Here is a 115,343-nt window from a genome sequence, read left to right as displayed (position 1 = left end):
GCGAGTTGCAAGTTGCGAGTCAATTTTAAAACCTTGTGGTGCTGCCACAAGGTTTTTTTATGCTTAAAGCTGGCACAAACCTTGTAGCTGTTAATTAAGTAACCAGTTATAGCAAGAATTTGCCCTTATTTACTGTGTAATTAAGCAACTTTTACGCAGTACTCAAGGCATTTTTACAAGGAGGCACTGTGTCTAAGTCTGCAATTTTATATCGCATGGTGACCGATGAGCATATTTGCCCATTCGGTTTAAAATCAAAAGATTTATTAGAGCGTCATGGTTACGATGTTGATGACCGTCACTTAACCAGCCGTGAGCAAACTGACGAATTCAAACAGCAGCATGATGTAAAAACCACACCACAAACCTTTATCAATGATAAACGCATTGGCGGTTACGATGATTTGCGCGACTTTTTTAATCTGCCCGAGGCAGGTCAGCAAGGTACTAGTTACACCCCTGTATTAGCGATTTTTGCAGTGACCATGTTACTAAGCTGCGGTTTTACTTATGCCAGCGGTGAAGCTTTATTTTCTATGCAAAATCTGATGCTGTTCGTGGCATTATCAATGGCCGTATTAGCGATACAAAAGCTGCAAGATTTATTCAGCTTTTCTAACTCATTTATTACCTATGACTTACTAGCCATGCGTGTCGTGCCCTACGCCTATGTTTATCCATTTATCGAGGCGTATGTAGCGATAGGTATGGTGGCTAAATTACCCGCCTTAGCTGTTGCACCATTTTCATTATTTATTGGTGGTATAGGTGCGATATCGGTTATTAAGGCTGTGTATATCGATAAACGAGAACTGAAATGTGCCTGTGTTGGTGGCGACAGTAATGTGCCGCTCGGCTTTATCTCTCTGAGTGAAAACTTATTTATGATTGCCGCAGGTATATGGATGCTATTTAGCTAATACAAAAACGCGAGGGATTACCCTCGCGTTCATTTTAACTATTAGTGAGGATTATTAAGCCGTACCACCCACAGTTAAGTTATCAATTTTAAGGCTAGGTTGGCCCACTCCTACAGGAACGCTTTGGCCATCTTTACCACACACGCCAACGCCTTTATCAAGCGCTAAGTCGTTACCTACCATCGAAATTTGCTGCATCACTTCTGGGCCATTACCAATCAGTGTTGCGCCTTTGATAGGTTGTGTGATTTTACCGTTTTCAATTAAGTAGGCTTCAGAAGCACTAAATACAAACTTACCCGACGTAATATCCACTTGGCCACCACCGAAGTTAGGAGCAAAGATACCTTTTTTCACCGAGCTGATGATATCGGCTTGGCTGTGCTCGCCACCTAGCATATAGGTGTTGGTCATACGTGGCATAGGTAAATGAGCGTACGATTCACGGCGCGCATTACCAGTAGGGTTTACACCCATCAAACGGGCATTTAGCTTATCTTGCATGTAGCCTTTTAGAATACCGTTTTCAATAAGCACGTTATACGCAGCTGGTGTCCCTTCATCATCCACGTTCAATGAACCACGACGATCAGCAATAGTGCCATCATCCACGACTGTACACAGCTCAGATGCCACCTTTTGACCTACTTTACCGCTAAACGCTGATGCGCCTTTACGGTTAAAGTCACCTTCTAGACCATGGCCTACCGCTTCGTGTAGTAACACACCCGGCCAACCTGCGCCTAGTACGACTTCCATACTACCCGCAGGTGCATCGATTGCTTCTAGGTTTACTTTTGCTTGGCGAACAGCTTCTTCAGCGTATTCCATCCAACGCGGTTTGCCATCGACTAATTCTTTAAAATAGCCATAATCTAAACGCGCACCGCCCCCTGCACCACCGCGCTCACGACGGCCGTTCTTCTCAAGTAACACTGAGCAATTTAAGCGAATAAGCGGGCGAATATCGGTGGCAAAGGTGCCATCACTTGCAGCAATTAACACTTCTTCATAAACCGCCGACATTGAGCTGATCACTTGCTCAGCATCCGGCGCTAATTGACGAATATAGTTTTCAAGTTCACGTAGCAGGCTTACTTTGTCATCGTTGCTCATGCTTTGAATTGGTTGATGCGGTGCATACTGCTCTTTAGCAGCAACATCACTGAATACTTGAATCGTTTTGTTTTCGCCAGCATTGGCAATGCTGCGCGCTGCCGTTGCGGCTTTGTTTAACGCTTCAAGGTTAATCGCATCTGAGTATGAAAAACCGGTTTTTTCACCGCTAACAGCACGCACACCCACACCACGCTCAACGTTGTATGAGCCTTCTTTTACTAAACCGTCTTCAAGCACCCAAGATTCGTGGTGACTCGATTGAAAATACAGATCGGCATAGTCCACTTGGTGCTGATGAATAAAAGCGAGCGTTTTTTCTAATTCTTCTCTCGTAAGTTGGCTGTCATGTAATAAATGCTGTTCAACCGTGTTCATAATAAATGCTCTCTAAATCGTTGCTGAGACTGCACAGGCATGTCTTGGCGAATTGTATTCAAGCGGTTTAAATCAAGCTCATGGCTGATAAACCCGGTACCAGAGGCAAGCTCACTGAGCGTTTCTCCCCATGGTGAAATAATAATGCTGTGACCATAAGTGTGGCGGCCATTCTCGTGCTCGCCCCACTGTGCTGCGGCAACCACATAGCATTGTGTTTCGATTGCCCGCGCAGCTAATAAAATATGCCAATGAGCAGCGCCGGTGACTGTGGTAAAGGCACTGGGCACTAAAATAAGCTCAGCCCCTTGGCGCTGCATGGCGGTGAATAAGCCACTAAAACGTAGATCATAACATACTGCTAAGCCAATTTTACCAAATGGCGAGTCGACCACCACAATATCGTTGCCTGCTTGCGTCGCATCAGACTCTCGGTAACTGCGCGTAGTGTCGGCAACATCCACATCAAATAAGTGAATTTTATTGTACTGCGCAACCACATCGCCTTGGTTGTTAAATAAAAACGAGGCAGCTAAATACTTACCATTTTGCTGTGAAACAGGCAGGGTGCCAGCGGCTAACCAAATATCATGTTGCTTACATAAATCAGCAAGCTTCGCTTTATATGCCTCACTTTGCAGACCTAGTTCATAACTTGCTTGGCTTTGCTTACTAAAGATCAAAAAGCTTTCGGGTAAACACACTAGCAATGGCCGAGTTGCAGGAAGGGTTGATAATGTCTGTGCTAAAAAAGCGAGGTTTTGCTCAGCATTCATGCTTGAGCACATTTGCACTGCAACAACCTGTGGGTGAGGGTTAGCCTTCATTGTTATCTAAACTCGCTGAAGATGCGGCATCTTTTAATTTTAGTTGCGTCGACGACTGCGGCTGGCTTTGCGCGGCTTGCGGTAACGTCACTTCACGGCTCTTACGATCCACTTCTTTCACAACAGGATCGTTCATACTACCTGTTACTTTAAAGTTGATCTCTGAAATCACCCGCGCCGAGTGAATCACCTTATCGATTGCCAGCGCTGCCAGACCACTTACAGGGTTAACCATCCATGCCACAATCACTGGAATACTCGACGTCACCTGTGGTGCAACCGCTAGGTCGTAATCAATTTCAAAGGTGTTTAAATTAGTATGGCCTTTAATCGTTAGATCGGCAGGCACACCATCAAGCTTGGTATCTTGGGTGTAAGCTATGCCCTTTTCTAGCTGCATGGTGCCTTGCATGCTGTTATAGAAAAAGCCTTTCGAGAATACATCTCTAAAATCCAGTTTCAGCTTACGCACTAACGAATCTAAACTCAGTAAAGAGAATACTCGCGCACCACCATCACTTATTTCTGCAAGGTGCCCTTCACCTAAACGCCAATCTAATTCACCAGCTAAACTTGGTACATCAAAGCTATAAGGTGCGCCTTGCCAAGCAAGATCAAACTTAATATTGGCATCTGAATCTTTTACTGTGGTGGTGATATCAAACTCATCAAATAACTCGCCAATGTCGTCACTTTGTAAGTTACCGCTAAAGCGTGTTTGCCCATCAGCAAATTGCCCTTTACCACGTAATACGTGATCGCCTTTGTCGATGACCAGCTCAGTGAACAAGAGTTTATCGTTCTCCCCAACTAAGCTGCTTTTAATTTTATCGAGCTGATACTCAGCCACTTTACAATCTTCACAGTTAAACTCGATGGCTGGGACTCGGGTTAACCAGCTTAAATCTTCTGGTTCTGAGTCTTGCTCTGTTTGCTCTGTGGCTTCGTTAAAATTAATACGCAGGTAGTCAGTAAAAATTTGAATTGGTCTGCGTGTCTCACCTGTTGGAATAAGCGCATCGGCACGTAATTCTTTAGCATTTAGCTTTAACTCTAAATCTGATTGCTTTGGTGCTAAGCGAAATTCAAAATCATTAAAGTCGATATTGTGTAGTGCCAGTTTATTAAATTTACCCGTTACGTTGTTGAATGCAGGCATCACACTTGGCGCATCAGACTTAACTTTGGTAAGCGCAATAATTTGATCAATTAAGCCAAACCAAGGCACTATTTCGGTTTCTGGTAAATCGATTGATACCGCAAAACCTTCACGATTAAGCCCTAAATCTTGTGCACCTAAAATTAAATGGGCATTACTAAATTTCTTTTCGCCGTTATCTAAAATCGCATTAAAGAATAACTGCTCATCGATATTCGCGGTGATCAAGTTAGAAATACGGTCGCCCTGTACCACTGCGGTTAATGGCCATTTCTGCTCTGCGCTTTTGTTATAAGGTGCAGGCAGCTGGCTAGTCACACCGATTAAATTACCACTGACATCGGCGCGGTAATTAAAGTCATTCGGTAAAAAGTTAAGCGACACATTAATATCTACATCACTTTGGCCGCTTAAGTAACCGGCCAATAAACCATGAGCTTGTTCAATTAAAGGCTCAGCTTCAAGGCCCAGCTTTACCGCAATTTCGGCGCGATAGGTATCAGCCACATTTTCACTGTTGTAGTTGGCTGTAAGTGCCATGCCCATCCAATCTGCTTTGGCATTTTTTAAGTCGATTTTATCGTTATTAAACTTAACAATACCGGTCATGTGGTTAAGGGTGATACCTGGCTGTGCAAGATAAACTGGAATATTGGCCAATTCAACTTCACCAATCGCATCAACATGACCCGAACGTAAATTTACTAACAGCTCAATATCGGCAGTCGCTTCGCCTTGCGGTTGCACAACTTCAAAAACACTCGCCAAAGGCTTGGCAAGCGGAGTGGCCGTAAAAAATGGATTAAGCTTATCGCCATGAGCACGTTTATTAATGGCAACTTTTAGGATATCTGCATTCATTAAATCAGCAATACTGACATGAACACTCTCCCCCAAAGCGAGGTTAACCAGCTTGCCCGACTTGCTATAGATATCCATGCGCTCATTTTCGAAATGTAAAATGACGTTGGCATCTTCAACTTCTGGCCAGCTTGGTGAAAACTTATATTTAGCGTTTTCAACATTCGCTAACACTTCAAATTGACCTTGCTGCTCTTTAAACGGGAACCCTTTAAATGGCCCCGAGAACAGCACTTGAGCTTTATTAACTTCACCGCCCTTAATTGCACCATTTAGGTAATTAACTAGCTTTTCGCTCATTACAGGTAACGGGAAATAATGCCCAGCGACTTTGGCATCAGGGGCATAGGCTTCGGCATATAAATCTAACCGCGGTTCATCGGTCAGGCTTAGCATCATCTCTGCAGCCACAGTAACTTCGTCGTTATCAAGCCAGATATTATTGCTACTAATGCGCCAGCCATCATCGTAATGGTGAAGGTCAAGTTCTACATTTAATTGATTGTAGGCAATATCTTGGCTAAAGCTGCCGTTCGTTAGCAGTTGATTGTTCTCGCCATATAACTGAATTCGCCCAGCTGATTGATTAATTAAGCCATCAACACGAATCGCCTGACCGCCAGGAATGCCCTGCAGTGACAGCCAATTAATTTGTTCGCCCTGAAACCAAAGTTGCCAGTTATCTTGCTGACCCAACTCAAGATAGGCATCACTTAACTGACCATTGGGTTGACGGGCTAAAAACGGGGCAAGTACTTCAAAGTTACTTAACTGCGATAACTTTGCCAGCAATGCAAAATCAAATTGCTTTAACCAAATTTGGCTTTTATCGCCAAGTTGAGCTTCAAACTGTAAGGTTGGCCATTGTTTTAAGTCACTTTCAAAGGTGAGCCCGGTGCTTTTTAAGCGCCAGCCATTTTGCTTTGGAAATAAATGAAAACCACCTTCACTTAAACTAATTTGGTGCGCTTCTTGGTTTTGTTGCCAGTTAATGAAACTCGGTAGCCACTGCACTTTTACATCGCTGATCAGGCCTTTTTCAAGACTAAACCAGGTTTGTAAATTGATGTCTGAAGTAAGTTGCTGCTTGTCGGTATTAATATATTGCGCCAGCCACTTAGATACATCAACGTTAGCTGCTTGCACATAGATATCGCCAGCCATGGTCTCAAGAGTCGAACCATTCAGCGCCATGCGAGCGTCAAAACTACCAACCGAAATTCCTGGTAACGCTAATGTGCCCGAGCCTTGATGTTGCTCTGGGGTATTTTGCCAGACAATGTTTTCGAGGATCAGCTTGCGCTCTTTACCATCATTAAGGGTAAAATTAAGGCTGCTATCTTGCACCGCAAAGTGACCCGTTTCACCAAGGAATAAGCCTTCAATTAGTTCTTTTTGCTCAAAGTTGCTGGTTTGCTGGTTATTCCCCAAATCAAGCATAGTGGGTAAATCAACATCAGCATGAAAACCATTGATCACAAAATAGTTCGATTTAAGCTGACGGGTTTTTACTGATTCCCATAAGTTAACTTCAAGGCTAGCCTTATCAATGGTGAGTGCTATTGGTGAGGTTTGGTTATCTTCAAAGGAAATATCTTCGATGACTAAGGCAGGGCCTTGCCCATGCCAACTGGCAGAAATTGAGCCAATTGCTAAATTTACATCAAAGCGTTCATACAAAAACGCTTCTATATCGTCTTTATAATCATTTGCGTATGGCAGTGAATACTTAACCACAGAGACAATAACGGCCAGCAGTACGAGAGTAATAGCAAATACTTGCCATAACTTACGTAAACAATAAAAGCAGACCGTTTTTGCCTTCATTACATCATTACCACATCAAACTGTTCTTGGTTATATAAACTCTCTGTTTGAATACTGACTTGCTTACCGATAAATAGTTCCAGCTCAGCAAGGTTGTGATACTCATCGTTGATCAATGCTTCGCTTACCGAAGGAGCTGCGTAAACCATAAACTTATCAGCTGCATAAGCACGGTTTACCCTAACGATTTCACGCAAGATTTCGTAGCAAACCGTTTCTACTGTTTTTTGTGAGCCGCGCCCTGAACACGCAGGACACACATCACAAAGAATGTGCTCTAAGCTTTCGCGGGTCCGTTTGCGGGTCATTTCTACTAAGCCTAGTGCAGATAAGCCGTTTATGTTGGCTTTTGCACGATCTTTTGCAAGTGCAGACTCAAGTGAATGCAAGACTCGACGTTTATGCTCATCGCTAACCATATCAATAAAGTCGATGATAATGATGCCGCCTAAATTACGTAAACGTAGCTGACGAGCAATCGCTGAGGTCGCTTCGATATTAGTATTAAAAATGGTCTCTTCGAGGTTACGATGGCCAACAAACGCACCGGTATTTACATCAACGGTTGTCATCGCTTCGGTTTGGTCGATAATTAAATAACCACCCGATTTAAGCTCAACTTTACGATGTAGCGCTTTTTGGATCTCGGTTTCAACATCGAATAAATCGAAAATAGGTCGCTCACCCGGGTAGTACTCTAGTGCTCCAGATAACAGCGGTACAAATTCTTCAGTAAACTCTTTAAGCTCTTGATAGGTTAGTTTTGAGTCAACACGAATACGCTCCATATCTTCACCTACGTAGTCACGTAGAGTACGAAACGCCAGTGTTAAGTCTTCATGCAAGATGCTTTCTTTACTGGTTTTTTTGCGCTTGGTGACGATTTTTTGCCACAGTTTTTTCAAGAACTCAGCATCGTGACGTAGTTCAGCTTCCGACGCCCCTTCTGCTGCAGTACGAACAATAAAGCTGCCGTCATCATCACCATATTCGGCAACAATTTTCTTTAAACGCGAACGCTCTTCTTCCGTTTCAATGCGCTGGCTTACCCCTACGTGTGTTGCATCTGGCATAAACACTAAATAACGAGAAGGAATAGTGATATCAGTTGTTAAGCGCGCGCCCTTGGTTCCTAGCGGGTCTTTAACCACTTGCACCATGATATGTTGGCCTTGGCGCACAAGCTCACGAATATCTTGTACTTTTTTGATTGGCTGCTCATCAACGCCTTCTACAATTGAGGCACTGTTTACAATGTCTGATGCATGTAAAAAGGCGGCTTTCTCTAAGCCAATATCGACAAACGCAGCCTGCATACCCGGTAGTACGCGACTGATTTTACCTAGGTAAATATTGCCCACGATCCCAAGGTTGCCAATTCGCTCTAGTTGGATTTCTTGCAGTACGCCATTTTCGATAAGCGCAACGCGACTTTCGCTCGGTGTAACGTTGATCAGTAATTCGGTGCTCATGTTACCCTCTTAAAAATTCGTTTAATAACTGCTCTGTCTCATATAAAGGTAAGCCGACAACCGCAAAATAGCTACCCGAAAGGTGACTAACAAAGCGACCACCTAAGCCTTGAATGCCATAACCACCGGCTTTATCTTGCGGCTCTCCACTATGCCAGTAAGCATCAATTTCAGCATCGCTGAGCGGTTTAAATGTAACATCGGTGACAACAAGGCAGCTTTTTACTTGCTCACTATCAGCAATTGCCACAGCCGTCATCACTTGATGAGTACGGCCAGATAAGCGCTTCATGGTGGCGGTAAAATCAGCTTGGTCTAGCGGCTTACCAAGTGCGGTATCATCAATGACAACCACGGTATCGCTGCCAAGTACTGGGCGGTCAGTGTAACCCATAGCAACGCCCGATTGCGCCTTGAGTCTAGCAAGACGCTCTACATAGTCGCGCGGGGCTTCGTTTGGGAATTGGCTTTCATCAGCATCAACGCTAAATTGAGAAAACTCAACGCCAAGTTGGCTGAGCAACTCTTTTCGGCGCGGTGATGCAGACGCCAAATAAATTGCGGTTTGCATTATCTAATCCTGAAATGACGGCGATATTTACGCAAAATTAAGAATATCCACCACCAACAAAGCATGCCGGTTAGTACTGGCCACATATAATGCGGGCTAAAGTAAACGCCCATTAAAAAGTGGTTAAGCCAAAACTGCATGAGGTGGTAAAGCGTTAAAAACAAAGCAATTAAAATGCTTTGCTGCCATAAAGAAAAGTTTCTAATTTTTTGGAAGTTACTCGCAGTGATAAATATACACACAGAGTAAGTCAGTGAGTTCACACCGAGTGGCGAGCCTGATGCAAGGTCCATTAATAAACCAACCACCCAAGCTGTGCCAATATTTAAACGGTGTGGCACCGCTAACGACCAATACATTAATACCATTAACACCCAGTCTGGGCGGTATGGTTCAAACGAAATCGGTAACGGCATTAATGCCATTACCAATGCAAAGAAGATACTGATAGCAATCAGCAAAAAGTGACGACTATTCATTGCTGATGCTCTCCTGCTGATTACGCCACAGCACAACCAATAAGCGAATACGGTCAAGTTGCGCAATTGGCTCAGCATAAACCTGCGCAAAAGGACGCCCTTCATCACGGTTAATTTCGGTCACTACTGCAACCGGATATCCCTCTGGGAAGGTGCCACCAAGGCCTGACGTAACCAAGATATCGCCAATGCGAACATCAAGGCTATGTGGTACATGCGAAAGCTTTACCACGTTAATTTTACCAATGCCCTCAACCACGGTACGTACATCGTTACGTAAAATACGTACAGGTGTGGCATGGGTTGTATCGGTCATCAGTAGCACCCGCGAGGTAGTTGAACCCACTTGAGTGATTTGCCCCACTACACCCATTTCGTCAATCACAGCTTGGCCTTCGCTTAGGCCATCCGTTGTACCACGGTTAATAACCACTTGGTGGCTATACGGGTTTGAATGAACAGAGAGGACTTGTGCAATAATTTTACGATTTGATTGCTTAGCCGATGAACCGAGTAAAGCGCGTAACTTATCGTTTTCACGAGATAAAAATTGCAGTTGTTGTAGTTGTTCGCTTTGTAGTAACTGCTTCTTTTTTAACGCTTCGTTTTCGGTTAATAGCTGTTCGCGGGTATGCAGGTTTTTCGCGCCAATACTAAATAACTCATAGGGCAAGTTGGCAAGATAAATAAGTGGGCTAACTAAAGTGTTTAGGCTGGTGCGGATTGTTGTACCACCTTGAGTGTAGCGATCGCCCACGATCAGCACGACACTCAAAAGCACTGCGACAAAAAGTCGCAGTTGCAAAGAGATGGTACGACCAAAAAGTAACTTCATTAGTCGTAGCTAAATACGTCACCACCGTGCATATCAATCATTTCTAGTGCCTTACCGCCGCCACGCGCAACACAGGTTAAAGGATCATCAGCAACCACAACTGGAATACCAGTTTCTTCCATTAATAGACGGTCTAAGTCTTTTAGTAATGCACCACCACCGGTTAATACCATACCGTGTGCAGAGATATCAGACGCAAGCTCTGGTGGAGATTGCTCTAATGCAACCATTACCGCGCTCACAATACCCATTAATGGCTCTTGCAGTGCTTCTAAGATTTCGTGTGAGTTAAGCGTGAATGAACGCGGTACACCTTCAGCAAGGTTACGACCACGTACTTCAATTTCAATAGGCTCGTCTGTTTTGAAAGCAGAACCGATTTGGTGCTTGATGTTTTCAGCTGTCGCTTCACCAATTAAGCTACCGAAGTTACGACGTACATAGTTGATGATAGCTTCATCAAATTTGTCACCACCAATGCGTACAGATGAAGAGTAAACCACACCATTTAAAGAAATAATGGCAACTTCAGTTGTACCACCACCGATATCAACAACCATTGAACCGGTTGCTTCAGACACAGGTAAGCCAGCACCGATAGCCGCAGCCATTGGCTCTTCGATTAGGTACACTTCACGAGCACCGGCACCCATAGCAGACTCACGAATAGCACGTTTTTCTACTTGCGTTGCACCACAAGGCACACAAATAAGTACACGCGGGCTTGGGCGCATGAAATTGTTGTTATGCACTTGCTTGATGAAGTGTTGCAGCATTTTTTCAGTGACGTAGAAATCAGCAATAACGCCGTCTTTCATTGGACGAATTGCTTTAATGTTACCCGGAGTACGACCTAACATTTGCTTAGCTTCGGTACCTACAGATGCTACGCTCTTAGGGCCACCAGCACGCTCTTGACGAATAGCAACAACTGAAGGCTCGTTTAATACGATACCTTCTTCTTTTACATAAATTAGGGTATTGGCTGTACCCAAGTCGATCGATAGATCGTTTGAAAAAATACCACGGAGTTTTTTAAACATGAGGCTGGATGACCTTTGAAAATTCGTTCTTATACTAGCTGCTCTCACTCTATCATGCTAATCATGAGAAAGCGCAACTGCTTTAATTAAAATGCTAAAAAAGGAAGCATCCATTGCTTCCTTTTTAAATTCTTATCGTTCGCGTACTAAACGGAAACCGATATAGTTTGCACGAAAATCTGGCGCTAAGATTAAGCGCGTTGATACGCGTGCTAGGCTAGGAGCAAAATTCCATGCACCGCCTCGAACAGCCACATCAGACTGCCCTGACTTTTTGTTTGTCCATTCCCACACATTACCTACTGTATCGTATAGGCCAAATGCGTTAGGAGAAAACGACCCTGTTGGTGCAGCGCTCTTGTTTGACCATTCGCTACCACACCAGCCACAGTTCGCTAAATTTTTACCAATTTCGTTACCCCAAGGGTATTCAGTTTCTTTACCTGCACGTGCAGCGTATTCCCACTCAACCTCATTTGGTAAACGAAACAGCTGGCCTGTTTGACCCGATAACCAATCAGCATACGCTTTGGCATCGTTGTAAGTTAAACAAACCGCCGGAAAATCACTTTCTTGATCAAAGCCTGGGTTGCGCCAGTTTAAGGTTGCTTCCCACACTGGTTCGCCATTTAAGTAATACGCACAGCCGCGATCTTTTTCTGCTTCTGTTTTATAGCCGGTATTCGCAACGAATTGCTCATACTCACCAACGCTTACTTCTTTGCTTTGCATTGCAAATGAGTTAGCAATGGTTTTTTCTACCACTGGGCGCTCATTCGCTAACCCATTGCCGTTAATGTCACCCATCTTAAATTTACCAGCGGGAATAACTACAATGCTGGCAGAACTGGTTTTATTAACAATACTTGCAACAGGTGCTGTTACAGGTTGCTCTGGTGCCGCAGTCACTTCAGCAACAACAGGCTCTGGCACTTTAACTAGGTTTGCATTAATGGTTTGTGCTTTACGCAGATCAATTCGCGCTTTATAGCTTTTGTAGCCACGTTTGCGAATTTCAATATCATGAAAACCTTTTGGTAATGATGTCGTTAACCTAGTTGCACCATAGCTAACACCATCAATAAACACTTCGTCGTCATAAACATTTGAACGCAGTGTTAATTCAACCATTTTAGATTTTTTTAGATCAGGTAATGGTTCAACCTTTATTGGCTTTTTTACAGAATAATCGCTTACTGGTTGCTCACTCATACGCGAAACCGATACCACCTGCCCATTATCCTGAGAGTCACTGAATGTTAACTGACTATCTGAGTACGTAGTGCCGTAGCTTGGCTGAAAGTTACCGGCCAAAGGCGTGCCATAGTCAGCACAAAAACGATTATCTAAATTAAGTAGGCTACATAAACGGCTGCTGTTTACATCACCGCGCATCGTCACACTTAAGTTAACGTTGTAGTTACCTTGGCCACTGAACGCGCTGTTCACGACATGGCTACTTAAAATCTTAACTTGTGCACCAGCAAGGTTACGTTTTGGCTCAACCAAACGCTCTTCAGTTAAGTTAGCAAAAATCTGGTCTACAAAACGTTTAGTGGCTTTTTGTAAGCCCATTTGTTGACCACGCTGTTCACAGGCAGCAAGTGTTTCGGTGCGCTTACAGTTAATCGTATGATTAACCTCTAATGTGCCTTCACGAGTGAATTCGTTACGTAAACGCTCAACACGTGCCGTTGCTAACTGCTCTTTTAAGCTTTCTAAGGTGTTTAACTGGGTGTGCTTTGATACACGAATTTGCTCAATGTCTTTTCTATGTGAAGCAATTGCCGCCAATTGCATCGAAATATCATCTTTGTTTTGTTTGTGATCAACCACAGCTTTTTGATAGCGCGACTGCGCATTGCTGATATCAAGAGTTGGGTCATCAATAAGTCGGCGGTACATCTCGTTCATTGCATCTAGCGCTTGGTTTTTTTCTTTATCTAGCTCAGTTGAGCGGGCGCGCAATAATTCGAGTTGTTTTTGTAACTGACTTTCTTCTTTTAGGTGTTTTTCGAGGATTAAGGTCGAGTTATCGTATTCGGCTTGTTTTTTACTGATCTCTGATTCAATGCCAGTTACCGTAGCAGTATCTTGTGCAAATGCACTAGTTGCTAGCAAACTAACTGAAATTAACAGAGATAAAGGAGCAATTCGCATATATTCCATTCCCAAAAAGCGGCAATTATTTGGTCATTATTATTTTTTTATAATTAAACTCTTATGCTATGTACTTGCAAGGCAAAACACAAGCTTTGTTCAATTATTATCTGAGTTTACATCTATTACCTTAGTTGATGCCAGTAAATAACAAAATCATTTGAGTTTAATTGACTAATTTCTATCTGTAAGACGACTTTGCTACAATAAGACGTGTTTTTTTATGAAAATTAATGCCGTGAATAGCTCTTTTGAATCACCAGTACAAACAATCCATCACCCCTTATTAGCTGCACGTAAAATTCAGCTGAGCATCAAGCGAGATGATCTTATTCATCCGCAAATTAGTGGCAACAAATGGCGTAAGCTAAAGTTTAACCTTGATGTTATGCAACAACAGGGCAAGTCTGAACTACTCACTTTTGGTGGTGCGTTTTCAAATCATATTCATGCCACGGCAACTGCGGGTAAGTTATTTGGCTTTAAAACCCACGGTATTATTCGCGGCCCTGAGCTAGACGAAGCAAATCCAACACTCAACTACGCAAAGCAATGTGGTATGAGCTTACACCCAGTAAATCGAATTACTTACCGGTTAAGGCACGACCAAACGTATTTAGCACAGTTACAAGAGCAGTTTCCGAATGCCTATATATTGCCAGAAGGTGGTACCAACTCAGCAGCTCTTTTAGGTTGTAAAGAATTAGCGCAAAGCCTACCAAGCTCTGATGTAATAGTTTGCCCAACCGGTAGTGGCGGTACACTAGCAGGTTTAATAGAGGGTGCACCACAACACACCAAGCTGTTAGGTGTCGCAGTACTGAAGCAAGCGCACTACTTAATTGATGAGATAAAGCAGCTAAGTAATAAAGCAAATCAGCAACAAAACTGGCAGCTGCTTTGCGACTTTCATGATGGTGGTTACGGAAAGTTTAGCGATGACTTGTGGCAATTTTGCCAAACCTTTACTGAGCAGCACGTAATCCCGCTTGAGCCAATCTACAGCGGCAAAATGCTCTATGCCGTTTGGCAATTAATAGAGCAAGGTTACTTTAGTGAAGGAACACATATCATTGCAGTGCACACTGGTGGGCTACAAGGTTTAGACGGCCTTAAGTACCGAGGGCTAATTGACTAGCTGTAAGGTGTAATATCCGCCAGTTTTTGCAATGGCTCAGCAAAGTAAAAGCCTTGAGCCGCAATGATCCCTAGGTTTTTTAAGGTCGCAAGTTCGTTCTGTGTTTCTACTCCAACCGCATAAACAGGAAAGTTTAGCTCAGTACCCTTAGAAATTATTTGCTTTACAATTTTTTGCTGTTGGGTGTTGGTATCTATATTGTGTATCAGTTCAAATGCTAACTTAATACTGCATACATTTTTGATATTTCTATAAGTTGCTATATGTTCTGCGCTACGCACGTTATCAATAACAATACCAGCAGACAGTTTCTCTAAACATTCAAACTGTTCACTGAGCTTTTTATGCTGTTTTAGATAATCGTCTTCGCTTAGTTCAAATTGCAATTTGTCTGCGCTATTAAACCCTTCCATTTGCTGTTTAAACCACAGCCAAAACTCGTCATTAAACCAGTTCATTGCGTGTAAGTTTATACTCACCGTTAATGAGCCCGTTTCGTTCAGCAGCATTTTCTTCACTTGAGAAATCACAGTTTGGTCCAATAACAAGACATCTTTTTTACTACTCATATGAGGAATAAAATGCCGAGCCGCAAGCAAGCCTAAACTCTTGTGGCGAATACGGATCAACGCCTCATGCTGTAAAATGTCGCCGGTTTGTAAGTCGAATAAAGGCTGAAAAAACAACATAAAATGTTTTTTCTTTATGTACTCAAAAAGGTGCTCTTTACTATCTGCGAGCATACTTGACTGCGTATGCCCAAAAGGCAAACGATGAATATGCTGCCAAGCACTTTGTTTCGCCAGCGCTAATGCTGATTTAGTAAGCTGATAAACCACAGCCTGATCAGCCCCTGTGCGGTAATTACACACACCAATTTTTATATCTGCACGAGACAAGTCACTACGATAATTTAAACAAGCTTGATATATAACCTGATGTAATCGCTTAGTGTATTTATCAACCTCGGTGGCAGGCACACTGTTTAAGGTCACGGCAATACCACCCGATGGCAATAATTTCACAGAGCGATTTACAAGTTCACCAAATCCTTTTGCTATGACTAACTTAAAGTAATTATCAACGTCGAGGTTAGCAGGGAAAGGGTTCTTCCAAAAGAATAGCGCAAACAAATGGTTATAGTTTGTTGGTACACCATACAAAATATTTAAATCCTGATGACCTAATGGTTTAGGTGATGCAACTTTCTTGGCTGTAACCTGAGTGCTTAATTGTTCAAATGGTTTGCTCAGCGGTTTTTCTGTTATTGCTAATTGCTTGAACATTTTTTTCCACCAGCGGAAGCCCCAATACCCAGTGCCAAGCAATATTAAATTTAGGAAAATAAATAAGTGACTTTCGACCAACCAAGAAGGCCAATGAAATAAACGCAAATTAACCGTTTTATAGCTAAATACCTCTTGCTCTAAGTCGATAAAGTTTGCAAAGTTATGTGGTACATCACTAGCGCTCATTGCAAAGCCTTGGCTTTTAACTAAGGTAGCAATAATATCTTGCGAGGCAATCGGGTCGAGGTTTAATTCATACACTTGTTTGGCAAGCTCTGTACCGGTGCGATGAACTTTGTCGTGCAACACATCACTTAAGAAAATATTAAAAACAACTAATAGCAAAAAAGCGGCCGCCACATAGATGGCCACCGGTTGCTTTATTTGTGAAGCTAAGTCTCGTTTCATTTCACAGGTTAGTTGCTTAAACATATACAAAGTGTTGTTCAAGAACCCTATAAATACAAGGCTACAGGGCGATTTAAAGCAATATCAGAAATATCCTAGAACCAGCGCTGTCAAAAGTTTTGTAATTTTAAACACCTAGCAAAAACAGTTAATGAGAATTATTTTGTAACCGACAAACTGCTACTTAAAGAGTAGTAAGAAAGTTTGCAGTGCTAAAGCTTCTCCAAAATCAACGCAGTTGCTAATCAACTTTAAACACATTTAGGGCATCGGATGTTCTTTGCTGTGCATTTTCTAAATCTGTAATTAACTTCTCAAGTAACGCTAATTCTTTTTGAACATCATGCATGTTTGAAGTGATATTTTGACTTGCTTTGCTCGCTTCTTCAGCAAGCTGACTTTGCGATTCAATCGCATCGGATACCGTATTTGTTTGACTGCTCACATCAGCAATATTCGCTGTTAACGTATCTATATTCGTTAACGCTTGTTCACTGTTATCACTAACCATTTGCGTTGAGTCAGAGGTATTTTCCATATACACCTGCAACTGCTGAACCTGCTGTTTTATATCATCTAGTACTGAAGATATTTCAGATGTAGAGTCTTGGCTACGTGTAGCTAAACCACGAACCTCATCGGCTACAACAGCAAAGCCACGGCCTTGCTCCCCTGCCCGAGCAGCTTCTATTGCCGCATTCAATGCAAGTAAATTAGTTTGCTCTGCAATGCTCGAAATCGTATCGAGTACAGATTGAATACTGTTTGTTTTAGCACTTAGGGCATCTGATTGTTCATGGGCTTGCTGTATTAACTCTGACAACGAGCTAATACTTGCTTTATTCCTACCAATAATTTGTTTAGTACTTGCAGATAGATCATTCGCCTTTATCGTATTTTTAGAGCTCTCTTCTGCAGATACTGCTATTTGCTCTATCTGGCTATATAGCCTAGTGAAGTTGTCATGCAATGTTGCGGTCGTTGAATTAATATTTTCAACACGCTCAGATAGCTCTTTTGCAAATGTGATCAATGATTGAACACTGGATTCGCTGGTGTTATTTGCTTGCTGAACTTGCCTAATTAAATCGGTAAGCGCATCGACGAGCTCATCAACGCTTCTGGAGATTGCACCAATTTCATCACTCGAATTATCGTTAATTCTCACCGCTAAATCATGGCTGGTAGCAATAGTGCTAATCACATCTCTAACCCTAGTTACTTTTCTCGCCAGCGACTTAATAACGAATAACCCAAAAGCAAAGAACAAACCTATAAGAATAATGGCAAAGCCACTAGTGGCATAAACCTTAGTATTTGCACTACTACGACTTTGCTCAATCAGCGACTCTAAAGCTTGCTGCTTATTTAGAATATGCTTACGGACCTTACCTATTAACTCAGTGGAGTGAGCAAACCAATCTGATGGTGTTGGGTAACTTAAAGATAACTCACCATTTTCTTGATTAAGCTTTTCAACAATGTTTTTTACATCTTGATAAGTTTGCGAGTTGGTCAATTCTGCTAACCACTTTTTATCAGCATCACCTGTGAGTGTTAAAGAAAGCAAAAACAAGGTTTCTTCAATATTGTGAAAATAGCTACTGACTAAGACTTGATTACTCTCAGAAATAGACTTGGAAGATAAGACACCATTCACTTTACCTCTTACTTGCCCAAGCCTCTCCTTCAATAAAGACATTTCGACTATTGCAAGACCAGAGGCGATTGCCTCACTTTGTTTGACCTGTGAGACTCGCCTGTTGGCAACATCGAGCATAAACTTGTTTGAATCAGAATAAACCACAAACGCTTGTTTGCCTTGCTTCTTGTCGACACTTTCTCTGAGCTCAGTGATTTTCTTATGTTTTGCTAATACCGCATTGAATAGTGTTGATGAAACCTTATGTTGCTGAGTGTAATGGGCAAATTTATCAAATGCTTTATCGACCACTACACGCTGCTGTGCAACACGCTCTTTATTTTGACTATAGCCAGAGCCAATTAGACCTGCCGTTAATCCTCTTTCAACAGCCGTTTCGTGAGCTATCTCATCAATCATTAAAGCTTCACGTATATATACAGCATCTTTCTCAACTGTGCTTTTTCTAATAAGCGACTCATTGATAACAGTATAAGACGCTGCAAACATCACAACCAAAGCAAAAGCGATAACCGCTGCAAGCGCCTGTTGAAAACTAATCTTCCTTAAAAGCTGCATAGTTAATAATAAAGTTGTGGAATTAAGGTTCTATAAACTTAGACCAGGTTTTGAATATAGCCAATTCGGCCTATCAAATTGCTTTTATACCAATCCGCTTAATTAAGTAGTCTATTTTGAGGCAATAAAACCTCGTTGATAACAAGGCAAAAACTTCGTTATTTAGTTGTTCTAAATGAGAAGTTTTTAACGCAGTTAGCGACAGGTTTAATCCCTCAAAATGATTAAGTATTATTGCGGGTTGGTATTAGGTTAAGCATTAACTCTCGCACATAAAAAAGCCCCGCTTATGCGGGGCTTCTTAAAAACTAATTACATAGTTTTGCTATATCAGCAATTAGAACGGAATATCGTCATCAAAGTCGATTGGTGGTTCCATTGGGTTTGATGCGCCGCCTTGTGGTGCATTTTGTGGTTTAGGAGCAAAACCGCCTTGTTGAGGTGCGCTGCTTTGCTGCTGACCATAACCGCCACCATATTGGTTATTACTTTGTTGTTGTGGTGCAGATTGCTGTTGTGGACGCTGTTGCTGCTGTGCTGGCGCAGACTGTTGCTGTGGAGCATAGCTATTATTACTTTGTGATTGCTGTGCACCACCGCCGTAACCGCCACCTTGTTGTTGACCACCTTGGTAACCGCCTTGTGATTGACCACCTTGATAGCCACCACCTTGCTGCTCACCACGACCGCCTAACATTTGCATTTGACCGCCCATGTCTACCACGATTTCTGTGGTGTATTTTTCTTGGCCTGATTGATCAGTCCATTTACGCGTTTGTAAACGACCTTCAATGTACACTTGTGAACCTTTACGAAGATACTCACCAGCAACTTCTGCTAGTTTGCCAAATAACACAACACGGTGCCATTCAGTACGCTCTTGCATTTGCCCTGTGTTTTTATCTTTCCAGCTATCTGTCGTAGCAATGCTGATATTCGCTACGCCATTGCCATTAGGCATATAACGTACTTCTGGATCTTGGCCTAAATTACCAACCAAGATAACTTTGTTCACACCGCGTGCCATGGAACTTCTCCTATAAAACGTTAGATTAAACCAGCCACTTTGCGTGCTTGGTCTAGGTCAAATTCTTTATCATTAATCTTTAAATAGCTGCGATTTTCATCACAGACAACCGTTGCTTCAATTACGCCCGGTAAAGCAACAAGACGAGAAGCAAGCGCTTGTGCCTGCTGCTCTGAACTTAATTCAGTCATTAAGCTAATTATTTTACTTCTTGGTGGGACTTGCATATTCCAAGCAAGGATAAGCCATATTACCCCAACAAGTGCCGCCGCCGCAAACACTGCTTGCGCACTTAATGCTTGAGCAACGTAACCCCCTAATAAACCACCTAAAAAGGCACCAAAAAACTGCGTAGATGAAAATACTCCCATCGCAGAACCTTTCTGGTTTGCAGGGGCAATACGCGAAACAAGTGCAGGCATGGTTGCTTCTAAAAAGTTAAAAGCAATAAAGTAAACCAACATACAAATACCGATGCCAATCACCGAATCAACCCATAACGACATCGCGAGCATACTTAAAACAAGCAGCGCGATTGAGCCAATAAAGGCTTGTTTTTCTTTTTCTTTACGAATAGCCACAATCATCATTGGTGCCATCAAGAAAAACGCTAAAAACAGTACAGGGATATATAAATACCAATGGTGGTCTGCGACTAAGCCATCTTTTATCAGCTGGCCCGGTAAGGCTACAAATACGGTAGTTAATGTAAGATGAAGCAGCATCACACCAAAATCAAGGCGTGCTAATTGTGGATGTTTAATTAGTTGCTTAATATCATCAAGGGTAGCAAGTGTGTCACCTTTTGGCGCCTTATTGACAGCATTTGGCACTAAAAACAACACAATTAAAATACCTAAAATGGCCAGTCCTGCAGTAAGCCAAAATACTCCAGCAACTCCCCACGATGCAGCAACAATTGGCCCTAGTAGCATAGCAATGGCAAAGCTCATACCAATACACATACCAATAACGGCCATAACTTTCGGACGCTGTTCATCACGGCTTAAATCAGAAGCAAGCGCCAATAAGGCACTGGCAATTGCCCCCATGCCTTGTAGTGCACGCCCTAGCGTAACCATTTGCACAGACTCAGCGGTTGCCGCAATAACAGAGCCAAGTGCAAACACACAAAGGCCACCAATAATCACTTTTTTACGACCAATTTTATCAGACAACCAACCCATAGGGATTTGCAGCACGGCTTGCGTTAAACCATAAGCACCAATAGCAAAGCCAATCCAAAGCGGCGAAAACCCTTCTAATTGCTGACCATAAATCGCCAATACTGGCATCAGCATAAATAGGCCAAGCATACGGAATGCAAAGACGCTCGCCAACGAAACGGCAGCGCGTTTTTCTCGAGAGTTGAGTGAAGATGCTGTCATGAATTACTGATCTTGCTGTCTATTAAAATTTGAGCGTGGATTCTACCACAAGCGAAAACTAAATAATCACCTGTAAGTGATGATTTTTTCTTTGATCAAGGATTAATCTTATCGCGTATTATGAGATACTGAAAAAATAATTAGGTAATAAAACGAGATAGCATGGAAAACATTGAAGTCCGAGGCGCCCGTACGCACAATTTAAAAGACATCAGCCTAACCATTCCCCGTGATAAGCTGATAGTTATCACTGGCCTATCTGGTTCAGGGAAATCGTCTTTAGCGTTTGATACTTTGTATGCAGAAGGGCAACGTCGTTATGTTGAATCACTGTCAGCGTATGCAAGACAGTTCTTATCGCTAATGGAAAAACCCGATGTTGATCACATCGAAGGTTTATCGCCAGCTATCTCTATCGAACAGAAATCAACGTCACATAACCCGCGTTCAACGGTCGGTACTATTACCGAGATTTACGATTACCTTCGTTTATTATTTGCCCGTGTAGGTGAGCCACGCTGCCCTACTCACGACTTGCCACTTGCCGCACAAACTATCAGCCAAATGGTCGATACGGTTTTAGCTCTGCCAGAAGGTAGTAAGCTAATGCTATTAGCACCAGTGGTAAAAGATCGTAAAGGTGAGCACGTTAAGCTGCTTGAGCAACTCGCAAGCCAAGGTTTTATTCGCGCCCGTATCGATGGCGAAGTCTGTGACTTATCAGATCCACCGACCCTTGAGCTTCATAAAAAGCATACTATCGAGGTTGTGGTTGACCGCTTTAAAGTAAAAGATGGTCAGCAACAGCGTTTAGCTGAATCATTCGAAACGGCACTTGAGCTATCAAGTGGTATTGCCCATGTAGCGGCAATGGACGATTCACTCAGCGAAGACATGCTGTTTTCTGCTAATTTTGCCTGCCCAACGTGTGGCTATGCCATGAGTGAACTTGAGCCGCGTTTATTCTCGTTTAACAACCCTGCGGGTGCGTGTCAAAGCTGTGATGGTTTAGGTGTGCGTCAGTATTTTGATCCAAACCGTGTTGTGCAAAACCCAGAACTAAGCTTATCGGGTGGTGCTATTAAAGGCTGGGACAAACGTAGCTTTTATTACTTCCAAATGCTGCAAGCAGTCGCAGAGCATTATAAATTTGACCTAGAAGTGCCTTTCCAAGAACTTAGTAAAGAAGCGCAAAAGGTGATTCTTGAAGGTTCAGGTAAAACTAAAGTTGCCTTTAACTATCGTAACGACCGTGGTGATTTAATTACGCGTAACCATGAGTTTGAAGGCGTTTTAAATAATATGAATCGCCGCTACCGTGAAACCGAGTCAAACTCAGTGCGCGAAGAGCTTGCTAAATACCAAACAAGCCAAGCGTGTCCGAGCTGTCATGGCTCTCGATTACGCGAAGAAGCTCGCCACGTATTTATTGGCCAAACAAACCTGCCAGCCATCACCACGATGAGTATTGGTGAAAGCATGGCATTTTTTGATGGCTTGAACCTAACTGGTCAGCGCGCCCAAATTGCCGAAAAAATTCTCAAAGAAATTCGCGACCGTTTATCTTTCTTAATTAATGTAGGCCTTAATTATTTATCACTTGAGCGAAGTGCCGATACCCTGTCTGGTGGTGAAGCGCAGCGTATTCGTTTAGCGAGTCAAATCGGTGCAGGTCTTGTTGGTGTTATGTACGTATTGGATGAACCATCAATTGGTTTGCACCAACGCGATAACGACCGCCTACTAAAAACCCTTATTCACTTACGCGATTTAGGCAACACCGTCATTGTGGTTGAGCATGACGAAGATGCTATTCGCGCTGCCGATCATATTATCGATATCGGCCCGGGTGCCGGTGTTCATGGCGGCCATGTTATTGCACAAGGTACCCATGACGATATTCTAGCCAGTAAAGATTCAATCACGGGTCAGTACCTCTCTGGTGAGAAGAAAATTGAAGTACCGGAGGCTCGCCATCAAACCAACGACAAATGGCTTGAGTTATTTGGTGCCACAGGTAACAACTTAAAGAACGTTGATTTACGTATTCCATTTGGCTTAATGACCTGTATCACAGGTGTATCAGGCTCAGGTAAATCGACGCTTATCAACGACACTTTATTTAAGCTGGCTCATACCGAGTTAAATGGCGCAACGACCGCAGAAGCGGCACCGTATAAGTCAATCAAGGGTCTAGATCATTTTGATAAAGTGATTGATATTGACCAAAGCCCGATTGGCCGTACTCCGCGTTCAAATCCTGCAACTTACACCGGTATTTTTACCGGTATTCGTGAGCTATTTGCGGGTACTCAAGAAGCCCGTTCACGTGGCTATAAGGTCGGTCGCTTTAGCTTTAACGTTAAAGGTGGTCGTTGTGAGGCTTGCCAAGGTGATGGCGTGATCAAGGTAGAAATGCACTTTTTACCTGATGTATATGTACCTTGTGATGTATGTAAAGGTCAGCGCTACAACCGTGAAACCCTTGAAGTACAGTACAAAGGTAAAAACATTCACCAAGTACTCGAAATGACCGTAGAAGATGCCCGTGACTATTTTGATAAAATTCCAGCTATTGCACGTAAACTGCAAACCTTAATGGATGTAGGCTTGTCGTATATTCGCTTGGGTCAAGCTGCTACTACCCTCTCCGGTGGTGAAGCGCAGCGTGTGAAACTGGCTCGTGAACTTTCAAAACGCGATACCGGTAAAACCTTATATATCCTTGATGAACCAACTACGGGTTTACACTTTGCTGATATTCAGCAATTATTAGTAGTACTTCACCGCTTACGCGATCACGGTAATACCATTGTTGTTATTGAGCATAACCTTGATGTGATCAAAACCGCAGACTGGATTGTCGACTTAGGCCCAGAAGGTGGCTCTGGCGGTGGTGAAATTTTAATTTCTGGTACACCTGAAGACGTTGCCGAGTGTGAGCGTTCACACACAGGAAGGTACTTAAAACCACTACTATAAAAAGGATATTGCGTGCGTAGGTATTTAAAAATTGCAAAATGGCGCGCTAATAAACAGTTTCAACAACAGCAACGTAGCTGGCAGCCTCATAAAACGAGGCTGGTTGAACGATTACAAGCCATTTGGTTTAACTTAAGTACCGCACAAAAGCTCTATCTTTTAGCATTAAGCAGCCTGATTGTTCTGCAATCGGGCTGGTTAAGTGCCACCATCACCATTATTGCGCTTGTTATTGAATTTTGGCCCAAGTTTAACCAACTTTGGCACTCTCTTGCCGGCAAAGCACTGATTTTAATCTTCTATGCCAGTATCGCTAATTTTGTATTAGCTGGTGCGAGCGGCATAGTTAATGATGTGACTCATGTGTCTTCCAGTCATTTTAACTACACCCATAACTTTGCCACCCTGTTATATTTACCCCCTTGGGCAATGGGAATAACCTTAGGTACTTTATTGTTATTTCAACTTTTTTTACCCTTCTATATCTTTGTTTTATTGCTAATAAAGCCATTTGGCTCTGAGCGAGTTAAGTTTATTAGTCAAAGCTATTCACCACTGTTAACTGCCATCGTGCGCTTTGTTTTAGCGTCAGTGGTCTTTATTAACCTAATTTCGTTCCTTGATGATAAGCCACCTGAAGAAGTACTCGATAATATGGTTAGCACCTTTTTAGATAGCAAAGTTATTGCTAAAGAATCAGGTGAAGAGCAGCAAAAAGCAGTCGAACAACTCGGTGAAAAACTCGAACAACAACTTCCTGAAAGTACACAAAACTCAACCCCTAACCAAGACGTCAATATAGAAGGTGACAGTGAAACCGCCGAAAACCTTCGTCAGTTTCTAGATACCAAAGGTTACTTTGAGCGTAGCAAACGTTTAATTGCGATGTTTGCTTACAGCTTTGAAGCCGATAGCTATTCACGCTGTTTAAAAGCAGAAAACAGTAAAGCCGTTGAGCTGAATGATTACGAAATAGTGCAAGTAACCCCTGATCACCATGCTGAGTATGGCTATCGATTTGAAGTCATTGCTTGTGACTCGCCAGGCGTTACCCCAGTAGAAAAATAGCGCAGCAATCTATACTACTCACTTGGCTTACTGCGTTTTTCTCTTATGAAATGAAATATCGAAAGCCCAATAAAACCAAAGCAAACTAAGGCGATTACTAAATTAGGTATAAAAATAAGTAACATAGTAGCATCATAGCCGATCTTTGCGAATGCAGCACAAAGGCTACCAACAATCAGTTCGGTTAAGATTATACCAATTCGCTTAATTAAGTGATCTATTTTGAGGCAAGAAAACCTCGTTGATAGCAAGGCAAAAATTTCGTTATTTAGTTGTTCTAAATCAGAAATTTTTAACGCAGATAGCGACAGGTTTAATCCCTCAAACTGATTAAGTATTATTGCGGATTGGTATTAGCTCCCATTCTAATGAACTATTCGCAGGTACAGTTTTAGCCGCATAATGTTTTACTTTAAAACCCATATCAAAGCCTCCAAGCTCCTATTTGCTACATTCAAATTATCATCAATAGGCAAAAACACAAAAATAAAATGATTTAAAACCTTATTTCCTCTCATAAGAATTACACTTAAACTATTGAAAATATTTAAGTTAACATTTTAAAACCTTATATATAAATCGCTTAGAACTAGATAAGCGACTCAAGCAACTTTCCTCGCTATTGTAGTTTCCATCAACGGGCCACCAACCAACTTTGCTTCGCTGATAAAACTAATCAACCAATTAAGAGAATAAAGTTATGAGCAACTCAGCTTTAAAAATAGTGTCGATACTCGCAGTAGGCACGCTTGTTGTTACACTGCCAAACCCCTTATTTAATAGCCAAGATACTCAAAAATTAGAACAACATCTTGAGATATCTATCGAGGTTTCTATCGAGCAAATGAACAAAAAAGTTGACCATCAAATTGAGTTAAAACTCAACAAGTAATGCCCTGCTTGCCCAGAACATTGGGCAAGCTTTTTCAATTAACAGGCTAAAAGAATGAAACAACTAACTCAATTACTGCTCTCAACAATTGCTGCATCATGCTTGTTAACAACGAGTATTTGTAATGCAAAAAGTGCCGTTTGGCAGGTAAGTAAAGGTGATGAATTTATATACATTGCGGGGTCAATTCATGTTTTACCGCCCAAGGAACTACCGCTACCGGCCGAATTTAATCAAGCATATAAACAAGCCGATACCCTAGTACTTGAAGCCGATATGCCAGCGCCAAGTAATAGCTCAGCACAACTTACTATGCTTAAAGCACTGAGTTACGAAACCGGTGAAACATTAAGTAGTAAGCTCTCTGCAACAGTAAAAAAACAATTAGAAGCACAGCTTACTCAATACGATATGCAACTTAGCGAACTCGACAGCTTTCGCCCTTTTATGGTGAGCTTGCTGATGATGTCGCTAGAACTACAAAAGCAACAGCTTTTCGGTGAAGGTGTTGATAGCTATTTCGCAAAGCGAGCCAAACAAGACAGCAAAGAATTAGCTTTCCTCGAAACCTTGGCATTTCAATTACACCTTTTTAAGCAATTAGGCAGCCAAGACGAAGATGCCTTTATTCAGTCACAGTTAGCTCAAGTATCAAGTTACCAAGCGCTTTACAGTGCAATGCTTGATGCATGGCGCAATGGCGATATGCACGCAATGAATGAGCTAACTATCATGCCATTAAAACAACATGATCCCCTCACCTACCAAATACTCATTAAGCAACGTAATTTGAATTGGCTTAATCATATTGAGGATTACTTTACTGATCAGCAAAAAGAGTTGGTACTTGTTGGCGCTGCTCATTTGGCCGGTGAAGATAGCCTATTAGCCTTGTTAGAAAGTAAAGGCTACGTGATTGCACAGTTGAGCGCTGATGAGGAGTAAAAAAATGGAAAAAACAGACAAAACCGCTGCCGCACTTATCTGCTTGTTTACTGTTTTAATTGTGCTGAGTTTTTAATAAAAAAATACCGCTTTATAGCGGTATTTTTTATTTCAATAATTTGTGCAAGCTTACGGGCGAGGAATAAAACCTACCGCATCGTAGACTGCTTTTAATGTTTTTTCAGCGCGAATACTCGCCTTTTCAGCACCTGACTTCATAATGCTATCAAGTAGTGACTGATCTTCGCGAATTTCTTTAAAGCGCGCTTGGATTGGCTCAATCATATTAACGACCGCTGCTGCAGTGTCTTTTTTCAGGTGACCATACATTTTGTCTTCATATTCAGGCACTAAGTCTTCAATTGAGCGCTTAGTTGCGACTGATAATAAAGTAAGTAGGTTTGATACACCTGGTTTTTCTTCACGATCAAAGTAGATACGAGCTTGCTCGTCTGAATCGGTTACTGCTTTCTTCAGTTTCTTTTCAATCTTCTTCGGCTCATCTAATAACATGATGTAACCGTTTGGATTTTCATCTGATTTAGACATTTTCTTGAGCGGATCTTGTAAGCTCATTACACGCGCGCCAAACTCAGGAATGTAAGGCTCAGGTAATTTGAACACGTCACCGTATAGGTTGTTAAAACGTGTTGCGATATCACGTGTCAATTCAAGGTGTTGCTTTTGATCTTCACCCACTGGCACTTGATCTGCTTGGTATAACAAGATGTCTGCAGCTTGCAGTACAGGGTAAGAGAACAAGCCCACATTCACGTTATTCGCATGCTTAGAAGACTTATCTTTAAACTGCGTCATACGGTTAAGCTCACCCATTTGCGCGTAACAGTTTAACACCCAACTAAGCTGTGCATGTTCTGGCACTTGAGATTGTACAAATAACGCAGCTTTTTCTGGGTCGATACCACATGCAGCATAAAGCGCAATACCGTCCAGCACGCGCGAGCGTAGCTGCTCAGGATCTTGGCGTACAGTAATGGCGTGTAAATCTACTAACATAAAGAAACTTTCGTGGTCTTCCTGTAGCTTAAGCCACTGGTTAATAGCGCCAACATAGTTGCCTATTGTCATACCACCGGTTGGCTGAATGCCACTTAACACTACTGGTTTACTCATGATGTTCCTTTATATTTTTACTAAACTAAAAAGACGAAATTAAAATGCACTTACCTTTGGGTAAGAACGGGTATTATATCTAAGAAATTCTCGCAGAGGTACTCTGGATTGAAATCAGCGAGGTTTTCACCTTGGTTATAGCCATAACTGAGTGCGACAACGTCAACCTTAGCAGCTTTTGCAGCCAAAATATCACTTTTTGAGTCGCCTATCATAACCGCTTTGGCTGGGCTGACATCTAATTGCTGACAAGCAAATAGTAAAGGCTCAGGTGATGGTTTCTTTGCCATATCATCACCACATACAATCAACTGAAAATGACTAGTCAGTGAAAGCTTATCAAGTAACTTTTCGGTAAAACGACGTGCCTTATTGGTGATCACCACTTTAGGAATACCAGCAAGTGCAGCAAGCCCAGTTTCTACATGTTGATAAAGCGCACTGTAGTCACCTACAACTTGGTCATAGTGCTGATAAAACAAATTAATTGCACGCTCAGTAAGGGCTTCATCTAAATGCTCACTGATTTGCATATCGCCACTTAAACCACGCTTTACAAGTGTTTCTATGCCATTACCTACCCAGCTCTCAACTAGCTTTTGTGTAACAACCGGAAATGCGAGGTCAGTTAGAGTCAGATTCATCGCAATGTATAAATCATAAACACTGTCGACTAAGGTGCCATCTAAATCGAAAAATGCCGCATCGTATTTCATGACTCAACCTTTGCAAGCTCGCTGCGCATCGCATCGATAACTGCTTTGTAATCTGGTTGATTGAAAATCGCTGAGCCTGAAACAAACATATCAGCGCCCGCTTCTGCAATTTCAGCAATGTTATCAACACCAACGCCACCATCAACTTCTAAACGAATATTGCGACCTGAGTCATCAATAATTTTTCGCGCTTGACGAAGCTTTTCGAGGGTATGAGGAATAAAGCTTTGGCCGCCAAAGCCAGGGTTAACCGACATTAATAGCACTACATCAACTTTATCGAGCACGTGCTCAAGGTAGCTAAGGCTGGTTGCAGGATTAAATACAAGCCCTGCTTGGCAACCACTGTCTTTTATAAGTTGCAAGGTACGGTCAATATGCTCGCTAGCTTCTGGATGAAAGCTAATAATAGAAGCGCCTGCTTCAGCAAAGTCGGGAATTAGGCGATCGACAGGCTTAACCATAAGATGCACATCTATCGGGGCTGTAATACCGTAATCGCGCAGTGCTTTACAAATCATTGAGCCAAAGGTTAGGTTTGGCACATAATGGTTATCCATCACATCAAAATGTACAACATCTGCCCCACTTGAGAGTACACGATCAACATCTTCACCTAAACGGGCAAAGTCAGCTGATAAAATAGAAGGGGCTATTAAATACTTTTGTAATGTTTCCAACATGAGAGATTCCATCATAATTTGCGACTGCAAGAAGAGCGCATAATGTAACCCAATCGACAGCTGATTAAAACACCACAGCTAACTGTTAAAACGCTATTACTCAAGGCTAATCCTTTTAGCTTATTGAATTAATGTAAATTTAATCAAAAATTGAACAATCGTTCTATTCAGCTGCTTGCATAAATGCATTTAAATGAAACAAAATATAAACATAAAATTTACTTTAAAAGACTAATTTTATTAAATTTTTATTTAATTCAGCCGTAATTAAGTTTGTTATTTGAGCAATTGTTATGTATGCTTGTCTAAATAACACAAACAAGGGTTATTCTCATGCGTGCTTTTAAAATAGGGATCTTAATCGCGTCCGCACTTACGGTTGCTGCGTTTGTATCTTTTTCATCTGCTGATGAAGACGACTTTTTAGCAGCGGCGTCTGGCTGCTCATGCAATACGCTTAATGTATCATCATCTTCTGCTCAATGTATGAAAGCAGAACAAGAAACAGGATGGTTTTCTTGGTTAACGGGTGATAGCCGCAGCGCTCAGTTCCATTATCTTGATTTACTTGAGTTATTAACAAGTAGTGAAGAGTCAAAGAAAGTTAGCGGTTTAGGTTCTAAGTTCTAAATCGCATGAACAAATTCATTAGTGCATTACAAAGTGTCTTTGCGGCATTTTTTGGTGTGCAATCAGAAAATAAGCGTCAAGCTGACTTTAAAGAGCATTCGCTCAGTACTATTATCGTCATTGCCCTCGTTTTATTCAGCCTGTTTGTCGCAGCGATTTATTTCACCGTTTCTTTGGTGCTAAATACATAGCCATTAGCTCATTCACTTTATTGCGTGAACCGCCCTTCGGGCTAATCGTGCGTTTTACCTGAATTTCATCCAGTGATGCTTGGCTGTAGATCTTACGAGTCCACACCGTATCGTGGTTAGAAATAAGTACCGGCGTGTTATTTTCGAATGCTGCTTGCTCAGCTAAATTCGCCAAGTTAGCTTGATCATCTAAATTGAAACCGCCTTTAGCGTAAGAAGTAAATGATGCTGTTTTACTCAAAGGCACATAAGGTGGATCGCAATACACTACCGCATTATTAGGAATAAGCTTAAAGACCTCGTCATAACCTAAACACGTAAAGGTTGCTTGCTGAGCTTTTTCAGCAAAGAAGTGCATTTCTTTTTCAGGAAAATACGGGCGCTTATATTTACCAAAAGGAACGTTAAAAATACCTTTAAGATTGTAGCGGCACAGACCGTTATAACCATGACGATTCATGTATAAGAATAAAATTGCGCGCTCATACACATCGCTGCTCTGATTAAACTGAACACGGTACTCATAATAGGCTTCAGGATGGTTATTGAGCTCTACAAATAGTTTTTTTGCATCGCTAATAAATTCGTCAGGCGTTCGCTTTAGCTCGGTGTACAGGTTGATCAGATCCGCATTAATATCATTTAAAATATAATGCTTAAAATCAGTATTGAGGAATACAGAGCCAGCACCAACGAAAGGTTCAACTAAGGTGTCAGCATCCATACTCGCTTGCTTTAAGCGGGTACGAATATCTTCAACTAGGCTGTATTTTCCACCCGCCCATTTAAGGAAGGCTCTGGTCTTTTGCTGCATCTGCTCTTAACTTCAATTCGGTGTTGCGCGATTTTACACTAATCAGTTTTAATTTACTGATTTAGTGAAGCGATTTCTTGTTTAATTTTACTTATTTTTTTATAAAACGGCTGATTTTTACGCACATTATCAGAAAGTGTTGTTACGCCCTTCTTAGCCTCATTCAGTGTGGCATAACTGCCATAAGTGACAATCCACCAAAGCTTACCGCTCCGTAAGCTTTGGTAAGTATTTACCTGCCCTTGCAAGCCATTTTCATTAATAAACTTATCACTGATCTCTTGCTTAGTGACCGCTAGTAATTGGATTACAAAATTGTCGTCTGGCTGAGACAAATACCATGCATTCCCAACTAGTGGCTGCTCTGCTTCAATTGCAGACTCAGCATCACTGATGATGGCTGCTACAACTTCATCTGCCATTGGTTGCTCAGTCTCTTGTGCTATTGGCTCTGCTGGCAAAAGGCTATCAACAATCGCAGCCACGTTATTGTAATGACTTTCATTGTCATGGTCTTTACTGTCAGAGCCATCAACTGGCATCTCGGCTGCCTGAGTCGTGTTGTCATTAATAGCAACTGGCTGCTGGGCTTGAAGCTCATCTTGAGATTGTTCTAGAACTGGCTCTTTGCTTGCTACAGGACTATTTATTACTGCTTCTGCAGGCAGTGCTGTTGCCACAGAGCTTGTTGTATCTTGTTGGTAATGTGCTTTCCACCACTCGGTCATATCAGCTTTATATAAAAAGCCAATGATCAACAGCATGGTTGTGATTAAGAGCAAAATTAAATAAAGCAGTTTATAGCTTTTCTCGGGTGTACGAATATCCGCAGTTTGCTGTTCAGGCTCCCAAGCTAGCAATAAGGCAGGGTTACCATGCGCTTCTTGTAAAAATGTGCGAAAAACTGGGTCTTCTTCAACAGGTAGGTTATCGAAAAACCAACGCATAAGTTGCTTACTTTCGCTCAAGTTAAGCGCTTCAAGATGAATTTCGACCGCTTGGCTAAACTGGCCGACCGATTGTGATGCAATCAATATGTATAACGTGCTTGGGCCTTGCTTAGCAAGAATTTCTAATTGCTGAATTAACTCTTCAGATAAATGACGCCCTCCATCAATCACCCATAAACAATCACCACAAGGCTGTTGCTTATAGAGTTGATAGAAGTTTTCAGACAAACTTAAAGAATGATCAATTAGCGGATTGCTAAAGCTTTGTTCTAACAGTTCAGTCATAAACTGTTGGTCGGTCATTTTTCCAGACAACTGAACAAACGCTTTATTAAAGTCGAGGTATTTATCAGTAATGAAGGTTTCTAATAAATAGCTTTTACCAAGGCCTGACGGGCCAAGTAAGCAAATTAGATTTTGCCCATATTCAAACTGCAGAGCGATTCGATCAACTAGCGCAGCACGGCTAGGCAATATTTGCGATTGCATTAGCGCGCTATTAAATCACAAACCTGCTGATCAGTAACATCACTTACCAGCGCACATTGACCAAATTGAGTAGGTAGAATAAAGCGAATCGTACCTTTTTTGTTTTTCTTATCTTTACGCATGTGCGTTAAAAACTGCTCGCTTGTCATTTCTGCCGGAATATCGACTGGTAAATCATACTCAGCAATCAATTTAACAATGCGTTCAACTTCTGCAGTAGTTAAGTCATCACGGGTATGTGCAAGGCGTGCTGCCAGCACCATACCTGCCGCAACGGCTTCGCCGTGTAGCCAGTTACCGTAACCCATTTGTGCTTCGATAGCATGACCAAAGGTATGCCCTAGGTTAAGTAAGGCGCGTAGACCTGCTTCTTTTTCATCTTGCGCAACAATCAAGGCTTTGATTTCACAACAACGGTAAATCACATGCTGCAATGTTTGCTCATCAAGTGATTTAAGATTAGCGATATTTTGCTCTAGGTAAGCAAATAGCTCTGTGTCGTAAATGAGGCCGTATTTAATTACTTCAGCCATACCTGCTGCGAATTCACGCTCAGGTAAAGTATGAAGTGATTGCGTATCGATAAATACTGCTTGTGGTTGGTAAAACGCACCAATCATGTTTTTACCAAGTGGATGGTTTACTGCCGTTTTGCCACCAACCGATGAATCCACTTGCGAAAGCAAGGTAGTTGGTACTTGAATAAAAGGCACGCCACGCTGATAACATGCAGCAACAAAACCCGTTAGATCACCCACTACACCGCCACCTAAGGCAATAAGGCAAGTATCACGACCACAGTTATGTTCAAGTAAGAACGCCGATATCTTTTCAAACCACTCAAGTGATTTATATTGTTCGCCATCAGGGATGGTAAAAGATAACGGGTTAAGATCAGCCAAAGACGTCATTACATCATCAAGATATAAAGGTGCAATGGTGTCGTTGGTGATAATGATAGGTCGACAATCGCCGATGTGCTCGCGTAGCCGACCAGTATCTTTAAGAGCAGATTGACCAATATAAATAGGATAACTTCGCTCGTCCAAATTAACTGTTAATTCAAGCATAGCTAGTTTCCTTTTTATTATTGGTTTTTAAAAATCTAATTTCTCGATGATTTGATTAGCAACAACTTTCGCGCTTTGCTCATCAGTGCGGACAACAAAATCAGCAACTTCTTTGTATAACGGTTCGCGTTCTTCAGCTAAGCGTTCTAATACATCACGCGGTGCTTCTTCTGTTTGCAATAATGGGCGACGCTTGTCGCGCTGCGTGCGTGCAACTTGCTTTTCGATTGGTGTCTCTAGGTATACAACAATACCGCGAGCAGATAGCTTGTTACGCACTTCTTTACTGATCACAGAACCACCACCAGTAGCAAGAACAATACCTTGCATCTCAGTTAGGTCTGAAATTACAGTTTCTTCACGAAGTCGAAAGCCCTCTTCACCCTCAAGATCGAATACCCAAGCAATGTCTGCTCCAGTACGACGCTCGATCTCTTGATCTGAATCGAAAAATTCAAGGTGTAATTGGTCAGCAATGTGACGACCAATTGTGCTTTTGCCAGCCCCCATAGGGCCCACTAGAAATATATTACGTTTCTCAGCCATATCTTTTTAGTACAAACGAACTCTAAAATTTGAAATAAAACCCCGCCTAACGACCTGGCCCCAAAATTAAGGAGGGGATTATCTCAGTAATTGCTTGGGTATTTCAAGTCAATTAGCATAAAAAGCTAGATAACGAGCAATTAAACATGCTAATTGCTCGTTGCTTAAGAAAAAATCACTTAATCGATTTGAATTTTTGGTGTTACAAAGATTAACAGCTCTTTCTTCTCGTTAAATTCACTCGTACTTTTGAACAATACGCCTAAGTAAGGAATATCGCCTAACAGAGGTACTTTCTTAGTTGAGTTAACGATTTGCTGTTGGAAGATACCACCAAGCACCACAGTTTGGCCGTTTTCTACTAATACCTGAGTTTGAATTTCTTGGGTATTAATTGCTACAGCAGAACCTGTTGGTGTTTGTACTGTATCACCACGCGTGTCTTGCGTGATAACGAGATCTAAAATCACTTTGTTATCAGGGGTGATATGTGGCGTTACTTCTAAGCTCAATACTGCTTTTTTGAAGGTTACTGTCGTTGCACCACTTGATGCTGCTTCAACGTAAGGGATCTCAGTACCTTGCTCAATACGGGCTTTTTGTTGGTTAGCCGTCGTAATACGAGGACTTGCGATAATCTCACCACGGTTTTCTTCTTCAAGGGCACTTAACTCTAAATCTAATATTGTGCCGTTAGCTAATTTAGCTACTTGAACACCAATACTACCCGCTGGGCTAGAAACCGGTAAGTTAACATTTAAGCGGTCAGAAATACTTGGGATATTATCGTAAGAGCCAGCACCAAACATGCCACCAGCGCCCTCTAATGTGCCAGAGATAGCACCGTCGCTACCTACATCGCTGATACCCCAGCGCACCCCTAAGTCTTCTTGCACATTATCATTCACTGTTACCATGCGTGACTCAATCACCACTTGCTTAACAGGAATATCTAAGGTTTCCACCATACGGCGCACGCTTTCGATGCTTTTCGCTGTATCTTTGATAAGTAAGGTATTAGTACGTTTATCAACAGACACACTGCCTCGCGCAGAAATAATGCTGTTGGTGTCTGTTTTCAATAAGTCAGCAAACTCTTCTGCTTTAGCATAGTTAAGGCGGATATATTCACTGTAAAGTGGCTCTAAATCCTCAACTTGCTGTTTTGCCTTAAGCTCTTTTGCTTCACGTGCGGCAAGTTCTTCTGATGGTGCAACCATCAAAATAGTACCGTCCATGCGCTTATCTAGACCTTTAATTTTAAGCACAACATCAAGTGCCTGATCCCAAGGAACACCATCTAAACGCAATGTGATATTGCCTGTAACTGAGTCACTGGTTACTAAGTTAAACTCGTTATAGCCTGCAATAATCTGTAGCACAGAGCGAATTGGAATATCTTGGAAATTAAGGCTCATTGGGCGACCTTGATATTCAATACCGCCTTCGAGGTAGGCACGCTGTGTATCATCTTTTTCAACAGTTAGCGTAAAGATATTTTCAATTTGTTGGTGAGTAAACTTAAACGCTGCATTTGGCTCAACCACAATGCGCGTCATATTACCTTCTTTGAAGGTTTCGATGTTACTTACAACCGTACCAAAATCCATCACATCTAATTGATACAATAAGTCGTCTAAAATATCAGTATGGTGGAACTCAGCAATAATTTTGCCGCCACTCTCATGAACATCAATTGCTGCTTGCGTATCTTGTAAAAAAACTAACAGGCGAGCTTCGCCTTTCTCACCACGGCGAAAATCAATCGACTGTACTGTATTAATAAAGTTGCTAGACGCTGTCAGTCCATCCGCTGAATCATCCGTTGTGATTGGGTTATCTGAGACATGCAAAGTAACGATATTGTCTTTCGCCATTGTTTTATAAATTTTTAGCTTATCTAACGTTACAACAACTTTTAAACCGTCTGCGGTCAAGGTGCTGGTTACATGCTGGATACCTGCTTGGTTAACTGGCACATCACGCACTTCATTATCAACACCTACATTGCTGAAAAGCATTTCAATACGAGCTGGGGCGTTATATACCTGAACTTTTGGTTCAAATGTTAGCGCTTCATCAAATACTAGCTGTAATTGTGTTTCGCCTTTCATTAGCGGGTTATAACGTACGTCATACAGTAAAGGGGCAGCGATTGCTGTCTGCGTCAAAATTAAGGCTAATGCAGCTAACATGAATTTATGCATGTGTTTTAACCAAGCCATTCCTTTATGCATCTTCTTTTTACCTTTCATAAGATTAACTTGCACCATTTGTTTCCGCCTCTAACATTTCTAGCTTAGTCAGGCGCTCTTTCCAACAACCAGCCCCATCCGGGATTAATTCTAATAATTCTATATAATTGTCGTGCACTTGTTTAATTTCACCATGATACAAACCAATATAATTACCTACAGTAACTCGATAAAGCGTATCGTCTGCAGCTTTTATCAGCGCCCACGTATTACCAACACGGCCAATAGTTCCTTGCATAACAAGGTTATCTAGCGGGTACTTTTCAAGTGGTTGACGAACACGATCAGGATCTGGGTGTAAGCAGTTTTTAACTTGCACTAAATTGCTCTGAATAATTTCCGGTTTAGGCGCCACAAATGGACTACGTAATTTTCCGGCATTATAAGCAAAGTGCTCGAACTTAGTGATCTCAGGAATCGGCTCAACTTTAGGTGTTGTACTTGCTTTAACTTGATCAATAAACTCTTTTTGTTCTGAAGTATCATCATTGCACGCGCTAAGTACAAGTGTCATGGCAATAATTAAGGGAAGCTTTTTCATTTTTTAGTGCCCCCTTCATAACGATAAGTCTTAGCAACAACACTAAAAGTGAGTTCATTATTGCCGAGAGTTTGAATAGTAAAGTCATGCAAACTTACAATTCGCGGTAACTGAGCAACTTTACCAACAAATTCACCAAATTCATGGTACGTCCCGACGACTTCTATTTTAATTGGCAGCTCTGTATAAAACTCTTTTTCCACTTCAGGTAACCAGCCAATTTTCAAAAACGTCAAACCACTAGTAGTGCCAACGTAAGATAAGTCGTCTAACAAACCAGGTGTCTCGTTCGAGGTTGGTAAGCGCTTTAATAGCTGCGAGAACTTATCTTCCATCTCAACCATTTGCTGGCGATAAATCTCTAAATTACTCGCAATAGCATATTTTGCTTTATATGTTTGGCGTAGCTCGGTTTCTTTGGCTACAGCACTGTGATAACTGGCGATTTCGTCAGAAACTAATAAGCTGTAACTAAAGTATAAAACCAGCGCAGCCACAAACGCACAGCACAGAGCTTTAACAGCAATAGGCCAATCGCCCATGTTTTCAAGCTCAATTTCATTCCAATCTATGTCTGTTAACGCTTTGATATCAAGGTTCATTGCGTGCCTCACCTATCTGATCAAATGGTTTAACGTAAAAATCCATATTAAAGTCACTCAATAATCTTGAGGTTTGTTCACCTGCGACAATACCTTGCATAATAGGTCGTTCTAATAAATATGAGCTCTGAACTTGACGCAGCATGGTAGATAAACGGTTATTTGATTCACTGCGACCAATTACATGAATGCGGTCATCACGACGTTCAAGTTTCGTTAAATAAACCCCTGCAGGAACAATCTTGGCGACTTCATCCATGATTTGTGTACCTAGGTTACGGTTACTTTGTAGCTCTTCGATTAGACGCATACGCTGTTGTAAGTTTTCTTTTTTCTTATCAAGTTCGTTAATTTCACGAATACGTTGGTTCAATAAAGCTATTTCTGTATTCAAAAAGTTATTTTTTACATTTTGCCCATCGCGTAATCCGCCATAAAAAGAACTTAGTAAATACATACTTAAGAAGCTAATAACAACAACACCAAACAACACAGTGACGAACTTATTTTGTGAGTCTTTTCTTTGTTGTTCGCGCCAAGGCAGCAGATTTATATGTGGCATGATGAAAAGCTCCTTAATGCCAATCCTGTGGCTATCGCAAATTGAGTGCGGTGACGCTGCAACATATTGCGATCAATCTTTGGCGAAATTTCAATGTTAGCAAATGGCTCTGCAACAACAGTGTGAATGCCTAGCTCTTCAATTAGGAGCCTATCTAAGCCTTCGATCATAGCAGTGCCGCCAGTCAGGACAATGTAATCAACTTGATCTTTACCACTGGTTGTTAAGAACATCTGCACTGCACGACGAACTTGTTGTAATAATGAAGTTTGGAATGGGGCTAAAACTTCGAAGGTATAATTTGGTGGTAAGTCACCCGTTGTTTTACCAATTTCAGCTTCATCAAAGCTTTTGTTGTAATACGCAACAATGCTATTGGTATACTGGTCGCCACCAAATACTTGGTCACGGGTGTAAATTGTTTCACCTTCTTGTACAACGCTAACCAGCATCAGCACAGCACCAATATCAACCACAGCGACACATTTATTGTATGCATCACTAGGTAATTGTTGATAATACACATCCATTGCTCGACTTAGCGCATAAGTTTCTACATCGACAACCGCAGCTTTTAAGTTGGCTGTTTCAAGAGCACCAACTCGCGCTTGCACACTTTCAGTTCGCGCAGCAGAGAGAAGAACATTCACTTTACTTGGATCAGCTTCATTGATGGCAAGTTTTTCAAAATCGATATTTACTTCATCAAGTGGATATGGGATTAAACTATCAGCTTCGATGGCAATTTGTGACTCTAATTCAGCATCTGTTAATGATACATCCATAAAAATCACTTTCGTAATTACAGTTTGACCTGAAACAGCTACTGCTGCGGTTTGCACTGATTTAGGAATTTTTCTTTTTAGTTTAGCGATAACATTACCTATCGCTTCTATGTCTTGAATAGAACGCTCAGACATAGCGCCTTTAGGCATAGGTTCAATAGCTAACGCTTCAAGCCGCAAACCTGCGTCTGTCTCTTGCAACAACACTGCTTTTATACAGTGCGATCCGATGTCGATTCCTACCATCATAGATGAAGGCTTTTTAAATAGCTGACTTAGCATGTTTGCAACTTGGCCTTTGTTTTAATAATAAACAAGTTATAATTTTTATCTGAAAAAATATTATTCATTTTTTAATCAATATATACTAGCAGTCTCCGATTCTAATTGGGAGTCCATTTAGGGAAAATATAAGTGATTTTATTAAAGCGAACTTTACAATTTATTATCATCTGCTCATTTTTAGGACTAATCACTTTAGTTGGTCTATACTATTACGTTAAACCTGATATTCCTAGCGTACAGGTTCTAAAAGACGTTCAATTACAGACACCTATGCAGGTATTCTCACGTGATGGATTATTGATTAACCAATTCGGTGAAAAACGCCGCATTCCCGTTACAATAGACCAAATCCCCCAACCATTAATCGATGCAATTTTAGCAACAGAAGATAACCGTTTTTACGAGCATATTGGTATCGATCCAATTGGTATCGTACGTTCAGCCATTGTACTCATATCTACAGGCGAAAAGAAACAAGGCGCAAGTACTATAACCATGCAGCTTGCCCGTAACTTCTTCTTAACTAGAGAAAAAGCATACATTCGTAAGGTCAAAGAGATCTTCATCGCTTTACATATTGAAAGTATATTAAGTAAAGACGAAATCCTCGAATTATATTTAAATAAAATTGAATTAGGTAACCGCGCTTTTGGTATTGGTGCAGCAGCACAAGTTTACTACGGCAAAGACCTCAATGAGCTTACTTTAGCGCAAATGGCGATGATCGCTGGCTTACCTAAAGCTCCTTCAGCCCTTAACCCTATTCGCAACCCTGTACGCGCAAAGGCACGTCGCAACGTTGTACTAGGCCGTATGTATACCGAAAAGTATATTACACAGAGTGAATACGAAGAGGCTATCAATGCACCAATTACAGCTAAATTCCATGGTGCAGAAATTGAAGTGTACGCCCCTTATATCTCTGAGATGGTGCGTGCTGAAATGGTTGAACGCTATGGTCATGAGCGTGCTTACAATACTGGTTTCAAAGTTTACACCAGTGTTGATTCAAATATTCAGCAAGCTGCACAAGATGCCATTGTTGATAATCTACACGCTTACGACATGCGTCATGGCTACCGTGGTGCTACGGCTCAGTTATGGGACAGCGAAAATGAAAGTCCACTTAACCAAGAAGAGATCTTATCTAAATTAAAAGATGTCAAAGAGTTTGGTCCACTATTAGCTGGTGTTGTAACTAATGTCGCTGAGCAATCAATTGATGTGCTATTAAAAAGCGGCGAACAAGTGACGGTTGAGTGGGATGGTCTAAAATGGGCACGCAAATATATTACCCGTTACCGTCAAAGTTTCGCACCAAAAACGGCTACTGAAATTTTATCAGCGGGAGCGCAAATTTGGCTGCGTAAAAATGCAGATGAAAGCTACATTCTTAGCCAAGTGCCAGAAGCATCGAGCGCACTTGTTTCACTTGACCCACAAGATGGTCGTATTAAAGCCATTGTCGGTGGTTACAGCTTTGAACAAAGCCAATACAATCGCGCAGTTCAAGCAAAACGCCAGGTTGGTTCAAACATCAAGCCATTTATTTATTCAGCAGCACTTGAAAACGGCTACACACTCGCTTCAATTCTTAACGATGCACCAATTAATCAATGGGATAAAAGCCAAGGTGTTGCATGGCGCCCTAAGAATAGCCCGGCGGTTTATAATGGCCCTATCCGAATTCGCCGTGCACTCGCTCAATCGAAAAACGTAATTTCTGTCCGTTTACTACGTGGTGTAGGTCTTGAACGTACTGCAGATCACTTACTTAAGTTTGGTTTTTTAAATAGTGATATTAATCGTAGCGAGTCATTGGCCCTAGGTAGTGCCTCAATCACTCCTCTTGAACTAGCTCGCGGGATGAGTACTTTCGCCAATGGCGGCCACTTAATTACCCCTTACTTTATTTCTGAAATTCAGGATTCTGCTGGTAATGTGTTATTCAAAACAGAGCCAGAACTGGCCTGTGATGAACCAGAGCAAGTTGTTACACCAGAGTTTGCATCATTAGATGATAACCAATTGGATCAAGCACAAAGTGTGAGCACGCCACGTTGTGCTCCGCGTATCATTTCAAAGCAAAATGCATTCTTAATTTCGCAAGCTATGCACAGCGCAATTTGGGGTGGTGGTAGCTGGACTCACAAAACAGGCTGGAGTGGTACAGGTTGGCGTGCACAGGCCCTTGACCGCCGTGATCTAGCAGGTAAAACAGGTACCACCAATGACTCGGTTGATACCTGGTTCAGTGGCTTTAACCGCAATGTGATGACCTCGGTATGGGTTGGTTTTGATAACCCAGGAAAAGCCCTTGGCCGTTCGACCTACAATAGTAACCTCGATAAGTCACAAATCTCTGGTGCAGAATCGGGTGCTAAAACCGCGCAACCTGCATGGGTCGACTTTATGCGTGCTGCCCTCGATGGCATGCCAGAAGCACCTATTGAGTTTCCTGAAGGTTTGGTATCGGTTCGTATCGACTTAGCAACAGGTCTTTTAAGCCATAAGAATGACTATACCAGTCGTTTTGAATACTTTATCAAAGGAACAGCACCAACCAAGTACGTACTCGATCAACCAACAGACGTATTTGAAGAAAAGCTCACCACAGAGGAAGAGTTGTTCTAAATAACTAAGTTGCTATAAGACATAAAAAAGCGCCCTTCTGGGCGCTTTTTGCTTAGCTATTTAAACTAAGATCAGCAAAATTATTTTAGGTTATTTACCAGCCAATATAGGTCTGAATGAACCCCAGCGGCAGTGACTTCTTTACCCGCTCCAGGGCCTTGGATCACCAACGCATTATCTGTATACCACTGTGAATTGATCACAAAAATGTTATCGCCCGGTTTAAGGCTGGCTAATACATCATCTTTACCAACATTGACTAAACCAACCTGAGCCTGAACCTTACCATCAACGAGTGTAATAGCACCGGTGTAGCGCACCACTTTGTCTTCTGCCGCAGCTTGGGCTGCTTTTTCTGTCATGAATTCATCGAGTAGCTGTTTGTTTGCAAGAAAATCTTGCCAGCTACCTGCAGCAAGCTGTTCAGGCATTAGTGGTGTCAAAGCAATATCATCTAGCTCTAAATCAAGGCCTAGATCACGCGCTAAAATCAGTAGTTTACGCTGCATATCACGGCCAGATAAGTCTTCACGAGGATCTGGCTCTGTATAGCCCATTTGCTGAGCTTGAAGCACTAAATCTGAAAACGGCACGCTGCCATCATAACTGCTACATAACCACGATAAAGTACCCGAGAATACCCCTTCAATACGGTTAATGCTGTCTCCGCTATTTTGCAAATCAGCTAAAGCAAAGTTAATCGGTAAACCTGCGCCCACACTGGTGTTATAACGCCACAACAAGTTTCGCTCAGCCAAATTAGTGCGTAGGTTTTGATACCAGCTATTTTCTGCGGTACCCGCATATTTGTTTGCACTGATCAAATGACAGTTAAGCTCTACAAAATCAGGATACAACTGACTAAAAGCCTCACTGGCAGTGATATCAATCACCACTTTGTGCTCATAATCTAGCTCATTGATACGTGCTAATAACTCAGCTTTGTCGTAGCTTTGCGCTTCATTATGCCACTGCTCTTGCCATGTTTCGGTATTTAAACCACTAGCACTAAAAAGCATTTGCTTAGAGCGTAAAAGAGCTACTACTTTTACTTTGTACTGAGCAGATAAACGAGCAAACTGAGTTTGTAGTTGCGATAAAAACACTTCGCCTACATTACCAAGGCCAGCAACAATAATAGCAAGCTCTTGACCTTTGTTTACCAGCTTGTCATGTAGAAGAGTTAAAACATCACTATCAATTGCCTGATCGTTTAAGATCAACACATAGTTATCGTCTTGTTGTACAAAACGAGGATGAATGCTTTGCTCTTTTAAAAGCGCTGTTGCTTGCTCTGTCAGCGCAATTACATCAGCCGTTGGTGCAACCACTGCACAACCACTTAAATTTGACTCGACAATATTGGCACGGCCCGCTAAGTGGCTGACAACTTGGTGAGTGCTTTGACCTGGCACTAATAAGTAAGTATCTCCATCTTTAGTAAAGTGGTGCAGGCTGTGTTGAATTAATTGACTAAGCTCACCGACTTCACCACTGCTTAGTTTATCAACCCGTAATAAATCGATGTTATCTAAGGTAGTAATAAAACGCTTTGCTTTACTATAACCTTCTTTGACTACTTCGGTTGGCGTTGCATCACAATCAAAACTACTTCTTACCACCAATTTAATTTCTGTGTCTTTTAAAGGCGACAAGGTTTTTGCATGCAATACTGGGTTACCTAAACGCGCTAATAAGTTAGCTTGCTCGCGGCACACCTTGGCATACTTAACTGCATTTTTAACTTTACGAGGATCAGTACTAAATACCCCTTGTGTGTCTGTCCAGATAGACACTTGCTTAGCAAAAGTATAACTCGCTAACAAAGTGGCACTGTAATCACTACCATTGCGGCCTAATGTCACCGTATTACCTTGGCAATCTGCAGCTATAAAACCCGTTACTACGTTGATATGTGTTCTGCTAATCGCATCACTGCATTGCTGTTGGTTTTTTTGATGTAAAAGCTGACCATCATTTAGAGTAAATAGCTGCCTTGCATCAACATCTTGCGCATCAACACCTAACTGATTTAGGTAAGCGGCCAATAACCGCGCCGACCACACTTCACCATGAGCAAGTAAAGGTGCTTCAAGTAACTGCTGCTGACTAATTAATTCATTTAATACGGCAAGTTCATCTTTTAACTGTGCCAAAGCCTGTTGTTTATTCTGACCGGTAAGTAGCTGCTCAATTAAAGCCCGTTGATTGTTATCAATAAGCAATAGAATATCGCTAACAGCCTGGCTATCTTGCTGCTGGTAACTTTGCCAAAGCTTTACCAGAGTATCGGTTGTTTTACCCGATGCCGACACAACGATGCAATCGCCCTGCTCAGTATTCGCAAGAACAATGTTCGCTACCGCATGGTAACGATCTGCCGAGCTTAAGCTTGAACCACCAAATTTATGAACAATATTTACCATTTCTTCTACCACAATGCCGTATGTGCTGGCGTTAACTTAAATGACGTGTTTTGTTGTGTATCTTGCTGTGCTTGCTTAGCTTCAGCTTTTGTAACTTGCTGGCCTTGACCTGGTTTTACTAAATTGAAAACACGGTCTAAATCTGCAATGAGATCTTTTACGTCTTCAATGCCTACAGAAATACGGATCAGCGTATCGCCCACACCAGCTTCAAGGCGCGCTTTAGGCTCCATGCCTGCGTGGGTCATTGTTGCAGGGTGACAAATCAAGCTTTCTACCCCACCTAGCGACTCAGCAAGGCTAAAGTCTTTAAGGCTGGTTAAAAACGCTGCGGCATCGTTAATGTCGCCTTTAATATCAAAGCTCACCATGCCACCAAAACCGCGTTGCTGTGCTTTAGCAAGCTCATGTTGTGGGTGAGAAGCAAGGCCTGGGTAGTAAACTTGGCTTACATAAGGTGAACTCTCTAAATACTCAGCAATGGCAAAGGCATTTTCTTGGTGCTGCTTTAAACGTACATTTAAAGTACGTAAACCACGAAGCGTTAAGTAGCTGTCAAATGGTGCACCAGTAATACCGATATTATTCGCCCACCAAGCAAGTTCATCGCCTAGCTCTTGCGTTGCAGCAATCACTGCACCGCCCACTACATCAGAGTGACCATTGATGTATTTAGTGGTTGAGTGCACAACAATATCAACACCAAACTCAATTGGGTTTTGTAATGCAGGTGATAAGAAGGTGTTGTCAGCCGCAACCAAAGCACCGCACTGCTTAGCAATGCTAGTGATTGCTTTAATATCTGTTAAACGCAAGATTGGGTTACTTGGCGTTTCAATCCAAATCAACTTAGGTTTAATCGCTAAAATTTCTTGGAGATTTTCAGATTTAGTTAAATCCAAAACTTTTAGTTTTAACAGGCCACGTTTTTCAAGCGAGGTGAATAAACGGTAACTACCGCCATAACAGTCATGTGGGATCACTAACGTGTCGTCACTGTTTAATAGCTGAGTTGCTAAATGCACAGCAGACATACCTGTTGCAGTGATAATACCTCTAGCACCACCTTCAAGCTCAGCTAAGGTTTCAGCTAAGATATCGCGATTTGGGTTACCACTGCGACCATAGTCATACTGGCGCTTAGTATCAAAATCAGCAAATGAATAGGTGGTTGATAAGTAAATTGGTGGTACAACCGCACCATGATGTTTATCGGCTTCGATGCCGTGACGAACAGCAATCGTCGCTTTATTTTTTTCGCTCATTTCATCACCTATTCTTAAATTGGATGTTTAGACGTCTAAAAGGTTAGATGATCAAATATGAGAAGTCAAAGCATTTATGGCTTACACATAGAAGTTTATACATTTACACCACTAGATGGCTAAATAACTAGTATTTGACTATCTTTTTTAAAGAGATAGAATTTCCGCATCTTGCGCTGTGAATAAGGCGTAAATCACTGACAACCGAGGCAACGAAACAACTTATGGCTAAATGGAACGGTGAATACATTCACCCATATGCAGAACACGGTAAAAAATCAGAACAAGTAAAAAAGATTACCGTATCGATCCCACTTAACGTATTAAAAGTATTAACTGACGAGCGTACACGCCGCCAGATCAATAACTTGCGTCATGCGACGAATAGTGAGTTATTGTGTGAAGCTTTCTTACATGCTTTTACAGGTCAACCATTACCAAATGATGACGACCTACGTAAAGACAACCCTGAAAAGGTACCTGAAGAAGTTAAAAGAATTATGCAAGAAATGGGATTAGATATCCCAGTGCTTGATTCAGAATAAGTATTTCGGCCATCGGATCACCGCCGATAATCGCAGATATAAAAAAACTCAGCCTAGGCTGAGTTTTTTATTGCGCGATATACCTAATAGCTAATTAAGCTTAACGCATGTAATCTTCTGGCATGTCGATTTGCGCCACACCCGACTCTACTGCTGCTTCAGCAACAGCACGTGCAATACGTGGTAATAAACGCGGATCCATAGGCTTAGGAATGATGTACTCGGCACCAAACTCAAGTGACTCAACGCCAGCTGCTTTTAATACTTCACTTGGTACAGGCTCTTTCGCGATGCCGCGAATAGCATGAACTGCAGCAATTTTCATTTCATCATTAATTGCCGTTGCACGAACATCTAACGCACCACGGAAAATGAATGGGAAACAAAGCACGTTATTTACTTGGTTAGGGAAATCTGAACGACCCGTTGCCATAATTAAATCGTTACGCGCACTGTGTGCAACTTCTGGAGCAATCTCAGGATCTGGGTTTGAGCATGCAAACACGACTGGCTTATCAGCCATCAGCTTAAGATCATCTGCTGTTAACAGGTTAGGACCTGATACACCAACGAATACGTCAGCATCAGCAATAACATCTTGTAATGTACGCTTATCGGTATTGTTAGCAAATAATTGCTTATACTCGTTTAAGTCATCACGACGTGTATGGATCACACCTTTACGGTCAAGCATATAAATGTGTTCACGTAGTGCGCCACACTTAATTAAAAGCTCCATACAAGCCACAGCAGCAGCACCGGCACCTAAACATACGATGATGGCATCTTCGATGTCTTTACCTTGCACTTCAAGGGCGTTAAGCATACCAGCAGCAGTTACAATAGCTGTACCATGTTGGTCATCGTGGAAAACTGGAATATCACAGCGCTCGATAAGTGCTTTTTCGATTTCAAAACACTCAGGCGCTTTAATATCTTCAAGGTTGATACCACCAAACGTATCAGCGATGTTAGCAACCGTATTAATGAAATCTTCTGTTGTGCGGTGTTTAACTTCAATATCAATTGAATCAAGACCAGCAAAACGTTTGAATAGTAACGCTTTACCTTCCATTACAGGTTTTGATGCAAGCGGACCTAAGTTACCTAAACCTAAAATTGCGGTACCGTTTGAAATAACTGCAACCATGTTGCCTTTGCCTGTGTATTTATAGGCATTTGCTGGATCAGCAGCAATTTCACGGACTGGTTCAGCCACACCTGGGCTATAAGCTAAAGCGAGATCGTTAACCGTTTCGGCTGGCTTGGTTAGTTCAACACTAATTTTACCTGGAACGGGGTGAGCGTGGTAATGTAATGCTTGTTCACGAAAATCTGACATAACGCGATAGTATCCTGCAAAAAGTTAAAAAGTGAGAGAGCTTGCATCAGTACGATACCTGTAATGTATAAAAATTCCAAGTATTATCAGGTCTATCCTGTTATATGCTATATCGCTTAATTTTAAAGGATTTCCCAACAATTTCTGTGCATAGTTGCGATTAATCAGACATAAAAATTCACCTATTTATGACCTTTTAAGCACGTGTTTTTGTATTTTATACGCACGTACACTGCAATTAGCCGAAGTTAGCCCAAAACAGCCATTTCAACGAAGTTCACAGCATTTACTCACAAAGTTATTTAAATTTATTATTTTTAATAACTTTTATGAAAGTTTATACAAAAAAGAATATAGCCAAGGGGTGGCACTTTGTCTGCAAAATTAGCGACATAATGTGCATAACAGCCAGAAATAGTTATGCAAGATACATAAGTGAAGATGATGAGTGAGTAGCAATGTTAATAAAGAATTTTGTGAATTTTAGGCACAAAAAAAGCACCCTAAGGTGCTTTTTTTAACTAAACAGCAGAGATTACTTCTTGCTGCTAAGTGCACCGAAGCGCTTGTTGAAACGATCAACACGGCCGCCAGTGTCTAAAATCTTTTGCTTACCAGTGTAAAACGGGTGACACTCAGAACATACGTCTAAGTGGATGTCTTTACAAAGAGTTGAGCTAGTTTCGAATTTGTTACCACATGAACAAGTTGCAGTGATAGCTTCGTACTTAGGGTGAATACCTTCTTTCATAGGGAACCTCTAGTTAAGGCCGTATCGCTCTCCAAACCCGAAGTCTGGCACCATACGCAGTTAATACAATTAATAGGCCGCGTATTTTATAGCTCAAGAAGCCTTACGACAAGCTTTAAATACATCTTTCGCTAAAAAAATAACCAAGTGGAGCCTTGTTCAGTATTTGTTGGTAGGTTTTTAACTGCAATTTTAGTACATTATCTTTCTATCATTGTTTCAGTTGAGTTGTTATGCACTTTGTAGAAGTTGCCATAAAAGTCCCTTTACAGCGTACCTTCGATTATAAAGTTGAACAGCTGCTGCATAGTCCTGAGTTAAAGCCAGGTATGCGCGTTCGCGTGCCATTTGGTAGCCAAAAAAAGGTTGCCGTGGTCTTGGCTCTTAAAACATCAACCGATGTTCCCGCTGACAAAATAAAGCCGATTATTGATGTTATAGACGACACGCCTGTTTTATCTGAGCAACACTTAGCATTACTAAAATTCACAGCACGCTACTACTGTTACCCATTGGGCGAGACCATTCATACGGCACTTCCGGCTGCATTAAGGCAAGGCGAATGCCCAGATAAAACCAGCATCAACATGGTTGAGCTGACCGATAAAGGTGCAAAGCTGCCGTCGCTAAAAGGAAAAACCCAGTTAAATTTATTAAAACAGCTAGCCGAATCGGGCAAATCATCGGTTACAGAATTAAAAGCACTCGGATTTACCAAAAAAACCATCGACAGTCTGCTTGATAAAGAACTGATCACTCAGTTTATTGAACATGATAACCAATGGCAGCAACGCGCGCCGACTGTTGGTAGCAAGCCAGTGCTTAATAAGGAGCAAGCTGTTGCCTGCTCCAGCATTAACCAAGCTCGTAGCTTTACCAGCTTTTTGCTTGAAGGGGTTACCGGAAGTGGTAAAACCGAAGTGTATTTGCAATGCCTAGAAGAAGTGCTAAAAAAAGGTCAGCAAGCCTTAGTATTAGTGCCTGAAATTGGCTTAACACCCCAAACAGTCAACCGTTTTCGTCGTCGCTTTCCTGATACTCCGATTATGCTATGGCACTCAGCCCTAACAGATAACGAACGCTTACAGACCTGGCGTTTTTGTGAAAAAGGCAGCTGCGCTATAGTGATCGGCACACGTTCGAGTATTTTCTTACCCTTTTTATCTCTTGGCATGATCATCGTTGATGAAGAGCACGACAGCTCTTTTAAGCAACAAGATACACTACGCTATCATGCTAGAGACCTAGCCGCTTATAGAGCATACCAACATAATATTCCGCTCGTTCTAGGTAGTGCCACACCGGCACTTGAGACCTTACATAAAGCAATTAATAACAAATACCAGCTGTTGAGCCTTACTGAGCGAGCTCAAACCAGCACCGATAACCAGTTTCAATTAATGGACATGAAAGGTCAGCCTGAGCAGGCGGGGATTGCCCATGCTAGCCTTGCCTATATGCGTCAGCATTTAGAACGTGGCAAGCAAGTGATGGTATTTTTAAACCGTCGTGGTTTTTCGCCTACTCTCATATGCCATGAGTGTGGATGGCTAAGTGAGTGCTCACGTTGTAGCACCAGTGCAACCTTTCATAAAGCCATTGGCCAGATGATTTGTCACCATTGTGGTGAACAACATCAGGTGCCCCACCAATGCCCTGATTGCGGCAGCACGCAGATTTTTCCAAATGGCAAAGGCACTGAACAAATCGAAGAGTTTTTAACACAAACCTTCCCTGACATTCCGATTAGTCGTATCGACCGAGATTCAACACGTCGTAAAGGCAGCTTAGAAAAAGCCCTTGATGATATTAACCAAGGCGGTGCGCGTATCTTAGTTGGCACGCAAATGTTGGCAAAAGGCCACCATTTTGCCGATGTTAGCCTTGTTTTAATCCTAGATGTCGACAGTGGATTATATTCGTGTGATTTTCGCGCCACAGAGCATTTAGCGCAACTGGTTACGCAAGTGGCAGGCCGTGCTGGTCGCAGTGGTGAACCTGGGCAAGTATTATTACAAACTCACTTTCCTGAGCACCCGCTACTGCAAGACTTAGTTAATAATGGTTACCAAGATTTTGCCCGTTACGCACTCACAGAGCGAGAAGACGCGCAGCTTCCGCCAATCACAAATATGGCTATGGTTCGTGCCGAAGGACATAACATAAATCAAGTGATGGATTTTTTAACTGATTTGGTTCCTGTCCAGAACGTATCTGGTATACAATTGCTCGGTCCGATACCTGCACCACTGGAACGTGTAGCAGGTAAATATCGCTTTCAGTTACATATTCAGGCGCAGGAACGCTCCCACTTACACCAATATTTAGCGCAAATGGTCGACTATATAAGTACCAGTAAATTAGCGCAAAAGGTGCGTTGGAGCTTAGATGTTGATCCTATAGATATGATTTAAAGGCCAATTAAGAGTCATGGCACAACACGATTACATAAATAAAAAACCAGCAAATCGAAATAATAAAAAACAAGCCCCGGCGAAAAAGCCCTTCCCTATTATTCTTGTTTTAATTGCGCTTATCTTAGTAGGCGGGTTTGGTTACGGCCTATGGTATATCAAACATAATGCTGATCCTGAGTTAGTAGAACAGCAAGCAAACCCGACTAAAAAAGAAGAAGTAGTTATTCCACCACCTAAGACACCTGAATTTATCAAAGAGATTAAAGAGCACGAAGTTCAGGTTGAAGTAAAAGAGATTGAACAAAAAGGTCCATATGTAATGCAATGCGGCTCTTTTAGAACATTAGAGCAAGCACAAACATTAAAAGCTAAAATCGCTTTTGCCGGCTTAGTGGCCGAAGTTAAGAAAACACAAGGCAGCAATGGTGTTTGGTATAAAGTGCGCTTAGGCCCGTACGAAACCAAACGTTTAGCCGAAAGTGACAAGAATAAACTTAAACGCATCAAAATAATGGGCTGCGGAATTTGGCTTTGGACTTGATTTTAGTTCATTCACCCATATAAACACCTCATCAATCGCTTTTTACGAGCGGCCTTGCCGCTCGATGATGAGGAATAATCATGACCACTATTGTAAGTGTACGCCGCGACGACAAGGTCGTTATTGGTGGCGACGGCCAAGTTTCACTTGGTAACACCGTAATGAAGGGCAACGCCCGCAAAGTTCGACGTCTTTATAATGGCAAAGTAATCGCTGGTTTCGCTGGCGGTACTGCTGATGCCTTCACCCTTTTCGAACGATTTGAAAGCAAACTAGAAATGCACCAAGGCAACTTAACCAAAGCTGCCGTAGAAATGGCCAAAGATTGGCGTAGTGATCGTGCACTTAGAAAGCTCGAAGCACTATTAGCAGTTGCAGACGAAACTGCTTCATTAATTATCACAGGTAACGGTGATGTTGTGCAGCCAGAAAACGACCTAATTGCGATTGGCAGTGGTGGTAACTTCGCACAATCAGCAGCCACAGCGCTACTAGAAAACACCGACCTAAGTGCACGTGAAATTGTAGAGAAAAGCCTAACGATTGCAGGCAATATCTGCGTATTCACGAATAATTTCCAAACTATTGAAGAATTGTAATAGGAACTGCCATGTCTGAGATGACGCCAAGAGAAATCGTTCACGAGCTTGATCAACATATTATTGGCCAAGCTAAAGCTAAAAAAGCAGTTTCAATCGCGCTACGTAACCGCTGGCGCCGTATGCAACTGAGCGATGATTTACGCGCAGAAGTAACGCCTAAAAACATTTTAATGATTGGTCCAACTGGTGTGGGTAAAACTGAAATTGCACGCCGCTTAGCTAAACTTGCTAATGCGCCTTTCATTAAAGTTGAAGCAACAAAGTTCACCGAAGTGGGCTATGTTGGTAAAGAAGTAGAAACGATCATCCGCGATTTAGTTGATATCTCAATTAAAATGACGCGTGAACAGCAAACCAAAAAATTCAAACATCGCGCTGAAGAAGCGGCAGAAGAGCGTATTTTAGATGCTCTTTTACCACCAGCACGCGATACCTTTGGTGAGTCAAAAACAGAAGAGAACTCTTCTACTCGTCAATCTTTCCGTAAAAAATTACGAGAAGGTCAGTTAGACGATAAAGAAATTGATATCGATGTTGCACAAGCTCAGCCAAATGTTGAGATCATGGCTCCTCCTGGTATGGAAGAAATGACCAACCAGCTTCAGAGCATGTTCCAAAACATGGGTGGCGATAAGCGCAGCAAGCGTAAGCTAAAAATCAAAGAAGCGTTTAAGCTATTGGTTGAAGAAGAAGCAGCAAAACTTGTTAACCCTGAAGAGTTAAAAGAGCAAGCTATCTTCGCAGTAGAGCAAAACGGTATCGTGTTTATCGATGAGATCGATAAAATCTGTAAACGTGGTGAAGCATCAGGCCCAGATGTTAGCCGTGAAGGTGTACAGCGCGACTTACTTCCTCTAATCGAAGGTTCAACAGTAAGCACTAAACATGGCATGGTTAAAACTGACCACATGTTATTTATCGCATCTGGCGCATTCCAAATGTCTAAACCATCAGACATGATCCCAGAGCTACAAGGTCGTTTACCAATTCGCGTTGAGCTTGAAGCACTAAGTGCTGATGACTTTAAACGTATCTTAACTGAGCCTCATGCTTCATTAACTGAGCAACAACGTGAGCTGTTAAAAACAGAGCAAGTTGACGTTGAGTTTACTGATGATGCCATTGAACGTATCGCGAAAGCGGCTTGGCAAGTAAATGAGAAAACCGAAAACATCGGTGCCCGTCGCTTGCACACAGTGATGGAAAAACTAATGGAAGAAATTTCATTTGATGCCTCAGAAAAAGCAGGTTCAACACTGACAATTGATGCCAATTACGTTGAGCAGCATTTAGGTGCACTTGTTGAAGATGAAGACTTAAGTCGCTTCATTCTTTAATCAACAAATTAGCGTTATAATCTAAAGCCTCCTGTTGGAGGCTTTTTAGTTTTTATAAGGTAAGGCTCACATGAAAGAAGTCACTAAAGTGCATTATCACAGCGTTAGCAAAGTATTAGATGTTCATTTTGATGATCAGACTATTGCTCAATTTAGTGCTGAATTTTTGCGTGTTCACTCACCGTCTGCTGAAGTGCAAGGTCATGGCAATGAACCAATGAAACTCGTACTTGGTAAGCAACAAGTAGGAATCAGCAAGATTGAGCCGGTTGGTCATTATGCAATTCGACTGGTGTTTAGCGATAATCACAATAGCGGTTTATTCAGCTGGCACTATTTAAGTGAGCTGCAAGCTAACCATGATGAGCTTTGGCAGCAATACCAAACGAGAGTCTCTGAACACGAAGCAAGCAAAGACAGCGTGCCTATTAAGTTTGTGCCTTAATACCAACCCACAATAATACTTAATCATTTTGAGGGATTAAACCTGTCGCTAACTGCGTTAAAAATTTCTCATTTACGACTGCATGGATGCAGAAGGTAGAGCAATGCAGGAGCAATTGCCGAGCACAACTAAATAACGAAATTTTTGCCTTGTTATCAACGAGGTTTTATTGCCTCAAAATAGACTACTTAATTAAGCGGATTGGTATTAAAATCTTGTCGCGGTATACACCCCCAAACAACAAAAAAGCGCGATGACTACACCGTCACCGCGCTTTTATTTTTCAACAGACTAATTCATTAAACTTTAAACTTATCGATTGCCTGATAAAGCACACGTGCTTGCTCAGACACCTCTTCGCTGGTTTGCGCATTAGTCGCCGCGTGTCCCGATGCTTCTTGGGCGATATCACGAATACGTACCACGTTTTTATTCACCTCAGAAGCCACTTGGCTTTGCTCATCAATTGCGGTGGCAATGTGAGTACTCATATCCATTATGGTTTGTACATCTTCGGTGATTGAGCGTAATAACTCACCGGCTTTACTTGCCTGTGCAGCACTTTCGCCACCTTGCGTACGACATTGCTGCATAATGCTCACCACTTCTTGCGTACGCCCTTGTAAGGTCGAAATAATGCTCTCGATCTCTTGCGTTGAATCTTGGGTACGTTGCGCAAGTGAGCGAACTTCATCTGCTACTACCGCAAAACCACGGCCTTGTTCACCGGCACGCGCCGCTTCAATAGCCGCATTAAGTGCCAGTAAGTTTGTTTGCTCAGCAATGCCACGAATAACGTCTAGTACAGAGCCAATGGTTTCAGCGTCTTTTTCTAACTGCGACACCACGCTTGACGCATTACCGAGTGAATCAGATAAGTGATTAATTTGCACCACAGTAGATTCAACCTCAGAACGACCTTGCTGCGCACTTAAGTTAGTTGACTCAGCTTTTTTCGCAGCTGCTTCTGTGTTGTGTGAAATATCTTGAATCGTCGCCTGCATTTCAGTGGCAGCTGTAGCAACCATATCTGCTTCGTGAAGCTGCTCTTGCATACCTGAGCTTGTTGCTGCTGTCGTTTCTGATAAATGCTCAGTTGCCACGTTAAGGGTACTTAGCGCGGTATTAACTTCATAAATCAGCTTTTTGAAATCACTGATCAAGCTATTAAAATCAACCGTCATTGTGGTGATTTCATCTTTACCCGATTGAGTAATCGACATGCTTAAGTCGTTATTACGACGAATTTCGTTAATCGTATGGTACACACGTTCGATAGGCTGAATAATTGAGCGGCTAGTAAAGTAAACTAATAGCATCACTAAAATGCTCGCAATAATAAATACAAGAATGGCAATCAACTGCGCACTAGCAGCACTCGATTCTACAAACGCTTTTGTTTGATCTGTAAGCTCTGTAACAATAGCATCACTAAGCTCAACACTGCGTTTCATCTCACCGAGCGCCCCTGATTCTAAATCAAGGCCTAAGGCAACTTGTGCATCAACTAAGGCTTTAAATTTACTTTGATAAGTCGCAAGCAAACTAAGTAACTGGTTTTCATAATTTGTATCGAACCCAGCGCTTTTAATCTCTGATCTAAAACTAGCAACTAAATCATCAAACTTGCCCATATACTTTAAATCAAAGCGCAGCATAAAGTCTTTTTCTGCACGGCGAAGCTGTAGCATTAAAGTGAGTAACTTATAGTTTTCGCGCTCGCTTAATAATGTTTCTACTTGATGCACCGCACCACGTAAATCACCATAAAGAGCATCTTTAGGGTGTAAACCTATTTTCTTTTGTAGTACCACAACCTCATTGAAGTCATCGTAATAAGTTTTCGCAAGGCGTCTAAATTCATTTAGCTTAGATGAGTCCATCGACAAATCTTTCACTAACTCGTCTAGTCGCGCCATTTTATTTTTTAGCTGCGAATACTCTTTTTCAAAAAGCTCAAGGCTATCGACATCTTTGTAAAACAAAAAGTTTTTTTCATGTTTACGCATCGCAAGTTCATGAATGTCGAGCTCCTCCGCATTTTGAATTGTTTCGTTGAGCTTTAGCATCATGCGCGACTCAAAGATAATTACACACAGCATCACAATCATTGCAAGACCAACAACGAGCGCGTTTAACTGTAAACGACGCTTAATAGTTAAGTTTTGTAATACATTCATTCAAAGTGCCTTATAGAAACATGCATTTAAAGTATAGCTAAACTATTTAAAGCAGCTAATAAAAAGTGGTTAAACTTGCCGCGCATTTTCCAATATAAGGTACTTTTAAACAATCAGTTTTTGTTCTAAATCAACCTGTTGCCATAGGTGTTTATGCAATTTATCCAGCTTTTCCCATTGTTTTTTTTGCAACCAATCAACCAAAGGTGCTGGATCACTCGGAAAATTCAGTTTTTTGTTCTGTGGCGATTGCAACCAATCATCCATCGCATTGGGGTTTAAATAGCTCATCACATGGGCTGCTCCCATCGACAATAGCGTCTGTGCATTAATCCCCTGCTCAAATTGTTTTCCAAGTGGTTTTAGCAATAGCTTTTTACCTAATTGCAACGCTTCACTTGCAAGTTCAAATCCGGCGTTGCCAATTACACCACCAGCATTAGCGAGATCATTTAAAAAGCCAACGCGTGACGGCGCTCGCAGATGAATATTACCGATTGAGCAATCCTGCGCATCTGGGTGATAACAGTAAAACTCACGCTCAGGAAAGTCTTTAAGGTAGTCGACCACACTGTCTAAATTCTCAAAAGGTAGATACACCAATACCTTATTTTCGACCATCACCGGGTTATCATGATGATGATTTGCAATAAATGGCGGAATGATGTTTTCTGCATAAGGCTGCCAATGCACCCCTAAATAAACGCTCGCTGGCGCATAGTTACGGATTAGGGCACGGCGGAAGAAAGCGCGGCCAAACATCGGCACTTTATCAGATAAAAACGCCGCTTGATGGCTCATACCAATAACAGGGATACCTTGCTGTTTAGCAGCCCATGCGGAAATCGGCTCAAAGTCATTAAACACCAAGTCATAGTGACGTAAATCAAGATTTTTTATATCTTTTATAAGCTGCAACGGGCGCGCATTTTTCAACGTTTTAAAGCTATCAACTTGCCCCGATTTGCTGGTAAACGACAAACCTCGAAAAGCTCGGTAATCAGCAAAATCGTCCATATCAAAGTAGTCTTGCTCTTTACGACCCGAAAACACATAGTCAACATCGACTCCTAATGCTTTAAAGGTCGTTGCCATTACTCGTGCTCGAGTAATATGGCCATTACCCGTACCTTGAATACCGTACAAAATTCTCATATAGATCCCACCACCATTACAGCTAATACTGCACAACTTGACCCCATCACTGCGCCAATCACCACATCAGCAGGGTAATGCACACCAATAATCACTCTAGATGCCGCCACCCCTGATGCCCACATTAGCCACAGCACAGCAAATTCCGGAAAATAGATAGTCAAAATCGTCGCTACCACGAATGCCCCAGCACTATGCCCCGACGGTAAGCTAAATTGGTCGCTTGGCACTAAATAAGCACCTTGCACTAAGCAGTCGCAGGGTCTGACCCGTGCGATGCGCTTTTTAGCTAAAAAGTAAATAGGCCGCTCAATAGCAAAACCCACCAAAATACTCATCGCCAGTTGTTGAAAGTGCAGCTGCTCGGTGAACCACCAAAACCCAAGAAACAACACCACGTAAAGTCCGCCATCGCCGCTTTTCGAAAACCCGAGCGCTGATCTTCTAAGCCAAATTGGCGAAGCGTCGTTGAATACACTTAAAAACAGCTGTTCATCCACTTTAGCCAATTTAGTAAGTATGTTGTTTGCCATGGTGAGCTCCTTGTCATACTTTGCGTCTAATTTTTATACTCATCTCAGCTTAGGCGCTAAAAATAACAATTAGGTGACGCTTTTGAGACACTAATGTTGCGATGGCGAAATTCCTTTGATTTAAACCAATAATCCGCTATTAAGTCGTTGTTATTGAGTTGTATCAGGGTATACTGAGTACTAAACAGACAGTCTCTTTAGAGGATGAAAAAATGGATTACAGCACTTCTGATTTATGCGACCACTTTGCAGATGTGGTTGATGTGCTCGAACCAATGTTTATCAATTTTGGTGGACGCCCAAGCTTTAGTGGTCGAGTAAAAACCGTTAAATGCTTTGAAAATAACGAGCTGATCCGCGAAATTTTATCAACCGATGGCACCGACAGCGTGTTATTGATTGATGGTGGTGGTTCAACCCGACGCGCCCTTATTGATATAGAGCTGGCTGAAATCGCATTAGAAAACAACTGGCAAGGCATTATTGTTTACGGTGCCATTCGCCATGTTGATGAGCTTGAAGAGCTAGACTTAGGCATTCAAGCAATTGCCTCTATCCCTGTTGCTGCCGATAGCGAAGGCGCAGGTGAAGATGGCATTGGCGTTAACTTCGCAGGCGTTTCTTTCTTTGATGACGACTTTGTTTACGCTGATAGCACCGGTATTATATTATCTGCTGAAGAATTAGAGTTAGAAATAATAGAAGACTAATCTCGGTGACAAACTACCTTAAAATTTATGATGAAGCGGCGGTAAAGCACTTATGTGTCCGCCGCGCTAACGAACTTAAAGCTTGGCAAGCCCTTGCCCTTCTCGACACTCAAGTTAACGCCCCACAAGCACTCATCGATGCAAAACACTTCGGTATTCGCTATGTTTTAGTTGGCGTATGTGAAGATATTGGCCCTCGCGCTAACTTAGGTAACGGTGGCTCAGGACAAGCGTGGCAAGCATTTTTAAAGCGCTTTTTAAACCAAACACATAACCAGTTTTTAAACCACGAACGTGTGTTGCTACTTGGCGAAGTTGCCCTTGATGACTTAAACCAACAAGCTGCTGACCTTGATAATAAAAACGACGCTGACTTAGCCAAACTACGTGAGTTATGCGCTGATATAGACACCCGCGTTGAGCAAGTGCTTGCAATGATTTTTGCAGCTGGCCTTGAGCCAATTGTTATCGGTGGCGGCCATAACAACTGCTTAGGTATTTTACGCGCCCTTAGTAAGCAACATGGCAAACCAGTCAACGCTATCAACTTAGACCCTCATGCTGACTTCAGAGAGTGTGAAGGCCGTCATAGCGGTAATGGTTTTAGATATGCGTACAGTGAAAACCACCTTGCTGATTACCATGTGATGGGTTTACACGAATTTAAAAATAACCAAGCGATTATGGATGCCCTGACAAGCGCAAACTTCACGTTTGATAGTTACCAAGATATTCAAGTACGTCGTAAAGTCGATTTATCTTCGGCATGTAAACACGCATTAGCGCAGTTTGATAATGCACCGCTTGGAGTCGAAGTCGACCTAGACAGCATCTCACTAATGCCGGTTAGTGCATACACCAACTGTGGCTTTAGTGTAAGTGATGCAGAACATTTTGTGCATTTAGCAGCTAGCCAAACAACTGCTCGCTATCTTCATTTATGCGAAGGCGCCCCGTCGCAACACCCGGTAGGTTTAGAAGCAGGCATGAACGACGCTGGCCAAATAATCACCGCCCTTGTGAATGCGTATTTGCAGGCGAGAGAGGCAAGTTAGAAAGTTAGAAAGTTAGAAAGTTAGAAAGTTAGAAAGTTAGAAAGTTAGAAAGTTAGAAACTCTAAAATACCCAGTATCTAAGTCAAGGAGCTCGCCAACTTTCCTCTTGAGACTCGCTAACTTTCAATCTGATAGCTGAAAGCTCTATCTTTACTCTTTCCCTTAGTAACTCGCTAACTGTCAATCTGACAGCGCTAACTTACCCCTGATGCTCTAACCGCCACTGTTTTAACCACGACATCATGCCTACACTGCTAAGCGGGTAATTAAAGTAATAGCCCTGGGCGGCGTAGGTGTTCAATGACTTAACAAACTTAAGTTGCTCTAGGGTTTCTACCCCTTCACAAATCACCTTGGCATTATTTTGATTATGCATATCCACCATGCCAGAGACTAGGCTACGAACTTGGCTTTGATGGGCAAAATCAGCGGTCAACGATGCTGCTACTTTAATATACTCAACATTAAGATTAGGCAGCTTAGCAAGCCAAATAGGCGTGTCACCAAAGCCATCAATACACAGCTTAATACCAATACTATTTAGCCTTGCGACCATAGCTTTACCTTGGTCATCTAAGCTCATAAATAGATCGAGCGGGCATTCAATGATTAAATCGCCCGGCTCTAAGCGGTGTTCATTCATAATGCGGTCAACAAATTCAATGAACTCTTCATGCAGCATTTCTGGGCCAAACACGTTAATACTGAGTGGTAGTTCAATGCCTTCCATACGCAGTGCCATAGCAAGCTCAGCAGCACGTTCAATAACATATGCTGCCACAGGGTAACTTAGGCCAGCGACACGAATATCATCAATAAATTTGTTAGCCGAAAGAATTCCTTGCTTAGGATGCTGCCAACGTAGCAGCAATTCTAAAAACTCAATTTGCTCGTCGCTATTACGAATAACTGGCTGAAAATAAAGCTCAAGTTCGCTGGCAAAATCTAAGTGAGCTAATTCGCGTAGGCGTGCTTGTTGCTCTAGTTGCTCTATCATCATTTGCGGGTGATAAGGCACAATTTCTCGTTCAGGATTTGAATCAAGGGCAAGGTTGGCAAATGAAATTAAGTTCTCGAAGCTGTACTCAGGTTCGTCACAGCTCACATAACTGGCGCGTACTTTAACTTCAATGGTGCAATTGGCAACATTAAATGGCTTTAATGTGACTTGCCTAATTTGGCTGATCAGCTGCTCATGAAGATGTTTTTGCTCTTCAAGAGAGCAAATAAACGCAAAGTTTAAGCCCCCTAAATGCGCTAATTTTTCAGTATTTGCGGTGTTACCTTTCATACTCAGCACAGCATCAACACTGAGTTGCTGTTTAATACGCGTGGCCGATTGCGCTAATAATAAATCTCCAAAGTCACGTCCAATATGCTGGTTAACATCGTTAAAGCCTTCAAGGCGGATCATCACTAGTGCACAGTTTGCTGAGTGCTCTTCAGTCCATGCAACAAAACTATTTCTAAGTGCATTACGGTCTGGTAAACCAGTCAGTGGAGCGGCATCTAAATCATCGTTATGGAGCGGTTCAACTTCAACCTGCTCATCCTCTTCGGGCTCTTCATAATTAAAAAAGCCTGAAATAGATAAAATAACTACCGAGAAAACAAGCCAATATAAAGCGGTGTCGAGTAATAGGTGGGCAGAGTATAAAACCGCGAACGAAATTGCGGCAGAGACACTCAATATTATGGCAAGCCAATTGGTGGTGCGAAATGCTTGCCATAAATGAAAACATAAAGCTAAAGCAAGTAAGATAACCAGCCATGGTAATCCTAAGCTTAAAATAGCTAAACCTAGTACGCCATTAACGACTAGGCTTAGTCTTAAAATAGGGTTTTGGGTTACGCACAGGGCACAGATCATTGCCATAAAAACGCTACCAGCTAAAAACACTGGCACTACATCACTTGTTAAATTTACGAGTTGCGTGCTACTACTCGCTAAACTAAAAATCAATGACATGTAATCCAAACTGCGTAATAAAACTTATCTAACTAAGTCTACCCAAAATCCACAGATTTAACAGTTTATTTACGCCGAATTGGTAACTTAATTGTGCCGGGTGGGATATTTGCCAGTGAGCAATATCAGCTCGAGCCCCTACTTTTAACACACCACGATCGTCAAGACCTAACGCACCTGCAGCGTTTCGTGTTACACCAGCTAATGCTTGCTCTGGTGTCATACGGAAAATAGTGCATGCCATATTCATCATTAAGTGCAATGAACATAATGGTGAAGTTCCAGGGTTGAAGTCAGTTGAAATGGCGATCGGAACTTGATACTGCTGGAGTAGTTCAATTGGCGGATATTTTGTTTCGCGTAAAAAGTAAAATGCACCTGGTAACAATACCGCTGCAGTGCCCGCTTTGGCCATTGCTTGAATGCCAGCTTCATCTAAGTGTTCAATATGATCCGCAGATAAGCCATTAAACTCTGCAACAAGCTCTGCACCATGTTGATTAGATAACTGCTCAGCGTGCAACTTAACCGGTAAGTTGTGCTTTTTAGCCGCTTCAAACACGCGGCGAGTTTGCTCGTTGCTAAAGCCAACGTTTTCACAAAAAGCATCAACTGCATCAGCTAAATCAGCCTCAACAACACGGTCAAGCATCTCACCGCAAACCAAATCAATGTACTCATCACTACGGCCTTTATATTCAGGCGGTAATGCATGTGCACCTAAAAACGTGGTTTTAACATCAACCGGGTGATTTTCACCGAGTAAACGAGCCACTTCGAGAAGCTTAATTTCGTTTTCGCAATCTAGACCATAGCCAGATTTAACCTCGACCGTCGTCACGCCTTCTGCGTATAACGCATTTAAGCGCTCTTTAGCACTAACAAACAGTGTTTCGTGATCAGCTTCGCGAGTTGCACGTACTGTGCTTGCAATACCGCCACCGTTTGCAGCGATTTGTTCGTAGCTAACACCTTGCAAGCGCTGCTCAAATTCTTCTGCACGGCTACCGGCAAACACTAAGTGAGTGTGACAATCAATCAACCCAGGTGTTAACCACTGCCCTTTTGCAGAGACTGTTGGCGTTGCTAACGCGTCAAACTTAGGTAAATCGGTTTGTGCACCTAACCAGGCAATTTTGCCATCTTTAACGGCAATCGCTGCATTTTCAATGGCGCCGTATGGTGCATCAACAGCAGGATCCATTGTGGCGATATTGGCATCTGTGATCAGTAAATCCCAGAGCGCTTGATCATTGTTGGTTGTGTGCATTTTTCACCTATCTTGATGCTTGCTAAAGGCTCAGTATGAGCCTAAATTTAAATTTGCTTAAAGTTTATCAACTCATCTTGTATATACAAGGAAATTATGTCACCTTGTAACACATTGTTAACTTGTAAATAAACTTTTCATAATGAGCGTCCCTAAGTTTGCGCAAATAAAAGAATTCATTCTGGAAAATATTCAATCGGGAGAATGGCAAGAGAACGACCGTGTCCCTTCAGAAAACGAACTCACCAGTCAATTTCAAGTTAGCCGCATGACAGCTAGGCGCGCGCTCAGTGAGTTAACCGATGCCGGTATTTTAACCCGCAGCCAAGGGCAAGGTACTTTTGTTGCCAGCTTCAAATCACAATCATCGTTACTAGAAATCAAAAACATTGCCGATGAAGTTAAAGCGCGCAACAGCAATTACAGTTGTACGATTTTAGTGATGGAATCAATCAGCGCAATTGCCCCCATCGCGATTGCTTTGGGTGTCGAGGTCGACAGCCATGTTTATCGAAGTGTGATTGTGCACAATGAGAACGAACAACCTTTGCAAGTTGAGGAGCGTTTTGTAAACCCCGCTCTTGCTAAAGACTACTTACAACAAGATTTTCACAGCCTAACACCCCATGAATACTTATCGCAAAATGCCCCACTCACCGAGGCTCGCCATACGGTCGAAGCAATCATGCCCAACCAAGAAATGTGTGAATGGCTCAACCTTTACAATGAAGAGCCATGCTTACAAGTGATCCGCCGAACGTGGTCATCGCAAGGTATTGTAAGCTTTGCGCGCTTAGTCTCACCGGGCAGTAAATACCGACTGGGCGGCCACCTAACTTTTAAGAAGTAGCTAAATAGGCGCTTGATAACGAAAATTCAGTGACTCAATCGCCGAGCCATCAATGATACGCTGGCCTTTATCATGGCTAGTAAATGTCGGTGGCTGATTACCCTGCTCAGCGCATTTTTGTTGGTAGTAATCTGCTTTTGTTGGATGCGCCGGATTGACCACATTATAAATGCTGCTCGCGCTTGACCAGTTTTCAATGACAGAAAAAATCGCCGCTATCACGTCTTGCTGCTGTACCATGTTTACCACTTGCTGACTTGAGCTAGAAAGCTCTTTACCTGCAACAAACTTACCCGGGTCGCGCCCAGGACCAACAAGGCCCGCTAAACGCAATACTTTACCACCGGCATTTAGCACTAACTGCTCAGCATCAAATAGCAGTTGCTGGCGCGCTGATTGGCAATTAATTACTGTACTTTCGTCATAATGACCATTGTCAGTTGGGTAAACACCCGTCGAAGAACATAAAATAAAGCCTTTACAATTTAGTTGCTTGGCAAGCTCAAGTCCTGCTTGCAAAGTAGCTAAATAATTACTTTCTGAGCTGCGACTACGCGGTGGAATTGCACTCACCCACCATGCATCTTCAAGTGAAACATCGTGTTTAAGCACTGTACCTTCAAGCGCAAACTGGCGCTGAAAATCATGTTCGTGCTCGCTACTACGGTGTGTTCCCTGCACTTGCCATGCTAATTCTTTTGCCTCAACACAAAGCGCACTACCAAGCCAACCTGCACCTAAAACGACCAGTTTATTATTTTCATTACTCATTTATCCAACAACCTCATAGTATTTATTATTAACGTTCGCTTAACGGTATAGCGATTTGGGTGCAAATATGATTAGATAGATAACTCTACCCGATAATAAAAACACGTGCATCTATGTTAAATAACCTCTCTTTACGTAAAAAAATATTACTACTCATCGGCGGGACGATAAGTGTACTACTGATCATCGCGTCTAGTTTTTTTGTTAGCCATATTGCTGACCTATCGCGCCAAGCTATTCAACGCGAAGCCGACAGCTATTTACAGAGTGAACGACTTTCAATGCAAGGTTACTTTGCCAAATACGGTAAAGTGGTTCAAACCTTCATTACAAATCCGCATTTAGTGAATTGGTTCGACAATTGGACTGAACGTGATCAAAGCCTTGATAACCAACCTGGATACGACAGCGTTAATCAAGATTTTGTGCGTATCAGTGGCAACGATGACAACATCTTATCTGCCTTCTTTGCATCTGCAACAACAGGTGAGTACTTTAAAGAAAACGAGCGAACCACTCATTATAATGGCCAACCTTACTACGCTTACAAACGTGGTTGGTGGCAAGATGCTTTAAAGATCAACAAACTCTATGTAGGTCCTATTTCTGTGGATTTAACCACAGGTAATGCCTCTGCAGTTGTACAACAGCCTGTTTATAAACAAAACAAACTAATAGGCTTTGGTGGTGTTGATTTACAGCTAAACAACATTAACGACATGGTTGAAGAAATTCGCTTTAATGGCCAAGGCTTTGGTTTCTTACTTGATGGCAATCAAAAGGTTGTGCACTTATCTAAGCGCACTGGCCACAAGCTATCTGTGACTGACGAAGGTCCGAATGGCAAGGAAGGCTTAGATGCCCTCGAAAAACAATTTAGCGACACATCAGGCTTTAGCGAATTAAACCGCGCGATGAAAAGCCAAAAAGATGGCAGCAGCTTTGTTACTTTCAAAGGTGAGCAATATTACGTTGTATACAACCGCCTTGAGTTAGAAACCCCTTATCTTGATTGGTATGTGGGTATTTTAATTCCGACCAGCATGATTGATGAACCAGTAAATGATGCGGTGATGACAACCACAACCTCAGTGATCATCATTCTTGCGATTATCATTGCGATGATCTTCTGGGCCACGCAAATGATCACCAAGCCGCTGACTAAGCTAACTTACATCATGCGTGATATCGCATCAGGTGATGGCGATTTAACACAGAAAATCGAAATCAAGAGTAATGATGAAGTGGGCCAACTTGCTCATCACATGAATACCTTCATCGATAAACTTCGTGCAATGATGCTTAATACTGCTGCGCAGGCTGAGCAACTAAGCCAAGCTGCGAGCCAGTTAAAAATTGTATCGCAAAAAACCAACGATGAAATTCAGCAAGAAAAGCAGCAAGTTGATAGTGTTAGCGCGGCGGTAACCGAGATGGCGTCTACAGTGATGGAAATCTCGCGCAATGCCCAGCACACCAATAATGCCGCTGAAGAAGTGCAAACCATCACCGTTGACGGTACGAAACGCTCTACTCAAGCTCAGTCAGTCATGACCGCTCTTGCAAGCCATATTGGTGAAGCGTCTAAAGTGGTTGCGGGTCTTGAGCAAGAAAGTGGCAATATCGGCGCGGTGGTTGATGTTATCAACTCAATTGCTGAGCAAACTAACTTACTTGCACTGAACGCGGCAATTGAAGCGGCCCGCGCGGGTGAACAAGGCCGAGGTTTCGCAGTTGTTGCTGATGAAGTTCGTTCACTAGCAAGCAGAACGCAAGAGTCTACGGATGATATTCGCAACATGATCAGCCGTTTACAGCAAATTGCCCAACAAGCATCGACTATGATGCAACAAGGACAAGAACGTGCTGAAGGCTCAGTAGAGCAAACACAAATTGTATTGCAAGCACTGCAAGATATCGCCCAATCTGTGACAAATGTACAAGATCAAAGTCATCAAATTGCGACTTCGACAGAGCAGCAAACTGTGGTTGCAGAAGATATTAACAATAGCTTGGCAGCGATTAATCACTTAGTGAATAGCACTGCAGATCATGCCCATGAATTGGCGGATGAAGCACGTGATTTGAATGAATTGGCAGCCGCTTTAAATAAGACGGTGAATCAATTTAAGTTATAAAGATAAATTGCTGAAGTAGTTAAAAACCCGATGTCACCTGAAGATGACATCGGGTTTTTATCGTCAGCCTTCCCTGTTAGTCGTGGCGCAACCGCTTTCGCGTGTTCCATAAATTCGTGCCACTGTTGCTTGTTCCATAAAGCAACTCCTTTGTCGGTCAATCCTTTTGTTGGTTGCGTTTGTACTTGTTCCATATAGTCTCCTCCTTACGCTAGCTTCATCCTGTTTGGCTCCTGCCTAAGCTTATTCCTTGCTGTCATCTCCATTCACTTTATCCATAAAGCGTTGCCATTGTGCGCTACTCCATAACGCCTTGTTACTTCCTTGTTGTCCTTTGTGCGTAGTTACATCATCCATACTGTAAACTCCTTGCGGTTTATCGTCCGTTACTCCTACAGCCCTTCCTTGCTGTGCTCCATTACCCATCCTTGTAGATTAATGCGGTGATTATCGCTTAGCGATGATATACACAGCATGAATCAAACCTGGAATGTACCCTAATAAGGTTAAAAGAATATTAATCCAGAACTGCGCACCTAAACCTACCTGTAAAAATACGCCGAGAGGTGGAATTAAAACCGATAAAATAATACGTATTAAATCCATGACTCACTCCTTGAAAAAGATAAGCCCAGCCAAAGCTGGGCTATATAGGGCTTGCTATTATTCAGCAACAATCGTTAATTCATCGATTACTTTGCGAACATCTTCAGCATTTTCAGCAATGCTTACCGCTAATTGCTTTTCTGCATCAGACTCAACAGTACCTTTTAGTGTTACCACACCCATATCAGTATCAACATCGATGTCTGTACCACCTACTTCTGAGTTAAATAAATAACGTGTCGTGATTACAGTACTGATTTTTGCGTCGGTTAAGTCGCTTTCTGCTGAATCAGCTTTGTCTGATTTCATGTGCTTAGCTTTCATGTTTTTAACAACAGTTAGTTTGTTATCAACAGAGCTAACACCGTCTAGGCTAAGAACTAGCTCTTCAGCAAGCTCTTTATCTAATTCGCTATCAACTTTACCTGTAAGTACAACCTTGCCATTCGTTACATCAGTGTTGATGTCAAAGTTGTTAAGGTTTGTGTTCATAAGAAGCACAGTTTCTGCCTTACCATCAATCCAAGCATCTTTACTTTCATTTTCCCAGCTGCTTGCCTGAGCTGACATGCTAGTTGCACCAATTACTAAAGCGGCAATCATAGATTTGTTAAAAGTGTTCATAATCTTTCTCCTTTTGATTAAAGACACTTTTACTAATGCGACTATAATGCCAACTATTTATTTGTTTATTTTCAGTGAGTTAAACACCTATTCAGCGACTATTTATATTCATTTAGGTAAAGATTTACAAGCTGCTCGGTAAGAAGTTCACGATGTTGCAAAAATGGCCACTTAGTTGCTGATTTTATTAATCTGTGGTTAATTTAACGAAGTTGTTTATTAGCAAAAAACACAAATCATTGATTTATATAAAAATAAACTTTGGCCTAAGGCTTGCTTCGTAATTAATAACTAAAAAATCACCTTTAAAATCACAACAGGGAACTACCATGGCCGTTAAACTTGAAGATCGCCCAATCGATCAAGTAAGAGAAGAAGTCATTGATCAACTCATTTATAACTACAGTCATGCTGTTATTTCAGCCGAAGCATTTGAACGCCGACTAGACCAGGCAATGGCAGCCACTAGCAACGAAGTACTGGTTGAACTAGTTGCAGATTTAGATCTGAAAGCAGATATTGACTACAAATCGCATAAGCATGCGCAATTTAAACCTCACTATAGCCACAGCAGTGACAACGAAAGCCTGCAGCTTCGTAGTATTTTGGGTTCAAATGAGCGCAGCGGCCAATGGGTAGTACCAAAAGAAATTCACCTAACAAACTGCTTAGGTTCAATCGAACTCGACTTTAGCGAAGCAATTTTCCAACATCAGCATGTCACCATTTACGTGAACTGTATTTTAGGTAACGACGAAATCTACGTACCAGAACATGTAAATGTGGTATCTAAATTATTTAGTGTGATTGGCAGCGTAGAAAACAAATCAGTTGCCTTAAATAAAGGCCAAGGCCCAACCATCACCATTGAAGGTAATGTATGGCTAGGCTCAGTCGAGATTTCAGTTAAACGTACCATGAAGGAAAAGTTCATCAGCTTTGCCAACAGCCTAAAAGCCAGTTGGAAAGAAATGAATAAGGTGCAGTAAAAGTTGCGAGGTGCTAGGTGCTAGGTGCTAGGTGCTAGGTGCGAGTTATCGTAGCCGCAGTTTTACATCGCGCAATATAATAAGATAACGCGCGAAATAAATTTCACGCCTACATCAAACGTGGGAACGGCTTTAGCCGTGAATAAAGTAAAGCTGTTCGGCGCTAAAACGCATCCTACACCGTAGGCGTCACGCTTGCTTGGCGCGTCTTATATGCAACGCCATTCCATCAACCTATGCCTGACCAACAAACAACACCGCTCGGCTCAAAACTGACGCCTGAAAGCTGATAGCTCACTAAACTTCACACCCACATCAAAGACATCTAATCGCACAAAGAGGATATGAGGTGCTTCGCTTTAGAGATAACAAAAATATTATTATCACTTCCTCATTCTTTTCTCATTCACTTCTCTTTGTGCAATTATTTTCGCGCGAAATAAATTTCACGCCTACACCGTAGGCGTCACGCTTGCTTGGCGCGTCTTATATACAACGCCATTTGATCAACCTATGCCTGACCAACAAACAACACCGCTCGGCTCAAAACTGACGGCTGAAAGCTGATAGCTCCCTCACTGGTCATTATTCCTCTCACTCGGGATATCACTAAAATACTCTACAAACTCAACTTCAAAACCTGCGGGGTCGATGAAATATACATTTTTACGGTAAGGGTTTTCTGGGCCGTGTTTATCTATTTCATAACCAGCTGAAACCAGACGTTCAACTACCGCATTAATATCGTTTGTCACATAGGCAAAATGAGCAAGGCCTACTTGGTGGCCGGCTAAATCACGGTTTTCAGCTTCACCGTTATCGCTTAATGCAAGATATTGGTAATCATCACCGAAGTGCAGCCACTTGCGCGGTTTGCCCGACCATTTGCTATCGCCTTGACTACGCACACGCCAGTGCGGGAATGCCGCTTTATAAAAGTGCAGCATGGCATCAACATTACTAACAACAAGGTTTACGTGTTCTAAATACATGGTAGTTTTCCTTTTTATTTTTAAACTGCCACCAAGATAAAACCTCAAGTTAAGTTTAGGTAAAGTACTTTTTCAAATAAAAAAGCCCCACTAAAGTGAGGCTTTTAAAAAATGATTCGTTATTGATGAATTAACTACCAGCAACCTGCATTTGTTCAATCAATACAGAGCCTGTTTGAATACCGCCACGACGTTCGATGTCGCCACCTAAGCCCACAACGGCCTTAAACATATCTTTTAAGTTACCAGCAATCGTGATTTCACTTACTGGGTATTGAATTTCGCCATTCTCAACCCAAAAGCCCGCCGCACCACGTGAGTAATCACCCGTTACCGTGTTCACACCTTGGCCCATAAGTTCAGTTACCAATAAGCCTGTGCCCATGGTTTTTAAAAGTGCTTTTAAATCGGCATGGGTTTGTTCAACTAACCAGTTATGAATACCACCAGCATGACCCGTTGGTGCCATCGACAGTTTACGTGCCGCATAGCTTGCTAATAGGTAAGTTTGCAGCTCACCGCCTTGAATAATTTCACGGTCTACGGTTTTTAAACCTTCAGCATCAAACGGCGAGGACGCTAAACCTTTTAATAAATGCGGGCGCTCAGAGATATTCACACAATCACTAAATACTTTTGTACCTAAGCTATCAAGCAAGAAGCTCGACTTACGATAAAGCGCGCCGCCACCAATCGCAGACACTAAATGGCCGAATAATGAGTTAGCAATATCTGCTCTAAAGATCACAGGCACTTTCATGGTACCGAGCTTTTGGCTGTTAAGTTTAGCCAAGGTTTCGGTTGCCGCCTCGAGGCCTACTTTTGCAGCGTCGTTTAAATCATCTTTATGACGCGCGATGGTATAAGCCGAATCGCGCTGCATTTGCTCGCCTTCTTTACCAATCACCATCGTACTAATGCTATGACGCGTACGCGGGTAACCTGCAATCATGCCATGGCTGTTACCATAAACACGTAAACCTTGGTGAGAAGAAAAACTCGCACCATCTGAATTTACAATGCGCTCATCGGCATTTAACGCCGCTTGCTCTGCTTGATGACAAAACTCAACACCTTGCTCTGGGCTAACTTCCCACGGGTGGTATAAATCTAAATCTTGCGGTGCAAATTCAAGTAACTCTTTATCGGCGATACCATTAAATGAGTCGTCAGAGGTGAACTTTGCAATATCAATGGCTTTTTCGACCACTGTACGTAATGTTTTAGGGTTTAAGTCAGCCGTTGAAGCAGAGCCTTTGTTGTTACCCACATAAACACTGATACCTAAGCCACCGTCTTGGTTAAACTCTATTGTTTCAACTTCGCCCATACGCGTGCTGACAGACAAACCTGACGTGCTCGACATCGCCGCTTCAGCCGCAGTAGCACCCAATTTTTTTGCATGCTCCAGTACTTCGCTTACAGCGTCTTTCACTTCAGAAATGTGTTGATAAATAGGATCTTTCATCTTGTGTGTCCTAGGTTCTGATATTTTTTATAGTGTAACGAATGCTAACACACTGCGAGACCTGCATCAGCTAATATTAATCATTAACTAAATGGCGTATAATAGCGAATAGTTAAGTTTACTGAATGAGCATCCTTATGGCGAAGAAGAAAAAGCCACTTATCGAAGAAGAAATTATTTACGTATCAAAAAGCGAGTTAAAACGTGAAGCCATGCAATATCATGGTCTGGGTGCTGAAATTGCAAAAATGCCGAAAAAGCAACGCGATCGTTTACCACTCAATCACGATTTAAAAGAAGCCCTTGTTGTTTCTGATAAAGTAAGTGATAAGAGCGATGCTTACCGTCGTAACTTAAACTACATCGCAAAAGTATTACGTACCACAGAAAACGTTGATGAAATCCAAGCGATGATCGACATCATGCTTAATAAAAACAATCAAGCCGACGTTTTGATGAACAAAATCGAAACCCTGCGCGATGATTTGATTAAACAAGGTGACGACCTGATCAATTCAACAATTGATCAATACCCTTCTCTTGAGCGCCAAAAAATGCGCCAATTAGTGCGCAGCGCCGCAAAAGAAGTAAAAGCAGAAAAACCAGCCAAGAGTTACAAAGAGTTATTCCAGTATCTAAAAGATGCGATTATGCTTTGATTTCCTTCGCGCGAAATAAATTTCACGCCTACATCAAACCGTAGGCGTCACGCTTGCTTGGCGCGTCTTGAACACCACTCAATACTCAACCATCGCGCGCAATAAATTTCACGCCTACATCACCGTAGGCGTCACGCTTGCTTGGCGCGTCTTAAACATCACGTAATACTCGACCATCGCGCGAAATAAATTTCGCGCATACGTCACGCTTGCTTGGCGCGTCTTAAACATCACACAATACAAAAACACCGCGCGAAATAAATTTCACGCCTACATCAAGCCGTAGGCGTCACGCTTGCTTGGCGCGTCTTGAACATCACACAATACAAAAACACCGCGCGAAATAAATTTCACGCCTACAACCAAATACAATTCCAAAACGGGTAATCGCCAACGTGTTTAACTAATCTTGCGCGTAGAGGGTTTGCGACTACATATCGAGCTTGATGTATTAGGTCATTTTCATCTCTGATTTGATGATCATAAAAATTACTTTGCCAGACTACTACTTTACGCCCCTTCCTCTTTCGAATAGACATGGTCACCATGCTTTTATACAGCTTAATTACTGCTGATAAGTTTTGCTGAGGGCGAAGTTGAAATATCCAATGTAAATGGTCAGGCATGAGGACAAAGCAGATTGTCTCTACTTTATCTTCTAAATAGTATATTGCTTTGGCAGCATCAACTGCATATAGGTAGTTGGCAAATATAGGTACTCGATTATCACAACAAAGAGTTACTGAATAATAGCAATTTGAATGTGAGTTACGCCCTTTAAGTCTCTTCCTTGTCGAAAACATAAACCTATCAATCCTGAAGGTAAAACCTGATCTTAGAACTTAATAATGCACCTAGCCAATTTACACCACAAAATGTTTGAACCTCGCAATACAAAAACATCGCGCGAAATAAATTTCACGCCTACATCAAACCGTAGGCTTCACGCTTGCTTGGCACGACTTGAACATCACACAATACAAAAACACCGCGCGAAATAAATTTCACGCCTGCATCACCGTAGGCGTCACGCTTGCTTGGCGCGTCTTAAACACCACACAATACGCAACTAACGCGCGAAATAAATTTCACGCCTACATCAAATGTCGGCTGAAAGCTGACAACTCCTAAAACAAAAAAGGCTCTGAGCGTTCACTCAGAGCCTTTTTTAAATCGATAATCAATTACCAGATTTTTACGCGATCTTCTGGTTTGATATACATTTTGTCGCCTTCTTTCACATCAAACGCCTGATAGAATTCTGGCATATTTGAAAGAATACCGATTACACGGTAGTGGCTTGGTGAATGAGGGTCTGTCATTAGGCGGTTGCGTAACTCTTCGTCACGATATTTACGACGCCAAATTTGCGACCAACCCATGAAGAAACGCTGATCACCTGTGTAACCATCAATGATAGGCGCTTTTTCATCACCAAGTGATAACTGGTATGCCGTATAAGCAACTGTTAAGCCGCCTAAGTCACCAATGTTTTCACCTAATGTAAGCTGACCATTTACGCTTGCATCTTCAAATGGTTTGTACTCGTTATATTGAGCAACTAACTGACCTGTACGCTCTTCAAACTGTTTAAGGTCTGATTCGCTCCACCAGTTACGTAAGTTACCGTCACCATCGTACTTCGCACCTTGGTCATCAAAGCCGTGACCTAATTCGTGGCCGATTACCGCACCGATTGCACCGTAGTTAACAGCGTCATCAGCTTCTAGGTTAAAGAATGGCGGTTGTAAGATAGCCGCAGGGAATACAATTTCGTTATTCACAGGGTTGTAGTAAGCGTTTACTGTTTGTGGTGTCATGTGCCACTCAGAACGGTCAACTGGCTTACCTAGTTTTGCAGTCATATCTGCATATTCCCACTCGCTGTGGCGAATGTAGTTACCTACTAAGTCATCACCTTTAACTTCAAGTGCTGAGTAGTCTTTCCATTTATCTGGGTAACCAATTTTTGGTGTGAACTTATCAAGCTTTTCTTTAGCCGCGATTTTTGTTTCAGGGCTCATCCACTCAAGGTTTTCAATCGCAACTGCATAACCTTTGATAACGTTATCAACTAACTCTTCCATGCGCGCTTTCGCTTCAGGTGGGAAGTTTTCTTTAACGTATACTTTACCTAGAATTTCGCCTAATACACCGTTTGATGCATCAACTGCTTTTTTCCAAAGTGGAGATTGCTCTGTTACACCGCGAAGTGTTGTGCTGTAAAAATCAAAGTTAAGGTCTACTAGCTCTTTATCTAGTAAGCGAGCATAGTTGCTAACAAAGTGGAACTTAAGGTAGTTCTGCCACGTTGCTAAGTCTGTATCGTTATAGATACCTGCGAATTTTTCTAGGTAGCTAGGTTGGCGAATGATTACATCTTCAGTTTTGATACCAGATGCATCAAGGTAAGCTGCAAAGTCAAAGTCGCCCGTAAGTTTGTTTGCATCTGCAACGCTCATCTTATTGTAAGATTTAGTTGCATCACGGCTTTCAACACGGCTCCACTGCGCATCGGCAATGCTTGTTTCAAGATCGATAATTGCTTTAGCCGCAGACTCAGCATCAGCTACACCGGCTTTGCTTAAGATAGCTGTTACGTATGCTTGGTAAGCTTCACGAATTTTTGTGAATTTTTCTTCATCTTTTAGGTAGTAGTCGCGATCTGGTAAACCTAAACCTGACTGATAAACATACATCGCGTTTTCGCTAGAATTTTTCGCGTCGTTATTTACGTACCAACCAAACGGTAAGCTACCGCCTTTAATGCGAAGTTCTGCCATTAAAGCAACAAGATCTGACTTGTTCTTAACTGCATCAACGCTTTCTAGCACTGGTGTTAATGGCTTGATGCCTGCCGCTTCACGGCCTGCTTCGTCCATATAGCTGTTATAGAATGCTGCTAATTTAGCTTCATCAGAGCCTGGCTTAACGTCTTTATTTGCCGCTGCTTTTTCTAGCACTTCTTTCATCGCTTTTTGCGAATCATCGTAAAGCTGAGTGAATGAACCGTAGTTTGATTTATCACCTGGAATTTCTGTTTTCTCTAACCATTCGCCGTTTACGTGATAGTAAAAGTCATCTTGTGCGCGAACAGACTTGTCCATGTTCGCCAATTCAATGCCTGAATTTAAAGGAGCTTTTGCTTCAGTTACGGTCGCAGTTGCTGGTGCTTTAGTTTCTTGTTCTTTTTCACCACAACCAACAAGACCGAGGGCTAGTGCAATACTTGCCGCGGTAAGTGTTACTTTTTTCATGGGAGTCCCGTACTAATTATTTTTTGATGTATTTATCGAAAAACTAGCAAACCTAATTAATCATTAGTTTTTCGCTTTCACCATAATAAACCTCTCAAGCAAAACAATAAAACCGAATATGTAACAATTCTTATCAAAACAGGATGAGCCGCATTTTTGAGCGATGGGAGGGGGAGGTTAAGTCGTTAGTGGTTAGTGGTTAGTGGTTAGTGGTTAGTGGTTAGTGGTTAGTGGTTAGTGGTTAGACAAAGTAAAGTACAATTCATGTGTAGCAAGTTCTTTGTTTAATTTCACAAAAAATAAAACCACCCTCTCGATCTGATCTGACTTCTGAAATCTAACTACTAAAAACTAACCTCTATTATATAACCTCCGCGCGAAATAAATTTCACGCCTACATCAAACGTAGGCGTCACGCTTGCTTGGCGCGTCTTACATTCATCACCAAGTCTGCAAATTAATAAAGAACCCGCAAACAACACTGTTCAGCTTCAAACTGACAGCTTCAAACTGACAGCTGAAAGCTGACGGCTGTTACTGCTCGTACTTTTTCTTTATCTTTTTGATGATCTCAACATTCGCAGCAGGGAAGCTGTAATCATCAAGCTCGCTAAGTGCGACCCATTTGCCTTGTTGGCCTTCTGCGCCATGGGCCGTACCAGTGAAGTCATCAACAATATGCACATCTAAACGTACGCATTTATCGCCGTAGTCATGTTCGATAACCATTAGCTCTTCACTGGCGTTTACGGTTAGGTTTACTTCTTCTAACAACTCGCGCTGTAGCGCAGTAAATACGCTTTCGCCCTGCTCTACTTTGCCGCCTGGGAATTCCCATAAACCGCCTTGGTGTTTTTCGTCTGGGCGCTTACAAATAAATAATTGCTGATCTTTATAAATAACGCCAACAGCAACATGCACTACTTTTTTAGTCATTTGTTGTTTCCTTAATCATAAAAAAAGCGACGCAAGCGTCGCTTTTTATCACCGTGTTTTGGTTATTTTAATTTACCGCAACACTGCTTATATTTATTACCTGAACCACAAGGACACGGCTCGTTACGGCCTACTTTAGGTTCTGCACGTTGTGTAACTACAGCACCTTCTGGTGTTTCGCCACCGATGTGCTCAGCTTCTTCGTGTTGGTATTCACGAGGTGCATTTTCGCTACGACGATGTTGCTCTTCAACTTTCTCAACGTCTTCTTCAGCACGAACTTGTACTTTACTTAAAATACCCACAACGTCGACTTTTAAGTTCTCTAGCATTTCAGAGAATAGCTCGAACGACTCGCGCTTGTACTCTTGCTTAGGATTCTTCTGTGCGTAACCACGTAAGTGGATACCTTGACGAAGGTGGTCCATCGCAGCTAAATGATCTTTCCAGTGTTGATCTAGGCTTTGTAGCATAATCGCTTTTTCGAATTGACGTAGTACAGACTCGCCTACCATCTCTTCTTTTTGCTTGTACGCTTGCTCAACCGCTTCTTCGATACGCTCACGAAGCTTCTCTTCGTATAGTTTGCTATCGTCAGCTAGCCATTGTGAAATTGGCAGCTCGATTAAGAAATCTTGTTTTAAGCGTTCTTCAAGACCTGGGATATCCCACATTTCAGCTAAGCTTTGCGGTGCAATGAATTGGTCAATCACACCATTTAGCACATCGCCGCGAATTGCAGTGATAGTTTCTGAAATATCGCCTTCTTCAAGTAGCTCGTTACGTTGCGAGTAAACAACACGACGTTGGTCGTTTGCTACGTCATCGTACTCAAGTAATTGCTTACGAACGTCGAAGTTACGTGCTTCAACTTTACGCTGCGCGTTTTCGATTGCGCGGTTAACCCAAGGGTGCTCAATCGCTTCACCGCGTTGCATACCTAGTTTACGCATCATGTTAGTCATGCGCTCACCAGCGAAAATACGCATTAGCGCATCGTCCATTGATAGGTAGAAACGGCTTGAACCAGCATCACCTTGACGACCAGAACGACCACGTAACTGGTTATCGATACGACGAGATTCGTGACGCTCAGTACCAATGATGTGTAGACCACCCGCTTCGATTACCGCATCGTGACGTTTTTGCCACTCATCTTTAATCGCTTTAATTTGTTCATCGGTTGGGTTTTCTAGCTTTTCAACTTCGCTGTTCCAGTTACCACCTAACACGATATCGGTACCACGACCGGCCATGTTAGTTGCAATAGTTACTGTGCCAGGTAAACCGGCATCGGCAACAATGTCTGCTTCTTGCGCGTGGAACTTAGCATTAAGTACGTTGTGCTTAATTTTTTCTTTACGTAAGAACTGCGATAAGTACTCAGAACTTTCGATAGAAATAGTACCCACAAGTACCGGTTGACCACGTTCTTGGCAATCTTTGATATCAGCAAGGATTGCTTCGTACTTTTCTTCTTGTGTTAGATAGACAAGGTCAGCACGATCGTCACGGATCATCGGTTTATTAGTTGGCATTACTACTGTGTCTAGACCATAGATAGACTGGAACTCAAACGCTTCTGTGTCTGCTGTACCTGTCATACCCGCTAGCGTGTCGTATAAACGGAAGTAGTTTTGGAATGTGATTGATGCCAATGTTTGGTTTTCGTTTTGAATGCGTACACCTTCTTTTGCTTCAACAGCTTGGTGTAAACCTTCTGACCAACGACGACCTTCCATTGTACGGCCTGTGTGCTCATCAACGATGATAACTTCGTTTTCTTTAACAACGTAATCAACGTCTTTTTGATAAAGCTTGTGAGCACGAAGTGCCGCATACACATGGCTTAATAATGTGATGCTAGAAGCTGAGTAAAGTGAATCACCTTCTTGAATTAAGCCGCGCTCAATTAGTAGCTCTTCAACTTTAATTTGGCCGCGCTCTGTAAGGTGAACTTGCTTAGACTTTTCATCGATCGTGTAATCGCCGTCGCCTTCAACGCCTTCTTCATCTTCTTTTTCTTGTAGCTCTAGGTCAGGCACAATTTTGTTGATTTCGATGTAAAGCTCAGAGCTGTCTTCAGCTGGGCCTGAGATAATCAGCGGCGTACGCGCTTCATCGATTAGGATTGAATCCACCTCATCCACTACAGCGTAGTAAAGTGGGCGTTGTACACGCTCTTCAATGCTAAATGCCATGTTATCGCGTAGATAATCAAAGCCAAATTCGTTATTAGTACCGTAAGTAATGTCAGCAGCGTAAGCGATTTTCTTCTGCTGTGGCATCATGCCTGGTACGTTACAGCCTACTGTTAGGCCTAAGAACTCAAATAATGGGCGGTTAGTTTCGGCGTCACGTTTTGCAAGGTAGTCGTTCACGGTAATTACGTGAACACCTTTACCTGTTAAACCACGAAGGTATGCAGGTAATGTTGCTGTAAGTGTTTTACCTTCACCGGTACGCATTTCTGCGATGCGACCTTGATGTAAAACCATACCACCTAGTAGCTGTACGTCGAAGTGACGCATGCCATTTACACGCTTAGATGCTTCACGTACCACAGCAAATGCTTCTGGTAAAATGTCATCTAGGCTTTGTCCGTTATCGTAACGCTCTCTAAATTCAGCTGTTTTTGCTTTTAAATCTTCATCAGAAAGCGCTTCTAATTGCTTTTCAAGCGCATTAATTAGAGCGACCGTCTTTCTTAGGTTTTTAATAGTGCGGTCATTGCGACTACCAAAAATCTTGGTAAATAAATTAGATATCATGATAAAACCGTTACAATGTATTCTTTGTTAGCTAGTCATTAGCTAACCCACTTTCTTCAATTGATAATTAATATGCGCTTATGCTCATGATGTAGGGCATATTAATTAACAATTTATCAGTACGCTGTTCAAAACACCGCTTATTTCGTGCGCTATCATACCAGAGTCTGCGCAACATCAAACCTTCTGTTTATGAAGATATGGAATTTCGGCAAGAAAATTTAAAAATCAGCCATAATCTTTGATCTAACCCCATAACAAGGGTGAAAACAAGATTACTGAATAGATATGGCGACAATAAGAATAAAATCAAGATCAGGGGAGAAAAAAGGCGATTCGAGGAACGAGGTGCGAGGAACGAGATGCGAGATTCGAGATGCGAGATTCGGGGTGCGAGATGTGAGGTGCGAGGGACGAGGTGCGAGATGCGAGTTTTCGTAGGCGTCACGCTTGCTTGGCGCGACTGCCATACAACACGAATCATGCTTATAAACACATAACCAACAGGCGATGCTGAGAAGCTCAAAACTGAAGGCTGAAAGCTGACGGCTCCTTAAATTTCACGCCTACCTCAGAACGTGGGAACGGCTTTAGCCGTGAATTGTTCTAAACACTTCGGCACTAAAGTACCTCCTACGGGGTAGGCTCACAAACCACACCGTCAGCTCAAAACTTACAGCTTATAGCTTAAAGCTATGCCTTTACTTTTTCCGCCCATGCTGTGCTAAACGCTCTAACTTCGCTTTTAACGATGGGGGTGCATCTGCGGCGATGGCGCTGAGGTAATCGGCTGTTTGTTCGCTCATTTGACGTTTAGAAACAGGCTTTTCTTCTGGCTTATTTGTTGCTGATAAGCGCTGAGTTGCCTGTGGGTTTGCGGTAATTTTAATTTGCCCAAGCTCTACCATGCCAGAGGCACGAAAATGCGAAAGCATATCCATTTTTAAGTAATTTAAACGCAGTGCAATCGGTGCCGAAACCGCTTCTATCATCAAAGTGCCATCGCGGTAATTACTTACTCGGCATTTTTTCGAAAGCGTTTCACCTAAAAAGTCATCAAGAATGGTTTGTTGAGAAGACAAGCCTTGGGTTTTACCAGCATAAGATGCCAAGCGACCACTCAAGCCCGCCATAATATCGCCAACAGCCTTTGGCGCGTATCTATCTTTTGCCATTAATCGTCTACCTAAAAGGGTTAATCACCACAAAGAGAATATACCACCTACGTAAATATGAAGCTATTAGGTTTGAGAGTCGAGATGCGAGGTTCGAGGTACGAGGTTCGAGATGCGAGGTGCGAGGTACGAGATGCGAGGTACGAGATGCGAGGAACGAGGTGCGAGGAACGAGGTGCGAGGAACGAGGTGCGAGGAACGAGGTGCGAGGTACGAGGTGCGAGGAACGAGATGCGAGGTGCGAGGTGCGAGTTATCGTAGGCGTCACGCTTGCTTGGCGCGCCTGCCATACAACGCGAGTCATGCTTATAAACACATAACCAACAGGCGATGCTGAGCAGCTCAAAACTGACAGCTGAAAGCTGACGGCTCCTTAAATTTCGGCACTAAAGTACCTCCTATGAGCTAGACCCACAAACCACACCGTTCAACTTAAAACTTACCGCTTATAGCTTAAAGCTTCTCTTCCTCCTGCGTGATTGTTTCTGGTACACTTTTCCTTTGTTTTTTTATTTAACTTTCGCGATGACTCAACACTCTCTTACTTTAATCGTATTGGCTGGCGGGCTGGGTAGCCGCTTTGGCGGAAACAAACAGATTGCCGAAATACCAGGGCTGGGCTGTACCATCATGGAGCTTAGTATTCAGGATGCGGTTAAAGCGGGTGTGAGCCAAGCGGTGATCATCATTAATAAAAAAATTCGTGAAGAGTTTGAAGCGACGATTTTACCGCGCCTACCTGAGTCGCTCGAAGTAATCCTCGTTGAGCAAGAAATTAGTGCAGTGCCTCATGGCTATGAGCACTTAACTGCTGAACGACAAAAACCTTGGGGTACAGGTCATGCATTACTTTGCGCAAAACCCTATGTAAATAACCCTGCTATTGTCATTACCGCCGATGACTATTATGGCGAGTCTTCTTTTACCATTATTAGCGAACACTTCAAACAGCATAGCAATTGGGCGATGGTAGGCTACCCAATAAAAGATACGCTCTCCGAAGAAGGTGGTGTAAATCGTGGTGTATGCTCTGTTGATAGCCACCAGCATTTAACTGATGTGGTCGAGTACCTAGATATTAAACTCGAAAATAATGTTTTAAAAGGCAACAATCCACATGGTGAGAGATTACAAATTGTCGATGATGCCCTAGGCTCTATGAGCTTTTGGGGAATAACACCCAGTTTATTTAATGACTTAGAAACAGGCTTTATTGAGTTTTTAGAAAATACTGACAACGGTGTCACGAAAGAGTATTATTTACCAAATGAGATACAACTCGCGATTCAAGATAACCGCCAAGCTGTAACCGTTTATACTGCACAAGAGCCATGGTATGGCGTAACCTACAAAGCTGAACTGGATGCAATAGCACACACTTTATGTCAGTTACGTCGTAAGCTAAACGATTAAACCCTCGCCTCTTCTTGCAAAAAATAAGTAATGGAAAATTAATGAAGTCTAATCCTGTTGCAACTTATCTTTCTGAGCACTTTGGCTTAAGCACAGATAACGTAACGCTAAAGCCAATTGGCAATGGCCACATCAACACAACCATGTTACTTAAATCAGAAGAAAACGCCTTGGTTGTGCAAAAGTTAAATACCGATGTGTTTCCTAACCCTCAGCACCTAGTTGAAAATGCACGACTAATTGAGCAGCACCTTAGTGAAAAACACAACAATGGTGAATATAGCCTAGAAATTATTCGTCATGTTCCAACTATCGAAAGCGACTTTTTAGTTGAATGCGATCAAGGTGTTTGGCGTGCACTCGAATTTATTGGCGGCAGTTATAGTGAAGATGTGGTAGCAACTATCTCGCAAGCACAAACTGCAGCCAATGCATTTGGACAATTCGCGCTGGCATTACAAGATTTTCAGGCTGATCAGCTGCATCATGTGATCCCTGATTTTCATAACTTAGCGATGCGTTTTGATGCCTTTAAAAAGGTAATCGAAAAAGATCCTGTAAATCGTGTGGCCCTTTGCCAAGACGACATCGATTTTTGTTTAGCTCAGCAATCACTTGTTGATGAGTTAAAACAACTTGAAGGAAACATTCCTTTAAGACCATGCCATAACGACACAAAAATCAACAACATGCTGTTTTGCACGCAATCTGATGATGCAAAAGCAGTCATCGACCTAGATACCTGTATGCCTGGTTATTGGTTATTTGATTTTGGCGATATGGTGCGTACCTTCTGCTCACCTGAGCAAGAAGATTCAACCAACCTAAATAATGTACGTGTTCGTGAAGAAATCTTCGCCGCCATCGTTAAAGGTTATGTTGAACCACTACAAGATGTGATCACCGACGCCGAAAAAGAAAGCTTCTGGCTAGGCACCAAAGTCATGACCTTTATGATTGGCCTGCGCTTTTTAACAGACTTTATTGATGGCGATAATTACTTTGCCACCAAACATGCAAACCACAACCTAGAGCGCGCCCGCAATCAGTTTGCTTTATATCGCGATATTCTTGAAAAAGAACATACGTTAAAAGCGATATTAGAGATAAATAAAGGGTAAAAATATAGTGGTTAGTGGTTAGTGGTTAGTGGTTAGTGGTTAGTGGTTAGTGGTTAGTGGTTAGTGGTTATAACAAAGTAAAATACAATTCATATGTAGCAAGCTCTTTGTTTAATTACACAAAAAATAAAACCATCCTCTCGATCAACTGATATCTAACTTCTAAAATCTAACCACTAAAATAATATCTAGCCTTAAAATCAGGAGATTTTTATGCATATAAAGCACCACGGAGCGGTGAAAGGCGTAACTGGGTCTTGCCACCAGCTATTTATTGATGACACAAATTCTGTACTTGTTGATTGTGGGCTATTTCAAGGGGAAGACAGCAAACAAAACTTAGCTATCGAGTTTGATATATCAACGGTAAAAGCGCTGATTGTCACACACTGCCATATAGACCATGTTGGTCGCATACCCTACTTACTTGCCGCAGGCTTTAAAGGACCTATTTATACTTCAGCCGCTACTGCTAAGCTACTGCCTATGGTGATTGAAGATGCTTTAAAAGTGGGGGTAACTCGCGATGAAGCAATGATCCGCACTTGCTTAAAGTTACTAAAACAACAAATTGTCTCTCTTGATTTCAACACATGGTACTGCATTCCCGTAGGAGTGGGCTTTAGCCCCGAAAAAGTAGCCTCAAGCAATCAAAACCCCTTATATAAACTTCGCCTGCAACGTGCTGGGCACATTTTAGGCTCAGCCTATGTTGAAATTGAGCTAGGCAAAAAACCAAACTCGCATAGAGTGGTATTTTCAGGTGATTTAGGTGCACCTTACACGCCATTATTACCAACGCCAAAACCGCCTTACCGCGCCGATACATTAGTTATTGAGTCAACCTATGGTGATAAAAACCATCAAGGTCGTAAAGAGCGTGTAGCCGTTCTTAAAAAAGTTATAGAGCGTGCCGTAAGCGATAATGGTGTGGTACTTATACCCGCATTTAGTATTGGCCGAACTCAAGAGCTGCTCTATGAGTTTGAACAGCTTATTCACTCTGCAAGCAAACGTTCTATGTGGCATAAACTGCAAATTATTGTAGATTCGCCAATGGCAGCCAATTTCACAAATGAATATTTACACTTTAAAGAACTGTGGGATAACGAAGCCAAAAAACGCGTAAAACAAGGCCGTCACCCGCTCGACTTTAGTCAACTACATACAATTGATAGCCACCAAGAACACCTTGCCCTGATTAACTTTTTAGCCTCTAAACAACAGCCGGCAATAATCATTGCTGCCAGCGGTATGTGTAATGGCGGCAGAATAGTTAATTACCTAGAACGGTTTTTACCCGACAAAACAACCGATGTCATTTTTGTTGGCTACCAAGGGCAAGGAACTTTAGGCCGAGAAATTCAAAAATACGGCCCTCGCGGCGGTTATGTATTTATCGATAATCAAAAAGTAATGGTTAAAGCGCAAATTCATACCATTAGCGGCTACAGCGCCCATGCAGATCAAAAAGGATTAATCAGATTTGTCACCGGCATGCGCAAAAAGCCAAGTTTAATCAAAATTGTCCACGGCGATGATCAAGCCAAACAAGCACTAGCAGAAAAGCTAAAAGCAGAGTTAGGCGAAGGGACAAAAGTAGAAGTTAGCGGTTAGCGAGTTGCGAGTTGCGAGTTGCGTATATGGACTCCCCCTGTAAGGCAAGAAAATTCAAAGTGTAATTTGATAATAGCAAGTTCACGTATATTCGGCCTTATTATGGGGAGCTACCCCGAGACCTGAATGGCTTAATCCACTGTATTCAAGGCTCCTTATCGAGATTAAGGTATCAACGTACCATCGCAACTCTCAGGTTTCACCTTGCGTGCTTGTCATCACATTACATTCGTTTTCTACTTACCTTTACTCGGCTTACTCTAGCAGTGTTATTCCCCTTATAGCTGTGACTAAGCTAAATCAGCTCTATAAGGCGTTGCGCTTTTCAGCATGGCTAATGCCATTCGTACTAGTTTATTGGCTACTGCTATCGTGATCTTATTAAAGTGATGTTTGCTTGATAATGCCCTGATCCAGCAACTCAGCTTATCTTGTTTATCGCGTATGTTTGATACCACCACACGCGCTCCATGTGTGATCAAAGAACGTAGGTATTTATCTCCGCGCTTCGAGATCCCATGTAACTTATTCTTTCCTCCTGAACCACTATGACTTGGCACAAGTCCTACTGACGCACTCGCATTGCGACCATATTTATACTCTGAGCCATTACCTAAACGTGCATAAAGAGCACTTGCTGTTATCCACTGAACTCCAGGTAAACTTGTCAGTAATTCACACTCCGAGATAGATTTGGCCAATTCAACTAGCTGCGCTGTCGCATGCTTTATTTTACTATCTAACCGATGAACCTCTTCAAGCAGATCAGCTAAAATGAAACGACTTGCTGGCGTTAATTGATTACCATCATCTTCAAGGATATCTGGTAAACGCTTTTTGAGTGACGTAATACCTTCAGGCAGCTTAACACCGTATTCTGCACCTAAACCACGAGCTCTGTTCGACACCTGTGTTCGCTGTTTTATATACCCTTTACGAAGCTTAAGTAATGATGCAAGGTCTTGTTGGCTAATTGATTTTACCGCAACAGAATAAATATTTGGGCGTTTAAGTGCCTCATAAATAGCCAAAGCATCATTTGCATCGTTTTTATTACCTGCTCGGTACTTGGCAACTATGTGAGGAGGGAGTAACTTAACTTTGTGTCCTTGTCCTTCAAATTTACGACCGTAATAGTGAGCGCTGCTACAAGCTTCCATACATATAAGTGCTTCTGGATGGTTAACAATAAACGAAAGCATCTTGTGTTCAGTCATTTTCTCATTCGACTTCAAAACACCGAACTTATTAAAGAAAGCGACTTGAAAGACTGTTTTGGCTAAATCAATCGTTATAGTGCTAGACTGTGTCATGGTATGGGCTCCTTTTTGTTTGTCACTTTCACCTTAGTCGATTTTGACAAAGGTGGGGAGTCCATACCATTGAGTTGCGAGTTGCGAGTTGCGAGTTGCGAGTTGCGAGTTGCGAGTTGCGAGTTGCGAGTAGCGAGTTGCGAGTATACAAGGGTAAATTAATTATTTTTATGTAAGTACATTAATTTACCTAGCATTTTACCAATTTCTTCACACTCATTTGTTATGAGTAAGTAGTTTTCCTTGTGCAAGTAACCCAATTCAAAAGCAAGCATAACTTGTGTTTTGAGTTCACCGACGGAGCCTTTAGCTATAGAAAGGAAATGAGCTCTTTCTTTTTTAGAAAAGCGCTCATACCCTTCAGCGATGTTACTTGGAATTGAAACCGAGCAGCGACACATTTGATCTTTTAAACTAAAATCTTTGAGTAAATAAAAACTTCTATAAACTAAAAGACTTAATTGAAAAGATCTTTTCCATACATCTAATCTCTCGTAGTACATAGCCACTCCTTGGCATCAGTATCTGACTCGTATCTCGAGTCTCGTATCTCGAGTCTCGTATCTCGCTTCTCTCCCCCGCTACTGCGAGTCGCTACTATTTATAACTCTCATACGCTTCTTTCATTCGCGCTAGGTTGCTATAAATATAGCTCGAAGTTAAACGGCCACGTTTAAACATCGTATTATCTAAAGTGACTTGAGTAGAAGGAGCATAACCTTGGTTAAATACAAGCCTATTAAACTCACCAATTTGTGTTGATAGACCAACACGCCAGATATCACGGCCTTTTAACTGGCCAAACGGTGTGACTTTCATATCTTTACGCGGTGTAAGTGGGATACTCAAGCCAACCCCTGCTTTTTGCGCATCGGTATTTTCATAGAATACAGCTATGTAGCTATCACCAAACCAAAAGCGACTTTCAAGTTTTACACCACTATCACCATAAAAATACTTGCCAGCCGTAGCATGTAGGGTGATATCTTGCTCTACCCAGTTGTATTGATATGTGAGTGTTTCGTACTCACGTGATGCACGGTAATCTGCATAATCAAAATAAGCGATTTTGGCGCTTACTTTGTGACGGCCTTCAGGGCTTAACCAAGCTGTTTCGTTAATAATGGCTTTGTAATCAAAATAGTCTTTAAAGAAACCAATTTGCGTTTGGTTATAAAAGCCATACGGCAGTGCAAAAGTTTGGTGCAGCATTGCATTTACAATACCTTCATCCAGGCTGTAATTATCAAATACACCGTTATCTTCAAAGTCGCTACTTTCATCTAAAATAGTTTGGCCGGTAACCTTTATACCACCACCTTGCCACAACGGCACGTCAAGCTCGGCACGCAAACCTACAGAGTAATCAAATACTCCAAACTCTGTTGCATAAGTATTAGATAAAGCTGGGCTTAAAGTTACGCGCGGTTTAAAGTAAGGGCTTGCCTCTGCTTTACCGGCCCATACTACACCTTCAGGAATACTTGCTTTGCCCTGCTGTACATTTAAATCAGGGCTTACACCTTTTTCGATAAATAAGCGGTAGTTATCAACCTTGCCCTGAATCGCAATTAAAGGGATATCTGTTTTAGAAAGCTGTACATTAAAGTGCGTGCTTTCGTTAGTTACACTTTCAGCAATACGGCCGAGCACCACACCGATGGCGTCTATGTCGTTACGGTTAAATACCGAGTTTTCAAAGTTTACGAATACGGTATTAAAGTTATAACCAACAACTACATTCTCGAAACCATCGTTTATTAACGCTTGTTTTAATTCGATTACTTGGCTATTTAAACTTGAGTTGGCGTGTTTTTGCGTAGTTTGTGTTGGTGCTTGTTTTATGCTTGCTACTGTAACTGCCTTTGCTTGTTCAGCTAATTCTGGCGCCATTGCAGTTTGTATAAAACCAATGCCATGGTCATCGATTTTAGCTATTGGCTGTGTAGCAACCGGTGCAACATAAGGAGCAGCTTCAACTTTTTTATAATTTTGTTTATCTTCATTCGAAAGCGGCATACTAAAGTTAACACCCCAATAGGTGTCTTGTTCTGAGTAATCTGTGTTACTGTAAAAACGGCTGGTAAAGGTTAGCTCGCCAATATCATAAAGCCACTTTTTAGGGATAGTCACTTTAGCACCCGCATTAAATGCCTCTGCATCATGCTCTGCTTGTAAGCTAAACCAGTCGAATACTTGGTACTCAACGCCCCCAAACACACCATCCATAATTCCATGAGGTCGTTTACTCTTAGAAATACCAGCTGAAAATCTAAAATTCCATAACTCTTTTGATGCCACAGCATAATAAGTTTCATAGTGGTTAATATGACCACCAATATCTTTACCTCCGATAGCAAGGCTAAACCAACCTTTAGGAATATAAGGTATTTGGTACTTAGCATTAAATGATAAATCTCTAATTTGTTTCTTACCTTCTGTTGTGAACATATTGTCATGTATGGTGTTTGAAGCTATCAGACCGCTTACTTCTAAACCATCAAATAAACCTGCACTGACAATAAAGTTATGCCCATCAACATAATTACCTGATAAATCAAAAAGCTGATTATTATACCCCCCCCCTACAACCCCTTTTTCTTGGATTTCAGCATTGGGAGTATTTATTAAACCAGTATAACCAACGAAGGATTGATGAGAGTTAATTTGATCTGCAAAAACAAGTGGTGAGCTTAGAGCTATTGCACTACCTAAAAAGACATTAAGCTTAGACATAAACTATTCCGAGTTAAAATTATAAAAATCCTTAAATTAGATTAAATATAACATTAGATGTGAAAAACGAGAAGTTAATAGCGAAGGTGCTAGGTGCTAGGTGCTAGGTGCTAGGTGCTAGGTGCTAGGTGCTAGGTGCTAGGTGAACAAGATTTTATTGGGGGCGGGGTAAAGCAAGTGGTTAAAAGCTAAAAAACAACTTCTAACCACTAAAGTCTGAAATCTAATATCTAACTTCTGAAATCTAATATCTAACTTCTGATATCTAATATCTTCTTTTAAACCGCTTTTAAATGTCGCTCTGCTGGAGCTACCATTTCGGTTACGAAATCAGTGAATTCTTCACCTAAGTTTTCATCGCGCATGCTGTATTCAACAATCGCCTTTAAGTAGCCCAGTTTATCACCGCAGTCGTGAGCACGGCCACTCATATGGAATGCCTCAACGATTTCGTGCTTCATTAACTCATCAATAGCATCGGTAAGCTGAATTTCGCCGCCCGCACCCGCTGGTGTTTTAGCAAGTAATGGCCAAATCGCTTTTGATAGCACATAGCGGCCTACAACGGCTAAATTAGATGGCGCTTCTTCAGCTTTAGGCTTTTCGACCATCGTTTTAATAGGTGCACTTTCACCCGCTTTAATTTTAACGCCGCCGATATCAGCAATACCATATTTATGTACATTTTCTTGTGGTACTGGCTCTAGCATGATTTGGCTTGCTTTAACTTCATTAAAACGCTTAATCATAGCAGCAATGTTTTCGGTTTTTTGGTCAGCTGTGTAGCTATCTAAAATTACATCTGGCAGTACTACAACAAAGTCGTCATCGCCAACAATAGGTTTTGCACACATAACTGCGTGGCCTAATCCTTTAGCCTCGCCTTGGCGTACGTGCATAATGGTTACATCTGGTGGGCAAATTGAGCGCACTTCTTCAAGCAAAGTACGTTTTACGCGTTTTTCGAGGGTTGCTTCAAGCTCAAAGCTGGTATCAAAGTGATTTTCAATAGCATTTTTAGAGCTATGAGTAACAAGTACAACCTCTTTAATACCCGCAGCAACACATTCGTTTACTATGTATTGGATAAGTGGCTTATCAACCAGAGGTAGCATTTCTTTAGGAATTGCCTTTGTCATCGGTAACATACGTGTACCAAGGCCTGCAACAGGAATGACAGCTTTCATAATGTTTAGTCCCTTAATTGTAGTGATAAGAATAAATAATTACAAAGTATGAGTTATCAACCCATTTTGCGCAATAGTAAAAAAAGATTTATAAATAAGTTAGCAGTAATAATATTGACGGAGGATGAACAAAAACCGATAGGTTCTAGGATTTAGGAGCTAGGAGCTAGGAGCTAGAAGCTAGAAGCTAGGAGCTAGGAGCTAGGAGCTAGGAGCTAGGAGCTAGGAACTAGAAACCAGGAGCTAAAAGATGCTAGTGGCTGGGGTGCCACTAGCAAGGGGTTAGCTATAAAAATTAACTAGAGTAGTAATAAACTGTTCAACTTGTTGTTGGTCTAGTTCGTTTATACCTGCTGCTGCAGCGCGACCGCCGCCGGAGGCAAATTGGCTGCATACATCAACAGCGCCATGTTTATTATTAAGTGGCGCTCTTACACTTACGGTATAGCTTCCTTTATTATTATAGGTAAGTACTGCGTGGGCTTTATTAGGTGCTTGGTTTGCAAGGTCGTTACCTAATACGCCACTTACACGGCGCGCCCATGGGGCGTCATCAAGTAAAATAACCTTTGCTGTATCGCAATTATGTAAAACCTTAGCGTCAGCCGCTTTTTGCATATCAGATTTGTAGGCTTTTTCTAACACGTAATAAACCGATTCACTGTCGTTAATAGCATCAAGAGGTGACTTATATTTTAGTAACTCGTTAAATAAGTCTTCTGGAGCAAAGTGTAAATCGGCTACCTCGCTGCCATAGCCGTTATAGTTAATATAAGTGCCAAATGCTTTAAGTTGTGACTTTTCGAGCTCTGTTAAGCTAAGCTTATCGGCTTCGCTATCGGCTTTTGCAAATAAATTATCGCCATAAGCAGCAGTAATAGCCCATAAATGATACTGCTTATCGATAAGGTCGCTCACAATTAAGCTCGTACAGATGTTTGCATCTAAATCGATATGGGCAAAGAGGTTAGCATGGTTTGGAATATCACCCGCTTTATGATGATCCACATACATAACACGTGCACCTACGCACAGGGCGTCGTGCAACTCTGCCATGTTTTTTTCCATTGAAATATCGAGTACACGAATGTTATCACCAGCTTTGGGGGTAATTTTTTTTAGTAGTTGAATATCACGTTTAACACCGGTTACTTTCACGCTTTCAACAGGGTTAGCGAGCTGCAACTGTAACAGTGCGATGATGCCATCGGCATCACCATTAAAAATATCGTAGTTCATAAAATCTCAAAGAATAATAGAAGGTAGAGATTAGAAGTCAGATTACAGATGTTAGAAGTTAGAAGTTAGACGTCAGGGATTAGATATCAGATTTTAGACATCAGATATCAGATATCAAATATCAGAGGTCAGAAGACAGATATCAGATTTTAGACGTCAGGTTTCTGGCTCTAGATTTCTATAATCCCTGCTTCGCGTAAATAACCAATAATTTGCTCAACGCTTTGCTCAATGCTTTGCTCTGCTGTTCTTACATGAATCTCTGGTTGCTCTGGCACATCGAATGCAGAGCTAATACCTGTAAAATTAGGGATCTCACCGGCACGGGCTTTTTTGTATAACCCTTTAGGGTCACGGCTTTCACAAACCTCTAATGGCGTATCGATAAACACTTCTACAAATTCGCCCTGGTTCATGATGCTACGAGCGCGAGCACGGTCTTCTTTAAACGGTGAAATAAATGCCGTTGATACAATTAAGCCCGCATCAACAAACAGCTTAGCTACTTCGCTAATACGGCGAATATTTTCAATACGATCTTCGTCACTAAAAGTCAGGCCCTTGTTTAAGCCCATGCGTACATTGTCGCCATCAAGCAGATAAGTATGGCAACCTAATTCGAATAGTTTAGCCTCAACCGCATTCGCAATGGTCGACTTACCGGAGCCACTTAGTCCCGTATACCAAAGTAATACCGGCTTATGCCCTTTATGTCGTTCTTTTTCAGCACGCGAAACAGTTTGATCGTGCCATACAATGTTCTCGGTCATGGTACCTCTTGGGGTTTCTAGGTTCTAGGTTCTAGGTTCTAGGTTCTAGGTTCTAGGTTCTAGGTTCTAGGTTCTTCAAAATGATATTCAATGGCTGATTCTTTTACGCAGCCTTTTCTTAATTTTATTAACGCTGCAATCATAGCTGCAACTTCTTTAGCTTCTGATATTAATTGCAAGCCAACATGCTTATCGATAAATTTTATCTCAATACCAATGTATAATTGAGTTACGAGCTCTCCTGCAGAGCCCTTTGCATAATATAAGAAACGAGCTTCATCATTCTCTGTTTCTCTTTCAAGGCCTTCAGCGATATTAGAAGGAATTGATAATGCAGCACGTGTTATTTGATCTTTAAAACCGTAATCTTTGCAAACAAACATTACTTTATATATTTCACATGCTAATCGTGATGACTTCTTCCACACATCCATTTGTTCAAACTTCATAATTAGTCCCTTCGCCATTAAGTGAAATCCATTCACAGCTAAACCTTATCGCAAAATAAACCTAGCGCCTAGTTCCCAACGCCTGAAGGCTTATTATCACCTAGCTCCTTCTGATATCTGACGTCTAATATCTTACCTCTATAAAGTTCGATTTAAAACGTAAAACACAGTATATTTACTTTAGAATACTGAGAGGTATGCGATAAGGGACGGTAGGCAGAACTTTATATTTATATATTTCACATGCTAATCGTGATGACTTCTTCCACACATCCATTTGTTCAAATTTCATAATTAGTCCCTTTGCCATTAAGTGAAATCCATTCACCACTAAACCTTATCGCAAAATAAACCTAGAGCCTAAAGACATATTTCTAGCTAACGCCTAGCACCTAGCTCCTAGCATCCTAGCTCCTAGCATCCTAGCAACCTAGCCCCTATCGCCTATTACCTAGCCCCTATCGCCTAACACCTAACACCTAACACCTAGCACCTTATACCTAAAACGGAAAAAACACGGGTATCAGGGTCAGTACCACTAGGCTGTAGGTGATTGAGATCGGTAGGCCGAACTTTATGAAATCGGTTAGCTTGTAGTTGCCGGCATTGTAAACCATTAGGTTGGTTTGGTAGCCGTAAGGGCTAATAAAACTGCCACTTGCGGCAAAAGCGACTGCAAGTACAAATGGCATGTAACTTACGCCTAGACCTTGAGCGATAGTAAATGCAATGGGAAATGTCAGCGCTGCTGCTGCGTTATTAGTTATTAACTCTGTAAATAATAGAGTAAGTAAAAATACACCAATAAAGGCTATATAAACGCTTTGCCCAGCAAGTAAGCCTTCGACTTGCTCGGCTATTAGTTTAGATACCCCTGAATTATCTAAGGCTGTAGCTAATGTTAAAGCACTCATTACAATAAGCCAAAGCTCTAACGGAAAGCGTCGCTTAATTTCGTTTAGCGATAAACAGCGGCAACCCACCAGCACGGCTAGGTAAAAAATAAAGCTTTTTAATAAGCTAATATCAAAAACTAACGAGCCCGCAATGGTTGCCACAAAGCCCCAAGTAACAATACGCTCTTTTAAGCCTTTAAGCATGTTGTCGGCTTTTACACCGCTCAATATAAAAAAGTTTTTCGTTAAGTTAGTACGCTTGGCAAAGTCAGGGCCGACCGCAAGAATCAAAAAGTCGCCACTTTGAATGGTGATATCACCGAGCTTACCCGAGAGCTTTTCGCCTTCGCGGCGCACTGCAACTACCGCGGCATCGAACCTTGCGCGAAAGCCGGCCGTTTTAAGGGTTTTACCTACCACTGCAGCACCTGGCTTTATAACGACTTCGGTTAAGTTATCGCGTAGTAAACCATCTTGCTCTGCAAATAAACTTAAACCTTCAAATTGCTGTAGCACCAGTACTTTAGTGACATCGCCCGAAAAAATAAGTTTATCGCCTTCACGGATCATTTGCGTAGGCGAAACTGGCGAAATTAAGCGGTTATCGCGTACTACTTCAACCAAAAATAGTGACTCTAAGCTACGCAAACCATTTTGTTCTACCGTTTTACCTATCAGCGGTGAGCCGTTATTCACTTTAGCTTCAACAAAATAATCGCTAGAGGTTTCATCTTTGCATACTTTACCTTTTAAACGGTTAATCGTGAGTGCCATCACTAGCACACAGGCTACTACTGCAGCTAGGCCTATAGGTAAAAAGTCAAAAAATTTAAAGCCCTGGGCACCCCGTTCAATCAGCATAGAGTTAACGATTAAGTTAGTTGAGGTGCCAATTAAAGTGAGGGTGCCACCTAAAATAGCAGCATAAGAAAGGGGGAGTAAAAGTTTAGTAGGGGCAATCAGTTTATTGTTTTTTACCGGGCTAATTAAAGTTGCAACCACCGCTGTATTATTTAAAAAGCCAGAGGCCACAACTGTTGCGAGTAAGGTTCTAACATAAGACTTAACCACAGAGCCATTAAATAAAACATTAGCTAATTTGCGTAAAAAGCTGGTGCGTTCAAAAGCAAATGCACACACCACTAAAAGCAGTAATGTAACTAACCCTGGGTTAACTGCATTATTCAAAAGCTGTTCGGTAGAAACCAAATTAGTCGCAAAGCACGCTAAACAAGCAGCTGCAAAAACACGCTCAGGAAATTTCTGAAACTTAATTAAGCCTACAATGGTTGTAATAAATATAACCACTATCAACCATTGCTGTAAAATCATTCAAATATCCTTATTCGTAGCTCGTAGCTCGTAGCTCGTAGCTCGTAGCTCGTAGCTCGTAGCTCGTAGCTCGTAGCTCGCCAAATCATATCTTCTGCCAAAACATTAAGGTATTAAAACCTAATCGTTTTTTAACAAAATAAACGGCAAGTAAGTTTTGTAAACTAATAAAAAATGCAGTGGCAGACGCTGCACCAACAGCGCCAAACAACTTAGTGAAGATAGGCACACTGATTAAAACACCTAAGCCACTAATAAGTGTAACTAATCGCATATCGCGCTCATGGCCGCTCATCATAAGTAAAAAGCCAACAGAGCCTGTTACTACATTAACCGCTTGCCCTAAAACTAAAATCTGTAAAATTAACGCTCCTTGCCTAAATTCTTCACCAAAAAGGCCCATTAAAAATTCAGGAAACAGCAACATAAAAAGCACTATGGGTAACGCACTTAATACTAATAAGCGAACAGAGAATAATGCAGTTTTACGAATGCCAACATCATCCCCCTTAGCGTGAAAGGCTGAAAATTTTGGTGCAACAACCAAATTTACCGCCATTAAAATAAAGGTGGTTAAAAGTGCAATACGCTGTGCAATACTAAAAAATGCCACCTGCTCTGCAACTAAAAATACACCTATAATTATTGGTGCACTCCATTGTACCGCTTGACTCATTATTATTATGACCCAATTAGGCCTTGCGCTATGCCAAAGTTGTTGAGGGTCTGGCTTTTCGCCATTATTATTTAAGTTTTTAATACTTAACCAGTAAAAAAAGCAGGATGTAACACCTAACGATAAGCTCAAATAAAGTGCCGCGGTACTTGCAGACTCAGCCGCAAGCACAATAACTGCCACACCACAAAGCATAAAATGGGCAATGTTTTGACAAGGGATACTCAAAATAAGCTTATGACGTGCCTGCAAACTCATTGCTACTAACATAACTATACTGAGACCAACTATAGCTGGCGCAATAAAGCGCAGGGTAACTGTCAGCCCTTGCTTATTAAATATATTAGCGGCAAGCCAAGGGGCTAAAGCATATATAAAAACAGCAAATAAAAATGCTACAGGTAAACTAAATTTTAGCGCAAACATTAATATTGATTTTAGGGTATAACCATTGTTAGAGTTTGCTGCCGAAAATCTCAAAATCGTATTTTCAAAGCCAAGGTTTGCAATTGCTGAAAGCAACATTACTAATGCAAGAGCAAGGAAAAAATAACCAGATTGCACTGCTCCCAACTGCCTTGCAATAATCAAATTAAATAAAAAAGCCATTCCCGCACCGAATACCCTTAGAGTAAGAGCTATTGCCGCGTTTATTGCAGTATGGCGATGGTTAGCATCGTGTAAAACAGCTTTAATTTTATAAAGCATTAAAGTCTCTGTAAGTATGATGGGTTAAAAATGGGAATACCTACCAAAAGTTAGTAGGCATTTTTATTCACAAAGCCTTTAAAAATAGTTAAAAACACTATTTTTAAATCAAAGAATAAAGACCAATTACGAATGTACTCTAGGTCAAATTCTATGCGCTTTTCCATTTTATCTAATGTGTCGGTTTCACCGCGCCAACCATTAATTTGTGCCCAACCAGTAATGCCTGGCTTAACCTTATGGCGTAGCATATAACCGTCAACAAGCTTACGATATTCTTCGTTATGGGCTACAGCGTGAGGCCTTGGCCCAACAATCGACATTTGCCCTTGTAGAACATTAATAAACTGAGGCAATTCATCTAAACTCGTTTTACGAATAAACTGGCCTATTGGTGTAAAGCGCGAATCATTTTTAGTGGCTTGGGTTACTTTAGCGCCGTCTTCCATTACGTTCATCGAGCGGAACTTCCATACCTTAATCGGCTTACCATCAATACCATAACGGTTTTGTTTAAAGAACACAGGCCCTTTAGAGGTAAACTTAACCGCAAGGGCTAACCCCAGTAAAACAGGGGATATCATTATTAAAATAAGTGTAGAGAGTACAATATCTTCTATGCGCTTAATAATGGCGTTACTACCATCAAGCGGTGAGTCATAAATACTTATAGTAGGTATACCCATTATGACATCACTTCGCGAATGTAATAATTGATAAGTAAATACATCGGGCACAATGTAAACGCTTGCAGTACTATCAGCTAGTTCTTTAACAAGCCATTTTCGGCGCTCATAAGCTTGAGGCGGCAAAACTATATAAACACGGTCTATTCCCCCCTCTTTACAGTCAGCAACTAACTGCTCTAAATTACCAATAGTTTGTGCAGCAACTAATTTTTGCTTTGGTGTTGTGTCATCGTAATAGCCTCCGAAGACTAAACCGAAGCTAGAATTAGCAATAATATTATTTGCTAATTGTTGACCTAAAGTACCCGCCCCAGCAATGACAACCGAACGGGTATTAATACCCTGAGAGCGCAGAGCCCTTAAAATTAGCCGCAATACAACACGATACACACACAGCGAAACTAATACAGAAACAAACCAATAAAACTGTAAACCCTCGGGGTTTAAGTATTGTGGGGCTAAAAAGTTTACACTTAAAAATAAAAGAGCTGCACTTACAAACCAGTGCGAAATAGTTTTTTTAAGCTCTTTGTAAATAGAAAGACCACGCCATGATATGTAAAGTTTATCGAGCTCACTAGTAAAATGAAACAGGAAGACTGCAAGTAAAGAGGCTGTTGTGTGCTGAAGTAACCAGGGGATTTCTTGTAAAGCTACTGCTACCCATAAACAGCCAACAATAATAGTAATATCGAGGATTCTTTGCACGAATGCTATTACTGTTGAATTACTTTGCAAAATACCTTTATGCATTTATGTTTACTTCTCATTTTTATTATTACAAGGGAAGGTTACCATCATTAAAGTAGTGCTTGTTCGTTATGGTAGCCTTTAAAGTATAATCTAACAGTTGGTTATTGCCATTTTTACAACGTTTATTTTTACTAAACAAAATGGATAGCAGCAAGTATCTTGCTGCTTGTTCGAATAACTATGATGCTTGTACTAAAACCAGTGCTTTATTTACAAGCTTTATCGCTTTTTCGCTGGACTCAGCCTCAGCATAGCACCTTAATTCTGGTGCATTGCCTGATGGCCTTAGATGCACTATATCACCAGATGCAAGTGAAATACGTAAACCATCAGTTAAGTCTAATTCGTAGCTTTCATCATAGCCTAGTTCCAACAAAAAGCTTTGCGCATTTTGCTGTAACGCAGCAATAATTTGTAAACTTTTCTCTCTTGCAAAGTCCTTAATGCGGTCACTGGCAGTAAACCGTTGTGGTAACTTGGCTAGTAACTCAGATACATGCTTAGGTTGCGCTAACAAAATTAACGCAGGTAGTAACGCATCTCTTGTTGGTAGAGCTTTTAGTAACTTACCATTGAATGTTATATCTGAACCTAGTAAGTAACCACCATTCGCTTCAAAGCCTGCTACTGATATGTATTGCTCAGCTAACTCTGCAAATTCAGCAATAACATATGGCGAGCCAATTTTAGTACGTTTAACTTGTTTAAAGTTTAATGATTTTTCAATTGCTGTATTACAACTTACAGGGGTTGCAAGGGCTTCGATATTTAATAACTGACTACAGAGCAATCCAAGTAAATCACCACGTAACCAATTACCATTTTCATCTGCAATTAATGGTCGATCACCATCACCATCTGTTGAAAATATCGCATCAAAGCTATATTCGCTAGACCAGTCAAGTGCTTTTTGCTTATCCTCTTCAGATACAGCTTCGGTATCGATTGGTACAAATTCATCACTTCGACCTAGGCTGATAACCTCTGCACCTAATTGCTCAAATAGTGCCTTGTAGATATCACGCCCTGCACTTGAGTGCTCATAAATACCGATCTTTTTACCTTTAAGGGTATCAGCATTAAAAAGCGAGGTGTAACGCTGTGTGTAAGATTCACAGGCAGAAACATCTAATAGCAATTCATTTAGATGTTCTGGTAACGCTGTGAATATAGCATTGCTAGTTAGAATAGCCTGCTCATCAGCTTTTGTGATCTCACCATCAGGGCGATAGAATTTTAAACCGTTACGATCGAATGGAATATGGCTGCCTGTAACCATGATGCAAGGCATATTATCTTGCATTGCTTTGTATGCTAGAGCTGGAGTGGGAATTACACCATAATACACAACATTCAATTTATGTTGTTTTAACGCCTCTGCACATGCCTGGGCAATCACATAACTACTTGGACGGTTGTCTATAGCAATTGCAACTGTATCAAATGAAAATTCATTTTCTATCGCTGATATAAAAGCTAGAGCAAATGCCGCATTTACATCAGGGGTAAAATCATTTACTAGACCTCGTGCACCACTTGTGCCGAACTCTATACCACTCATTGCAATAACTTCAGAGCAAACTAACTGGCTATCCATAAAAAACCTATTTATTTAATTATTCTAAAAGCATACAGCTAGCACAAAACAAACTGCACTAGCTGCTATTCTAACACCTGACATCTAACTTCTAATATCTGTCTATGCGTTTATTTCACTCGACCATATCGGTCTTCAAAACGCACTATATCGTCTTCACCTAAGTATGACCCCGATTGCACTTCGATTAACTCTAAGTCAACTTTACCTGGGTTTTCTAACGCATGAACCGCTGTAATTGGAATATAAACAGACTCATTCTCTGTTACATATTGCTCTGTATCATCAATTTGAACTTTTGCAGTACCCGATACCACAATCCAATGCTCTGCGCGGTGGTGGTGCATTTGTACCGACAACTTAGCACCTGGTTTTACGGTTATACGTTTTACTTGGAAGCGCTCACCGTTATCGACTGAGTCATATTTACCCCATGGGCGATACACTTCACGATGGAACGTAACTTCAGAACGTTCTTCTGCTTTTAGCTGATTTACAATCGCTTTAACTTCTTGTGATTTATCTTTATGGGCAACTAAAATAGCGTCTTTAGTGTTTACAATCACTAGGTTTTCAACACCCACTGTTGCGACGAGTTTGTCTTCACCAAATACAAGTGTATTTTTTGTATCTACTGCTTTTACATCACCTTTAAAGGCATTGCCATTTTCATCTTGTGAAGACACTTCCCAAAGGGCAGCAAAACCACCTACGTCGCTCCAGCCTGCATCCATAGGCACAACAACAGCATCTTTCGTGTGTTCCATTACTGCATAGTCAATCGACTCATCAGGGCAGGCTTCAAAAGCAGCTTTATCTACGCGAATAAATTCCATATCGTTGTTTTGTACTGCAATGGCTTTTTCGCAAGCTGCATAGATATCTGGGCGAAATGCTTTTAACTGGTCTAAATAGCGGCTTGCTTTAAATAAAAACATACCACTATTCCAATAGTAATCACCGCTTTCAATATACTGCCTTGCTGTATCTAAGTTCGGCTTTTCAACAAAACTGTTAACAACATAGCCATGCTCTACAGCTTCACCACGTTTTATATAGCCATAACCTGTTTCAGGGCTGTTACCTACAATGCCAAATGTAACTAGTTTATCTTGCTTTGCTAACTCTGCAGCTTTATTTACACTTGCCTGAAAAGCAGCTGAGTCTTCAATTACATGGTCTGCAGCAAGAACAAGTAATAATGGGTCTTGCTCATTTTCAATGGCTTTAAAAGCAGCCAAAGCAATAGCCGGTGCTGTATTACGACCAACTGGCTCTAAAAAAATACCGCCATGCTCTGCACCTAATTGGCGCACTTGTTCTGCTGCAATAAAACGGTGCTCTTCATTACAAATTAGCATTGCAGGTGAGTGCACTAACCCCGTTAATCGAGTTAGCGTGTCTTGAAGCATGGTATGCTCACCATGTAGTTTTAAAAACTGTTTTGGATAGTTGCCACGTGATAATGGCCATAAGCGTGTGCCTGAACCACCCGCCATGATTACTGGTAAAATCATAAAAATTCCCTGTGTTTATATTTTTAATGCTTCAAAATACCATTTAGTATGCTTATGCACTGCAGGCGATTGAAGTAGCTCATCAAAACTAAGCCATTTATAAGCGCCATGCTGTTCATTTAATGGTAGTGTATCAAGCATTTGTTTTGTAAGCTTTAATACATAAGCAATCGCGACATAATGTGTTTTTATTTTATCGTTAAATACACAATCATCATAAAAATGGTCATAAGGGCCGAGTAGCTCGGCAGTTGATAATCCAAGTTCAATTCCTAATTCATTTAGTGTTAGCCTTTTAAAAGCATTAGCCAGTGACTCACTTTTTAAAATGCGACCACCAGGAACAAACCAAAAACCCTCAGCAGGGCGGTTTAACCTTTGCCCAAGTAATGCTTCATTATTTTCGTTAAGTACAACAAGGTCTATAGATACCAAAGGGGTACTGTCGATGACTGTTTCAAACGTTTTTTGCTCTAAAAACATACTATTTTCTAAAGTTGTCTTGGTTGGCTAAGAACCACTCATACGTCTGTGCTAAACCATCTTCAAGGCTGATTTTATATTGCCAACCCAAAGACTTTAATCTAGAAACATCCATAAGCTTACGTGGCGCACCATCTGGTTTTGAAGTATCAAACTCAATTTCGCCTTTAAAACCAATTACTTTAGCTACAGTTTCTACTAACTCACGAATTGTACAATCGACACCTGTACCAACATTAATATGGCTAAGCATCTCTTGTGTATTTGAGTTATAAACATCATCACTAAGGTTCATAACATGTATCGAAGCTGCAGCCATATCATCAACGTGTAAAAATTCACGCATAGGTTTACCTGAGCCCCAAGCAATAACCTTGTCATCACCAGCTAATTTAGCCTCATGGAAGCGTCTTAATAATGCAGGTATTACATGAGAGTTTTCTGGATGAAAGTTATCATTTTCACCATATAAATTTGTTGGCATCACTGAGCGATAATTTCGCCCATATTGTCGGTTATATGATTCACACATTTTAATGCCGGAAATTTTAGCAATTGCATATGGTTCATTAGTAGGCTCTAACGTACCTGTTAATAAGGCACTTTCTTCCATTGGTTGTTCAGCTAATTTAGGGTAAATACATGAAGACCCCAAAAACAGCAAGTCATTTACCCCAGCTAAATGAGCACTATGAATTATATTATTTTGAATCATCAAGTTCTCATATATAAACTCTGCAGGGTAAGTATTATTAGCAATAATCCCCCCAACCTTAGCCGCAGCTAAATACACTTGATCAATATCATTCGATTCAAAAAAATTAGCAACAGCACTTTGGTCCAATAGGTTTAACTCTGAGCGAGAGCGAGTGATAACTGTCACTTCAGGTTGCTTTTGTAACTGTCTAACAATAGCACTGCCAACCATTCCGTTATGGCCAGCGACAAAAATAGTTTTAGCTTGCATTGTTCTTTCCATAATAAAACCCAGCTTTACGCTGGGTTAATAAGTTTATAACTAAAAGGCCTATAGTTACTCTACAGAAACACTAATGTCATAACCGTGCGACTTTAAAATTGCATGCTGTTTAGCTTTAGCTAGATCACTTTGCACCATTTCAGCACACATTTCTTCTACAGTAATTTCTGGTTCCCAACCTAGCTTTTGTTTCGCTTTTGTTGGGTCGCCAAGTAGCGTTTCTACCTCAGCAGGGCGGAAGTAACGAGGATCAACGCGAACAATTACATCACCTACACTTAGCGCCTCAGCATTATCGCCTTCAATAGCAGCAACAGTAGCAATTTCGTCAACACCCTCACCACTAAACTCTAAGGTAATACCGAGCTCTTTAGCAGAAAGTGTTACAAACTCACGTACTGAAATTTGCTTACCGGTTGCAATCACAAAATCTTCAGGTGTATCTTGTTGAAGCATCATCCACTGCATACGCACATAGTCTTTAGCATGACCCCAGTCACGTAGTGCATCCATATTACCTAGGTATAAGCATTTTTCTAAACCTTGCGAAATATTAGCTAAACCACGGGTAATTTTACGTGTAACGAATGTTTCACCACGACGCGGTGACTCATGGTTAAATAAAATACCATTACAAGCATACATACCATATGATTCACGATAGTTAACTGCTATCCAGTAAGCGTACATTTTAGCTACAGCATAAGGTGAGCGTGGGTGAAATGGTGTTGTTTCTTTTTGCGGGATCTCTTGTACTTCGCCATAAAGCTCTGAAGTCGATGCTTGATAAAACTTAGTTTTCTTTTCTAAACCTAAAAAGCGAATTGCTTCTAAAAGACGTAACGTACCAATAGCATCAACATCAGCGGTATATTCAGGGGCTTCGAACGATACAGCAACGTGGCTTTGCGCACCTAAGTTATAAACTTCATCTGGCTGAACCTCTTTCAAAATACGGGTCAGGTTTGATGTATCAGTTAAATCACCATAGTGCAAAAAGAACTTAGGGTTATCTTCGTGGATATCTTGATAGATGTGATCTACACGCTCTGTATTAAAGCTCGATGCACGACGTTTAATACCATGGACTTCGTAGCCTTTTTCAAGCAAGAATTCTGCTAAATATGATCCATCTTGCCCTGTAATTCCCGTTATTAAAGCTTTTTTAATTTCCATTAATTTAATACTCTCTAAATATTTTCTATTTCTGAAAGATATCGCTTCATAAGCATAGACTCATTTAAGTTTGCTTCTGCATATTTCCACGCACTTTCTACAATTTTTGCATATGTATCCGAAGAATTCATAAGAAGTGAGTAAAATTTTGCATAATCTTTGTAAGAATCACACAAAAACACATTCTCATGACTTACTAGATCAAGACCTTCAATCCCCAGTTCATTCGTCAAAATTGGAACACCAATTTCTAATGCATCTACAATCTTTGTTTTCACTCCACTACCAAAAAGAATTGGACTCAATAATACATCCCCAAATAGAATGTGCTCTTCTAAAGAAGATACAAACCCAAGAAGCAGAATGTTATTTTTATGTTTTGAAGAATCCACTAAATTAACTACCCGTCTATCATACTTACCAATAACTTTCAGCTTTACTTCAGGCATAGTAGGTAAAATTTTATGAATAATGTAACTTAGACTTGCTAAATTTTGCTCCATTAAAAGGTTGCCAACAAATACTAAATCATTACTTTTATATTTACCATTACAACTCACCGTACCCAAACCATTAACAGAAGGGGGCACAGGAATTACTTCAGCCTCTCCCAAAAGCTTTAAGCGTTCCGCCTCTTTGGGGCTTGTCAAAGTGACAATGTCAAAATATTTTAAAGCGCGAGCTTCATACTTAGCCATCCTTTTTGACTCTATAGATAGAATAAAAGCAGATAATTTACTTAAAAGCATTTTTATAAACTTGGAGTTAATATGGTCATCAAATTGCCCTAAGAATGACTCTACTTTTGCTTCCCTCATTCTTTCATATCTTAATGATAAAAGATCATCCATTTCTAAAACTAAACCATTGCCTAGCTTAAGAGTTTTTTCCGAAACAGCTGATGTGGTTTTCAACATATCAAAAATAATTGCTTTATAATTATTATTAAAAGATTTATCGATAAGAGTCTTTGCGGCGCTACTCTTATAAAAGCTAAATTGAAATGGTTCAGAAGACAAAACGGACTTGAACATTGCAAGTAAATAATTACTAATAGGAATATGTGATATATTTAGAATTCCATATTCTTTTATAAGCCTCTGTTCAAGGTTATTATCTTTGATTTTAGAGAAATAATAAACATCAATATCATAACTGCTACCCTTCAACATCCTTAAAGTCTGGTGTATCATTCTTTCTCGTCCACCTGAGTTTGGATATGGCATTCGACTCATGACATAAAGAATTTTAGCTTTCAAATTTTAATTCCTCAATAAAAGATAATCTTGAAAATAAACAATGCGTGTCTTCCGAGACCTCCGGAATTATACCATCCACAAAATTACAAATTGCTGAAGCCCATTCATCCGCAGAGTCAGCAAAAACAACAGATGACAAAGCTTCTTCAGGGAAAGCATTTTTAACAAAACTAGAAGATAATACTGGTTTATTATTATATAAATATTCACACATTTTTATATTAATACCCGAGCCATTGAAAACTGGATTAATCATAATATCATTATTGAGCCAAACCTCTGATAAGCTTTCAACAAAACCATGACCATTCACGACACCACTCGTCACATCGAGCTTATCAGTTTTTGGCCCATAAAAGTTAAATTCAACTTTTGATTTGTATTGATTATTTATTATCGGGATTACATTATTTAAAAACCAATTAACTCCCTCTGCGTTAGGCCACCAATTCATGTTTACTATACATCCAATTCGAATATATTTTGACTTAGATATAGGCGCCTTACTTCTTTCATAGTCAAACAGAGGAAGTTGTAAAAATACATTTTTGTTGTACTTAGTAAAAATATTTTGGTCCTGTTTAGATAGAGCAATTACGAAATCAGAGGTTGCTAATGCATTCGCCTCAAAGTCTAAATACTTCTTAATATCAAAGTATAAAAAGAACCGTAACACTCTTGATAACCCACTTTTATAAAGCTTAGATTCAAAGTTATGATTAACTAAAAAAACCTTTAACTCTGGATTTATCTTTTTTGCTTCAATCGCAAACCAATATAAATCAAGATGATCTATAAAAAGAGCTTTAGAAAGTAGTATTTTTTCAACTTCATTTTTACTAATCTTCCTTTTAAAGTAGCAAACCTTAGCTGGGTAGTAACTAAATAAAGATGAAACTACGGACCATAGCTTTTTAATTTTACAAATCAAATTAGAAGATTGTTCATGTTGAAAGTACCCAACATCAATTTCAAATTCAGCTTTAAGAAAAGATATCAAATTACGAGTGTAAACATCACCACCATTATGAAATAAAAACTTTTTGTGTGTTGTAAAGAAATAAAACAATTTCAAGCCCTTCTTATATTCACGAAAGAAGATATTAAATTAAAAAACAAATACTGAATAAAATACATCAAAAGGAATGCATAAAAGACAGAAATCAAACCTTCATAACCAAATCTTATGGCAGTACTTGAAAACAATGCTAGATAGATTATTAACAATTTTAAATTACCAACTTTCCTAAACAATTTTAGAAAAAAAGCTAGTGTAACACCAAAAAGGAGCGCAGTTAAAATTACCCCTAAATATCCAAAGTCTGCATAACCAGAAATAGGCATTGTATATGTTAAGGTCGACCCTTCTTGATAAAAATTTAGATCTATGGCGTCCCCAAATATATTTTCTGTTAAATATGCTTCTTTGTCAGCTCTTGGTTTTTGAAAAGGTAGAATTGCAGATGGCACAATAGATAAAGGGCTAATAGAAGCAAAAAGGAATTTAAAGTAAGTAAAATCCAAATCAAAATTAATTTTATCGATTAGTATAAGAGCATTTTCAAACTGAGCAAAATTAAGCATAATCTTATTAATTTCTAATGATGCACTGGCTATACTCATACCTTGTCTAATAAAATTTAGGATAACAAGTAATGGCAACATAACAATTGCACTTACAGAAATATATATTATTTTTTTAAAGCTAAGTTTTTTTATATCTCCGTAAAAATAAAAAGTTATAGAAAGCATTAATAATAAAAACCATGTTCTTGTGGCTGGTGTACTGAAGTAAAAATGAAAAAAAGATAAGATCAAAGTAAATAACAATACCTTATTGAAAGATATTTCATCATTTAACTTTCTCATAATCAAAACTAGCAAGCCATATACAAGGCCAGAAGTCATAAAAATCAAAAAATATTTACCATTTGCAAGCGCCATCATTTCAGCAAAAGCATTAGAACTAGTGAACAAATAAAGCAAGGAACCAGTTCTAGCAACCCCAATAAAATAGGATATTAGAAACCAACCTAATATTAAGAAGAATAAATTAACATTTAATTTAAGTGGTGACTCTAAAAAAAGCTTGAATAAATTGGTTACCTTGCCACCAAATGTACATTTTTGAAAAAAAGAAAAAGCTAGACTATAAAAAAATATAAAAAGAGAGCCTGAAAATAAATAGGCTTCAACTACATTATCTGAATATGAATTTCCATACATTGAAAACCCAGTGATTGAATAAGATAATGGCACAATAAAAAAATAAATTAATAAAAAAACATTCGGCAGTATGAAAGCCACATTTCTTACAAACCTAAGAAATAAAAATGTAGATGAAATTATTAGAAATAAATTAATCACTAAAAGAATGGATGTCATATTAATTAGCAAACCAGTATTTATAGTTAATTTCATAATTTAGTGAGTCAGCAGCTCTCATTCTTAATAGCTTAGCAGGGACCCCACCGTAAACACCTAGCTCAATTAAATCTTTTGTTACCACACTCCCTGGAAGTATTACTGCACCATTACCCACTTTAACCCCAGGCATTATAAGCACATTGGAAAAAACCACCGAGTTATCACCTATTTCAACAGGCGCTTTAACGAAAGAAAAGTCATTACTGTTATAATCATGGCCAGCTGTATAGATTTTGACATCATGAGCTATAGATACATTATCTCCGATTTTAATAGAATCCCTGTTATCTAAATAGCACCCAAAATTTATACAAGAATTTATCCCGACTGTTACTTCACGAAAACCGAAAAATCTGACTCGACCATTAATAGTAGCTGAACTCGATAACTTTACATTCAAAAAACGTAAGAGTTTATTTTTAATACAGTGGAAGAACATGAGATTAATAATAAAATTTAAAAAACGCAATACTAGAAAATATATTTGATTTTTCATATTAGCCTACTATTAAATCCCTAACTTTTAGATAAAACTTAGTTGGTAACTTTAGAAAGCCCATCGATTTTCCGAAATATAGAAACTCAGAAAAAGCTTTATTTTGATTTAAGTCAGATACGCCACCTTCTCTCATGTAGTTGGTATGGTTTAATTTTAAGAACTTAATATTTTTCATCCTTGCTCTCATCAGCCATTCAGTATCAATCGCAATTCTGACAGATGTATTAAACTCACCAACCATAGAATACACTTCTTTAGAAGCTACCAAGCTTGTGTGCATAAATCTAAACCCCAAAAAACCTACGAATGGTTCTATATACTTTTTACATACTAACTTTGTTTTTTCCTCACCCTTTACCATTTGAGTATTCCCATAAAACAAAGCTTTTCTTTTTTCTTTAACTGGCAACTGAGCGCTTATTGATTCTAGGTAATTGGGTGGCCAATAATCATCACTATTTAATATCACCACAAAATCGCCTTCCGCCTTTGCTAAGCCTTTATTCCAAGCCTCAGATATCCCAGAATCTTTCTCACTTATGAAGTATGTAAATCTCGATTTATATTTATCCAATAATTCGAATGTTCCATCATTCGAACCACCATCTATTACAATCAATTCATAAGATTTAAAACTTTGAGAAAAAACAGATTTTAAGGCATCTTCAATATTAACAACATCATTATAAACGGAAATAACAACACTAAATTTCAAACTTTCTTTCATAATCTAATTTCCCCTGGTAAAAAGCTTCAGCATTAGAAAACATCCGCTCCATTTCTACTGGTATTTTTTTTTCGTCTAACGGCACTGTTACTATTGATGATTTGTTACTATATAAATAGTTCTTTATATCACCTAGAAATTTTATTTTTTTGAGTTTCCTTCTTAAATTGTGCGAGATATAACTATCATAGAACTTCGCAAAAAAACCTTTTTTAACCACCTTGACTTGAACTTTATTATTGTTTACGACTTTGTTGTTTGTATGTTCTAATTCACTTTTTAATATTTTTACATTAAGCACTTCTTTTTCCAAATATAACTTTGAAACAGGATAAGATATAAGTGTTTCGAAAGTAACAAAATTGACACTTTGAAATATTGTATTTAAATACCGTTCTAATTCACAATAATCATATGCTTTGGCATCATTGGAATTTAAATACCTATTAAAACTTTTTAAAGCATCAGGAAGCCCAACAGTCTTAAACTCACAATACTGTGAAAATAGGCAATCCAGTGGCGAACGAATAAAAACTATAACTTCATGTTCAAAATTAGATAATAATTTAGCTAATTTTCTTAATTTCATCTGCCATGGACACGATTTCACGCCATAAAAGCCTGAATAATCACTTAAAAACCATTCATCGGAAATAAGAATTGACTTAGTTTCGAGTAAATCAGCTAACTTAGCATTTATTCTTTCGTAATTTCTTTCATCACTATTACTATTAAAACAATATTCACAGATTTCTTGATATAAAGATGCACTTTCAGAGACTCCTTTCCAATTTCGCCCCAAAAACTCTACATTTTCAAGGTTTGGGAAAATACTCTTTTGATATGACGTTGTTGCTGTTTTATGAAAACCTATATGGATAGTTATCTTATTTTTTTCTCTGTTCATGATACACCTTTACACCCCCACTCAGGATAATACTCTCGAATATATTTATTTAAAGCAACTTCAGCTTCAGTATAAGTACGAGGTTCTCTTGTCAAACTTAGAGTTTCGGCGGTTGTATTTGTGATCATACCCGCACCAACCGTTACATTAGTTAAACGGTCAATAATTATGAATGAGCCAGTACCTACGACTTGTTTATATTGGTCTATAACGACTGGGGCAGATGTTTCGATAGTACAATTTGCAATTTCGTTTAATTGTAATTCGATGGCATTAATTTGCTCTAGGGTGTTTACATCGATACGGTGGTTAATATTGCTAATTTTACCAAAAGTGTTTTTAGTACCAATTTTTAGCTCGTACTCTTTACCTGGCTGCATTGCTGCATCGGCCATCCACACAATCGTTGCAGCAAAGTTTGAGCTCGTAGTTGGTAGTAGCTTTTGATCTGTGCTTGACTTAACAATGACATCACCACGAGAGATATCAATTTCGTCTTTTAAAGTAAGTGTAATTGCTTGACCGGCAAAGGCACTTACTAAATCGCCATCAGCAGTAACAATACGCTCTACTGATGATGTTTTGCCCGATGGGAATGCTGTAATTTGGTCACCTACATTAATAATGCCACTGGCAATGGTGCCGCAAAAGCCGCGGAAATCTAAATTGGGGCGGTTAACATATTGTACAGGTAGGCGGAAAGTATCTAAGTTTTTATCGTCACTAATGGTTACTGTATCAAGCAACTGCATTAATGTTGCACCTGGGTACCAGCCTAGGTTGTTACCTTTATCAACAACATTATCGCCTTTAAGTGCCGAGATTGGCACAAAGCGCACATCAGGAATATCTAATTGCTCTGCAAAAGCTTTGTAATCTGCTTTAATTTGGCGGTAAACATCTTGGCTGTAATCAACTAAGTCCATTTTATTAATGGCTACAATTACGTGTTTAAGACCAAGTAGTGATGCAATATAGCTATGACGCTTAGTTTGTGTTTGCACACCTTTACGGGCATCAATCATCACAATGGCTAGGTCGCAGTTAGATGCACCAGTTGCCATATTACGCGTGTATTGCTCGTGCCCTGGGCAGTCAGCAATAATAAACTTGCGCTTTTCTGTTGCAAAATAACGGTAAGCTACGTCAATGGTAATACCTTGCTCACGTTCTGACTGAAGGCCATCGACCAATAACGCTAAATCGAACTCTTCGTCTGTGGTATTGAATTTTTTTGAGTCGTTTTTGATTGCCGCCATGTGATCTTCAAAAATTAATTTTGAGTCATGTAATAAACGGCCAATTAATGTTGATTTACCGTCATCAACATTACCACAAGTTAAAAAGCGCAGTAGATCTTTGTTTTCGTGTTGTTTTAAGTAACCTTCGATATCTGTTTCAAGAAGGTTTGGGGTAATTTGTTCAGTCATTTTCCATCCTTACTTAAGCTATAAGCTATAAGCTATAAGCTTGAAGTCTAAATACTTTCTATAGAGTTTTTCAGGCCACAAAGCATTGCCTGTAACTCTTTTGTTTCTGCAACCCATATAGACCCTATATCGTTAGATAAATATCCTATCTCTATTGCGATATAAATTTGAGTCCGAGCTTCTGAAAGCGATGAGCGAGCAATATCTAAAAATCGACGTTTTTCTTTATTACTATCTCTACTCATCCCCTCCGCGATATTACTAGGTACTGATAAGCCAGCTCTAGTCAGCTGATCTCGAAAGCCGTAATCCCGCAATTCAGTTGTTCCTTTATAAATATTCGAAGACAACCTTGCCGAACGCTTCCAAACTTCTAAATTTTCAAAATTCATAACAATTCCTTGTTGTATCTATTTAGTAAAGTCTTTAATCCACTTAAGACTTACAGCTTAGAGCTTACGGCTTTTTAAAAGTAACCTTCCATTTTCTTTTTCTCCATTGAGCCTGATGAATCGTGGTCGATTACACGGCCTTGGCGCTCTGATGTTTTGGTTAGTAACATTTCTTGAATGATTTCTGGTAGCGTTGTGGCGTTAGATTCAACTGCACCGGTTAATGGGTAACAGCCAAGGGTTCTAAAGCGTACCATTTTCTTCATTGGTACTTCGCCTTCTTCAAGTGGCATACGTTCGTCATCAACCATAATTAATGTACCGTCACGCTCTACTACTGGGCGCTCTGCTGCTAGGTAGAGTGGTACAATATCGATGTTTTCTAGGTAGATGTATTGCCAAATATCTAGCTCGGTCCAGTTACTCAGTGGGAAAACGCGAATACTTTCACCTTTATTCACCTTACCGTTAAAGGTATTCCATAATTCTGGGCGCTGGTTTTTAGGGTCCCAACGGTGGTTTTTATCGCGGAATGAATAAACACGCTCTTTAGCACGTGATTTTTCTTCGTCGCGGCGTGCACCTCCAAATGCCGCATCAAACTGGTATTTGTCTAACGCTTGTTTTAACCCTTGGGTTTTCATGATGTCGGTATGCTTTGCACTACCATGGGTAAATGGGCCAACGCCTGCATCTACACCTTCTTGGTTAATATGCACTAACAAGTCAAAACCTAGCTTTTCGGCCATTTTGTCGCGAAACTCGATCATTTCTTTAAATTTCCATGTTGTATCAACATGCATTAAAGGGAACGGTGGTTTAGCTGGGTAAAACGCTTTCATTGTTAAGTGTAGCATTACCGCAGAGTCTTTGCCGACAGAGTAAAGCATTACTGGGTTATCGAATTCGGCAGCAACTTCACGAATAATGTGAATAGATTCAGCTTCGAGTTGCTTTAGGTGAGTCATGCGGGCTTGGGAGATTTCCATTTTTACTCCATGAAAGTATGCTAGGTTTCGAAAGAAAGAAGCCGTAGGAGAAGTCAGAAGTTAGATATCAGAGGTTAGACGAGAGATATCAAGTGAAAGATATCAGATGTTAGATATCAGAGGTTAGATATCAGGTGTCTGTTTTCGGATATCGGTGCTTTGATTTCAGAAGTTAACTTCGATCACCGAGATTATTTAATAATTTTTTATTTAACTCTATTATTCTAGGTTCTAGGTTCTAGGTTCTAGGTTCTAGGTTCTAGGTTCTAGGTTCTAGGTTCTAGGTTCTTCAACACGCTTTTTCCTGGTGACAATTAAGTCCAGCAGAACCTAGAACGTCTTTAATTACTTATCAGATTTATATTCGTAGTTGTAGTAACCATAGTAACCGTATGCATTGCTTGCTTTACGTACAACACCGTTAAATACTACCCCTTTTACGTCTATGCCATTTTGTTCAAAACGGTTACGAGTAAGTTCAATTTCACGTAAATGGTTCTGCCCAAAGCGTGTTACTAATAACGTACTACCTGCATGAGCGCTTACAATTGCAGGGTCGGTAACCGCTAAAATAGGTGGCGTATCAACAATAACAATGTCGTATTTGTCACTTACCTCTGCAACCATCTTGCTAAAATTACTATGCATTAATAATTCAGATGGATTTGGTGGTATTTGACCGCGGGTAATTACATCTAACCCTTCAACTTGTGACTTTTTAGTCACTTGCTCAAGATTTAAACGGCCCGATAGTAAATCACTTAAGCCGTCGTCCCACTTCATACCGAACTGAGTTTGTAAATAACCCTTACGCATATCGGCATCGATAATCAGGACCTTTTTACCGCTTTGTGCCAATACTGTTGCAAGGTTTACCGAGATAAACGATTTACCCACACCTGGGCTTGGGCCAGATATAGCAATAATGTTGTTTTTAGCCTCCATCATTGCAAAGTGTAAACTTGTTCGAAGGCTACGAAGAGCTTCTACCGATAAATCTGCTGGGTTATCTACTGCAAGTATTGACTTAGGCTTATCTTTAACTTTGCGTGCACGGTTAAAACCCGTTAGCTTATCTTGAAAGTCTGAATACGGTACCGATGCATAAACAGGTAAACCTATACTCTCTATCTCAGTCGGGTCTTCAACACCACGATGAATTGCTTTTTGAATTAGCACTATGGCCACAGCTAAAAAGCCACCAAGCAAGGTTGCTACAACAGCTATGAGTGCTTTTTTCGGCTTAACAGGCTCTGTTGTGTCTACCGCTGCTGCATCGACCACACGCACATTACCAATGGTACCGGCACGAACAATATCTAGCTCTTGCGTTTTACCAAGTAACAAGGTGTAAATTTGGTTACTTACTTCTACATCGCGCTTTAAACGTAATAGCTCTTGTTGTGTTTCTGGTAAGTTACCAACTTCACCAACTAGTTTTTGCTTTTGTTTTTCAACCGCTTCTATTTGCTCAAGCACACCTTGGTAAGTTGGGTGGCTTTCTTTAAATTTACGACTTAGCTCTAAACGTTTTAGTTCTAGCTCTTGTAATTTAGTTTCAAGCTCAACTACTTGTTCAAGTACGCCTTGTGTTTCTAAACTTATGTTGATTGATTGACGTTTAATTTGGTAATCGTTAAAACGCTCTTCTGCATATTCAAGTTGCTTCTTAACTTCTGGTAATTGTACTTCTAAAAACTCTAGAGACTTTTGCGCTTCGGCACTGTTGCGCTCTACATTACGGCGTACATAAATTTGCGCTACTTTATCAAGTATCTTTTCAGCGTGTATAGGGCCTTTATGCTCATAAGACATAGCAATTATGCCAGAATCTTTACCTTTTTCGCTAGCACCTATCTCTTGCTGTAGTTCAACAATAGTTCTGTAGCGATTTTTCTTAGCTAATGTAAAAACAGTTCCAGGGCGCGCATTTAAATCGCGTACAGTTAACTCATAAAAGCCAGCACTTTCATCTTTACCTACCGCACCTTTTAATACGGGCTCGCCATTTGGATTAAAAAGCTCAAAGGTATTACCTTCTCCAACAACTAACTCAAACTCTTCGCCTTCAAATGCCTTGGGTACGTTAAATCTAAATACATTAATACTTTCGCCGCCCCAAGCATAACTGCTTAAGCCCAAAAATGACTCAGCTATGTCACCTTTAGATTCAGCAGCAAAACTACGATATAGCTTACCGCCAATAACAGGGAATAATTTAGGCTCTGCAATTATATCAAGCTTTAGTGCATCGACTGCTTCGCCAATCACAGAGCGTGACTTTAACAGCTCGATTTCGGTTACAGCGGCACTGCTACTTTCGAACATACCTGCCATATCATCAAGGCCAGGTACAGACGGGCTGTTTTCTTCAACTTGTACAAGTGCTGTTGCTTTATAAATTGGCGTACTTAATACCGCGACCGCCACACCAATAATGGCAAATACAGCGGTTACGAAAATGATGAACCATTTACGGTCGAGTAATGCACCTAGTAATGCGAGTAAGTCTATTTCTTGCGATTGCGATTCTTGACTTTTATTTTGATTTTTACTTGCTGCTAATGCAGTGGGCTGAGCATTCATCTACTACCCTTTCCTTATAAATACTTTTGCCAAGCGCTACAAGCGCTATCGATTAATGCGTAAACGTGCTCAAAAGCCTCTTGGCTTTGACGGTATGGGTCGGGTATTTCTTTATCACCAACCCATTTACCTAGCAAAAATGTTTTACCACGCGCTTGCGGGTAGCGAGAGCACAAGTCGTTAATATGACGCTGTTCCATCACTAAAATAACGCTGTGCTGCGCAACAAGGGCTGAGGTTATTTGCTTGCCCTGATGCTCGCTCATATCAATACCATGTTGCATAGCAATTTGCTGTGCTTGTGCATCTGCGTGCTTGCCTTCAAGGGCCGTTAAGCCCGCTGAAGACACGCTAACATTTTTACCTTGAAGTTTACTTTTTAATACATATTCAGCGGTTGGGCTTCGGCAAATATTGCCTGCACACACAACCAGTACAGAATCAAACATAACATTTAACCTTTAGTTCGAAGTTGTAACGTCATTAATTGAGTCAACTGTACTTACCGAAGGTAGTAATAAGCTGATTACACGGTTCCAACGCGCTAGCGGTGCTGAAGTTACATACACAATATCGTGCGGCTGTAACTCAAACTGCTCTGCTAACACCAATGCCGCAACATTTTTTGCATGTAGTTGGTATACATCAGCAATGATGCCATCGGTTTCTAAGTTGCGTTTACGTAATACAAATACGCCATTTGCATCTGCTGTATTTTCGTTTAAACCACCTGCATCACTTAAAGCTTGCGCTAAATTTAAACCATAACGATTAACGCCCACTGTACCAGCGCTTTTTACATCGCCTAACACAAACACTTTTTGCATGTCGTTACGATTAACATGCACAATATCGCCATGCTTTAATAAACGGTTTTGCGAGATATCGCCATGGGCATAAAAGTCATCTAATTGGATCACTTCTGTTTTGTCGCCACGCGTAAATGTAACTGTGCGCCAATCAGCAGAGTCTGTTAACCCGCCGGCTTGGTTAAGTGCATCAATTAAGGTAAGCGGCACTTCGGTTACAGGGAGTACCCCTGGGTTGTTAACCTCACCTGTTACGTAGGCTTTTTGGCTTCTAAAGCCAACAATTTTAATATCTACTTGAGGGTCTTCGATTACGCGACTTAAGCGCTTAACAAGCTCTTTATGAACTTGTTGTACTGTTTTACCAGCTGCTTGAATATCTGGAGCGTAGGCAAAAGTAATAGTGCCGTCGGCTTGTACACGGAAGCCGTCGAACTCAGCAGTACGTTGTACTGCAGCAGGAATTGTTAATTCAGGATGATCCCATACGCCAATTGTGATTACATCGCCAACACCTAATTTGTATTGATAATCAGAGGTATCGATGCCATCAAGGCTTGATGGTAACGCTGGTTTCGTTTTACTTTGCTTTTGTTGATTAATGAGAGAAGAGTCGATGATTTGGATATTAACTTTATCGAGCTCCTTCTCAAGATTATCTATTTGTTCGCCCGATTCGATTCCTTCAAAATGGCTACCGGGGATGATTGTACAGCCAGTCATTGCTAGTAACGCAAATGACGTTACAATTGTTTTACAGCTAAGCGCCATTGTTATTTCCCAAATAATTATTCTTAAAACGTCCAGTTAAAATAAAACCACAACTGTTTATTTTTACGCTGCCTAATTAAAGCATGGCATTACAAGGTTCGCAAGACTGAGTGTTTAGTAAACGCTCACTTGTGACAGGTTTTTGCAAAATAGTTAATGAATACTTCTAGGTTCTAGGTTCTAGGTTCTAGGTTCTAGGTTCTAGGTTCTAGGTTCTAGGTTCT

96 protein-coding genes are annotated in these 115,343 nt (G+C 41.0%); 24 read left to right on the top strand and 72 right to left on the bottom strand.

The features are described from left to right. Nucleotides 1-188 precede the first annotated feature (188 nt). Complete coding sequence (locus VRK28_RS07605; RefSeq protein WP_063529318.1) at nucleotides 189-920, top strand: glutaredoxin family protein; 732 nt, start codon at nucleotides 189-191, stop codon at nucleotides 918-920. A 54-nt stretch (nucleotides 921-974) separates the two neighbouring features. On the opposite strand, the gene tldD is transcribed toward VRK28_RS07605, so the two are convergent. The 9 genes from tldD to VRK28_RS07560 all read right to left on the bottom strand — a co-directional run bounded on the left by tldD (nucleotide 975) and on the right by VRK28_RS07560 (nucleotide 13,648). Continuing rightward, nucleotides 975-2,414 (bottom strand): metalloprotease TldD, encoded by a 1,440-nt coding sequence (gene tldD, locus VRK28_RS07600; protein WP_055021391.1) that lies wholly within the window; start codon nucleotides 2,412-2,414, stop codon nucleotides 975-977. Further along, nucleotides 2,411-3,241: a carbon-nitrogen hydrolase family protein gene (locus tag VRK28_RS07595; RefSeq protein WP_130167283.1), complete on the bottom strand. Its 831-nt coding sequence runs from the start codon at nucleotides 3,239-3,241 to the stop codon at nucleotides 2,411-2,413. The genes tldD and VRK28_RS07595 overlap by 4 nt, the downstream gene beginning before the upstream one ends. Continuing rightward, complete coding sequence (locus VRK28_RS07590; RefSeq protein ID WP_332393674.1) at nucleotides 3,231-7,088, bottom strand: YhdP family protein; 3,858 nt, start codon at nucleotides 7,086-7,088, stop codon at nucleotides 3,231-3,233. Before VRK28_RS07590 ends, VRK28_RS07595 begins: the two co-directional genes overlap by 11 nt. After that, on the bottom strand, nucleotides 7,088-8,560 hold the full coding sequence (gene rng / locus VRK28_RS07585; RefSeq protein ID WP_054563357.1) for a ribonuclease G: 1,473 nt from the start codon (nucleotides 8,558-8,560) through the stop codon (nucleotides 7,088-7,090). Before rng ends, VRK28_RS07590 begins: the two co-directional genes overlap by 1 nt. Nucleotide 8,561: 1 nt before the next feature. Beyond that, complete coding sequence (locus VRK28_RS07580) at nucleotides 8,562-9,131, bottom strand: Maf family protein (protein WP_054563356.1); 570 nt, start codon at nucleotides 9,129-9,131, stop codon at nucleotides 8,562-8,564. After that, nucleotides 9,131-9,610 carry a rod shape-determining protein MreD gene (gene mreD / locus VRK28_RS07575; RefSeq protein ID WP_058583828.1) on the bottom strand — a complete coding sequence of 160 codons (480 nt, stop codon included), beginning with the start codon at nucleotides 9,608-9,610 and terminating at the stop codon, nucleotides 9,131-9,133. Before mreD ends, VRK28_RS07580 begins: the two co-directional genes overlap by 1 nt. Continuing rightward, complete coding sequence (gene mreC / locus VRK28_RS07570; protein ID WP_054552786.1) at nucleotides 9,603-10,445, bottom strand: rod shape-determining protein MreC; 843 nt, start codon at nucleotides 10,443-10,445, stop codon at nucleotides 9,603-9,605. Before mreC ends, mreD begins: the two co-directional genes overlap by 8 nt. Further along, nucleotides 10,445-11,488: a rod shape-determining protein gene (locus VRK28_RS07565; RefSeq protein WP_054552787.1), complete on the bottom strand. Its 1,044-nt coding sequence runs from the start codon at nucleotides 11,486-11,488 to the stop codon at nucleotides 10,445-10,447. The genes mreC and VRK28_RS07565 overlap by 1 nt, the downstream gene beginning before the upstream one ends. A gap of 132 nt (nucleotides 11,489-11,620) precedes the next feature. Further along, the gene (locus tag VRK28_RS07560; RefSeq protein ID WP_054563353.1) at nucleotides 11,621-13,648 is read right to left on the bottom strand and encodes an SUMF1/EgtB/PvdO family nonheme iron enzyme; all 2,028 of its coding nucleotides are present in this window, start codon (nucleotides 13,646-13,648) and stop codon (nucleotides 11,621-11,623) included. Nucleotides 13,649-13,871: 223 nt separating this feature from the next. Between VRK28_RS07560 and VRK28_RS07555 the strand changes: the two genes are divergently transcribed. Further along, on the top strand, nucleotides 13,872-14,786 hold the full coding sequence (locus VRK28_RS07555) for a 1-aminocyclopropane-1-carboxylate deaminase/D-cysteine desulfhydrase (RefSeq protein WP_332393673.1): 915 nt from the start codon (nucleotides 13,872-13,874) through the stop codon (nucleotides 14,784-14,786). On the opposite strand, the gene VRK28_RS07550 is transcribed toward VRK28_RS07555, so the two are convergent. The 4 genes from VRK28_RS07550 to VRK28_RS07535 form a co-directional block, all read right to left on the bottom strand. Beyond that, the gene (locus VRK28_RS07550; protein ID WP_332393672.1) at nucleotides 14,783-16,483 is read right to left on the bottom strand and encodes an EAL domain-containing protein; all 1,701 of its coding nucleotides are present in this window, start codon (nucleotides 16,481-16,483) and stop codon (nucleotides 14,783-14,785) included. The genes VRK28_RS07555 and VRK28_RS07550 overlap by 4 nt on opposite strands. Before the next feature lie 241 nt (nucleotides 16,484-16,724). Then, nucleotides 16,725-18,704 (bottom strand): methyl-accepting chemotaxis protein, encoded by a 1,980-nt coding sequence (locus VRK28_RS07545; RefSeq protein ID WP_332393671.1) that lies wholly within the window; start codon nucleotides 18,702-18,704, stop codon nucleotides 16,725-16,727. A 337-nt stretch (nucleotides 18,705-19,041) separates the two neighbouring features. Then, complete coding sequence (ssb, locus tag VRK28_RS07540) at nucleotides 19,042-19,731, bottom strand: single-stranded DNA-binding protein (RefSeq protein ID WP_054563349.1); 690 nt, start codon at nucleotides 19,729-19,731, stop codon at nucleotides 19,042-19,044. A gap of 20 nt (nucleotides 19,732-19,751) precedes the next feature. Continuing rightward, nucleotides 19,752-21,119 carry an MFS transporter gene (locus VRK28_RS07535; RefSeq protein WP_062565992.1) on the bottom strand — a complete coding sequence of 456 codons (1,368 nt, stop codon included), beginning with the start codon at nucleotides 21,117-21,119 and terminating at the stop codon, nucleotides 19,752-19,754. Nucleotides 21,120-21,281: 162 nt separating this feature from the next. Here VRK28_RS07535 and uvrA point away from each other — a divergent pair, with 162 nt between their 5' ends. The 4 genes from uvrA (at nucleotide 21,282) to VRK28_RS07515 (ending at nucleotide 27,006) form a co-directional block, all read left to right on the top strand. Then, on the top strand, nucleotides 21,282-24,101 hold the full coding sequence (uvrA, locus tag VRK28_RS07530; protein ID WP_332393670.1) for an excinuclease ABC subunit UvrA: 2,820 nt from the start codon (nucleotides 21,282-21,284) through the stop codon (nucleotides 24,099-24,101). 12 nt (nucleotides 24,102-24,113) lie between these two features. Continuing rightward, nucleotides 24,114-25,169, top strand: a complete 1,056-nt coding sequence (locus tag VRK28_RS07525) for a hypothetical protein (RefSeq protein WP_130167278.1) — start codon at nucleotides 24,114-24,116, stop codon at nucleotides 25,167-25,169. A 700-nt stretch (nucleotides 25,170-25,869) separates the two neighbouring features. Then, a complete protein-coding gene (locus VRK28_RS07520; RefSeq protein ID WP_332393669.1) occupies nucleotides 25,870-26,061 on the top strand; it encodes a hypothetical protein in 192 nt (63 codons plus the stop codon). Nucleotides 26,062-26,115: 54 nt separating this feature from the next. Next, entirely contained in the window at nucleotides 26,116-27,006 is an 891-nt protein-coding gene (locus tag VRK28_RS07515; protein ID WP_062565997.1) for a TraB/GumN family protein, read from the top strand. Between the two features lie 129 nt (nucleotides 27,007-27,135). Here the strand turns inward: VRK28_RS07515 and trpS are convergent, their stop codons facing one another. From trpS to rpe, 3 genes are read right to left on the bottom strand one after another with little or no spacing between them, the layout of a single operon-like run. Further along, on the bottom strand, nucleotides 27,136-28,140 hold the full coding sequence (gene trpS, locus VRK28_RS07510; RefSeq protein ID WP_054552798.1) for a tryptophan--tRNA ligase: 1,005 nt from the start codon (nucleotides 28,138-28,140) through the stop codon (nucleotides 27,136-27,138). 50 nt (nucleotides 28,141-28,190) lie between these two features. Then, nucleotides 28,191-28,856: a phosphoglycolate phosphatase gene (locus tag VRK28_RS07505; RefSeq protein ID WP_062565998.1), complete on the bottom strand. Its 666-nt coding sequence runs from the start codon at nucleotides 28,854-28,856 to the stop codon at nucleotides 28,191-28,193. After that, a complete protein-coding gene (gene rpe / locus VRK28_RS07500) occupies nucleotides 28,853-29,539 on the bottom strand; it encodes a ribulose-phosphate 3-epimerase (protein WP_332393667.1) in 687 nt (228 codons plus the stop codon). The genes VRK28_RS07505 and rpe overlap by 4 nt, the downstream gene beginning before the upstream one ends. 333 nt (nucleotides 29,540-29,872) lie before the next feature. On the opposite strand from rpe, the gene VRK28_RS07495 reads away from it, so the two are divergent. Both VRK28_RS07495 and VRK28_RS07490 read left to right on the top strand, forming a co-directional pair. Then, nucleotides 29,873-30,169 (top strand): hypothetical protein, encoded by a 297-nt coding sequence (locus tag VRK28_RS07495; RefSeq protein ID WP_062565999.1) that lies wholly within the window; start codon nucleotides 29,873-29,875, stop codon nucleotides 30,167-30,169. A 5-nt stretch (nucleotides 30,170-30,174) separates the two neighbouring features. Continuing rightward, complete coding sequence (locus VRK28_RS07490) at nucleotides 30,175-30,360, top strand: DUF2970 domain-containing protein (RefSeq protein ID WP_054563341.1); 186 nt, start codon at nucleotides 30,175-30,177, stop codon at nucleotides 30,358-30,360. Here VRK28_RS07490 and VRK28_RS07485 read toward each other — a convergent pair. From VRK28_RS07485 to VRK28_RS07445, 9 genes are all read right to left on the bottom strand, one after another. Next, complete coding sequence (locus VRK28_RS07485) at nucleotides 30,332-31,174, bottom strand: Dam family site-specific DNA-(adenine-N6)-methyltransferase (protein ID WP_054563340.1); 843 nt, start codon at nucleotides 31,172-31,174, stop codon at nucleotides 30,332-30,334. The genes VRK28_RS07490 and VRK28_RS07485 overlap by 29 nt on opposite strands. A 53-nt stretch (nucleotides 31,175-31,227) precedes the next feature. Beyond that, nucleotides 31,228-32,613, bottom strand: coding sequence for an SPOR domain-containing protein (locus VRK28_RS07480; RefSeq protein ID WP_332393666.1), 1,386 nt, complete (start codon nucleotides 32,611-32,613; stop codon nucleotides 31,228-31,230). Continuing rightward, nucleotides 32,613-33,683 carry a 3-dehydroquinate synthase gene (gene aroB, locus VRK28_RS07475; protein WP_332393665.1) on the bottom strand — a complete coding sequence of 357 codons (1,071 nt, stop codon included), beginning with the start codon at nucleotides 33,681-33,683 and terminating at the stop codon, nucleotides 32,613-32,615. Before aroB ends, VRK28_RS07480 begins: the two co-directional genes overlap by 1 nt. 27 nt (nucleotides 33,684-33,710) lie before the next feature. After that, a complete protein-coding gene (gene aroK, locus VRK28_RS07470; RefSeq protein ID WP_036973192.1) occupies nucleotides 33,711-34,229 on the bottom strand; it encodes a shikimate kinase AroK in 519 nt (172 codons plus the stop codon). Nucleotides 34,230-34,408: 179 nt separating this feature from the next. Then, entirely contained in the window at nucleotides 34,409-36,502 is a 2,094-nt protein-coding gene (locus tag VRK28_RS07465; RefSeq protein WP_332393664.1) for a type IV pilus secretin PilQ, read from the bottom strand. Further along, complete coding sequence (locus VRK28_RS07460; RefSeq protein ID WP_054563337.1) at nucleotides 36,489-37,025, bottom strand: pilus assembly protein PilP; 537 nt, start codon at nucleotides 37,023-37,025, stop codon at nucleotides 36,489-36,491. Before VRK28_RS07460 ends, VRK28_RS07465 begins: the two co-directional genes overlap by 14 nt. Then, a complete protein-coding gene (locus VRK28_RS07455) occupies nucleotides 37,022-37,627 on the bottom strand; it encodes a type 4a pilus biogenesis protein PilO (protein WP_054563336.1) in 606 nt (201 codons plus the stop codon). The genes VRK28_RS07460 and VRK28_RS07455 overlap by 4 nt, the downstream gene beginning before the upstream one ends. Continuing rightward, entirely contained in the window at nucleotides 37,617-38,189 is a 573-nt protein-coding gene (locus tag VRK28_RS07450; RefSeq protein ID WP_055021382.1) for a PilN domain-containing protein, read from the bottom strand. Before VRK28_RS07450 ends, VRK28_RS07455 begins: the two co-directional genes overlap by 11 nt. Then, entirely contained in the window at nucleotides 38,177-39,256 is a 1,080-nt protein-coding gene (locus VRK28_RS07445; protein WP_054563334.1) for a pilus assembly protein PilM, read from the bottom strand. Before VRK28_RS07445 ends, VRK28_RS07450 begins: the two co-directional genes overlap by 13 nt. A 132-nt stretch (nucleotides 39,257-39,388) precedes the next feature. Between VRK28_RS07445 and VRK28_RS07440 the strand changes: the two genes are divergently transcribed. After that, nucleotides 39,389-41,893 carry a penicillin-binding protein 1A gene (locus VRK28_RS07440; RefSeq protein ID WP_063528766.1) on the top strand — a complete coding sequence of 835 codons (2,505 nt, stop codon included), beginning with the start codon at nucleotides 39,389-39,391 and terminating at the stop codon, nucleotides 41,891-41,893. A gap of 80 nt (nucleotides 41,894-41,973) precedes the next feature. Here VRK28_RS07440 and metL read toward each other — a convergent pair whose 3' ends face one another. Together metL and metB are read right to left on the bottom strand one after the other, a co-directional pair. Then, nucleotides 41,974-44,319: a bifunctional aspartate kinase/homoserine dehydrogenase II gene (gene metL, locus VRK28_RS07435; protein ID WP_062566003.1), complete on the bottom strand. Its 2,346-nt coding sequence runs from the start codon at nucleotides 44,317-44,319 to the stop codon at nucleotides 41,974-41,976. Between the two features lie 5 nt (nucleotides 44,320-44,324). Beyond that, nucleotides 44,325-45,584 carry a cystathionine gamma-synthase gene (metB, locus tag VRK28_RS07430; protein WP_332393662.1) on the bottom strand — a complete coding sequence of 420 codons (1,260 nt, stop codon included), beginning with the start codon at nucleotides 45,582-45,584 and terminating at the stop codon, nucleotides 44,325-44,327. Nucleotides 45,585-45,808: 224 nt separating this feature from the next. On the opposite strand from metB, the gene metJ reads away from it, so the two are divergent. After that, nucleotides 45,809-46,129 carry a met regulon transcriptional regulator MetJ gene (gene metJ, locus VRK28_RS07425; RefSeq protein WP_036973203.1) on the top strand — a complete coding sequence of 107 codons (321 nt, stop codon included), beginning with the start codon at nucleotides 45,809-45,811 and terminating at the stop codon, nucleotides 46,127-46,129. 100 nt (nucleotides 46,130-46,229) lie between these two features. Here the strand turns inward: metJ and VRK28_RS07420 are convergent, their stop codons facing one another. Together VRK28_RS07420 and rpmE are read right to left on the bottom strand one after the other, a co-directional pair. Then, nucleotides 46,230-47,471 (bottom strand): malic enzyme-like NAD(P)-binding protein, encoded by a 1,242-nt coding sequence (locus VRK28_RS07420; protein WP_054552813.1) that lies wholly within the window; start codon nucleotides 47,469-47,471, stop codon nucleotides 46,230-46,232. A gap of 535 nt (nucleotides 47,472-48,006) precedes the next feature. After that, the gene (gene rpmE / locus VRK28_RS07415) at nucleotides 48,007-48,222 is read right to left on the bottom strand and encodes a 50S ribosomal protein L31 (RefSeq protein WP_036973208.1); all 216 of its coding nucleotides are present in this window, start codon (nucleotides 48,220-48,222) and stop codon (nucleotides 48,007-48,009) included. A gap of 233 nt (nucleotides 48,223-48,455) precedes the next feature. Between rpmE and priA the strand changes: the two genes are divergently transcribed. The 5 genes from priA to VRK28_RS07390 all read left to right on the top strand — a co-directional run bounded on the left by priA (nucleotide 48,456) and on the right by VRK28_RS07390 (nucleotide 53,564). Continuing rightward, nucleotides 48,456-50,636, top strand: a complete 2,181-nt coding sequence (priA, locus tag VRK28_RS07410) for a primosomal protein N' (protein ID WP_332393661.1) — start codon at nucleotides 48,456-48,458, stop codon at nucleotides 50,634-50,636. A 16-nt stretch (nucleotides 50,637-50,652) separates the two neighbouring features. Then, the gene (locus VRK28_RS07405) at nucleotides 50,653-51,180 is read left to right on the top strand and encodes an SPOR domain-containing protein (RefSeq protein ID WP_054563328.1); all 528 of its coding nucleotides are present in this window, start codon (nucleotides 50,653-50,655) and stop codon (nucleotides 51,178-51,180) included. Between the two features lie 80 nt (nucleotides 51,181-51,260). After that, nucleotides 51,261-51,779 (top strand): ATP-dependent protease subunit HslV, encoded by a 519-nt coding sequence (hslV, locus tag VRK28_RS07400; RefSeq protein WP_008115012.1) that lies wholly within the window; start codon nucleotides 51,261-51,263, stop codon nucleotides 51,777-51,779. A gap of 11 nt (nucleotides 51,780-51,790) precedes the next feature. After that, nucleotides 51,791-53,119 carry an HslU--HslV peptidase ATPase subunit gene (gene hslU, locus VRK28_RS07395; protein WP_062566006.1) on the top strand — a complete coding sequence of 443 codons (1,329 nt, stop codon included), beginning with the start codon at nucleotides 51,791-51,793 and terminating at the stop codon, nucleotides 53,117-53,119. Between the two features lie 70 nt (nucleotides 53,120-53,189). Then, nucleotides 53,190-53,564 carry a gamma-butyrobetaine hydroxylase-like domain-containing protein gene (locus tag VRK28_RS07390; protein ID WP_055021375.1) on the top strand — a complete coding sequence of 125 codons (375 nt, stop codon included), beginning with the start codon at nucleotides 53,190-53,192 and terminating at the stop codon, nucleotides 53,562-53,564. A gap of 299 nt (nucleotides 53,565-53,863) precedes the next feature. On the opposite strand, the gene VRK28_RS07385 is transcribed toward VRK28_RS07390, so the two are convergent. The 3 genes from VRK28_RS07385 to VRK28_RS07375 form a co-directional block, all read right to left on the bottom strand. Then, on the bottom strand, nucleotides 53,864-55,744 hold the full coding sequence (locus VRK28_RS07385; protein ID WP_062566008.1) for a methyl-accepting chemotaxis protein: 1,881 nt from the start codon (nucleotides 55,742-55,744) through the stop codon (nucleotides 53,864-53,866). A gap of 105 nt (nucleotides 55,745-55,849) precedes the next feature. Then, nucleotides 55,850-56,899, bottom strand: a complete 1,050-nt coding sequence (locus tag VRK28_RS07380; protein WP_063530071.1) for an MJ1255/VC2487 family glycosyltransferase — start codon at nucleotides 56,897-56,899, stop codon at nucleotides 55,850-55,852. Continuing rightward, nucleotides 56,896-57,432 (bottom strand): phosphatase PAP2 family protein, encoded by a 537-nt coding sequence (locus VRK28_RS07375; protein ID WP_058583858.1) that lies wholly within the window; start codon nucleotides 57,430-57,432, stop codon nucleotides 56,896-56,898. Before VRK28_RS07375 ends, VRK28_RS07380 begins: the two co-directional genes overlap by 4 nt. Nucleotides 57,433-57,644: 212 nt before the next feature. Between VRK28_RS07375 and rraA the strand changes: the two genes are divergently transcribed. Both rraA and VRK28_RS07365 read left to right on the top strand, forming a co-directional pair. Next, nucleotides 57,645-58,142 carry a ribonuclease E activity regulator RraA gene (rraA, locus tag VRK28_RS07370; RefSeq protein ID WP_054552822.1) on the top strand — a complete coding sequence of 166 codons (498 nt, stop codon included), beginning with the start codon at nucleotides 57,645-57,647 and terminating at the stop codon, nucleotides 58,140-58,142. 5 nt (nucleotides 58,143-58,147) lie between these two features. Next, nucleotides 58,148-59,197 (top strand): formimidoylglutamase, encoded by a 1,050-nt coding sequence (locus tag VRK28_RS07365; RefSeq protein WP_062566011.1) that lies wholly within the window; start codon nucleotides 58,148-58,150, stop codon nucleotides 59,195-59,197. A 199-nt stretch (nucleotides 59,198-59,396) separates the two neighbouring features. Here VRK28_RS07365 and VRK28_RS07360 read toward each other — a convergent pair whose 3' ends face one another. Both VRK28_RS07360 and hutI read right to left on the bottom strand, forming a co-directional pair. After that, on the bottom strand, nucleotides 59,397-61,073 hold the full coding sequence (locus tag VRK28_RS07360) for a GGDEF domain-containing phosphodiesterase (RefSeq protein ID WP_332393681.1): 1,677 nt from the start codon (nucleotides 61,071-61,073) through the stop codon (nucleotides 59,397-59,399). Between the two features lie 121 nt (nucleotides 61,074-61,194). Further along, entirely contained in the window at nucleotides 61,195-62,436 is a 1,242-nt protein-coding gene (gene hutI / locus VRK28_RS07355; RefSeq protein WP_063530070.1) for an imidazolonepropionase, read from the bottom strand. Between the two features lie 142 nt (nucleotides 62,437-62,578). On the opposite strand from hutI, the gene hutC reads away from it, so the two are divergent. Further along, nucleotides 62,579-63,286 (top strand): histidine utilization repressor, encoded by a 708-nt coding sequence (gene hutC / locus VRK28_RS07350; protein ID WP_055021370.1) that lies wholly within the window; start codon nucleotides 62,579-62,581, stop codon nucleotides 63,284-63,286. Here the strand turns inward: hutC and VRK28_RS07345 are convergent, their stop codons facing one another. After that, nucleotides 63,287-64,057 (bottom strand): NADP-binding protein, encoded by a 771-nt coding sequence (locus VRK28_RS07345; RefSeq protein WP_332393660.1) that lies wholly within the window; start codon nucleotides 64,055-64,057, stop codon nucleotides 63,287-63,289. It abuts the gene before it with no gap. Between the two features lie 113 nt (nucleotides 64,058-64,170). Here VRK28_RS07345 and VRK28_RS07340 point away from each other — a divergent pair, with 113 nt between their 5' ends. Then, entirely contained in the window at nucleotides 64,171-66,195 is a 2,025-nt protein-coding gene (locus VRK28_RS07340) for a methyl-accepting chemotaxis protein (RefSeq protein WP_175083213.1), read from the top strand. On the opposite strand, the gene VRK28_RS07335 is transcribed toward VRK28_RS07340, so the two are convergent. From VRK28_RS07335 to VRK28_RS07325, 3 genes are all read right to left on the bottom strand, one after another. Continuing rightward, nucleotides 66,180-66,389: a hypothetical protein gene (locus VRK28_RS07335; RefSeq protein ID WP_063530067.1), complete on the bottom strand. Its 210-nt coding sequence runs from the start codon at nucleotides 66,387-66,389 to the stop codon at nucleotides 66,180-66,182. The genes VRK28_RS07340 and VRK28_RS07335 overlap by 16 nt on opposite strands. Before the next feature lie 253 nt (nucleotides 66,390-66,642). Further along, nucleotides 66,643-66,801 (bottom strand): YqaE/Pmp3 family membrane protein, encoded by a 159-nt coding sequence (locus VRK28_RS07330; protein WP_064971745.1) that lies wholly within the window; start codon nucleotides 66,799-66,801, stop codon nucleotides 66,643-66,645. 57 nt (nucleotides 66,802-66,858) lie between these two features. Then, nucleotides 66,859-67,425, bottom strand: a complete 567-nt coding sequence (locus VRK28_RS07325; protein WP_054563315.1) for a BON domain-containing protein — start codon at nucleotides 67,423-67,425, stop codon at nucleotides 66,859-66,861. A gap of 329 nt (nucleotides 67,426-67,754) precedes the next feature. On the opposite strand from VRK28_RS07325, the gene VRK28_RS07320 reads away from it, so the two are divergent. Continuing rightward, complete coding sequence (locus VRK28_RS07320) at nucleotides 67,755-68,414, top strand: LiaF domain-containing protein (protein WP_055197475.1); 660 nt, start codon at nucleotides 67,755-67,757, stop codon at nucleotides 68,412-68,414. A 575-nt stretch (nucleotides 68,415-68,989) separates the two neighbouring features. On the opposite strand, the gene VRK28_RS07315 is transcribed toward VRK28_RS07320, so the two are convergent. Both VRK28_RS07315 and pmbA read right to left on the bottom strand, forming a co-directional pair. Beyond that, complete coding sequence (locus VRK28_RS07315; protein WP_063530462.1) at nucleotides 68,990-69,406, bottom strand: VOC family protein; 417 nt, start codon at nucleotides 69,404-69,406, stop codon at nucleotides 68,990-68,992. Nucleotides 69,407-69,536: 130 nt separating this feature from the next. Then, nucleotides 69,537-70,874, bottom strand: a complete 1,338-nt coding sequence (gene pmbA, locus VRK28_RS07310; RefSeq protein ID WP_332393658.1) for a metalloprotease PmbA — start codon at nucleotides 70,872-70,874, stop codon at nucleotides 69,537-69,539. 137 nt (nucleotides 70,875-71,011) lie between these two features. On the opposite strand from pmbA, the gene yjgA reads away from it, so the two are divergent. Next, nucleotides 71,012-71,533, top strand: coding sequence for a ribosome biogenesis factor YjgA (yjgA, locus tag VRK28_RS07305; RefSeq protein ID WP_274168154.1), 522 nt, complete (start codon nucleotides 71,012-71,014; stop codon nucleotides 71,531-71,533). A gap of 356 nt (nucleotides 71,534-71,889) precedes the next feature. On the opposite strand, the gene VRK28_RS07300 is transcribed toward yjgA, so the two are convergent. The 5 genes from VRK28_RS07300 to VRK28_RS07280 form a co-directional block, all read right to left on the bottom strand. Beyond that, on the bottom strand, nucleotides 71,890-72,336 hold the full coding sequence (locus VRK28_RS07300; protein ID WP_332393657.1) for an REP-associated tyrosine transposase: 447 nt from the start codon (nucleotides 72,334-72,336) through the stop codon (nucleotides 71,890-71,892). A 381-nt stretch (nucleotides 72,337-72,717) separates the two neighbouring features. Beyond that, nucleotides 72,718-74,790, bottom strand: a complete 2,073-nt coding sequence (locus tag VRK28_RS07295) for a M13 family metallopeptidase (RefSeq protein WP_054563310.1) — start codon at nucleotides 74,788-74,790, stop codon at nucleotides 72,718-72,720. A gap of 534 nt (nucleotides 74,791-75,324) precedes the next feature. Beyond that, a complete protein-coding gene (gene mutT / locus VRK28_RS07290; RefSeq protein ID WP_332393656.1) occupies nucleotides 75,325-75,726 on the bottom strand; it encodes an 8-oxo-dGTP diphosphatase MutT in 402 nt (133 codons plus the stop codon). A 62-nt stretch (nucleotides 75,727-75,788) separates the two neighbouring features. Beyond that, the gene (secA, locus tag VRK28_RS07285) at nucleotides 75,789-78,497 is read right to left on the bottom strand and encodes a preprotein translocase subunit SecA (protein WP_055022436.1); all 2,709 of its coding nucleotides are present in this window, start codon (nucleotides 78,495-78,497) and stop codon (nucleotides 75,789-75,791) included. Between the two features lie 701 nt (nucleotides 78,498-79,198). Next, on the bottom strand, nucleotides 79,199-79,672 hold the full coding sequence (locus VRK28_RS07280) for a DUF721 domain-containing protein (protein ID WP_063528638.1): 474 nt from the start codon (nucleotides 79,670-79,672) through the stop codon (nucleotides 79,199-79,201). 525 nt (nucleotides 79,673-80,197) lie between these two features. On the opposite strand from VRK28_RS07280, the gene VRK28_RS07275 reads away from it, so the two are divergent. The 3 genes from VRK28_RS07275 (at nucleotide 80,198) to VRK28_RS07265 (ending at nucleotide 83,823) form a co-directional block, all read left to right on the top strand. Next, the gene (locus tag VRK28_RS07275) at nucleotides 80,198-81,085 is read left to right on the top strand and encodes an NTP transferase domain-containing protein (RefSeq protein ID WP_332393655.1); all 888 of its coding nucleotides are present in this window, start codon (nucleotides 80,198-80,200) and stop codon (nucleotides 81,083-81,085) included. Nucleotides 81,086-81,126: 41 nt separating this feature from the next. Further along, a complete protein-coding gene (locus VRK28_RS07270) occupies nucleotides 81,127-82,206 on the top strand; it encodes a phosphotransferase enzyme family protein (RefSeq protein ID WP_332393654.1) in 1,080 nt (359 codons plus the stop codon). Nucleotides 82,207-82,419: 213 nt separating this feature from the next. Beyond that, nucleotides 82,420-83,823 (top strand): MBL fold metallo-hydrolase, encoded by a 1,404-nt coding sequence (locus VRK28_RS07265; RefSeq protein WP_332393653.1) that lies wholly within the window; start codon nucleotides 82,420-82,422, stop codon nucleotides 83,821-83,823. A 290-nt stretch (nucleotides 83,824-84,113) separates the two neighbouring features. Here the strand turns inward: VRK28_RS07265 and VRK28_RS07260 are convergent, their stop codons facing one another. The 27 genes from VRK28_RS07260 to VRK28_RS07130 all read right to left on the bottom strand — a co-directional run bounded on the left by VRK28_RS07260 (nucleotide 84,114) and on the right by VRK28_RS07130 (nucleotide 115,119). After that, nucleotides 84,114-85,136: an IS110 family transposase gene (locus VRK28_RS07260; RefSeq protein ID WP_332393652.1), complete on the bottom strand. Its 1,023-nt coding sequence runs from the start codon at nucleotides 85,134-85,136 to the stop codon at nucleotides 84,114-84,116. A gap of 158 nt (nucleotides 85,137-85,294) precedes the next feature. After that, entirely contained in the window at nucleotides 85,295-85,639 is a 345-nt protein-coding gene (locus VRK28_RS07255) for a four helix bundle protein (RefSeq protein ID WP_130167815.1), read from the bottom strand. A gap of 94 nt (nucleotides 85,640-85,733) precedes the next feature. After that, nucleotides 85,734-87,872, bottom strand: coding sequence for a YjbH domain-containing protein (locus VRK28_RS07250; RefSeq protein WP_332393651.1), 2,139 nt, complete (start codon nucleotides 87,870-87,872; stop codon nucleotides 85,734-85,736). Between the two features lie 278 nt (nucleotides 87,873-88,150). Continuing rightward, entirely contained in the window at nucleotides 88,151-89,059 is a 909-nt protein-coding gene (gene galU, locus VRK28_RS07245; protein WP_063530175.1) for a UTP--glucose-1-phosphate uridylyltransferase GalU, read from the bottom strand. Between the two features lie 282 nt (nucleotides 89,060-89,341). Further along, entirely contained in the window at nucleotides 89,342-90,298 is a 957-nt protein-coding gene (locus VRK28_RS07240; RefSeq protein WP_332393650.1) for a DHHA1 domain-containing protein, read from the bottom strand. Between the two features lie 170 nt (nucleotides 90,299-90,468). Further along, nucleotides 90,469-91,068 carry an adenylyl-sulfate kinase gene (cysC, locus tag VRK28_RS07235; protein ID WP_253109157.1) on the bottom strand — a complete coding sequence of 200 codons (600 nt, stop codon included), beginning with the start codon at nucleotides 91,066-91,068 and terminating at the stop codon, nucleotides 90,469-90,471. Between the two features lie 59 nt (nucleotides 91,069-91,127). Then, a complete protein-coding gene (locus tag VRK28_RS07230; RefSeq protein ID WP_105180723.1) occupies nucleotides 91,128-91,517 on the bottom strand; it encodes a four helix bundle protein in 390 nt (129 codons plus the stop codon). Between the two features lie 500 nt (nucleotides 91,518-92,017). After that, nucleotides 92,018-93,745 (bottom strand): SLC13 family permease, encoded by a 1,728-nt coding sequence (locus VRK28_RS07225; protein ID WP_332393649.1) that lies wholly within the window; start codon nucleotides 93,743-93,745, stop codon nucleotides 92,018-92,020. Between the two features lie 85 nt (nucleotides 93,746-93,830). After that, on the bottom strand, nucleotides 93,831-95,129 hold the full coding sequence (locus VRK28_RS07220; RefSeq protein ID WP_253109163.1) for an oligosaccharide flippase family protein: 1,299 nt from the start codon (nucleotides 95,127-95,129) through the stop codon (nucleotides 93,831-93,833). Nucleotides 95,130-95,179: 50 nt separating this feature from the next. Further along, entirely contained in the window at nucleotides 95,180-96,571 is a 1,392-nt protein-coding gene (locus tag VRK28_RS07215; protein WP_332393647.1) for an undecaprenyl-phosphate glucose phosphotransferase, read from the bottom strand. Between the two features lie 178 nt (nucleotides 96,572-96,749). Then, nucleotides 96,750-98,168 carry a phosphomannomutase gene (locus VRK28_RS07210; protein WP_332393646.1) on the bottom strand — a complete coding sequence of 473 codons (1,419 nt, stop codon included), beginning with the start codon at nucleotides 98,166-98,168 and terminating at the stop codon, nucleotides 96,750-96,752. Between the two features lie 110 nt (nucleotides 98,169-98,278). Then, entirely contained in the window at nucleotides 98,279-99,685 is a 1,407-nt protein-coding gene (locus tag VRK28_RS07205; protein ID WP_253109169.1) for a mannose-1-phosphate guanylyltransferase/mannose-6-phosphate isomerase, read from the bottom strand. 15 nt (nucleotides 99,686-99,700) lie between these two features. After that, nucleotides 99,701-100,168: a GDP-mannose mannosyl hydrolase gene (locus tag VRK28_RS07200; protein ID WP_253109171.1), complete on the bottom strand. Its 468-nt coding sequence runs from the start codon at nucleotides 100,166-100,168 to the stop codon at nucleotides 99,701-99,703. Between the two features lies 1 nt (nucleotide 100,169). Continuing rightward, nucleotides 100,170-101,135: a GDP-L-fucose synthase gene (fcl, locus tag VRK28_RS07195; protein ID WP_332393645.1), complete on the bottom strand. Its 966-nt coding sequence runs from the start codon at nucleotides 101,133-101,135 to the stop codon at nucleotides 100,170-100,172. 66 nt (nucleotides 101,136-101,201) lie between these two features. Then, nucleotides 101,202-102,323, bottom strand: a complete 1,122-nt coding sequence (gene gmd, locus VRK28_RS07190) for a GDP-mannose 4,6-dehydratase (RefSeq protein ID WP_332393644.1) — start codon at nucleotides 102,321-102,323, stop codon at nucleotides 101,202-101,204. A 14-nt stretch (nucleotides 102,324-102,337) separates the two neighbouring features. Next, a complete protein-coding gene (locus VRK28_RS07185; protein WP_332393643.1) occupies nucleotides 102,338-103,582 on the bottom strand; it encodes a glycosyltransferase in 1,245 nt (414 codons plus the stop codon). Then, complete coding sequence (locus VRK28_RS07180; protein WP_253109179.1) at nucleotides 103,572-104,657, bottom strand: glycosyltransferase; 1,086 nt, start codon at nucleotides 104,655-104,657, stop codon at nucleotides 103,572-103,574. Before VRK28_RS07180 ends, VRK28_RS07185 begins: the two co-directional genes overlap by 11 nt. After that, nucleotides 104,654-105,967: an O-antigen polymerase gene (locus tag VRK28_RS07175; RefSeq protein ID WP_253109193.1), complete on the bottom strand. Its 1,314-nt coding sequence runs from the start codon at nucleotides 105,965-105,967 to the stop codon at nucleotides 104,654-104,656. The genes VRK28_RS07180 and VRK28_RS07175 overlap by 4 nt, the downstream gene beginning before the upstream one ends. A 1-nt stretch (nucleotide 105,968) precedes the next feature. After that, nucleotides 105,969-106,505 (bottom strand): acyltransferase, encoded by a 537-nt coding sequence (locus tag VRK28_RS07170; RefSeq protein WP_211859193.1) that lies wholly within the window; start codon nucleotides 106,503-106,505, stop codon nucleotides 105,969-105,971. A gap of 1 nt (nucleotide 106,506) precedes the next feature. Next, nucleotides 106,507-107,235, bottom strand: coding sequence for a glycosyltransferase family 2 protein (locus VRK28_RS07165; RefSeq protein ID WP_253109183.1), 729 nt, complete (start codon nucleotides 107,233-107,235; stop codon nucleotides 106,507-106,509). Then, nucleotides 107,213-108,142, bottom strand: coding sequence for a hypothetical protein (locus VRK28_RS07160; RefSeq protein WP_332393642.1), 930 nt, complete (start codon nucleotides 108,140-108,142; stop codon nucleotides 107,213-107,215). The genes VRK28_RS07165 and VRK28_RS07160 overlap by 23 nt, the downstream gene beginning before the upstream one ends. Then, nucleotides 108,139-109,572 carry a sulfate adenylyltransferase subunit CysN gene (gene cysN, locus VRK28_RS07155; protein WP_332393641.1) on the bottom strand — a complete coding sequence of 478 codons (1,434 nt, stop codon included), beginning with the start codon at nucleotides 109,570-109,572 and terminating at the stop codon, nucleotides 108,139-108,141. The genes VRK28_RS07160 and cysN overlap by 4 nt, the downstream gene beginning before the upstream one ends. A gap of 47 nt (nucleotides 109,573-109,619) precedes the next feature. Next, complete coding sequence (locus VRK28_RS07150; RefSeq protein ID WP_332393640.1) at nucleotides 109,620-109,964, bottom strand: four helix bundle protein; 345 nt, start codon at nucleotides 109,962-109,964, stop codon at nucleotides 109,620-109,622. Between the two features lie 74 nt (nucleotides 109,965-110,038). After that, nucleotides 110,039-110,953, bottom strand: a complete 915-nt coding sequence (cysD, locus tag VRK28_RS07145) for a sulfate adenylyltransferase subunit CysD (RefSeq protein WP_058583902.1) — start codon at nucleotides 110,951-110,953, stop codon at nucleotides 110,039-110,041. 345 nt (nucleotides 110,954-111,298) lie between these two features. Beyond that, nucleotides 111,299-113,539 (bottom strand): polysaccharide biosynthesis tyrosine autokinase, encoded by a 2,241-nt coding sequence (locus tag VRK28_RS07140; RefSeq protein WP_332393639.1) that lies wholly within the window; start codon nucleotides 113,537-113,539, stop codon nucleotides 111,299-111,301. Nucleotides 113,540-113,553: 14 nt separating this feature from the next. Then, the gene (locus VRK28_RS07135; RefSeq protein WP_332393638.1) at nucleotides 113,554-113,988 is read right to left on the bottom strand and encodes a low molecular weight protein-tyrosine-phosphatase; all 435 of its coding nucleotides are present in this window, start codon (nucleotides 113,986-113,988) and stop codon (nucleotides 113,554-113,556) included. Nucleotides 113,989-114,000: 12 nt separating this feature from the next. Further along, nucleotides 114,001-115,119, bottom strand: a complete 1,119-nt coding sequence (locus VRK28_RS07130) for a polysaccharide export protein (RefSeq protein ID WP_332393637.1) — start codon at nucleotides 115,117-115,119, stop codon at nucleotides 114,001-114,003. Nucleotides 115,120-115,343: the final 224 nt, after the last annotated feature.

Origin of the sequence: Pseudoalteromonas sp. P80D2 (assembly GCF_036680945.1) — a bacterium.
Classification (GTDB): domain Bacteria; phylum Pseudomonadota; class Gammaproteobacteria; order Enterobacterales; family Alteromonadaceae; genus Pseudoalteromonas; species Pseudoalteromonas shioyasakiensis.
Note: the sequence above shows the minus strand (reverse complement) of the source record. Positions and strands in the feature narration are given on the sequence as shown.

What these genes read in the sequence shown, in the direction of transcription:
- tldD (WP_055021391.1), bottom strand. Translation starts at nt 2,414, where the DNA reads ATGAACACGGTTGAACAGCATTTATTACATGACAGCCAACTTACGAGA.
- VRK28_RS07595 (WP_130167283.1), bottom strand. Translation starts at nt 3,241, where the DNA reads ATGAAGGCTAACCCTCACCCACAGGTTGTTGCAGTGCAAATGTGCTCA.
- VRK28_RS07590 (WP_332393674.1), bottom strand. Translation starts at nt 7,088, where the DNA reads ATGAAGGCAAAAACGGTCTGCTTTTATTGTTTACGTAAGTTATGGCAA.
- rng (WP_054563357.1), bottom strand. Translation starts at nt 8,560, where the DNA reads ATGAGCACCGAATTACTGATCAACGTTACACCGAGCGAAAGTCGCGTT.
- VRK28_RS07580 (WP_054563356.1), bottom strand. Translation starts at nt 9,131, where the DNA reads ATGCAAACCGCAATTTATTTGGCGTCTGCATCACCGCGCCGAAAAGAG.
- mreD (WP_058583828.1), bottom strand. Translation starts at nt 9,610, where the DNA reads ATGAATAGTCGTCACTTTTTGCTGATTGCTATCAGTATCTTCTTTGCA.
- mreC (WP_054552786.1), bottom strand. Translation starts at nt 10,445, where the DNA reads ATGAAGTTACTTTTTGGTCGTACCATCTCTTTGCAACTGCGACTTTTT.
- VRK28_RS07565 (WP_054552787.1), bottom strand. Translation starts at nt 11,488, where the DNA reads ATGTTTAAAAAACTCCGTGGTATTTTTTCAAACGATCTATCGATCGAC.
- VRK28_RS07560 (WP_054563353.1), bottom strand. Translation starts at nt 13,648, where the DNA reads ATGCGAATTGCTCCTTTATCTCTGTTAATTTCAGTTAGTTTGCTAGCA.
- VRK28_RS07555 (WP_332393673.1), top strand. Translation starts at nt 13,872, where the DNA reads ATGAAAATTAATGCCGTGAATAGCTCTTTTGAATCACCAGTACAAACA.
- VRK28_RS07550 (WP_332393672.1), bottom strand. Translation starts at nt 16,483, where the DNA reads ATGAAACGAGACTTAGCTTCACAAATAAAGCAACCGGTGGCCATCTAT.
- VRK28_RS07545 (WP_332393671.1), bottom strand. Translation starts at nt 18,704, where the DNA reads ATGCAGCTTTTAAGGAAGATTAGTTTTCAACAGGCGCTTGCAGCGGTT.
- ssb (WP_054563349.1), bottom strand. Translation starts at nt 19,731, where the DNA reads ATGGCACGCGGTGTGAACAAAGTTATCTTGGTTGGTAATTTAGGCCAA.
- VRK28_RS07535 (WP_062565992.1), bottom strand. Translation starts at nt 21,119, where the DNA reads ATGACAGCATCTTCACTCAACTCTCGAGAAAAACGCGCTGCCGTTTCG.
- uvrA (WP_332393670.1), top strand. Translation starts at nt 21,282, where the DNA reads ATGGAAAACATTGAAGTCCGAGGCGCCCGTACGCACAATTTAAAAGAC.
- VRK28_RS07520 (WP_332393669.1), top strand. Translation starts at nt 25,870, where the DNA reads ATGAGCAACTCAGCTTTAAAAATAGTGTCGATACTCGCAGTAGGCACG.
- VRK28_RS07515 (WP_062565997.1), top strand. Translation starts at nt 26,116, where the DNA reads ATGAAACAACTAACTCAATTACTGCTCTCAACAATTGCTGCATCATGC.
- trpS (WP_054552798.1), bottom strand. Translation starts at nt 28,140, where the DNA reads ATGAGTAAACCAGTAGTGTTAAGTGGCATTCAGCCAACCGGTGGTATG.
- VRK28_RS07505 (WP_062565998.1), bottom strand. Translation starts at nt 28,856, where the DNA reads ATGAAATACGATGCGGCATTTTTCGATTTAGATGGCACCTTAGTCGAC.
- rpe (WP_332393667.1), bottom strand. Translation starts at nt 29,539, where the DNA reads ATGTTGGAAACATTACAAAAGTATTTAATAGCCCCTTCTATTTTATCA.
- VRK28_RS07495 (WP_062565999.1), top strand. Translation starts at nt 29,873, where the DNA reads ATGCGTGCTTTTAAAATAGGGATCTTAATCGCGTCCGCACTTACGGTT.
- VRK28_RS07490 (WP_054563341.1), top strand. Translation starts at nt 30,175, where the DNA reads ATGAACAAATTCATTAGTGCATTACAAAGTGTCTTTGCGGCATTTTTT.
- VRK28_RS07485 (WP_054563340.1), bottom strand. Translation starts at nt 31,174, where the DNA reads ATGCAGCAAAAGACCAGAGCCTTCCTTAAATGGGCGGGTGGAAAATAC.
- VRK28_RS07480 (WP_332393666.1), bottom strand. Translation starts at nt 32,613, where the DNA reads ATGCAATCGCAAATATTGCCTAGCCGTGCTGCGCTAGTTGATCGAATC.
- aroB (WP_332393665.1), bottom strand. Translation starts at nt 33,683, where the DNA reads ATGCTTGAATTAACAGTTAATTTGGACGAGCGAAGTTATCCTATTTAT.
- aroK (WP_036973192.1), bottom strand. Translation starts at nt 34,229, where the DNA reads ATGGCTGAGAAACGTAATATATTTCTAGTGGGCCCTATGGGGGCTGGC.
- VRK28_RS07465 (WP_332393664.1), bottom strand. Translation starts at nt 36,502, where the DNA reads ATGGTGCAAGTTAATCTTATGAAAGGTAAAAAGAAGATGCATAAAGGA.
- VRK28_RS07460 (WP_054563337.1), bottom strand. Translation starts at nt 37,025, where the DNA reads ATGAAAAAGCTTCCCTTAATTATTGCCATGACACTTGTACTTAGCGCG.
- VRK28_RS07455 (WP_054563336.1), bottom strand. Translation starts at nt 37,627, where the DNA reads ATGAACCTTGATATCAAAGCGTTAACAGACATAGATTGGAATGAAATT.
- VRK28_RS07450 (WP_055021382.1), bottom strand. Translation starts at nt 38,189, where the DNA reads ATGCCACATATAAATCTGCTGCCTTGGCGCGAACAACAAAGAAAAGAC.
- VRK28_RS07445 (WP_054563334.1), bottom strand. Translation starts at nt 39,256, where the DNA reads ATGCTAAGTCAGCTATTTAAAAAGCCTTCATCTATGATGGTAGGAATC.
- metL (WP_062566003.1), bottom strand. Translation starts at nt 44,319, where the DNA reads ATGGTAAATATTGTTCATAAATTTGGTGGTTCAAGCTTAAGCTCGGCA.
- metB (WP_332393662.1), bottom strand. Translation starts at nt 45,584, where the DNA reads ATGAGCGAAAAAAATAAAGCGACGATTGCTGTTCGTCACGGCATCGAA.
- metJ (WP_036973203.1), top strand. Translation starts at nt 45,809, where the DNA reads ATGGCTAAATGGAACGGTGAATACATTCACCCATATGCAGAACACGGT.
- VRK28_RS07420 (WP_054552813.1), bottom strand. Translation starts at nt 47,471, where the DNA reads ATGTCAGATTTTCGTGAACAAGCATTACATTACCACGCTCACCCCGTT.
- rpmE (WP_036973208.1), bottom strand. Translation starts at nt 48,222, where the DNA reads ATGAAAGAAGGTATTCACCCTAAGTACGAAGCTATCACTGCAACTTGT.
- priA (WP_332393661.1), top strand. Translation starts at nt 48,456, where the DNA reads ATGCACTTTGTAGAAGTTGCCATAAAAGTCCCTTTACAGCGTACCTTC.
- VRK28_RS07405 (WP_054563328.1), top strand. Translation starts at nt 50,653, where the DNA reads ATGGCACAACACGATTACATAAATAAAAAACCAGCAAATCGAAATAAT.
- hslV (WP_008115012.1), top strand. Translation starts at nt 51,261, where the DNA reads ATGACCACTATTGTAAGTGTACGCCGCGACGACAAGGTCGTTATTGGT.
- hslU (WP_062566006.1), top strand. Translation starts at nt 51,791, where the DNA reads ATGTCTGAGATGACGCCAAGAGAAATCGTTCACGAGCTTGATCAACAT.
- VRK28_RS07390 (WP_055021375.1), top strand. Translation starts at nt 53,190, where the DNA reads ATGAAAGAAGTCACTAAAGTGCATTATCACAGCGTTAGCAAAGTATTA.
- VRK28_RS07385 (WP_062566008.1), bottom strand. Translation starts at nt 55,744, where the DNA reads ATGAATGTATTACAAAACTTAACTATTAAGCGTCGTTTACAGTTAAAC.
- VRK28_RS07380 (WP_063530071.1), bottom strand. Translation starts at nt 56,899, where the DNA reads ATGAGAATTTTGTACGGTATTCAAGGTACGGGTAATGGCCATATTACT.
- VRK28_RS07375 (WP_058583858.1), bottom strand. Translation starts at nt 57,432, where the DNA reads ATGGCAAACAACATACTTACTAAATTGGCTAAAGTGGATGAACAGCTG.
- rraA (WP_054552822.1), top strand. Translation starts at nt 57,645, where the DNA reads ATGGATTACAGCACTTCTGATTTATGCGACCACTTTGCAGATGTGGTT.
- VRK28_RS07360 (WP_332393681.1), bottom strand. Translation starts at nt 61,073, where the DNA reads ATGGCAATGATCTGTGCCCTGTGCGTAACCCAAAACCCTATTTTAAGA.
- hutI (WP_063530070.1), bottom strand. Translation starts at nt 62,436, where the DNA reads ATGCACACAACCAACAATGATCAAGCGCTCTGGGATTTACTGATCACA.
- hutC (WP_055021370.1), top strand. Translation starts at nt 62,579, where the DNA reads ATGAGCGTCCCTAAGTTTGCGCAAATAAAAGAATTCATTCTGGAAAAT.
- VRK28_RS07345 (WP_332393660.1), bottom strand. Translation starts at nt 64,057, where the DNA reads ATGAGTAATGAAAATAATAAACTGGTCGTTTTAGGTGCAGGTTGGCTT.
- VRK28_RS07340 (WP_175083213.1), top strand. Translation starts at nt 64,171, where the DNA reads ATGTTAAATAACCTCTCTTTACGTAAAAAAATATTACTACTCATCGGC.
- VRK28_RS07335 (WP_063530067.1), bottom strand. Translation starts at nt 66,389, where the DNA reads ATGGAACAAGTACAAACGCAACCAACAAAAGGATTGACCGACAAAGGA.
- VRK28_RS07330 (WP_064971745.1), bottom strand. Translation starts at nt 66,801, where the DNA reads ATGGATTTAATACGTATTATTTTATCGGTTTTAATTCCACCTCTCGGC.
- VRK28_RS07325 (WP_054563315.1), bottom strand. Translation starts at nt 67,425, where the DNA reads ATGAACACTTTTAACAAATCTATGATTGCCGCTTTAGTAATTGGTGCA.
- VRK28_RS07320 (WP_055197475.1), top strand. Translation starts at nt 67,755, where the DNA reads ATGGCCGTTAAACTTGAAGATCGCCCAATCGATCAAGTAAGAGAAGAA.
- VRK28_RS07315 (WP_063530462.1), bottom strand. Translation starts at nt 69,406, where the DNA reads ATGTATTTAGAACACGTAAACCTTGTTGTTAGTAATGTTGATGCCATG.
- pmbA (WP_332393658.1), bottom strand. Translation starts at nt 70,874, where the DNA reads ATGAAAGATCCTATTTATCAACACATTTCTGAAGTGAAAGACGCTGTA.
- yjgA (WP_274168154.1), top strand. Translation starts at nt 71,012, where the DNA reads ATGGCGAAGAAGAAAAAGCCACTTATCGAAGAAGAAATTATTTACGTA.
- VRK28_RS07300 (WP_332393657.1), bottom strand. Translation starts at nt 72,336, where the DNA reads ATGTTTTCGACAAGGAAGAGACTTAAAGGGCGTAACTCACATTCAAAT.
- VRK28_RS07295 (WP_054563310.1), bottom strand. Translation starts at nt 74,790, where the DNA reads ATGAAAAAAGTAACACTTACCGCGGCAAGTATTGCACTAGCCCTCGGT.
- mutT (WP_332393656.1), bottom strand. Translation starts at nt 75,726, where the DNA reads ATGACTAAAAAAGTAGTGCATGTTGCTGTTGGCGTTATTTATAAAGAT.
- secA (WP_055022436.1), bottom strand. Translation starts at nt 78,497, where the DNA reads ATGATATCTAATTTATTTACCAAGATTTTTGGTAGTCGCAATGACCGC.
- VRK28_RS07280 (WP_063528638.1), bottom strand. Translation starts at nt 79,672, where the DNA reads ATGGCAAAAGATAGATACGCGCCAAAGGCTGTTGGCGATATTATGGCG.
- VRK28_RS07275 (WP_332393655.1), top strand. Translation starts at nt 80,198, where the DNA reads ATGACTCAACACTCTCTTACTTTAATCGTATTGGCTGGCGGGCTGGGT.
- VRK28_RS07270 (WP_332393654.1), top strand. Translation starts at nt 81,127, where the DNA reads ATGAAGTCTAATCCTGTTGCAACTTATCTTTCTGAGCACTTTGGCTTA.
- VRK28_RS07265 (WP_332393653.1), top strand. Translation starts at nt 82,420, where the DNA reads ATGCATATAAAGCACCACGGAGCGGTGAAAGGCGTAACTGGGTCTTGC.
- VRK28_RS07260 (WP_332393652.1), bottom strand. Translation starts at nt 85,136, where the DNA reads ATGACACAGTCTAGCACTATAACGATTGATTTAGCCAAAACAGTCTTT.
- VRK28_RS07255 (WP_130167815.1), bottom strand. Translation starts at nt 85,639, where the DNA reads ATGTACTACGAGAGATTAGATGTATGGAAAAGATCTTTTCAATTAAGT.
- VRK28_RS07250 (WP_332393651.1), bottom strand. Translation starts at nt 87,872, where the DNA reads ATGTCTAAGCTTAATGTCTTTTTAGGTAGTGCAATAGCTCTAAGCTCA.
- galU (WP_063530175.1), bottom strand. Translation starts at nt 89,059, where the DNA reads ATGAAAGCTGTCATTCCTGTTGCAGGCCTTGGTACACGTATGTTACCG.
- VRK28_RS07240 (WP_332393650.1), bottom strand. Translation starts at nt 90,298, where the DNA reads ATGAACTACGATATTTTTAATGGTGATGCCGATGGCATCATCGCACTG.
- cysC (WP_253109157.1), bottom strand. Translation starts at nt 91,068, where the DNA reads ATGACCGAGAACATTGTATGGCACGATCAAACTGTTTCGCGTGCTGAA.
- VRK28_RS07230 (WP_105180723.1), bottom strand. Translation starts at nt 91,517, where the DNA reads ATGAAGTTTGAACAAATGGATGTGTGGAAGAAGTCATCACGATTAGCA.
- VRK28_RS07225 (WP_332393649.1), bottom strand. Translation starts at nt 93,745, where the DNA reads ATGATTTTACAGCAATGGTTGATAGTGGTTATATTTATTACAACCATT.
- VRK28_RS07220 (WP_253109163.1), bottom strand. Translation starts at nt 95,129, where the DNA reads ATGCTTTATAAAATTAAAGCTGTTTTACACGATGCTAACCATCGCCAT.
- VRK28_RS07215 (WP_332393647.1), bottom strand. Translation starts at nt 96,571, where the DNA reads ATGCATAAAGGTATTTTGCAAAGTAATTCAACAGTAATAGCATTCGTG.
- VRK28_RS07210 (WP_332393646.1), bottom strand. Translation starts at nt 98,168, where the DNA reads ATGGATAGCCAGTTAGTTTGCTCTGAAGTTATTGCAATGAGTGGTATA.
- VRK28_RS07205 (WP_253109169.1), bottom strand. Translation starts at nt 99,685, where the DNA reads ATGATTTTACCAGTAATCATGGCGGGTGGTTCAGGCACACGCTTATGG.
- VRK28_RS07200 (WP_253109171.1), bottom strand. Translation starts at nt 100,168, where the DNA reads ATGTTTTTAGAGCAAAAAACGTTTGAAACAGTCATCGACAGTACCCCT.
- fcl (WP_332393645.1), bottom strand. Translation starts at nt 101,135, where the DNA reads ATGCAAGCTAAAACTATTTTTGTCGCTGGCCATAACGGAATGGTTGGC.
- gmd (WP_332393644.1), bottom strand. Translation starts at nt 102,323, where the DNA reads ATGGAAATTAAAAAAGCTTTAATAACGGGAATTACAGGGCAAGATGGA.
- VRK28_RS07175 (WP_253109193.1), bottom strand. Translation starts at nt 105,967, where the DNA reads ATGACATCCATTCTTTTAGTGATTAATTTATTTCTAATAATTTCATCT.
- VRK28_RS07170 (WP_211859193.1), bottom strand. Translation starts at nt 106,505, where the DNA reads ATGAAAAATCAAATATATTTTCTAGTATTGCGTTTTTTAAATTTTATT.
- VRK28_RS07165 (WP_253109183.1), bottom strand. Translation starts at nt 107,235, where the DNA reads ATGAAAGAAAGTTTGAAATTTAGTGTTGTTATTTCCGTTTATAATGAT.
- VRK28_RS07160 (WP_332393642.1), bottom strand. Translation starts at nt 108,142, where the DNA reads ATGAACAGAGAAAAAAATAAGATAACTATCCATATAGGTTTTCATAAA.
- cysN (WP_332393641.1), bottom strand. Translation starts at nt 109,572, where the DNA reads ATGACTGAACAAATTACCCCAAACCTTCTTGAAACAGATATCGAAGGT.
- VRK28_RS07150 (WP_332393640.1), bottom strand. Translation starts at nt 109,964, where the DNA reads ATGAATTTTGAAAATTTAGAAGTTTGGAAGCGTTCGGCAAGGTTGTCT.
- cysD (WP_058583902.1), bottom strand. Translation starts at nt 110,953, where the DNA reads ATGGAAATCTCCCAAGCCCGCATGACTCACCTAAAGCAACTCGAAGCT.
- VRK28_RS07140 (WP_332393639.1), bottom strand. Translation starts at nt 113,539, where the DNA reads ATGAATGCTCAGCCCACTGCATTAGCAGCAAGTAAAAATCAAAATAAA.
- VRK28_RS07135 (WP_332393638.1), bottom strand. Translation starts at nt 113,988, where the DNA reads ATGTTTGATTCTGTACTGGTTGTGTGTGCAGGCAATATTTGCCGAAGC.
- VRK28_RS07130 (WP_332393637.1), bottom strand. Translation starts at nt 115,119, where the DNA reads ATGGCGCTTAGCTGTAAAACAATTGTAACGTCATTTGCGTTACTAGCA.